This is a genomic window from Ancylobacter sp. WKF20 (assembly GCF_029760895.1).
Taxonomy (GTDB): domain Bacteria; phylum Pseudomonadota; class Alphaproteobacteria; order Rhizobiales; family Xanthobacteraceae; genus Ancylobacter.
The window spans coordinates 949,187-1,064,529 of the sequence record NZ_CP121679.1; the positions used below are offsets into that span (position 1 = coordinate 949,187).

At 67.7% G+C, this 115,343-nt stretch carries 82 protein-coding genes (2 of these 82 running past the window's edge); 41 read left to right on the forward strand and 41 right to left on the reverse strand.

Translation table 11 applies throughout. The annotated features are described in order from the left end of the window. The 4 genes in view from AncyloWKF20_RS04230 to AncyloWKF20_RS04245 are tightly spaced (each overlapping or abutting the next) and all read right to left on the reverse strand, a layout consistent with a single transcriptional unit that may run on beyond the window. Positions 1-527 carry the 5' portion of an ABC transporter permease gene (locus AncyloWKF20_RS04230; RefSeq protein WP_279316669.1) on the reverse strand. The gene continues 469 nt to the left of window position 1, outside the view, so 527 of the gene's 996 nt are visible here — the first part of the coding sequence; its start codon is at positions 525-527; its stop codon lies beyond the left edge, outside the window. Continuing rightward, entirely contained in the window at positions 520-2,058 is a 1,539-nt protein-coding gene (locus AncyloWKF20_RS04235; protein ID WP_279316670.1) for a sugar ABC transporter ATP-binding protein, read from the reverse strand. Before AncyloWKF20_RS04235 ends, AncyloWKF20_RS04230 begins: the two co-directional genes overlap by 8 nt. Then, positions 2,043-3,185, reverse strand: coding sequence for a Gfo/Idh/MocA family oxidoreductase (locus AncyloWKF20_RS04240; protein WP_279316671.1), 1,143 nt, complete (start codon positions 3,183-3,185; stop codon positions 2,043-2,045). Before AncyloWKF20_RS04240 ends, AncyloWKF20_RS04235 begins: the two co-directional genes overlap by 16 nt. Further along, positions 3,182-4,240 (reverse strand): sugar phosphate isomerase/epimerase, encoded by a 1,059-nt coding sequence (locus AncyloWKF20_RS04245; RefSeq protein ID WP_279316672.1) that lies wholly within the window; start codon positions 4,238-4,240, stop codon positions 3,182-3,184. Before AncyloWKF20_RS04245 ends, AncyloWKF20_RS04240 begins: the two co-directional genes overlap by 4 nt. Positions 4,241-4,382: 142 nt before the next feature. Here AncyloWKF20_RS04245 and AncyloWKF20_RS04250 point away from each other — a divergent pair, with 142 nt between their 5' ends. Further along, positions 4,383-5,435 (forward strand): LacI family DNA-binding transcriptional regulator, encoded by a 1,053-nt coding sequence (locus AncyloWKF20_RS04250; protein WP_279316673.1) that lies wholly within the window; start codon positions 4,383-4,385, stop codon positions 5,433-5,435. 2 nt (positions 5,436-5,437) lie between these two features. Here AncyloWKF20_RS04250 and AncyloWKF20_RS04255 read toward each other — a convergent pair whose 3' ends face one another. Continuing rightward, positions 5,438-6,733, reverse strand: a complete 1,296-nt coding sequence (locus AncyloWKF20_RS04255; protein ID WP_279316674.1) for a glycosyltransferase — start codon at positions 6,731-6,733, stop codon at positions 5,438-5,440. Beyond that, positions 6,730-7,692: a GntR family transcriptional regulator gene (locus AncyloWKF20_RS04260; protein ID WP_279316675.1), complete on the reverse strand. Its 963-nt coding sequence runs from the start codon at positions 7,690-7,692 to the stop codon at positions 6,730-6,732. The genes AncyloWKF20_RS04255 and AncyloWKF20_RS04260 overlap by 4 nt, the downstream gene beginning before the upstream one ends. A 165-nt stretch (positions 7,693-7,857) precedes the next feature. On the opposite strand from AncyloWKF20_RS04260, the gene AncyloWKF20_RS04265 reads away from it, so the two are divergent. From AncyloWKF20_RS04265 to AncyloWKF20_RS04330, 14 genes are all read left to right on the forward strand, one after another. Next, positions 7,858-8,904 carry a spermidine/putrescine ABC transporter substrate-binding protein gene (locus tag AncyloWKF20_RS04265; RefSeq protein ID WP_279316676.1) on the forward strand — a complete coding sequence of 349 codons (1,047 nt, stop codon included), beginning with the start codon at positions 7,858-7,860 and terminating at the stop codon, positions 8,902-8,904. Positions 8,905-8,993: 89 nt separating this feature from the next. Beyond that, a complete protein-coding gene (locus AncyloWKF20_RS04270) occupies positions 8,994-9,860 on the forward strand; it encodes an ABC transporter permease (RefSeq protein ID WP_279316677.1) in 867 nt (288 codons plus the stop codon). Beyond that, the gene (locus tag AncyloWKF20_RS04275; RefSeq protein WP_279316678.1) at positions 9,853-10,644 is read left to right on the forward strand and encodes an ABC transporter permease; all 792 of its coding nucleotides are present in this window, start codon (positions 9,853-9,855) and stop codon (positions 10,642-10,644) included. Before AncyloWKF20_RS04270 ends, AncyloWKF20_RS04275 begins: the two co-directional genes overlap by 8 nt. Beyond that, positions 10,641-11,696, forward strand: a complete 1,056-nt coding sequence (locus AncyloWKF20_RS04280; RefSeq protein ID WP_279316679.1) for an ABC transporter ATP-binding protein — start codon at positions 10,641-10,643, stop codon at positions 11,694-11,696. The genes AncyloWKF20_RS04275 and AncyloWKF20_RS04280 overlap by 4 nt, the downstream gene beginning before the upstream one ends. A 62-nt stretch (positions 11,697-11,758) precedes the next feature. Further along, complete coding sequence (locus AncyloWKF20_RS04285) at positions 11,759-13,033, forward strand: glycosyltransferase (RefSeq protein ID WP_279316680.1); 1,275 nt, start codon at positions 11,759-11,761, stop codon at positions 13,031-13,033. 5 nt (positions 13,034-13,038) lie between these two features. Beyond that, a complete protein-coding gene (locus AncyloWKF20_RS04290; protein ID WP_279316681.1) occupies positions 13,039-13,398 on the forward strand; it encodes a cupin domain-containing protein in 360 nt (119 codons plus the stop codon). 9 nt (positions 13,399-13,407) lie between these two features. Then, entirely contained in the window at positions 13,408-13,755 is a 348-nt protein-coding gene (locus tag AncyloWKF20_RS04295; RefSeq protein ID WP_250152193.1) for a cupin domain-containing protein, read from the forward strand. Positions 13,756-13,757: 2 nt separating this feature from the next. After that, the gene (locus AncyloWKF20_RS04300; RefSeq protein ID WP_279316682.1) at positions 13,758-14,819 is read left to right on the forward strand and encodes a phosphotransferase; all 1,062 of its coding nucleotides are present in this window, start codon (positions 13,758-13,760) and stop codon (positions 14,817-14,819) included. Between the two features lie 80 nt (positions 14,820-14,899). Then, entirely contained in the window at positions 14,900-16,360 is a 1,461-nt protein-coding gene (locus AncyloWKF20_RS04305; protein ID WP_279317879.1) for an aldehyde dehydrogenase family protein, read from the forward strand. Positions 16,361-16,389: 29 nt separating this feature from the next. Then, on the forward strand, positions 16,390-17,877 hold the full coding sequence (locus tag AncyloWKF20_RS04310) for an aldehyde dehydrogenase family protein (RefSeq protein WP_279316683.1): 1,488 nt from the start codon (positions 16,390-16,392) through the stop codon (positions 17,875-17,877). Next, entirely contained in the window at positions 17,874-18,626 is a 753-nt protein-coding gene (locus tag AncyloWKF20_RS04315) for an NTP transferase domain-containing protein (protein ID WP_279316684.1), read from the forward strand. Before AncyloWKF20_RS04310 ends, AncyloWKF20_RS04315 begins: the two co-directional genes overlap by 4 nt. After that, entirely contained in the window at positions 18,626-20,014 is a 1,389-nt protein-coding gene (locus AncyloWKF20_RS04320; protein WP_279317880.1) for an FAD-dependent oxidoreductase, read from the forward strand. Before AncyloWKF20_RS04315 ends, AncyloWKF20_RS04320 begins: the two co-directional genes overlap by 1 nt. A gap of 11 nt (positions 20,015-20,025) precedes the next feature. Further along, positions 20,026-20,379 (forward strand): cupin domain-containing protein, encoded by a 354-nt coding sequence (locus AncyloWKF20_RS04325; protein ID WP_279316685.1) that lies wholly within the window; start codon positions 20,026-20,028, stop codon positions 20,377-20,379. A gap of 281 nt (positions 20,380-20,660) precedes the next feature. Then, positions 20,661-26,513 (forward strand): autotransporter domain-containing protein, encoded by a 5,853-nt coding sequence (locus tag AncyloWKF20_RS04330; RefSeq protein ID WP_279316686.1) that lies wholly within the window; start codon positions 20,661-20,663, stop codon positions 26,511-26,513. A 22-nt stretch (positions 26,514-26,535) separates the two neighbouring features. Here the strand turns inward: AncyloWKF20_RS04330 and AncyloWKF20_RS04335 are convergent, their stop codons facing one another. Further along, entirely contained in the window at positions 26,536-27,636 is a 1,101-nt protein-coding gene (locus AncyloWKF20_RS04335) for a TIGR03032 family protein (protein ID WP_279316687.1), read from the reverse strand. A 381-nt stretch (positions 27,637-28,017) separates the two neighbouring features. Here AncyloWKF20_RS04335 and AncyloWKF20_RS04340 point away from each other — a divergent pair, with 381 nt between their 5' ends. The 8 genes from AncyloWKF20_RS04340 (at position 28,018) to AncyloWKF20_RS04375 (ending at position 46,537) form a co-directional block, all read left to right on the forward strand. Then, positions 28,018-35,148 carry a hypothetical protein gene (locus AncyloWKF20_RS04340; RefSeq protein WP_279316688.1) on the forward strand — a complete coding sequence of 2,377 codons (7,131 nt, stop codon included), beginning with the start codon at positions 28,018-28,020 and terminating at the stop codon, positions 35,146-35,148. Positions 35,149-35,204: 56 nt separating this feature from the next. Then, positions 35,205-40,946, forward strand: a complete 5,742-nt coding sequence (locus AncyloWKF20_RS04345; RefSeq protein ID WP_279316689.1) for a hypothetical protein — start codon at positions 35,205-35,207, stop codon at positions 40,944-40,946. A 26-nt stretch (positions 40,947-40,972) separates the two neighbouring features. Then, complete coding sequence (locus AncyloWKF20_RS04350; RefSeq protein WP_279316690.1) at positions 40,973-41,485, forward strand: papain-like cysteine protease family protein; 513 nt, start codon at positions 40,973-40,975, stop codon at positions 41,483-41,485. A gap of 135 nt (positions 41,486-41,620) precedes the next feature. Beyond that, positions 41,621-42,862 carry a CaiB/BaiF CoA-transferase family protein gene (locus AncyloWKF20_RS04355; protein WP_279316691.1) on the forward strand — a complete coding sequence of 414 codons (1,242 nt, stop codon included), beginning with the start codon at positions 41,621-41,623 and terminating at the stop codon, positions 42,860-42,862. Continuing rightward, positions 42,859-43,818: a hydroxymethylglutaryl-CoA lyase gene (locus AncyloWKF20_RS04360; protein WP_279316692.1), complete on the forward strand. Its 960-nt coding sequence runs from the start codon at positions 42,859-42,861 to the stop codon at positions 43,816-43,818. The genes AncyloWKF20_RS04355 and AncyloWKF20_RS04360 overlap by 4 nt, the downstream gene beginning before the upstream one ends. A 23-nt stretch (positions 43,819-43,841) precedes the next feature. Further along, on the forward strand, positions 43,842-44,690 hold the full coding sequence (locus AncyloWKF20_RS04365) for an ABC transporter ATP-binding protein (RefSeq protein WP_279317881.1): 849 nt from the start codon (positions 43,842-43,844) through the stop codon (positions 44,688-44,690). Between the two features lie 2 nt (positions 44,691-44,692). Next, entirely contained in the window at positions 44,693-45,481 is a 789-nt protein-coding gene (locus AncyloWKF20_RS04370) for an ABC transporter permease (RefSeq protein WP_279317882.1), read from the forward strand. Positions 45,482-45,517: 36 nt separating this feature from the next. Beyond that, positions 45,518-46,537 carry an ABC transporter substrate-binding protein gene (locus tag AncyloWKF20_RS04375; protein ID WP_279316693.1) on the forward strand — a complete coding sequence of 340 codons (1,020 nt, stop codon included), beginning with the start codon at positions 45,518-45,520 and terminating at the stop codon, positions 46,535-46,537. Positions 46,538-46,618: 81 nt separating this feature from the next. On the opposite strand, the gene AncyloWKF20_RS04380 is transcribed toward AncyloWKF20_RS04375, so the two are convergent. Beyond that, entirely contained in the window at positions 46,619-48,688 is a 2,070-nt protein-coding gene (locus tag AncyloWKF20_RS04380) for an EAL domain-containing protein (protein ID WP_279316694.1), read from the reverse strand. 293 nt (positions 48,689-48,981) lie between these two features. Here AncyloWKF20_RS04380 and AncyloWKF20_RS04385 point away from each other — a divergent pair, with 293 nt between their 5' ends. From AncyloWKF20_RS04385 to AncyloWKF20_RS04395, 3 genes are all read left to right on the forward strand, one after another. Next, the gene (locus AncyloWKF20_RS04385; protein WP_279317883.1) at positions 48,982-49,419 is read left to right on the forward strand and encodes a DUF3833 family protein; all 438 of its coding nucleotides are present in this window, start codon (positions 48,982-48,984) and stop codon (positions 49,417-49,419) included. Beyond that, complete coding sequence (locus AncyloWKF20_RS04390) at positions 49,419-50,765, forward strand: MFS transporter (protein ID WP_279316695.1); 1,347 nt, start codon at positions 49,419-49,421, stop codon at positions 50,763-50,765. Before AncyloWKF20_RS04385 ends, AncyloWKF20_RS04390 begins: the two co-directional genes overlap by 1 nt. Before the next feature lie 144 nt (positions 50,766-50,909). Then, positions 50,910-52,421, forward strand: coding sequence for an MFS transporter (locus AncyloWKF20_RS04395; protein WP_279317884.1), 1,512 nt, complete (start codon positions 50,910-50,912; stop codon positions 52,419-52,421). Between the two features lie 14 nt (positions 52,422-52,435). On the opposite strand, the gene AncyloWKF20_RS04400 is transcribed toward AncyloWKF20_RS04395, so the two are convergent. Further along, a complete protein-coding gene (locus AncyloWKF20_RS04400; protein ID WP_279316696.1) occupies positions 52,436-53,785 on the reverse strand; it encodes an MFS transporter in 1,350 nt (449 codons plus the stop codon). A 138-nt stretch (positions 53,786-53,923) separates the two neighbouring features. Then, positions 53,924-54,067 (reverse strand): hypothetical protein, encoded by a 144-nt coding sequence (locus AncyloWKF20_RS04405; RefSeq protein ID WP_267582682.1) that lies wholly within the window; start codon positions 54,065-54,067, stop codon positions 53,924-53,926. 620 nt (positions 54,068-54,687) lie between these two features. Between AncyloWKF20_RS04405 and oxlT the strand changes: the two genes are divergently transcribed. After that, positions 54,688-56,007: an oxalate/formate MFS antiporter gene (gene oxlT / locus AncyloWKF20_RS04410; RefSeq protein WP_279316697.1), complete on the forward strand. Its 1,320-nt coding sequence runs from the start codon at positions 54,688-54,690 to the stop codon at positions 56,005-56,007. A gap of 70 nt (positions 56,008-56,077) precedes the next feature. On the opposite strand, the gene AncyloWKF20_RS04415 is transcribed toward oxlT, so the two are convergent. From AncyloWKF20_RS04415 to AncyloWKF20_RS04425, 3 genes are all read right to left on the reverse strand, one after another. After that, positions 56,078-56,884 carry a carbon-nitrogen hydrolase family protein gene (locus tag AncyloWKF20_RS04415; RefSeq protein ID WP_279316698.1) on the reverse strand — a complete coding sequence of 269 codons (807 nt, stop codon included), beginning with the start codon at positions 56,882-56,884 and terminating at the stop codon, positions 56,078-56,080. Continuing rightward, positions 56,884-57,939, reverse strand: coding sequence for an agmatinase (gene speB / locus AncyloWKF20_RS04420; RefSeq protein WP_279316699.1), 1,056 nt, complete (start codon positions 57,937-57,939; stop codon positions 56,884-56,886). Before speB ends, AncyloWKF20_RS04415 begins: the two co-directional genes overlap by 1 nt. 124 nt (positions 57,940-58,063) lie before the next feature. Beyond that, positions 58,064-58,807: an alpha/beta fold hydrolase gene (locus AncyloWKF20_RS04425; RefSeq protein ID WP_279316700.1), complete on the reverse strand. Its 744-nt coding sequence runs from the start codon at positions 58,805-58,807 to the stop codon at positions 58,064-58,066. A gap of 170 nt (positions 58,808-58,977) precedes the next feature. On the opposite strand from AncyloWKF20_RS04425, the gene AncyloWKF20_RS04430 reads away from it, so the two are divergent. After that, positions 58,978-60,366, forward strand: a complete 1,389-nt coding sequence (locus tag AncyloWKF20_RS04430; RefSeq protein ID WP_279316701.1) for an ethanolamine ammonia-lyase subunit EutB — start codon at positions 58,978-58,980, stop codon at positions 60,364-60,366. Next, positions 60,363-61,238, forward strand: coding sequence for an ethanolamine ammonia-lyase subunit EutC (gene eutC, locus AncyloWKF20_RS04435; protein WP_279316702.1), 876 nt, complete (start codon positions 60,363-60,365; stop codon positions 61,236-61,238). Before AncyloWKF20_RS04430 ends, eutC begins: the two co-directional genes overlap by 4 nt. Before the next feature lie 3 nt (positions 61,239-61,241). Here eutC and AncyloWKF20_RS04440 read toward each other — a convergent pair whose 3' ends face one another. After that, positions 61,242-62,168, reverse strand: coding sequence for a LysR substrate-binding domain-containing protein (locus AncyloWKF20_RS04440; RefSeq protein WP_279316703.1), 927 nt, complete (start codon positions 62,166-62,168; stop codon positions 61,242-61,244). Between the two features lie 151 nt (positions 62,169-62,319). Between AncyloWKF20_RS04440 and AncyloWKF20_RS04445 the strand changes: the two genes are divergently transcribed. Next, entirely contained in the window at positions 62,320-62,637 is a 318-nt protein-coding gene (locus AncyloWKF20_RS04445) for a multidrug efflux SMR transporter (protein ID WP_279316704.1), read from the forward strand. 3 nt (positions 62,638-62,640) lie between these two features. Here the strand turns inward: AncyloWKF20_RS04445 and AncyloWKF20_RS04450 are convergent, their stop codons facing one another. Further along, a complete protein-coding gene (locus AncyloWKF20_RS04450) occupies positions 62,641-63,027 on the reverse strand; it encodes a hypothetical protein (protein ID WP_279316705.1) in 387 nt (128 codons plus the stop codon). 107 nt (positions 63,028-63,134) lie between these two features. Between AncyloWKF20_RS04450 and AncyloWKF20_RS04455 the strand changes: the two genes are divergently transcribed. Next, positions 63,135-63,563 carry a VOC family protein gene (locus tag AncyloWKF20_RS04455; protein ID WP_279316706.1) on the forward strand — a complete coding sequence of 143 codons (429 nt, stop codon included), beginning with the start codon at positions 63,135-63,137 and terminating at the stop codon, positions 63,561-63,563. Here AncyloWKF20_RS04455 and AncyloWKF20_RS04460 read toward each other — a convergent pair. Beyond that, on the reverse strand, positions 63,518-64,543 hold the full coding sequence (locus tag AncyloWKF20_RS04460) for a LysR family transcriptional regulator (protein WP_279316707.1): 1,026 nt from the start codon (positions 64,541-64,543) through the stop codon (positions 63,518-63,520). The genes AncyloWKF20_RS04455 and AncyloWKF20_RS04460 overlap by 46 nt on opposite strands. Positions 64,544-64,852: 309 nt before the next feature. Between AncyloWKF20_RS04460 and AncyloWKF20_RS04465 the strand changes: the two genes are divergently transcribed. Together AncyloWKF20_RS04465 and AncyloWKF20_RS04470 are read left to right on the forward strand one after the other, a co-directional pair. After that, on the forward strand, positions 64,853-66,166 hold the full coding sequence (locus AncyloWKF20_RS04465; RefSeq protein WP_279316708.1) for an NtaA/DmoA family FMN-dependent monooxygenase: 1,314 nt from the start codon (positions 64,853-64,855) through the stop codon (positions 66,164-66,166). Positions 66,167-66,197: 31 nt separating this feature from the next. Beyond that, positions 66,198-66,755 carry a flavin reductase gene (locus tag AncyloWKF20_RS04470; RefSeq protein ID WP_279316709.1) on the forward strand — a complete coding sequence of 186 codons (558 nt, stop codon included), beginning with the start codon at positions 66,198-66,200 and terminating at the stop codon, positions 66,753-66,755. 60 nt (positions 66,756-66,815) lie between these two features. Here the strand turns inward: AncyloWKF20_RS04470 and AncyloWKF20_RS04475 are convergent, their stop codons facing one another. From AncyloWKF20_RS04475 to AncyloWKF20_RS04530, 12 genes are all read right to left on the reverse strand, one after another. Beyond that, entirely contained in the window at positions 66,816-67,586 is a 771-nt protein-coding gene (locus tag AncyloWKF20_RS04475; protein WP_279316710.1) for an amino acid ABC transporter ATP-binding protein, read from the reverse strand. Beyond that, positions 67,583-68,353, reverse strand: a complete 771-nt coding sequence (locus AncyloWKF20_RS04480) for an ABC transporter permease subunit (protein WP_279316711.1) — start codon at positions 68,351-68,353, stop codon at positions 67,583-67,585. The genes AncyloWKF20_RS04475 and AncyloWKF20_RS04480 overlap by 4 nt, the downstream gene beginning before the upstream one ends. Further along, complete coding sequence (locus tag AncyloWKF20_RS04485; protein WP_279316712.1) at positions 68,350-69,078, reverse strand: ABC transporter permease subunit; 729 nt, start codon at positions 69,076-69,078, stop codon at positions 68,350-68,352. The genes AncyloWKF20_RS04480 and AncyloWKF20_RS04485 overlap by 4 nt, the downstream gene beginning before the upstream one ends. Positions 69,079-69,101: 23 nt before the next feature. Further along, complete coding sequence (locus AncyloWKF20_RS04490) at positions 69,102-69,947, reverse strand: transporter substrate-binding domain-containing protein (RefSeq protein WP_267582667.1); 846 nt, start codon at positions 69,945-69,947, stop codon at positions 69,102-69,104. Positions 69,948-69,985: 38 nt separating this feature from the next. Next, on the reverse strand, positions 69,986-71,305 hold the full coding sequence (locus AncyloWKF20_RS04495) for an NtaA/DmoA family FMN-dependent monooxygenase (RefSeq protein ID WP_279316713.1): 1,320 nt from the start codon (positions 71,303-71,305) through the stop codon (positions 69,986-69,988). A 187-nt stretch (positions 71,306-71,492) separates the two neighbouring features. After that, positions 71,493-72,923 carry an aldehyde dehydrogenase family protein gene (locus AncyloWKF20_RS04500; RefSeq protein ID WP_279316714.1) on the reverse strand — a complete coding sequence of 477 codons (1,431 nt, stop codon included), beginning with the start codon at positions 72,921-72,923 and terminating at the stop codon, positions 71,493-71,495. Positions 72,924-73,025: 102 nt separating this feature from the next. After that, positions 73,026-74,009 carry a galactofuranose ABC transporter, permease protein YjfF gene (gene yjfF / locus AncyloWKF20_RS04505; protein ID WP_279317885.1) on the reverse strand — a complete coding sequence of 328 codons (984 nt, stop codon included), beginning with the start codon at positions 74,007-74,009 and terminating at the stop codon, positions 73,026-73,028. Positions 74,010-74,017: 8 nt separating this feature from the next. Continuing rightward, entirely contained in the window at positions 74,018-75,025 is a 1,008-nt protein-coding gene (locus AncyloWKF20_RS04510) for an ABC transporter permease (RefSeq protein WP_279316715.1), read from the reverse strand. A 10-nt stretch (positions 75,026-75,035) separates the two neighbouring features. After that, complete coding sequence (locus AncyloWKF20_RS04515; RefSeq protein ID WP_279317886.1) at positions 75,036-76,565, reverse strand: sugar ABC transporter ATP-binding protein; 1,530 nt, start codon at positions 76,563-76,565, stop codon at positions 75,036-75,038. A gap of 144 nt (positions 76,566-76,709) precedes the next feature. Continuing rightward, entirely contained in the window at positions 76,710-77,675 is a 966-nt protein-coding gene (gene ytfQ / locus AncyloWKF20_RS04520; protein WP_279316716.1) for a galactofuranose ABC transporter, galactofuranose-binding protein YtfQ, read from the reverse strand. A 249-nt stretch (positions 77,676-77,924) separates the two neighbouring features. Next, positions 77,925-78,635: a LytTR family DNA-binding domain-containing protein gene (locus tag AncyloWKF20_RS04525; protein ID WP_279316717.1), complete on the reverse strand. Its 711-nt coding sequence runs from the start codon at positions 78,633-78,635 to the stop codon at positions 77,925-77,927. Continuing rightward, positions 78,620-79,732, reverse strand: coding sequence for a histidine kinase (locus tag AncyloWKF20_RS04530; protein WP_279316718.1), 1,113 nt, complete (start codon positions 79,730-79,732; stop codon positions 78,620-78,622). Before AncyloWKF20_RS04530 ends, AncyloWKF20_RS04525 begins: the two co-directional genes overlap by 16 nt. A 218-nt stretch (positions 79,733-79,950) precedes the next feature. Here AncyloWKF20_RS04530 and AncyloWKF20_RS04535 point away from each other — a divergent pair, with 218 nt between their 5' ends. From AncyloWKF20_RS04535 to AncyloWKF20_RS04570, 8 genes are all read left to right on the forward strand, one after another. Then, entirely contained in the window at positions 79,951-81,669 is a 1,719-nt protein-coding gene (locus AncyloWKF20_RS04535; RefSeq protein ID WP_279316719.1) for a type I secretion system permease/ATPase, read from the forward strand. After that, on the forward strand, positions 81,666-82,979 hold the full coding sequence (locus AncyloWKF20_RS04540; protein WP_279316720.1) for an HlyD family type I secretion periplasmic adaptor subunit: 1,314 nt from the start codon (positions 81,666-81,668) through the stop codon (positions 82,977-82,979). The genes AncyloWKF20_RS04535 and AncyloWKF20_RS04540 overlap by 4 nt, the downstream gene beginning before the upstream one ends. Before the next feature lie 140 nt (positions 82,980-83,119). Beyond that, positions 83,120-88,930 carry a Calx-beta domain-containing protein gene (locus tag AncyloWKF20_RS04545; RefSeq protein WP_279316721.1) on the forward strand — a complete coding sequence of 1,937 codons (5,811 nt, stop codon included), beginning with the start codon at positions 83,120-83,122 and terminating at the stop codon, positions 88,928-88,930. A gap of 335 nt (positions 88,931-89,265) precedes the next feature. Continuing rightward, positions 89,266-90,492: a sugar ABC transporter substrate-binding protein gene (locus AncyloWKF20_RS04550; RefSeq protein ID WP_279317887.1), complete on the forward strand. Its 1,227-nt coding sequence runs from the start codon at positions 89,266-89,268 to the stop codon at positions 90,490-90,492. Positions 90,493-90,610: 118 nt separating this feature from the next. Beyond that, positions 90,611-91,372 carry a sugar ABC transporter permease gene (locus AncyloWKF20_RS04555; RefSeq protein ID WP_279316722.1) on the forward strand — a complete coding sequence of 254 codons (762 nt, stop codon included), beginning with the start codon at positions 90,611-90,613 and terminating at the stop codon, positions 91,370-91,372. Continuing rightward, complete coding sequence (locus tag AncyloWKF20_RS04560) at positions 91,365-92,156, forward strand: carbohydrate ABC transporter permease (RefSeq protein ID WP_279316723.1); 792 nt, start codon at positions 91,365-91,367, stop codon at positions 92,154-92,156. The genes AncyloWKF20_RS04555 and AncyloWKF20_RS04560 overlap by 8 nt, the downstream gene beginning before the upstream one ends. An 88-nt stretch (positions 92,157-92,244) precedes the next feature. After that, complete coding sequence (locus AncyloWKF20_RS04565; protein ID WP_279316724.1) at positions 92,245-95,133, forward strand: winged helix-turn-helix domain-containing protein; 2,889 nt, start codon at positions 92,245-92,247, stop codon at positions 95,131-95,133. Positions 95,134-95,259: 126 nt separating this feature from the next. Next, positions 95,260-95,589, forward strand: coding sequence for a hypothetical protein (locus AncyloWKF20_RS04570; RefSeq protein ID WP_279316725.1), 330 nt, complete (start codon positions 95,260-95,262; stop codon positions 95,587-95,589). Between the two features lie 24 nt (positions 95,590-95,613). Here AncyloWKF20_RS04570 and AncyloWKF20_RS04575 read toward each other — a convergent pair whose 3' ends face one another. The 13 genes from AncyloWKF20_RS04575 to AncyloWKF20_RS04635 all read right to left on the reverse strand — a co-directional run. Then, positions 95,614-98,727, reverse strand: a complete 3,114-nt coding sequence (locus tag AncyloWKF20_RS04575) for a multidrug efflux RND transporter permease subunit (RefSeq protein WP_279316726.1) — start codon at positions 98,725-98,727, stop codon at positions 95,614-95,616. 10 nt (positions 98,728-98,737) lie between these two features. Further along, the gene (locus AncyloWKF20_RS04580; RefSeq protein WP_279316727.1) at positions 98,738-99,928 is read right to left on the reverse strand and encodes an efflux RND transporter periplasmic adaptor subunit; all 1,191 of its coding nucleotides are present in this window, start codon (positions 99,926-99,928) and stop codon (positions 98,738-98,740) included. A gap of 616 nt (positions 99,929-100,544) precedes the next feature. Further along, entirely contained in the window at positions 100,545-102,884 is a 2,340-nt protein-coding gene (locus AncyloWKF20_RS04585) for a xanthine dehydrogenase family protein molybdopterin-binding subunit (RefSeq protein ID WP_279317888.1), read from the reverse strand. A 14-nt stretch (positions 102,885-102,898) separates the two neighbouring features. Then, entirely contained in the window at positions 102,899-103,372 is a 474-nt protein-coding gene (locus AncyloWKF20_RS04590; RefSeq protein WP_279316728.1) for a 2Fe-2S iron-sulfur cluster-binding protein, read from the reverse strand. Between the two features lie 18 nt (positions 103,373-103,390). Beyond that, the gene (locus AncyloWKF20_RS04595; protein WP_279316729.1) at positions 103,391-104,272 is read right to left on the reverse strand and encodes an FAD binding domain-containing protein; all 882 of its coding nucleotides are present in this window, start codon (positions 104,270-104,272) and stop codon (positions 103,391-103,393) included. Further along, on the reverse strand, positions 104,272-105,285 hold the full coding sequence (locus tag AncyloWKF20_RS04600; protein ID WP_279316730.1) for an ABC transporter permease: 1,014 nt from the start codon (positions 105,283-105,285) through the stop codon (positions 104,272-104,274). Before AncyloWKF20_RS04600 ends, AncyloWKF20_RS04595 begins: the two co-directional genes overlap by 1 nt. After that, positions 105,278-106,315 (reverse strand): ABC transporter permease, encoded by a 1,038-nt coding sequence (locus AncyloWKF20_RS04605; RefSeq protein WP_279316731.1) that lies wholly within the window; start codon positions 106,313-106,315, stop codon positions 105,278-105,280. Before AncyloWKF20_RS04605 ends, AncyloWKF20_RS04600 begins: the two co-directional genes overlap by 8 nt. Continuing rightward, positions 106,312-107,862, reverse strand: coding sequence for a sugar ABC transporter ATP-binding protein (locus AncyloWKF20_RS04610; RefSeq protein WP_279316732.1), 1,551 nt, complete (start codon positions 107,860-107,862; stop codon positions 106,312-106,314). The genes AncyloWKF20_RS04605 and AncyloWKF20_RS04610 overlap by 4 nt, the downstream gene beginning before the upstream one ends. A gap of 136 nt (positions 107,863-107,998) precedes the next feature. Continuing rightward, positions 107,999-109,102: a TMAO reductase system periplasmic protein TorT gene (torT, locus tag AncyloWKF20_RS04615; protein ID WP_279316733.1), complete on the reverse strand. Its 1,104-nt coding sequence runs from the start codon at positions 109,100-109,102 to the stop codon at positions 107,999-108,001. Between the two features lie 128 nt (positions 109,103-109,230). After that, positions 109,231-111,180 carry a hydantoinase B/oxoprolinase family protein gene (locus AncyloWKF20_RS04620; protein ID WP_279316734.1) on the reverse strand — a complete coding sequence of 650 codons (1,950 nt, stop codon included), beginning with the start codon at positions 111,178-111,180 and terminating at the stop codon, positions 109,231-109,233. Positions 111,181-111,184: 4 nt separating this feature from the next. Then, entirely contained in the window at positions 111,185-113,209 is a 2,025-nt protein-coding gene (locus AncyloWKF20_RS04625) for a hydantoinase/oxoprolinase family protein (RefSeq protein WP_279316735.1), read from the reverse strand. 412 nt (positions 113,210-113,621) lie between these two features. Beyond that, positions 113,622-114,581, reverse strand: a complete 960-nt coding sequence (locus tag AncyloWKF20_RS04630) for a helix-turn-helix domain-containing protein (protein ID WP_279316736.1) — start codon at positions 114,579-114,581, stop codon at positions 113,622-113,624. Between the two features lie 120 nt (positions 114,582-114,701). Further along, on the reverse strand, positions 114,702-115,343 hold the 3' portion of the coding sequence (locus AncyloWKF20_RS04635) for a LamB/YcsF family protein (protein ID WP_279316737.1). It continues 84 nt past the right edge of the window; 642 of the gene's 726 nt are visible here — the last part of the coding sequence; its start codon lies off the right edge, out of view — the gene reads right to left on this strand; the stop codon is at positions 114,702-114,704.

Here is a 115,343-nt window from a genome sequence, read left to right on the forward strand (position 1 = left end):
AGGCCGGAGTAATAGACCGGCCGGTAGAGCTGGCGCACCGCGAAATCGAGGCTGATCGTGCCGCCATCGGCGAGCCAGGTCACCAGTGAGCGGAAGATGCCCATGGTGCCGAGCGTGACGATGAAGGGCTCGATGCCGGCGCGCGTCACCAGCAATCCGTTGCCGAGCCCCGCCAGCAGTCCGACGCCGAGCGCCACGCCCATGCCGACCAGGATGAGCGGCACGCCGACGCCCATGGTCGGCAGCAGCGCGTTCATGGCGAGGATCATCACCCCGGCGATGAAGGCGGCCATGGAGCCGACCGACAGGTCGAGCCCCCCGGAGGTGATGACGAAGGTCATGCCCACCGCGATCATGCCGATGAAGGCTGAGCGAGCGAGCACGTTGGTGATGTTGCCGGCCGACAGGAAATTGTCGTTCAGATAGGCGCCGAGCAGCACCAGCAGGATCAGCGCCAGCAGCGGGCCGAGGGCGGAGAGGCTCGGCAGGCGCAAAGCGGGGGACGGGCGCGCGGCGGCATCAGACATGAAGGGGCTCCTCCCGGAGATCTTCGGACGTGCCCATCACCAGACGGACGATGGCGGTCTCGCTGATGCGCTCGCCGGCGAGTTCGCCGGCAAGGCGGCCCTGCCGCATCACCAGCACGCGGTCCGACAGGCCGAGGATTTCCGGCATGTCGGAGGAGATGACGATGACGCTGCGCCCCTGCCGCGCCAGCGCGTCGATGAAGGCGTAGATCTGGCTCTTGGTGCCCACATCGATGCCGCGCGTGGGCTCGTCGATGATGACGATCTCGGGGTTCGACAGCAGCGTCTTGGCGAGCAGCAACTTCTGCTGGTTGCCGCCCGAGAGATTGCCCACCCGCATATCCCGGCGCGGTGCGCGAATGTCGAAATCGGCGATGGCCTTGGTCAGCGCGGCTTCCTCGCGGGCTTCCGAAAGGAAGGGCGTGCCGAAGCGGGCGAGATCGGCGAGGGTGAGGTTTTCGCGCAGCGTCTTGTCGAGCAGCAGGCCGCGCTCCTTGCGGTCCTCGGTGAGGTAGGCGAGGCCATGGGCGGCGGCGTCTCGCACCGAGCGGATCGCGACGGGCTCACCATGGCGCAGCACGGTGCCGCTGGCGGGGCGCAGGCCGACCAGCCCTTCCGCGAGTTCGGTGCGGCCGGAGCCGACGAGACCGGAAATGCCGAGCACCTCGCCCCGCCGCAGGGTGAAGGAGATGTCGTGGACCAGCGGCGGGACGTTGAGGCCACGCAACTCCAGCGCGATCGCGCCGATCTCGTGGCGCCGCGCCGGGTAGATGTCCTCGAGGTCGCGCCCGACCATGGCGGTCGCCATGCCGTCCTCGCTGAGTTCCCCGCGCATGGCGCGCCGAACCACCGTGCCGTCGCGCAGCACGGTGATGCGGTCGGCGAGGCGCGAGACCTCGTCGAGCCGGTGCGAGGTGTAGAGCAGCGCCACGCCCTGCGCGCGCAGGCGGTCGATCTGGCGGAACAGGATGTCTACCTCCCGGCTGGTCAGCACGGCGGAGGGCTCGTCCATGATGAGCACGCGCGCCTTGCGGGCCAGCGCCTTGGCGATTTCCACCATCTGCCGGTCGGAGACGGGCAGGTCGCGGATGCGGGCATCGGGGCGGATGGTGCTGTCGAGCTGGTCGAGCAGCGCCTGCGTGCCCCGGCGCATCGCCGCGTGGTCGAGGAACAGGCCGCCGATCTCGCGGCCGAGCCAGATGTTCTCGCTCACGGTGAGGTCCGGGGCGAGATTGAATTCCTGATGGATGACGACGACGCCCTGAGCTTCCGCCTGCGCGCCGCTCACATAGGGGGCCGGGCGGCCGTCAAGGCGCACCTCGCCCGCGCTCGGCGGGATAAACCCGCCGAGGATCTTCATGATGGTTGATTTGCCCGCGCCATTCTCGCCAATCAGCGCGTGGACCTCGCCCGCGCGCAGGGCGAAGTCGATGCCGTGCAGGATCTCGATCGGCCCGTAGCTCTTGCGCACGCCGACAAGTTCCAGCACCGGCGCCGTGTCTCCGGCGCCGCCGGTCACAGGCTGACCCACGCGGCATTGCGGCGGGACGAGCGCACGCAGGCATCGACGAACCGCATGCCGGCGAGGCCGTCGGCCAGCGTGGGATAGAGCACCTCATCCGGCACGGGCTCGCCGGCCTGATGCGCGCGGATGGCACGCGCCGCCTCGGCATAGAGGTTGGCGAAGCCTTCGAGATAGCCCTCCGGGTGACCGGGCGGGATGCGGGAGACCCGCGCCGCTTCCGGTCCGCTCCCGGCACCATTGCGCGTGATGCGGCGCTTCGGCTCGCCGAAGGGGGTGAACCAGAGATAGTTCGGGTCTTCCTGCGCCCATTCCAGCCCACCCTTCTCGCCATAGACGCGCAGGCGCAGGCCGTTCTCATTGCCCGGCGCCACCTGGCTCGCCCACAGCATGCCGCGCGCCCCGCCTTCAAAGCGCAGCAGCACATGGGCGTTGTCGTCGAGCGCGCGGCCCGGCACGAAGGTCGAGAGGTCCGCGGCCAGCGCTTCGGGCATGAGGCCGGAGACGAAGCAGGCGAGGTTATAGGCGTGGGTGCCGATGTCGCCGGTCGCCCCGCCGGCGCCGGAGCGCTCCGGATCGGTGCGCCATTCGGCCTGTTTCGAGCCGTGCTTCTCGGCCGCCTCGGTCAGCCATTCCTGCACATATTCCACCTGCACCAGCCGCAGCCGGCCCAGCGTGCCGGCTTCCACCATGGCGCGGGCCTGCCGCACCATCGGGTAGCCGGTGTAATTATGGGTGAGGATGAACAGCGCCTTGGAGCGTTCCGCTGCAGCGGCGAGCTGCTTGGCCTCGGCAAGCGTCGCGGTTAGCGGCTTGTCGCAGATCACATGGATGCCGCGCTTCAGGAACTCAATGGCGGGCGCGGCGTGCCTGTGGTTCGGCGTGACGATGGCGACCGCCTCGATGCCGTCCTTGCGACGCGCCTCGGCGCGCGCCATGGCGCTGAAATCGTCATAGACGCGGGCGAGACCCAAGGCTTCGCCGGAGGCGCGGGACTTTTCCGGCGTCGAGGAGAGGGCGCCAGCGACGAGCTGGAACTCGCCGTCGAGCCGGGCGGCGATGCGGTGGACGGCGCCGATGAAGGCGCCTGTGCCGCCGCCGACCATGCCAAGACGAATAGGGGAGGGCGCGCTCATCGGTCGAGACCCAGCAGGCGGCGATTGGCGGCCCGGTCGGTGCCTGAGCTGGCGAAATCGTCGAACGCCTTCTCTGTCACGCGGATGATGTGGCTTTTCACGAAGGCTGCGCCCTCGCGCGCGCCGTCTTCCGGGTGCTTGAGGCAGCATTCCCACTCGACGACCGCCCAGCCGTCGAAATCCATCGCCGCGAGCTTGGAGAAGATGGCGCCGAAATCCACCTGCCCGTCACCCGGGCTGCGGAAGCGGCCGGCCCTGTTCACCCAGCTCTGATAGCCGCCATAGACGCCCTTGCGGCCGGTCGGGTTGAACTCGGCATCCTTGACGTGGAACATGCCGATGCGCTCGGCATAGATGTCGAGATGGTCGAGATAATCGAGCTGCTGCAGCACGTAATGCGAGGGGTCGTAGAGCATCTTGGCGCGCGGATGCCCGCCGACGCGCTCCAGAAACATCTCGAACGTGTCGCCGTCGTGCAGATCCTCGCCCGGATGGATCTCGAAGCAGATGTCGACGCCGCAGGCATCGGCATGGTCGAGCAGCGGGCGCCAGCGGCGCGCCAACTCGTCGAACGCCTCCTCGACCAGTCCCGCCGGACGTTGCGGCCACGGATAGACATAGGGCCAGGCCAGCGCGCCGGAAAAGCTGACCATGGCGGTGAGGCCGAGGTTCTGCGAGGCGGTGAGCGCCTTCTTCACCTGTTCGACCGCCCATTCCTGCCGCGCCGCCGGATTGCCGCGCACCTCGGGCGCCGCGAAGCCGTCGAACATCGTGTCATAGGCGGGGTGGACCGCGACGAGCTGGCCTTGGAGATGGGTAGAGAGCTCGGTGACGGCGACGCCGTTCTCACGCCCTTTGCCGGCCCAATCCTCGCACCAGCCGCGTGAGGCGGCCGCCTGATCGAGGTCGAGGATGCGGGGATCATTCGTCGGCACCTGCACGCCGACATAGCTGCAATCGGCGGCCCAACGAGTGATGCTGTCCCAGGAATTGAATGGCGCATCCGCGCCAAGGAATTGGGCCAGGAAGAGTCCTGGTCCCTTGATCGTGCGCATGGGTCCTCCCGACCGGCTGCGTGGGCCTAACCGTTGCTTTTTGTAATCGGTTGCACCTAGCGTAACGGAAGTTTGTAATCGATTGCAAGCGCCCCTCGCTCCCGATTGCCGCCGCACCGTCGCGCGGGGTATGGAGGGCTTAATGGAACACCATCTGCGCCGCCCGCCGCTGCCATCGTCCGAACCGGCTGACCGCTCTGCTCCGCGTCAGGCGACGCCACGCCTTGCTGACGTCGCGCGCCTAGCCGGCGTCTCGACGGCGACGGTGAGCCGCGTTTTGTCCAATCCCGAGGTGGTGACAGTCGAGACGCGGCAGCGGGTGGAGGAGGCGATCCGCGCCACGGGCTACCGGCTGAACCACGCCGCGCGCAATCTGCGCCACCGGCGCACCGGCGGGGTGGTGGCGCTGGTGCCGGATCTCTCCAACCCGTTCTTCTCGCAAATCCTCGCCGGCATGTCGGCCGTGCTGGCGCCGGCGAGCTACAACCTGCTGATCGCCGACACGCGGGCGATGAGCGCGGAATCGATCCTGGGCTATGCCGAGCCGAGCCGGGCGGACGGGCTGATCGTGCTCGACGGCGCGGTTCCGCTCGAGCGTTACGAGCCGCGCATCCCGCTGGTGCTGGCCTGCGAATGGATCCCCGGCCTCACCGCGCCGCGGGTGAAGATCGACAACCGCGCCGCCGCCGCGCTGGCGGTCGACCATCTCGTCGCGCTCGGCCATCGCCACATCGGCCATGTCGCCGGCCCGCCCGAGAATGTGCTGACGCAGGCCCGCCTCGCCGGTACGGAGCAGGCCCTCAAGGCGCATGGCCTGCCGGCGCCGCTGGTGCTGCCGGGCGACTTCTCGCTCGATTCCGGCCGTCGCGCCGGGGCGGCCTGGCTCGCTCTGCCGGAGGCGGAACGTCCGCGCGCCATGACCTTCTCCAGCGACGCCATGGCCTGCGGCTTCATCGGCGAGGTGCAGCATCGCGGCCTCGCCGTGCCGCGTGATGTCTCGGTGATGGGTTTCGACGACATCGAGCTGGTCGCCCATATGACGCCGGCGCTCTCCACCATCCGCCAGCCGCGCGAGGCCATCGGCCGCCGCGCCGCCCAGCTTCTGCTCGACCTGATCGCCGGCACCGACACGGCGGAGGATGTCATCCTTCCCGTGGAGCTGGTGCTGCGCGCCAGCACGGCGGCGCCGGGTTAGAGCTAGGCCGTCTCCACCGTGACCGGCAGGCGAGTCAGCACGGCTTCCGCCGCGCGGGTGACGCCGGGATCGGCCTTCATCCGGGCGGAGATCGCCTTCAGCCGCGCCCGCAGCGCGTGATCCTCCAGCAGCTCCGTGATGGTCGCGCGCAGCCCGTCCGGCGACCAGTCGGAGCGGTGCATGGCGCGGCCGACGCCGGTGTCCTGCGTGCGGCGGGCATTGTCATGGCCGTCCCAGCAATAGGGCATGACCAGCGAGGGCACGCCGTGAAACAGCGCCTCGCAGAACGAGTTGTTGCCACCATGGTGGATGAACAGCGCGGATTGCGCGACCACCGAGGGCTGGGGAAACCAGCTTCCCAGGAACACATTGTCCGGCACCCGGCGATAGGCATCCATGAAGCCGCCGACATTCACATAGAAGCGGGCGCGCAAGCTTGCGAACACCTCGATCATCCGGCCGATCTGCTCGGTGTCGATCGCCCCGAGGCTGCCGAAGCTCATATAGACCAGCGGCCCCTCATTCACCGGCAAAGGCGGGGGATCGAACGGCACTTCCTCGCGCACGCAGCCTTCCAGGAAGACGAACAACTCCCCCGGCAGCGCCTGCGCGCGCTCATAGCGTACGGCGGAGGGCGCGAGCAGCAGGTTCAGCCAGTCGGAATTCTCCAGAAATTGTCCGGCCGGCAGCGGGCGCAGGCCGCGGGCGCGGCGAAACGCGTTGTAGCGGTTATGGGCGGGCTTGAGAATCGCGGCCGCCGCCTTCTCCCACGCCGCGCGGCCCGCCGCATCCTCCGGCGACAGGCCGGAGAGATAGGGCGGCACAAGCGGGTCGGGGATCTCCGTCTCGGCGCAGGAGACGACGCGCGCCCAGGGTTTCCCCGACCGCAGGATCGCCGGGAACATGATGACATTGTCGAGCAGGATCGCGTCCGGCTGGATCTGGCCGAGCAGCGCCTCCAGCGAGTCCTCGACCGCGATCACCGTATCGACGATCGCCTCCCAGGTCGGGGCGACATAGGCCTCGAGCTGGTTGAGCGGCGACAGGTCAAAATGGGCGAGGTGGGTGTTGACGAAATTCTGCCAGTAGGTCTCCCCGCGCCCCTGCGCCGCCGCCGGTTCCGGCTGCAGGTGATATTCGCGAAAGCCATATTCGGCGAACACGCCGGTGAAGCCGGGATGGCAGAGAAACACCGGCTCCGCCCCGCGCGCCGCCAGCTCGCGGGCGATGCCGACGCAGTTGAGCGCGGCGCCGAAGCTCGCTTCGGGAAACAGGGCGATGACGGGTGGGCGGGTCACGAGGCCGTTCCTTTGATGCGTGCGCCGGCCTGTTGCGGGCCTCTCAGCAGCGGGGACATGCCGCGCCCGGCGGCTTCCGGTCGGCGAATCCCCGAGCGACGCAAATGCAGCACCATCTGGTCGGCGGCAAGCTCAAGCTGGTTGCGCTCCAGGCTGTCGAGAATGTCGAGATGTTCCTCCATCGCCTGGCGCTGGCGGAAGGGCGGGGCGGCGGCTTCCTTCTGCGCCATGCGCCGCAGCCGGTGATGCGCCAGCAGCGTGCCCTGCACGAAGCGGTTGGCCGAGCCTTCCGCGATCATCACATGGAAGTCGATATCGAGGCGCTGGAAGCCGGCGGCGGTGAGCCGGCTGTCCGGCAGGTCCTGAAAGGCGCGCATCTGCGCCCTGAGCGCGCTGGCGCGGGTGGGGTCGAGCGTGAAGCCCGACGTGAGGATCGCCTGCGGCTCCAGCGTGAGGCGGAAGGCGAAGCTTTCGGCGATGGCGCGGGGCGTGTCGAGCAGGGGCTGGAACGCCCAGGCGCTGCCGGGAAGCTGGGTGACTATACCGTCACGTGCCAGTACTTTTAGCGCATTCAGTACCTCAACGCGCGACACGGAATACCGCCGGGCGAGGGCGCTGACGGATTGCACGTCGGCGATGCGGCGGGCGGAGCGGTCGGCGAGGATGCGGGTGAACAGGCCCTGTTCGAGATCCTCGACCCCGACCTTCGCCTCGCTCAGTCCATCCTGAGCGCCCTGGGAGAGGAAATAGCCCGCCTCTTCCTTCCAGATTAGAATATTATTCTTTTCCAGTATCTTGAAGGCGGATCTTATCGGCGTACGCGAGACGCCGCAGGCGTCGGCAATCGCCTGCTCGGGCATGTGCTCGCCGGCCTTCATGCCGCGATCAAGCGCCAGCGTGATGATCTGCTGGGCGAGCGACACATGGTTGTGGCGGGCGGCGCGGCGGCGTCCGGCCATGGCATCCTCCCGGCGGCACCCCGGAGTCGGGGGACGTTCGCCAAAGAACCAAGAATACAGTTTGACGTATTTTTCCGCTTATTCGTACTCTCCCAATCAGCGGTCATCAAGAACCGCTTTCCTTCCGAGAACCACCGAATTGGTGGGGGACAACAGGAGTTTGCCATGGTGGGGATTTCCTGCCGTGCGGTGGCCATTGCCGGCATGGCTCTGGGCCTCACCGCCTTTGCCGCGAGCGCGGATCCGCTCGTGATCTCGAACTGGGACGGCTATCTCGCCCCCGACGCGATCAAGCAGTTCAACGAGGCCACCGGCAACAGCGCCGAGCTGGTGCTGCACGCCACCAATGAAGAGATCATGGGCAAGCTCATTGCCGCCAAGGGCAAGGGCTATGACGTGGTCTTCGTCTCCTCGCCCTTCGCCGAGGTGCTGCACAATCTCGGCCTCGCCGAGGAGCTGGATCATTCCAAGCTGCCGAACCTGAAGAACCTCTACCCGGAGGCGACGACCCTCGCCCATGACAAGGGCAACACCTTCTCCGTGCCCTATACCTGGGGCACGACGGGGCTGTGCTACCGCTCGGACCTGACCCCCGCGCCGACCTCCTGGAACGACCTCCTGAAGCCGACTGACGCTCTCAAGGGCAAGACCACCATGCTGGCGACCGATCGCTGGCTGCTGGCGGCGGGCTTCCTGTCGGAGGGTTATTCGGTCAACGAGACCGACAAGGCCAAGCTGCAGCAGACCCGCGACCTGCTGATCGCCGCCAAGAAGACCCTGCTCGCCTATGACGATACGACCTTCTACTCGAAGCTGGTGTCGGGCGAGGCGCAGCTCGTGCAGGCCTGGGACGGCTGGTGCAATTACGGCATCACCGAGAACCCGCAGATCAAGTACGTGATCCCCAAGGAGGGCTCCGACCTCTGGGTGGACACGATGGTGATCCTCAAGGCGTCCGAGCATAAGGATGCGGCTTACGCCTTCATCAACTCCATGCTGGACGGTAAGACCCATCGCTGGGCGGCCGAGAACATCCTCTACAAGGTGCCGAACAAGGCGGCGATGGAGGGTCTCGACCCGGCGCTGCTGCAGAAGTACCCGAACATGACGATGACCTCGGCCGAGTTGCTCAAGCATGAGCAGCTGCGCGATGTCGGCGCGGCGCAGCGCGATTATTCGCGCACCGTGTCCGAGATCATGGCCGCGAACTGACCCGACCGACGGATCGCGCCGCTCCCGCCACAAGCGGGGGCGGCCTTCCACCGCGCCGTTACCGGCGTGCCTGACGGTGCCTGAACCCGATGCAAGACCGTAAATCCCTCGTGCTGGTCGCGCCGGCCTTTGCGTGGCTCACCGCCTTCATGGTGGTGCCGTGCCTGCTGATCCTCGCGCTCGCCTTCTTCCGGCGCGGCATCTATGGCGGCATCGACTATACCTTCACGCTCGAGAATGTGGCGATGGTGTTCGATCCGCTCTATGCGCGGATCTTCCTGAAATCGGCCTGGATCGCCGGGCTCGCGGCGTCGATCGCGGCCGTGGTCGGCTACGCCGCCGCCTATGCCATCGCCGCCATGCCCCGCCGCCACCAGCCGGCGCTGCTGTTCTTCGCCATCCTGCCCTTCTGGTCGAACTACCTCGTGCGCACCTATGCCTGGATCGTGCTGCTGAACCGGGAGGGGCTGATCGTCGCCATTGCCCGCTGGCTCGGCGTCGAGGGCGCGCTGCCGCAAATGCTGTACACCGAAGGCGCCGTGGTGCTCGGCCTCGTCTACAATTACCTGCCCTTCGTCATCCTCGCCGCCTATGCCCCGCTCTCCCGCCTCAACCCGGAGATCGCGGAAGCCTCGCGCGACCTCGGCGCCGGCGGCTGGACGACATTCCGCCGGGTGATCCTGCCGATCACCTTGCCGGGCGTGGCGACCGGCTTCGTCTTCGTCTTCGTGCTCTCCATCGGCAATTTCGTCACCCCGGCGCTGCTGGGGGGCGGGCAGTTCCAGATGATCGGCAACCTCGTCTACGCCCAGTTCCTCACCGCCAATGACTGGCCCTTCGGCTCGGCGCTCTCCATGGTGCTGATCGCGGTCATGCTGGTCCTGCTGACGGCGCAGACCTACGCCAATGAGCGGGCCTCCACCGGCCGCCAGGCGAGCGGAGGCGTCGATGGCTGACCGTCACACCCTGCGGCTGATGCTGCTCATCCTCGGCGTCGTCTTCGCCTTCCTCTACATCCCGATCTCGGTGCTGGTCGGCCTGTCCTTCAATGCGGGCGGGATGCCGACTGCCTGGACCGGCTTCTCGCTGAAATGGTACGGCGCGCTGTTCGCCAACAAGGACATATTGCGCGCCGCCGGCAACACGCTGATCGTCGGGCTGGTCTCGGCCTTCGTCGCGACCGTGCTCGGCACGCTGCTCGCCATCGGCATCGAGATCCGCCGCCGCAAGGGGCGCGTTCTGGAGACGCTGATCTTCGCGCCGATGGTGATCCCCGACATCGTGCTCGCCATCGCGCTGCTCAGCTTCTTCTCGCTGCTCGATGTGCGGCTTGGGCTGCACACCGTCATCATGGCGCATGTCGTGTTCAACCTCGCCTTTGTCTGCGCGGTGGTGCGGGCGCGGCTGAAATCCTTCGACTGGTCGATCGTGGAAGCCTCGGCCGATCTCGGCGCCTCGACGGTGACGACGCTGCGCCGCGTGGTGCTGCCGGTGCTGGCGCCGGCCATCATCGCGGGTGGGCTGCTCGCCTTCACCCTCTCGGTCGATGAGTTCATCATCGCCTTCTTCACCGCCGGGGCCCAGCGCGCCTCGATCACCCTGCCGATGCAGATCTACGCCATGATCCGCTTCGGCGTGACCCCGGAAATCAATGTGCTCGCGACGCTGGTGATCGGCTTCTCGCTGGTCACGCTGGCCCTGTCGCAGCGGCTCAATCGCGGAGGCCTGCCCGGCCAATGACGACCCTGCTTTCCCTGCGCAACGTCGAGAAACGCTACGGCTCCGTCCGGGCGGTCAATGGCGTGTCGCTCGATATCCGCCAGAACGAGTTCTTCGCCCTGCTCGGCGCCTCCGGTAGCGGCAAGACCACGCTGCTGCGCATGCTCGCCGGTTTCGAGACGCTGAGCGGCGGGCAGATCCTGCTGAACGGCCAGGACATCTCCAACGTGCCGCCGAACCACCGGCCGGTGAACCTGATGTTCCAGTCCTATGCGCTGTTCCCGCATATGACGGTGGCGCAGAACATCGCCTATGGGCTGGAGATGGAGAAGCTGCCGCGCGCCGAGATCCGTCAGCGCGTGGACGAGATCCTCGCCACGATCCAGCTCTCGGCGCTGGCGAGCCGCAAGCCCGAGCAGCTTTCCGGCGGCCAGCGCCAGCGCGTCGCGCTCGCCCGGGCGCTGGTGAAGCGCCCGCAGCTCCTGCTGCTCGACGAACCGCTCGGGGCGCTCGACAAGAAGCTGCGCGGTGAAATGCAGCTGGAGCTGAAGCGCATCCAGCACCAGTTCGGCATCACCTTCATCATCGTCACCCACGATCAGGAGGAGGCGCTGGTGATGGCCGACCGCATCGCCATCCTCCAGCATGGCGAGCTGCTGCAATGCGCGCCGCCGCGCGAGGTCTATGAACACCCGGCCAACCGCTTCGCTGCCGAGTTCATCGGGGTGATGAACGTCATTCCCGTCACCCGCGACGGGGCCAAGCTCACCGCGGCGGAGGGCAGCCTCATCCGCGCCGACATTCCCGACGGGCTGGGGGGAGATCTCGTCGCCGCCGTGCGGCCCGAGCGGCTGCGGCTCGACGCCCATGCCTGCGAGAACAGGCTCTCCGGCCGCATCCTCGCCACCGCCTATCACGGCCTCGACCTGCAGGTGCATGTCGAGACCCCGGCGAGCCCCCGGCCGCTGATCTGCCGCGTGACGGCGGATGCGGCGGAGGCGCGCAACTTCCGCACCGGCGACGTGCTCAGCCTCGGCTGGAGCCGGGCCGACACCCGCATCTTCGCCGCCTGACGCTGATCCCGCGAACGACACCACCGGCGCCCGCCAAGAGGCGCTTCCAGAGAGGTTAAACGATGGAACAGAAGACCTTCGCCTTCTTCCCCGAAGCGGCCTTCGGTCCGGCCCTCAACTCCGTCGGCATCGCCCAGGCGGTCACCGCGCTCGGCCACAAGGCGGTGTTCCTGTCCGATCCCGGCTTCGTCTCGGTCTATGAGGGCTATGGCTTCGAGGCGCACCCGGTCGCGCTGTCCGAGCCGATGCCGCCCGAGCAGATGGCGAAGTTCTGGGAGGACTTCATCAACGGTCACATCCCGAACTTCTCGAAGAAGCCGATCGACCAGCTCGACAACTATGTCCGGGAATGCTGGGAGGCGATCGTCTCCAGCGCCACATGGGCGCAGAAGGATCTGCCGGGCGTGCTCGCGCGCATCAAGCCGGATGTGATCGCGGTCGATAACGTCATCCTGTTCCCGGCCATCAAGCAGTTCGGCGTGCCGTGGGTGCGCATCATCTCCTGCTCGGAGAACGAGATCGAGGATGAGGCGATTCCGCCGCATCTCTCGGGGCTCGGCGAGAACGACCATGAGGGCCACGCCGCCTTCCGGGCGAAGTTCAACGCCGTCATCAAGCCGATCCATGACGCGTTCAACGCCTTCCTCGCCGAGAATGGCGAAGCGGCCTATCCGCTCGGCCAGTTCTTCGAGGCTTCGCCCTATCTGAACCTGCTGCTCTATCCCGAGCAGGCCAAGTACAAGCGCGCGGTGCCGCTCGACCCGGCGCGCTTCCAGTATCTGGAAGGCTGCGTGCGCAAGGACGAGCCCTACACCGTGCCGACCTTCGCCAAGAACAATGACGGCCCGCTGCTCTACATCTCCTTCGGCTCGCTCGGCTCGGGCGACACCGAGCTGCTGAAGCGCCTCATCGCGCTGGTCGGCAAGACCCGTTACCGCGCGCTGGTCAATGTCGGCGATTATCTCGCGAGCTACACGGACGTGCCGGAGAATGTGGCGCTTGCGAGCTGGTTCCCGCAGCCCTCGGTGATCCCGCAGGTCGATGCCGTCATCCATCACGGCGGCAACAACTCGTTCACCGAGTGCCTCTATTTCGGCAAGCCAGCGATCATCATGCCCTATGTCTGGGACGGCCATGACAACGCCATGCGCGTCGAGGAAACCGGCCATGGCTTCCGTTCCGAGCGCTATGACTGGACCGACGAGGAGCTGATCGCCAAGATCGAGGCCTGCCTCACCGATCCGGCGATCAAGGCCAAGCTCGCCGCCACCTCCGCCCATATGCAGAGCTGCGAGGGCCCGAAGAAGGCCGCGCGCCTGCTCGCCGCTCTGGTGTGACCGCCATGACCAATTTGAAAAGCTCCGCGCCGCACATCCATGGCGCCACGACCTATGACGACCTGGTGGACTGGGGCGCGCAGCCCGATTCCATCGAGGGCGCCTCGCACTCCACCGGCCGCCTGCTCTTCAAGGGGCCGGGCAACTCGCCGGAGACCGGCATCTGGGTCTGCACCCCCGGACGCTGGAAAATCTCCGTGCCGCGCGACGAGTTCTGCCACTTCGTCGCGGGCCGCGCCCGCTACACCGCCGTCACCGGCGAGGTCACCGAGGTGGAGGCCGGCACCTGCGTCGTCTTCCCCGGCGGCTATGAGGGCGAGGCCGAGGTGATCGAGACCATCCGCAACATCTACATGCTGGCTTGAGTGACACAAATGACCGCGACCCCCCTGATGAAGAAGCCGCTTTCCGTCACCGATGTCGTGGATTGGGGCATCATCCCGACCATGATCGAGGGCCAGTCCCACGTCTCCGGCCAGGTGATCCACAAGGGCCCGAACGGCCAGTCCGAATGCGGCCTGTGGATCTGCACACCGGGCAAGTGGGAGTGCCACGTCACCTCCGACGAGTTCTGCCACTTCCTCGAAGGGCGCTGCACCTATGTGCATGAGAGCGGCGAGGTGATCGAGATCACCCCGGACACCGCCGCCTTCTTCCCGAAGGACTGGAAGGGCGTCTGCACGGTCCATGAGACCATCAAGAAGGTCTACATGATCCGATGAGCGTGGCCGTCCCCCTCAGCATGGAGACCGGTCCGGCCGTGCGGCTGGATCCCCCCGGCGTGACCTTTCTGGCGCGCCACGGGCAGGCCGGCGTGCCGCTCATGGCGCTGCCGGGCGATGCCTCGGCGCGCCGCTACTACCGGCTGCCGGCGGCGGGCCTTCTGCTGATGGAGGACCGCACCGACCCGGAGGGTTTTGCCTCCTATATCCGCGTCGCGCGGCATCTGAACGGGCTCGGCCTGTCGGCGCCGCGCGTCGAGGCGGCGGACCCTGTCCATTGCCTCGCGCTGATCGAGGATTGGGGCGACGCCACCTATGCGCGCCGCCTTAAGGCCGGTCGCTCGGAAGAGGAACTCTACGCCCTCGCCATCGACGCACTGGCGCATCTGCATCAATCGCCCGAGGGGGCGGCGGTCTCGCAGCCCTTTTATGATCGCGATGTCTGGCTCACCGAACTCACCGTGTTCTGCGACTGGTTCGCCCCGGCGCTGGCGCCGGAGCTGGACCGCGCCGCCTTCACCGCGCGGTTCCTTGAGCTCTGGGACGCGGCGCTCGCCCCGCTCTATGGCCGGCAGGAGGCGCTGGTGCTGCGCGATTTCCATGTCGACAACCTGATGGAACTCGACGGGCGCGACGGCGTCGCCCGCTGCGGCCTGCTCGACTTTCAGGACGCCGTGCGCGGCCCGCGCGAATATGACCTCGTCTCGCTGCTGCAGGATGCCCGGCGCGACCTCGCCCCCGGTCTCGAAGAGGCGATGCTGGACCGCTACATCGGCGCGCTGGCGGGCGATGAGGCCGAGGCGCGGGCGATCCGCGCGCGCTATCATTTGATGGGCGCGCAGCGCCATGCCCGCATCGCGGGCGTCTTCGTGCGGCTCTGTCAGCGCGACGGCAAGGCGCATTACCTCACCTGGCTGACGCGTGTGCTCGGTCAGCTGGAAGTGGCGCTTGAAGCAGCCAACCTCACATCCATCGCCGACTTCCTTGCCGAGGTGCTGCCCGACTGGCGCGCGCGCGGCGAGGCACTGGCGTCCCGGCTGGCCGCTACCCGCGCGCCGGCATGAAGGAACTTCGCATGCCCGATTTCACTCCCGCCGATCTCGCCGCCCCGCGCTATTATCTGAGCCCCGGCCTGCACCCCTCCATGGGTGTCACCCATGCGGTGATCGACCCGGCGACGCTGGAGGAGGTCGGCCGCCGTGTCGAGGTGACCAGCGAGGAGATCGCGGCGGTTCTGGCGCGCGTCAACGCGGCGCAGAAGCTGTGGAACCGCACCGACGCCAAGAGCCGCGCCAAGGCGCTGCACGCGCTCGCCAATCGCATCGAGGCGGCTGATTTCACCGACTGCGCCATTCTGATGAGCCGGGAGATGGGCAAGCCCTATCCCGAGGCCATCGGCGAACTCGCCAATGTCGCGCCGATCTTCCGCTATTACGCCGAGATGGCGCGCGACGATGCCGGCAAGATCGCCGGCACGACGCAGATCGGCTCGACGCAATATGCGCGCTACGAGGCGCTGGGCGTCTCCGTCCACATCATGCCGTTCAACTTCCCGATCCTGCTGATGTGCTGGACGGTCGCGGCCTCGCTCGCCGCCGGCAATGGCTGCATCGTCAAGCCGGCCGAGGCGACGACGCTGTGCACGCTGGAATTCATGAAGGTGTTTGACGGTCTGCCGGAAGGCCTCGTCGCCTGCCTGCCGGGCGGGGCGGAGGTCGGCAAGGCGCTGGTGGACAGCGACCGCACCCATGCCGTCGCCTTCACCGGCTCGGTGGCGGGCGGGCGCGCGGTCGCCATGGCGGCGGCGGCGCGGATGAAACCGGCGGTGATCGAGGCCGGCGGTTCCGACCCGATGATCATTGCCGCTTCGGCCCCCATCGATGTGGCGGCGGCGGGCGCGGTCACCGGTGCCTTCCACATGTCCGGGCAGGTCTGCACCTCGACCGAGCGGATCTATGCCGTCGATGCCATCCACGATGCCTTTATCGAAGCCTTCGTGCGCGAGACCAAGCGCCTGCGCATCGGCAACGGGCTGGAGAAGAACGAACTCGGCCCGCTGGTCTCCAAGGCCGCGCGGGACAAGGTGATGCGCCTCGTCGCCGACGCGGTCGCCAAGGGCGCGACGGTCGCATGCGGCGGGCGTATCCCGGAGGGGCTGGAGACCGGCTGGTTCTACGAGCCGACCATCCTCACCGGTTGCACGCCCGAGATGGAGATCCTGCACGAGGAGACCTTCGGCCCCGTCGTCGCGGTCTGCCGCGTGGCGGATTTCGACGCGGCGATCACCGCCGCCAATGACAGCCCGTTCGGTTTGGGCGCCTCGATCTTCACCACGTCGCTGGAAGAAGCCATCGAGGCGTCCGAGCGGCTGGAGGCCGGGATGGTCTGGGTGAACAACCCGATGATCGACAATGACGCGCTGCCCTTCGGCGGCTGGAAAGCGTCCGGCATGGGCCGCGAACTGGGCCGGCAGGGGCTCGACGCGTTCCGCCGCTCCAAGATGGTCGTCATGGACCACAAGCCGCAGATTCATGACTGGTGGTACCCGTACCCGGACGAATGGTTCCTCGACCGGTCCGGGGTCGGCGGCCGCAAACACGTCTGAAACGAGCAGGTCTGAAGAGGGCGAGCCCGATGCACACAACGCGCCTTTACATTGACGGTGCCTTCGCCGCTCCTGTGGCCGGCGGCAGCTTCCCGGCCATCGACCCGGCGACCGAACAGCCCTTCGCGCATGTCGCCGCCGGGCAGGCCGAGGATATCGACCGCGCCGTGCGCGCCGCGCGCCGGGCCTTTGACACCGGCGTGTGGTCGGGCCTCTCCGGCGCCGAGCGCGGGGCTTATCTGCGCAAGGTCGCGCAGGGGCTGCGGGATCGCCTCGTCGAGATCGCCGCTATCGAGGTGCACGACAATGGCAAGCCGCTGCCGGAAGCCGAATGGGATGTGGGCGATGCCGCCTTCACCTTCGACTATTACGCCGGCCTTGCCGAGGCCGAGGACAGCCGCGCGGATGAGGAGATCGATGTCGGCGACGCCCGCTTCCGCGCCAGCATCACCCGCGAGCCGCTGGGGGTGGTCGGCGCCATCACGCCGTGGAACTACCCGCTGCTGATGGCGGTGTGGAAGGTGGCGCCGGCGCTCGCGGCCGGTTGCACCCTCATTCTCAAACCGTCCGAACTTTGCTCGCTCTCCTGCGAGAAGCTGGCCGAGATCATCCATGAGGCCGGCATTCCGGCGGGCGTGTTCAACCTCGTCACCGGCACCGGCCCGGAGGCCGGCCAGCCGCTCGCCGACCACGAGCTCTGTGACAAGCTCGCCTTCACCGGCTCGGTCGCCACCGGGCGCAAGGTGATGATGGCGGCGGCGGCCGGCATCCGCACCGTGGCGCTGGAGCTTGGCGGCAAGTCGCCCTTCCTCATCTTTGCCGATTGCGATGTCGAGAAGGCGGTCGAGTGGATCCTGTTCGGCATCTTCTGGAACAAGGGCGAGGTCTGCTCGGCGACATCCCGCGTGCTGGTCGAGCGCAGCGTCTATCCCCGCCTGCTGGCGCGGCTGAAGGAGGCAGCGGAGGCCATCACCATCGGGCCGGGCAGCGAGCCGGGCGTGAAGCTCGGGCCCATCGTCTCCAAGGGCCAGTACGACAAGATCCTCGCCGCCATCGCCAGCGGCAAGGCCTCGGGCGCGCGGCTGGTCTCCGGCGGCGAGCGGCCGGAGGGGCTGGCTCAGGGCTATTTCCTCCGGCCCACCATCTTTGCCGACGTGCCTGTTGATGCCGGCATCTGGCGCGAGGAAATCTTCGGCCCGGTGGTCTGCGTGAACCCGTTCGATACGGAGGAGGAGGCGCTCATTCTTGCCAATGACAGCGCCTATGGCCTCGCCGCCGCCGTCATGTCGGATGATCTCGCGCGCTGCGAGCGCGTCGCCCGCAAGCTGCGCGCCGGCATCGTCTGGGTGAACTGCTCGCAGCCGACCTTCACCCAGCTTCCCTGGGGCGGCTTCAAGACCTCGGGCATCGGCCGCGAGCTCGGCCGCGCCGGCTATGATGCCTATTTCGAAACCAAGCAGATCACCCGCTTCGACCCCGCCGAAAGCTGGGGCTGGTATTTGCCGGGGCCGGCATGAGCGCGACACCGCCCATCGCCGCCCACAGAATCGCGGCCATCGTGCTCGCCGCCGGCAAGGGCAGCCGCATGGGTTCGCCCTTGCACAAGGTGCTGCATCCGCTGAAAGGCCGGCCGATGCTGGCCCATCTGCTCGACAGCCTCGCGCAGATCGCGGCTGAGAAGGTCGTGCTGGTGGTCGGTGCCGGGCGCGAGCAGATCGAGGAAGCCTTTCCCGCTCTGCCCAAGGCCGTGCAGCATGAGCAGCTTGGCACCGCCGATGCGGTGCGCGCGGCGGAGGGCGAGCTGGCCGGCTTCGATGGCACGGTGCTGATCCTCTATGGCGACGTGCCGCTGATCACCCCCGCCACCATGCGCGCGCTCTGCGCGGCGGTGAGCGATGACGTGGCGCTCGCCGTGCTCGGCTTCCTCCCTGCGGATACCCGCGCCTATGGGCGGCTGGTGACGGCGGACGATGGCAGCCTCCTGCGCATCGTCGAGCACAGCGACGCGAGCGCGGCGGAGCGGGCCATCGGCTTCTGCAATTCCGGTGTCATGGCGGTGCTGTGCAACCGTCTCTTTCCCTGGCTCGCCCGCGTCGGCTGCGCCAACGCCAAGGGCGAGTACTACCTCACCGACATCGTCGCGCTCGCCCGCGCCGACGGCTACCGCGTCGCCACCGTCGAGGCGGGCGAGCTGGAAGTCACCGGCGTCAACTCGCGCGAGGAGCTGGCGGCGCTGGAAGAAAAGCTGGCGGAGGCCGCCGCGTGATGGATCTGCTGCCCACTCTCAAGAACGCGGCGCTGCGCCCCTACTGGTTCGACACCGTGCCGGACGTGCCGGCGCGGCCGGCGCTCGCCAGCGACACACGGGCGGACCTCGCCATCATTGGCGGCGGCTTCACCGGACTGTGGACCGCGCTGAAGGCGCGCGAGCGCCACCCGCAGGCGCGCATCGTGCTGGTGGAAGCGGGCCGCACCGGCAACGCCGCCTCCGGCCGAAATGGCGGCTTCTGCGCGCCGTCCATCTCGCATGGCCTCGGTAATGCGCTGCGCCGCTGGCCGCGCGAGGTGGAAACGTTGATCCGCCTCGGCCGGGCGAATCTCGACGCCTATGCCGACGATGTTACCCGCTACGGCCTCGATATCGAGTTCGAGCGGCCGGGCAAGCTGATGCTGGCCGAGACGCCCTGGCAGATCGAGGGGCTGGAGGCACTCGCCGCCAATCACCGCCGCTTCGGCATTGAAAGCCACCCGCTCACCGGGGCGGCGCTGGCGGAAAAGCTCGACAGCCCGGTCTATGGCGCCGGCCTGTTCGAGCCGAACTATGCGCAGGTGAACCCGGCCAAGACCGTGGCGGAGCTGCGCCGCGTGGCCCTTTCGCTCGGTATCGAGCTGTATGAGGACACGCTGGTGACAGCGCTGAGCGAAAGCGCGACCGGCATCGAGCTGGTGACGCCGGGCGGCGTGATACAGGCGGGCAGGGCGGTGCTCGCCACCAATGCCGCCCCGCCGCTGCTGCGCCGACTGCGCCCGAGCGTCATCCCGATCTTCGACTACGCGATCATGACGCGCCCGCTGACCGAGGACGAACTCGCCGCCATCGGCTGGACCGGGCGGCACTCGCTCGCCGACAGCGGCAACCAGTTCCACTACATCCGCAAGAGCGCCGATAACCGTATCCTCTGGGGCGGCTATGACGCGATCTATCATTTCGGTTCGCGGCGCGATGCGGCGCTGCTCGACCGGGCCGAGACCTACAACAAGCTCGCCACCCATTTCGCCCGCGCGCTGCCGCAGCTCGCCCATGTGCCGTTCACCCATGCCTGGGGCGGCATCATCGACACGTCCGCACGCACCACCTTCTTCGCCGGCCTCGCCGCTGGCGGAAAGCTCGCTTACGCCATGGGCTTCACCGGGCAGGGCGTCTCCGCCAGCCGTTTCGCCGCGCTGACCATGCTCGACCTCTTGGACGGTGTGGAGACGGAGCGCACCCGCCTCGCCATGTCGCGCACGCGCCCCTTTCCCTTCCCGCCGGAGCCGCTGCGCTGGCTCGGCGTGCGGCTCGCCCAGATCGGGCTGGCGCAGGAGGACAAGGACGGGCGCCGCTCGCGCTTCAACCGCCTGCTCGACGCCATGGGCGTCGGTTTTGATTCATGAGGGCCTTCAGCATGTCACCCCGCCACGTCATCGCCTTCGACGCCGACGCCATTCCCGCCCGCGACATCGTCACCGACGATCCGGCCGTGGTGGACGTGCCCTTCGTGGCGCAGAGCCGGCGGCACTTCACGCAGGTTGAAAAAGGCGCCTTTTCCGGCATCTGGGAAGCGCCGCCGCACCGCGAGCGGGTCGATTGCGACTATGACGAGATGTGCCATCTGCTGGAGGGCCGCGTCCGCCTCACCGACGCTGACGGACAGGCCCGCGAATTCGGCCCCGGCGAGAGCTTCGTCGTCGCGCGCGGCTTCAAGGGCACCTGGGAGAACCTGACCCATGTGCGCAAGGTGTTCTTCATCCTGAGCTGACGGTGCGGACGCCGGGCGCGTATCTCCAGCAACATTACGCAACGTATTGTCAGTTTTTATGGTCTCATGGTACGGCTTGAACATCAGCCGGACGGACGGCGTAGTGCGCCCAGTCCCGCCCGGCACCAGGTCGGTGGTGCGCGATGCGGATCGCGAAGTGGACTTCATCCCAGACAGGTCCAGGCCTGCCGCTGACCTCTTACGCGTCTCCTCCGCCTTCCCGCATTTTTTATCCAGCTGAGCGACCCGCGCGGCCCGGAGCCGGGCGTCGTGCGCGGCTCATGGCCTCCGCCGCTCTGGCCGTGCTGGCGCTTGCCGGTGCCGCGCCGCAAGCCCACGCGCTCGATCCCACGCCGAACGGCGTCTCGAACCCCGTCGGACCCGGCGGAAACGGCTCGTCGAATCCCCGCGGCGGTGGCGGTGGCGGTGGCGGCGCCGGTGTCACCGGCGGGGCCGGTGCGCCTGGTGACAGCCCCGCGGGAACGAGCGGCGGCGGCGGGGCCGGCGGCCTCGCGCCGGTGGGCGCCAATCCCGCGGGCAATGGCGACGCCGGTGGAGATGGGGAGGGTGGCGGCTCGGGAGGTGGCGGCGGCGGGGCCGCCCATGGCTATTTCAACTCGGTGTCGCCGACCGGCGTGCTAGTCGGCGGTATTGGCGGCGATGGTGGCGACGGATCGGCTTATGACGGCTTCTACGGAACTGTCGCGGGTGGCGCCGGCAATGGCGGCGCGGGAGGATTTGGCGCGTCGCTGACCCCGGGCGCGTCGCCCATCGTCATTTCCCAGCAGGTGCGCGGCGGCAATGGCGGCAATGGCGGCGATGGCGTCGTCGTCATCATCCCGCATCCGGGCGAACTGCCCACCATCATCGCCAGCGGCGGCGCCGATGGCGGTGCCGGCGGTCATGGCGTCTTTCTTTCCGGCGATAACGGCACGCTCATCATCCAGCAGAGCGTCACGGGTGGTGATGGTGGCGATGGCGGAGACGGAAGCTACGGCGGCGCGGGCGGTCTCGGCGGCGCCGGTCTTGTCATTTCCGGCGATGGCTGGGATGTCTCCATCGCCGGCGGCGCCACCGTCACCGGTGGCGATGGCGGGCAGGAGGGCGGCGGGCGCTTTACGCCCGGCGAGGAGGGCATCGGCAATGTCGGCATCCTCATCACCGGCAGTAACAACCAGCTGTCCCTCGCCGGCGGTGCGGCGGGCGGCAATAGCGGCGGCGGGCTTTCGCAGGCCGGTGCCTTCCTGATCTCCGGCGATTCCAACACGGTGATACTGGAGGCCGGCTACAGCGCCAGCGGCATCGTCGCCACCGGCAATACCAACATATTGGCGCTCGGCGGCGCGTCCGACGGCATATTCGACATGACGAATGTCGGTCCCGTTGGCGCCACCATTGCCGGCTTCTACACGATGGAGAAGCTCGGCACGAGCACCTGGACGCTGACCGGCACACCCGCGGTCGATCTGAGCTGGACGATCGAGGACGGCACACTGTCCATCGCCTCGGCCAGCAGTCTCGGCCTCGGCAGCGGCACGCTCACCTTCGCCGGCGGAACGCTGCAGGCGACCCAAAGCCTGTCGATCGGGCAGGCCGTCACCCTCAGCGCGGCGGGTGGCTCCGTCGATGTGCTGCCCGGCCAGACCCTCACCCTCAGCGGCGTGGTGAGCGGGGCAGGGGGGCTGACGCTCACCGATAGCGGCACGCTGGCCCTCAACGGCGCCAACAGCTTTTCCGGCGGTGTGAACCTCACGCAGGGCACCGTCCGCGTTGGCAGCAGCCAGGCGCTGGGCACCGGCACGCTCAACATGAGCGGCGGGACCACGCTCGCCTTCGGCGTCAACGGGCTGGAGATCGGCAACGACATCAACGTCGGCGGGATGGCGACGATTTATGTCAATGCGATCAGCGGCGCGCTGGCGAGTCCGATCACGGGCACCGGCGGTGTGACGCTGGCCGGCGACGGGACACTGTATCTCACCGCCGCCAACAGCTTCACCGGCGGCACCACCATTGAGCAGGGCACGCTTTATCTCGGCAATGGCAATGTCGCGGGCTCGATCCTTGGCGGCGTCACGAATAACGGCGTCCTGGTCTTCAATGCGCCCGTGGATCAGAGCTTTGCCGGCGTCATTTCCGGCACCGGCGCGGTGAGGGTACAGGGAGGCGCGACCGTCACCCTGACCGCCAGCAACAGCTTTTCCGGCGGCATCACCATCGCCAATGGCTCGACGCTGGTGATCGCCGCCGACGCCGCGCTCGGCGGCGGGGCCGGGGGGCTCACGCTTGAGAGCGGCACCCTCGCCACCACGGGCTCCTTCGCGACGGCGCGCCCGGTTGTGCTCGACGGCACGGCGTCCGGCACGCTGACGAGTACGGTTCTCGACGTCGTCGCCGGGACCACGCTGACGCTCACGGCCGGCATGGCCGAGGATTCCGCCTCGGCGCTGACCAAATCCGGCCGCGGCACGCTGGTGCTGGCCGGCACGAACGGCTTCAGCGCCGGCCTCATCCTTGGCGATGGCATCGTCGAGGTGGCGGCGGATAGCGCGCTCGGGGCCGTGACAGGCGGCGTAACCCTTGCCGGTGGAACGCTTGCCATGACCGCGAGTTTCCAGACCGAACGGCTGTTCGCCGTATCGCCGCCCGGCGGCACGCTGGATGTGGCGGCCGGCCAGACGGTGACGCTGGATGGCGCGCTCAGCGGCAGCGGCAGCCTCGTCAAGGCGGGTGCCGGTACGCTGACCATGACCGCCGACAGTTCCTTCTCCGGCCCTACTACCGTCTTGACCGGCACGCTGGGTCTCTATGGCGCCTCGCTCGCGGCATCGCCGGTCACCGTGGCGGGCGGTGCGACGCTGACGGGATTCGGCTCCGTCAACTCCATCGCGGTGCTCGCGGGCGGAACCCTTGCGGGCGGGTGGTCGGGGAAGGACAACCCGCAGGCCATCCCGCTCCTTGCCGCCACGGCGACGCTGGATCCGGCCGCGATATCCCTCCTTACGCTGGGGTCCGGTGCCAATTCCGGCATCGTCACCGTGAGAGGCGATCTTGCCCTTGGCGGCACGCTGGATGTCGCCGGCGCGCCGCCGCACGGGGCAGGCATCTACCGTGCCTTCAGCTATGGCGGCAGCCTGACCGGCAGCGTGACGCTGGGTTCCACGCCGGTCGGCTACACAACGACGCTCGACCTCAGCAATGACGGGCAGGTCAACCTCGCCCTCCGTGATGCGAGTCCCTTCCAGTTCTGGACCGCAACCGGGGGCGCACTGGGCGGCTCGGGCAGCTGGACGGCCACGAGCGACACCTGGGTGGAAGCCGCGTTCGGCATCGAAAATCCCTGGGGTGGCGAGTTCGGCATCTTCATGGGCACCGCCGGCACCGTCACGCTTGAGGGCCGCGCCTCCTTCGAGCAGCTTGAATTCGTCAGCGATGGCTATGTCATCGCCCCGGCAAACGCCGGCTCCGGTCTCTCTGTACATGATGGCAGCCGGATCTGGGTCGAGGGCCATGACGTGACGGCCACGATCGGCGTGGCCATCACCGGCACCGGCGGGCTGGAGAAGATCGGCGCTGGCCGGTTGGTGCTCACCGGCGACAACGAGTTTGTCGGCGGGCTGAGAGTGAGCGGCGGCATGGTCGAGGTCGCGCGCGATGCCGGCCTCGGGGTTGCCGGCGGCACCATCGAACTCGCGCGCGGCGGGCTGCTCGCGGCGGGGTCGTTCAACACCGGACGCACGATCACGCTCGACGGCTTCGGCGTGTTGAGTGCGCTCGACGGGCAGACACTCGGCATTAACGGCACCATCATCGGCACCGGCACGCTCATCAAGAGCGGTGACGGCACGGTCCGGCTAGCCGGTGGCAACAGCTTCGACGGGGGCACCCGCATTATGGCCGGGCGGCTCGTGGCGGCCGGTGGGCGCGCGCTGGCGGACGGCCATGGCGTCGAGATCGACGCGCCCGGCACGTTCGCGCTGGAAGCGTCAGAGACCATCGGCTCGCTGGCGGGCGAGGGCAGTGTCGAACTGGGCGCCCATACGCTCACGACCGGCGGCGACAACCAGTCGACCCGCTTCTCCGGCGTGATCGCCGGCAGCGGCCGTCTGGTGAAGACCGGCTCCGGCGTCATGGTGCTCGACGGCGACAACAGCTTCACCGGCGGAACGACCATTGCCGGCGGACAGGTCACGCTGGGCCATGGCGGCACCACGGGCAGTCTTGTGGGCGATGTGCGCAATGACGGTGTACTGGCCGTGAATCGGTCCGATACGCTCATCCTCGACGGCACGATTTCCGGCACCGGCGCGCTGGTCCAGCAGGGCTGGGGTACGCTGATCCTCACCGGCCAAAATAGCTACACCGGCGGGACGACGATCACGGCGGGCACGCTGCAGATCGGCAATGGCGGCACGCAGGGCTGGATCGTCGGTCCCATCGTCAATGACGGCGCGCTCGTCTACGACCTCTCCAGCTTCTATGTGTTTCCCGCGGCGCTCACCGGCTCCGGCTCGGTGACGCTGACGGGCGGCGGCTCGGTGCTCTATGCCGGCAGTTCCTTCGCCGGGCCGGTCTTCGTGCAGCAGGCCAGCCTTGAGCTGGCCTCCGGCGTCACCAGCGGCTCATCCTTCACCATCGGCGCGGGCGGCCTGCTGAGCGGCACGGGCACCATCGCCGCGCTGACCGTGAATTCGGGCGGTGTAGTCGCGCCGGGTTATTCGCCGGGCACGCTGGTCGTTGCCGGCAATGCCGCCTTCAATGCCGGGGCCATCTATCAAGTCGATGTCGCGCCGGGGCAGGTGAGCGATTTGATCGCGGTCGGCGGCTATGTGACTATTGCGGACGGGGCACAACTGAAAGTTGTCGGTGCGGCGGGTTCCTATGCCAATTCGTGGAGCTTCAACGTCCTCTCCGCCGCGGGCGGCATCATCGGTACCTTCTCCGGCGCCACCTCCAATTTCGCCTTCCTCGATCCGGTGCTGAGCTACAGTGCAACCGACATCGAGGTCACGCTGGTGCGGAACGACATTCCGTTCTGGCAGGAAGCGCGCACGGCCAATGAGCGGGCAACCGCCATTGGCGTGGAATCGCTCGGTGCGGGCAACCCGGTCTATGACGCGGTGGCCGCGCAGCTCTCGGGGCAGGCCTATGCCGCCTTCGACGCGCTCTCGGGCGAGATCTACGCCTCGGCCGAGACGGTAATGATGCAGCAATCGGCCTATGTGCGCGACGCGGTGAACATGCGGCTGCGCCAGGCTTTCGGCGAGGGCGACCTGACCGGCCCGGCAACCGCCGCGCTCGGCACGCTGCCCGTGGTCATGTGGGTCACGGGTGTCGGCGGCCTGGGCGACAGCTTCGGCGACGGCAACGCCGCGACCATCGCGAACTCGGTGGGCGGCGTGCTCGCCGGCTTCGACGCCACCTTCAACGCCAATTGGCGCGGCGGCGTCTTCGGCGGCTACAGCAGCTCCTGGTTCGATGTGGAGGACCGCGCCTCCTCGGGCTCGATGGACAGCTACACGGCGGGTCTCTATGCCGGCGGGCAATATGGACCGCTCGCGCTGCGGCTTGGCGGTGCCTATACGTGGCATGACGTGTCGGTCACGCGCAGCATCGTTTTCCCCGGCTATGACGCTGGCGCGAGCACCAGCTACACGACGGGCGAGACGCAGATTTTCGGCCAGATCGGCTATGCCTTCGCGCTCGAGGGCCACCGGATCGAGCCCTTTGCCGGTCTTGCTTATGTCAATCTCGACGACGCCTCGGCGCTGGAGCGCGGGTCCAGCGCCGCGCTCGATGTGGCGAGCGGCGGGATGGACACCGTCTATGGCACCCTCGGCGTCACCATCAGCAAGAGTTTTGAGTCGCAGGGCCGCCGCTACACGCCGAGCATCACGGTCGGCTGGCAGCACGCCTTCGGCGACATCACGCCCGAAGCCACCATGCAATTCGCCAGCGGCTCGGATGCCTTTATCGTGTCCGGGGTTCCCATCGCTGAGGATGCGCTGGTTCTCGGCGCCTCCCTCGGCATCGGCTTCGGCCCGACGGCGAGCCTCGCGTTGGTCTATGACGGCCAGATCGCCTCGTCGGCCACGCAGAGCGCCTTCAGCGGCCAGTTGCTGATCCGCTTCTGAGGCGCGGGCCTTCCCACGCGCGTCAGCTCCAGCCCGGCGCGTCGAGGTCGCGCGCGGGCGCCTCCATGGTGATGACGCTGGCGAAGTCTGGTCCCTGGCTGGGGGCTCCCATCGGGCACAGGATGCCCGGCAGAGCTACAACGTCGAACAGCTCGCGGATCGCCCCCTCGAAGCGGACCCAGTGGACGATATCGCCGCTCGCGAGGTCGATGATCTGCACCCCGCACCAGGGTTCCCCGCCGCGTTGGGCGATGGCGTCCTGAAGAGGCAGGCCGCCGAAATTGCTGTCGCGCGGCAGGGACAGCGTGACGATGGCGTGGCCGTTGTGGAACGACAGGCCGCGCAGAAAGCCCGGGCAGAAGGCGATCTCAGTGCGCGCGCCGGAGCGGGGATCGAGGCGCACCAGCATGCCACGCCCGGAATCCAGCACATAAAGCTCGCCCCGATACAGCCGGGGCGAATGCGGCATCGATAGGCCTTCCGCCACTACCGTGTTTTCGGCGACGTCGATCACCACGCCGCCGCCGGCGCGATGGGCGCGCCAGCCATCTACCACGTCAGTCCGCGCCACCGCCGTGACATAGCGCGGGTGGCCCGCCTCAAGGCACAGGCCGTTCAGATGGCAGCGATCCTCGGCGGCAAGGCGCGAGATGAAGCGGGGCTTCCAGAGCGGCTGGAAGGCGTGGGTCGCACTTACCGTGGCGAGGCAGGAATAGCGGGTGTTGACGAAGATGAGCCGCCCCTGCGCGTCGCGGCCGATTTCGTGAATGTCGAGATCTCCGGTGATGTCGGCGGCACGCGGGACATAAAGCGTGCCGAAGACGCTATTGGCGACCTCGCCCGGCGCCAGCACGTTCTCCAGCCGCCAGATCTGCTGGCGGGCTGCGACGAAGAGGCGGCCGGGTTCAGCCCATAGACCCATGGCACGCTGGAAATCGCGCCGGTGGAAGGACACCTCGCCCTGCGGGCTGCGCCCGATCAAGATCAGTTGCCCGGTCTGGTAGGACGACAAGGCGAGACTGACCGCATGGGCGGCAAGCCACTCACTGAAGCCGCGCGAGCAGGAGATCTGCGTCGCGCCGCTTCCGACGGCGTCGGCGGCGGGGGAGGCGGTGTCGATCATGGAGACGCCCATTCCAGCGGACCAGATGCGCGGGGATAGCTGAGCATCCGACACCTTGCTCTGGCATGGAGCTAAACGGACGTCCAGAGGCGACGGCGCGGCGCGTGGCGGCGTCAGGCACGCGCGGCCGGCACGCCAAAAGGCCCACCGATCACAGAAATCCTCTTGTGGTCGTTCGGTTGTGATTATACAACTTATAGATGCATAGTTTGAGGGGGCGACAGGCGCTCCATCGCCTCCACGACTCTCCGTCGCGCCGCGCGTCGCACCTCTGCGGACGCGGCCTGAACAGCCTGACCTGTCATCCGCGGCCCCGTCGGCCGCCCGCGGTGCCGTGCCTGCCGCTCCGGCGGTTCGTGCCTGTTATCGCGGGGGGAGATCATGGCAGTCATCGCGGCGCGGCTGGCTCTGCTGGCGCTTACCAAGCCGACCACGAACGGCAAGCCGCTGGTTGTTGCCATCGGCACCAAGGGTGATGCGATCAAGGGCGACTGGCATGTCGCCTTTCTCGACCCCGACGCGCTCCGCGTCTATCTGACAGCCGCGCCAGGCAACGAGACGCTCCAATCCCTGTTCGATCTGGCGCCGGGCGCGGCGCTGGACGACTGGCTAACAAAGGGGGCCGAGAAGGTCGGCCTGTCGGATGGTTCGGGTGGAAAGACGACGCCCCGCGTGGACGGCAAGGAATTCCATCTTGACGGCATCGCCCGCGTGCATTTCTTCCGCTACAGCGATGTCTTCATGGCGGGCGGCGGTTTGCCCACACCGCTCGCCTGGCTCGACACGGCCGCCACGGTGGTCTGTCCCGATGAGCCGTTAGTGCCGATCGACCCCACATGGGCGGTCTCGCGGCTCAAACTGGACGCCAGTTCGGCCTGGCCTGCCAGCCATGAGGGGCTCGGCTCGCCGACGCTGGAAGGCTTCGCCTTTGTCGGCCATGTGCCCATTGCGGTGAGTGCCCATGAGCAGGACCGGTCCGCGGACGCCGGCCGCAAGCGCTACGACATGCGCCTGTTCCTGTTCGCCGAAGCTGATCGCAAAAAACTGAAGCGCAAGCTCTGGTTCGAGGCGGACGATGTCGCCCAGCCCGCGAACCGCAGCTGCCGCTTCACCCGCCTTCAGCTCGCCTACTCCAATACCGATAGCCTGCATTTCGGCGCGTCCTCCGACAAGCCCGTCTTCGGGCTGCATGACCTCACGGCGAATGGCGGGCCCGCCCTGTCGGTCGGCGTCGGCACCGAGGATGAATCGCCGGTCTTCGCGCTGCTGCCGGCCTTCGCGGCGGCGCCGCCGACGGGCCTGGAAAGCCGACGGCGGCAAGCGGGTTTTCGCGAGATCAGGTGTCCCCCGCTTATGCCGGGAGGGAGCCCCTCGACGCATCTCATCCTGCGCTGCGAGATCAATCTGCGGGTCGGCAATGCCACTCATTGGGCGGAACTGCTCAAGGGCTTCGCGTCGGAAACGCTGCGGCTGCCGCCGGAACTCGCCCATTCTCTTCAGAGCGCGCCTTTTAGCAGCGGTCTTTCGATCAGCCAGGAGCAGCCGGCCGTAGATGCGATCCTGCGGCTTACCCCTTCCGACGAGGTGTCGTGGATCGCCGCTGCCCGCTTTGAGCCGAAGCCGCGGGATACCTCGATCGAGGCCGTGCTGGCGGCGATCGTCGACCGGGATCAGGACGCCGCCGCTGCCGTGCTGAGGCGGCTGCGCCCGCTCTCCGGCGCGACCATGCTCGCCGGTTACACGGTCGTCGACCAGGATGACAACGGTCGGAAGGCGACGGATCGGCTTGCCTGGCATGTGGTGGGAACGCTCACCGTGAAGGGGGCGCCGCGCCGTCGGCTGCGACCGTTTGAGGCGACTGCGGCGCCGGACTGGGCGGTGCGGGCACGCGATCCCAATGCCAGTTGGCGGCTGCATTCCTTCGAACCGGTGCCGACGGAGGATCCATGGAAATCCTTCGGCAAGCTGGCGGGCGCCGCCCGGCCCATCGGCATGGACCTGTCGGCCATCACCATGTCCCAGGGCGAGCGTCTCGGCACCGTCCCCGGCGCGCTCGCCCCGATCGACATCGACACCGCGACGTGGCAGCCGCCTCTCGGTCGCGAGGGCGTTTGCTACCAGATCAGCACTAAAGCGACGCCGTGGCTCTCCGCGCCGGCCTCCATCATCGTCGCCGGCGTCGAGTTCGAGCTGCCCACGCAGCGCGTGGCCCAGATCATCACCCATCGGGTGCCACGCCGGCGGCCCGATGGCGGACCGGTCGGCCCGCATCTGCTAGTCTCCATGCGGCTCGATGTGACGCGGGTGCGCCCGGTGGAGCAGTCGCCGCTGCTGCCGGAGGAAACCGCGTTCCAGTCCGATGTCGCGCATGAGGCTGCGCAGGGCCTTATTCTCGACCTGTCGCCCGATACTCCGGCTGCCGGCCCGAGCGACGCGGACGGGCGCCCTCCGTTCACGTTGCACGCTGAGGAAACCATCGACGGCGCCGAGGACCAGGGTGTCGTGTGGACGCTCAGCGCGGTGGAGGGCGCGAGCCAGGAGCCCGGCAGGCTGCTTATCCTCGATCCCACACCCTTCCGCATCGCGGCGGTGGAGGGGCTGCGGCCGGAAACCAGCGACACGTCCGATCACGTCGCCCGTTGCGCGCCCGAAGGCGGCGTGCCGGTCTGGCGCTTTCGCGACAGCGCGCAGGAAGTGCGCCTGCTGCTGCCCGCTCAGACGCTTGGCGAGGCTATGGAGAAGAACGGTCCCGGTCGCAAGCCGGCCGACATCGAGCCCCAAATGCCCGCGGCGATGCGTTTCGGTTCACTGACACGCATCGACCTCGACCCGACGCTTCGCGACAGCGGCTCGCGCGAGCCCGGCTGGAATCTGCGCCGCCTGTTCAACCGTGTGTCCGATGCGGAACCCGGCGCCGTGGTGCGCGATCTGCGGGTCGAACTCGCCTATGGACTTCTGGTCAACCACCGCCCGGTCCAGCGCACCCGGCTTGCGGAACTGGCCGGCATCATCGGGGCGCCGCCCAGCATCGCCCCGCGTCGCGGCGTGCCGGCGCTCCCGCAGCGCGTGAAGACGCTGCTCCTGCTGGAATCGAGCCGCATCGCGGTGGACAAGCTCTGGCGCGACCATCCCTCCGAGGATTTCGAGACCTCCGAGGGGCTGCGTTTCACCCTCCGCCGCAGGGATGAAAAGGGTGGTGGCCCGCAGACTCCCTTCCGCTTTCCCGCGCCATCGGGCTATCCCGGCGCGGGCCGCGCTGACCCCGCCTTCCTGGAGAGCTTCGCTGACCCCAATGATGAGGCCGCCAGTCGCGAGGCCTTTCCCGGCGGCATCCCCTGGGCCTTCGACAGCGCGAACATTCTCGCCGAATGCTATGCCGATCCGGGTTCAACCACAGGCCGCATCGGCGGACTGCATTTCTCCGCGCTCGGCGGCTGGGGACGCCAGCGCGCGGCCTTCGCCGGCGGCAAGTCGGTCATCGAGACCGAGACCGCGATGGGCCGCCTCAGCCATTACAAGCTCGAGCGCTTGGGGCGGATCGGCGGCCTGCACAACCGCGCCAAGCATGTGGTGATCTATCGCCGCACCGTGGTGCCGCCGGCGCAGTTCTATGCGGAGGGCGTGCGCTACAAGCAGGATGAACATGCCGGCCGCGCCATCCTGCGCAAGGTCGAGGAATATATCGACATCCTCCAGCCCGAACGGCGCTACCCGGAGGACGGCAAGGCGAGCGCCGAGGCCGGCTGCCTCGCCGGCGCGCGTTTCGTCACCCGGCGCATCCGCGTCGACTCCAACTGGGGCGGCGATGTGCGCGACGAGGGATGGGCGGTGCCGCTCTGGCAGAAGGAACTGGCCAACGCGCCGCCCTCCGGCGACCCCGACAGCATCGCCAATCTCTACCCCAAGCCGCTGATCCAGCTCGTCATGCCCGGCGAGGACGGCAACGACATGAGCGTCGATGTCGCCACACCGGAGAAGCTGGTCTTCTACACTTCAACCCGGAAATCCGAGACGGGCGACCTCGTCGACAGCTGGCACGCGGTCGAGGGCATCGACTTTTGCGACGCGCCCGCCCCCGTGGTGAAGGAGAGTGGCAAGCCGGGCGACGCCGATTTGCATGAGGGCATGCTGCCGCCGGCGCCGCGCGGCGGGGGCGGGCATGACCGGCTCACGCTCGATCTGGTCGATGGCCGCCTCCCGGCGCGCCTCGGCGCCGGGCGGGTGACGGAGGGACCGGCGGCAGTCCTCAAGAACGTGTCCATTTCGCGCGCGCGCGCCCGGTCCGCCACGTCAAACGGCGCGCAGGCCGGCCAGGCGGCGGCGCAATATGCGGCGGATCTGCGCGGGCAGATCGACCGGCTGTTCGGTACCATCCCCGCGCGTTTCGACCAGCTTGCCCGCGATCTGCTGCGGCCAGGCGCGCTGCAGAATGGGCGCAGGCTCGCCAAGCAGGCGGTGCGGGACTGCGAGGCGCATCTCATCGGCGAGCTCAACAGGCTGCTCGAGGACGCCGCACAAAGGGCAAGCGGCCTCGGCCAGCAGATCGAGGGCAGCGTCGGGCTGGTCGACCTTCCCGCCCAGTTCGCCGCCGAGGTCAGGCAGGCGGCGAAGGCTGAGGCCGCACGGCTCTGCGGGCGGGCCAAGGCCGAGGACGAGGGCGCGGTGGCGGAAGCACACGCCGAACTCGCCGCCAGGGCGCGGGAGATCAGTGGCCGCTGGCGGGCCGAGCTGGACAGCCTCGCCCGCGAACTCGACACGCTGGCCGTCGGCAGTCCCCTCGTGGGGCCGCGCCAGAGGGCGAAAGAGGCGCTCAATGGCGCGATCGAGGCTACCAAGTTACTGCAAAAGGACGCCGTCGCGGAGCTGCGCGCCGACATCGCTGCCGCCTTCGCCACGATCACCGTCAATCTCGGCGCCGTGCGCCGCGCCCTGCCGGGCGTGGCGGAGGAGATCGCCGCCACCGCCGAAAGCGCGCGCCGGGCCCTCGTCGGATTGCAGGATGGTGCGGTACTCATCGCGGCCATTGAGAACTGCACGCCGGGCACATTGCCTGAAGATCTGAAGAACCCACTCGCCACCTATGTCGGCGTGCTGCGCAAGGCGGCGCTTGATGCACAGCAGGCGGTAAGCCGGCTAACCACCGCACGCAACGTGCCGGCGGCGGCGCAAGCGGCCATCGTGGGTGCGGAGGCGCACATCACCGCCACACTCACCGCGCTCGCCACATTGCAGGGCGCGATCGACAAATGGCCGACGGACCATATTGACGAGGCCAAGCAGAAGCTCATCGCCGCCTTGAAGGCAATCGACACGGCCGTCTCAAATCTTCGCGAAAGACTCAATACCTTTATAACCGAGCTTGAAAGCACGGCGACCGGCGCCCTCGCGGCTGTCGCGGAGGCGCTGGATGAAGCCCAAGAGCAGTTCACCAATGGCGCGCCAGCGTCGTGGCAGAGTGTTCTGACCGGGAGCGTCCTGCCGGCTGCCGACAAGATTGTCACCGGGATCGGCGAGGCGCACGCGGCTGCCGGGAATCTGATGGATGAGGCGTTCAGCACCGCCGACGCCGCCATCGTGGCCTCCGCGAAGGATGCAACCGCCCGGCTGCGGGCGATGTCCGCCGAACTTGCCGCCTTCAGCCCCCTTGTCGACGGCAAACTCACGGAGGCGCGCGCTAAGCTACGTGACGCGCTGCCGCAGACCGAAGCGGTCCAGAACAAGCTCGACGCCGCTATGAAGCCCGTCACGACCTATCTGGAAGGGCTCTCCTCTTCGCTCGCGCCGAAGGTGGAAGATCAGGCGGCGCATCTCTCGGCCGAGCTGAAGCGGGCGGTCGCTGGGGCGCAGGGAAATGCCGCCGCGATCGAGCAGCAGATCCACAGCCTCGCCGACGCCCTCAACCGGCAGATCGACGTGGTGTTCGACCAGATCGACAAGGGCCGAGCCACGGTCGACGCGCTGCGCGCCGAGGTGGAAGCCACCGTCGCCCGGCAGGCCCGCGCCATCACCGACCGCGTCGACAGCGTGCTCGATGGCGTCGGGGAGGAGTTGTCCCGGCGTGCCGGCGTGCGGCAGCAGGATATCGACGCCGGCATTAATCGCGCCCGCGATCTCTATCAGGAGGGCGACAACGTCCTGCGCCTCATCCGCGCGGTGGGTGAGCCGCCCAAGGGCGACACGCTGGGCTTCAACCGGCCGGAGGTCGCCTATGTGTTCGACCTGGTGAAGCCGGTGGTGGATGTCACCCCGGTCCTCGCCCTCGCCAACCGTGCGGCCAACACGGCGGCGGCGGCGGGCGAACTTCTGGGTTCCTTTGGCGTGCGCACCCCCATCATGGGCTTCGCGCAGGACTGTCTTCCCGCCGCCATGTCGGGCTGCTCGCTCGGCGGGATCATTCCAGAAATTGCGGGCCTCAAAATCGAGGAGCTACTGCGGCAGGCGGGCTTCCCGGATCTGTCCGGCAAGGAGTGCCAGGGCGTGAAGATCACGCGCGGCTTCGACAAGGAGGCGCGCGAGGCGTGGATGCGAGCGGACATCGATGTGCCGCTCAAGGGCACCACCACGATCTTCGACTTCGGCCCCGTGGCCTTGACGGTCGAGAACGCGCAGTTCCGGGCGGAAACGCAGATGCGCATGAATGCCTCCGGCCGGATGGAGAAGACGGCCAAGGGCATGATCGGCGGTGACTGGCGCGTCATCAATGGCGGCATGGACGTCGTGACCTTCGAGAAGACACCGCTGCTGTTCGACGACAGCGGCAAGATCGACTTCCGGATCGCCACCGAGCGCGTGATCCTTGCGCCGAGCCTCGATTTCCTCACCAATCTCCTGGCCGCCTTCGGTAACTCGCCACCGGCCGGGGTCCAGCCGCTGCTTCGCGGCGGTACGCCGGTCGGATTGGTCGCGCGCCTTTCGATGGCGCTGCCGATGATCGCCACCGGTGCCTTCTCGGTCGCCGATCTCAGTCTCGGCGCCAGCTTCGCCGTTATTGCCGTCCCGGAATTTGAGATCGGCGTGACGCTGGACCTGTCCTCCCGCGATGCACCGTTCACGCTGGCGGTGTGGATCCTCAATGGCGGCGGTTATATTTCCCAGCGCCTGTCTTACCGGCCGAAGGGGTCGGTGCTGACCTATACGCTCGATATCGCCATCTGCGCCGGCACGGGCCTCGCCTTCGGTTTCGGCGTCGTCTCCGGCGGGGTGTGGTTGCAGATCGGTTGCAGCGTCGCGCTTACCTGGAGCACCGCCGGGGGCGGCGACTCCACCGCGATCACCGTCTTCCTGCTCGCGCGCGGCGCGGTCGACGTCGCCGGGCTGATGACGGCCAACATCATGTTGCGGCTGGAGGTTTCCTATGACGGCGCGGTCATGCTGGCGCGCGGCACGCTGCGGCTGAGCTTCCGCATGAGCATGTTCTACACGCTGCGGGTGAACCAGTCCGTCGAATACAAGATCGCCGGCGAGAAGCGCGCCGAGGCCCCTGCCGCCGATTACGCCGCCAGCTTCGGCTGATCCGGCAATCCAACTCCCCTACGTGCCTTCCGACCCTCCATCAAAGGCGCAGGATCATGCCCCAGCTCCAGGTCAGCGTTCAGGTCGACCGGATTCAGTCGAATGGCGAGTGGGCCGGCGCGGCCGACGCCCCGGTCTGGCTGGCCATATCGCTCTCCGCGAGCTGGAAGGATGTCCCGGCGGCGCCGGCTAATCCTCGGGCGCTGGTGGATGCACTGCTGCCGTGGAAGTGGCGCGGCGCGGCGGGCGCCGCAGCCGCTTGGAATCCGCACGACGCGGCAGCTTGGAAGATCGGTTATGTCGACGCGGCGGGCGTCTATACGGCAATCGACGCTCAACACGTCGCGCCGGTCTCGACTGTGATCGATGCCCCCAGCCTCATCACCCGACTCGACGCGGCCATCGACGCCATCGCCTTCGAGAACGGCGTGCTGCGCCACGATGCCCTGCATCTCGGGCCGCGCAATGAAGAGACCAGCACGAAGGGGACGGTGCCCGGCTTCATCGAGCGCCTGCCGACGCTGCCGCATCCCGTGCCCTGCGCCAGCCGGTCCCATGCGCTGCTGGCCATCTCACGCGCCGCGCTGACGGCCGACGCGGATGGGCTCCGCTTCGTCGCGGCGCCGGTGTTCGGCTGGCGTGACGAGAAGGCGTTCGTGCCGGGCGCTTGCGAACACATAGACGTCAATGGAGATGGGCTGAAAGAACTCGTCTTCAGATCCGCCGACCCCGACTGCATCGCCATCGTCGAGCCCAGCCTGACCAAGAAGAACATGGTGGCCAACCTCACAAAAGGCCGCGTCATCGACCTGTTCAGCCAGCGCGTCGCGGTGATCGGCGGCGCGGAGGCCTACCGCTTCACCCTGCCGACCGGCGAAAGCGTCGCCGAACTGCCCCAGCGCCTCGCCGACGCCATGGACCCGCTGGCCCGCATCCGCTCGGTCCTGCCGCGCGCGGTGGCGCAATGGCGCAAGGCCGCGACGGCGGAGGCTCCCGCTCCCGATCTGGACGACGCCGCGCTGGGTTGGCTCAAGGCGGTGCTGGACCTCATCGCGGCCCAGGTGCTGGCCCAGCGGTTCGACACGGTGGGACGCTTCGAGGTGCCGCTGATCGAGGCGTTGATTGACGAGGACACCGCCGCCGCGCGTGACCTGCTGGCAGCGCATCTGGCATCGCTCCCGGTCGTCGGCCCCGCCAGCGTTCCCGCCGCGCTGCGGGTGTCGCAGGACGAGATGGACGCGCTCGGATTTTCCGAGCATTCGCCGTTCACTCTCGATTATCTCCGGGCCGTTCTGCGCGGCGAGGCGTCCGGCGTGCGGTTGCCGGCCGACACCGACATCCTCCGGCGTCTGTGGCTGCACCGGGCGGCCTCGTCCGGCGCGCCGGAGACGACGCGTGGCCTACGCTATCACGAACTCCCGGCCACTCAGTCGAACCGCGCCGCCCTTCATGTCAACCGCGAACGGCGCCCGCCGCCGGCGCTCCCGACCGGTGATCCCGCGCCGGGCACCGGCGAGCCCTTCGCCCGCACCTCCTTCGAGCGTGCCCGCGCCAGCGCCGCGCTCGCCTTTGCCGGGCCCTTCATCGAGGGGCTGGTGGCAGGGCGGGACGACTGGTACGGCGCACCGGCCGTCCCGCCCCCGGACCCGCCCGCCAGGCGCGGACTTGCGGAGCGGCTGAGCGGCGCCATGGCGGTGCTGCTCTGGGGGCCGGACCCCAAGCCCGGCCTCTACCGAACCTTCCTCGCGCGGCTCGAGGGACCGACCCCTGACCCGGTCCGCGCCCTCCTGACGCTCATCCTGCAACTGGCCGCCGAGGAAGCCGCCCGGCTCGCGGGCCGCATCGCCTTCCGCGCCGACCCGTTCGACCGCATCACCCCGCTGCCGCTGCCCATGGCGCTGCAGATCGACCAGATCCAGACCTTTCCGCGCACGGTCGATTCCTGGACGCGTCTCTCCGGCTACGGCCTGCTGGTCCGCCGGTCCGGGCCTAGCACTGCCACCAACTTCGTCTCGCTCAATCCGGCACGGCTCTATCTCGGCGGGACGACGGACGACGCGCTCATCAAGGTGCCTTTGTCGGCTACGACCGAGCGCAACTTCGTCGATCCGCTGCCGGCGGCGCCGGGCGATCAGGTAGGCGTCAGCGATGCCATCGCCGAATTCGCCAATAGCTGGGCGACCGCGCCCATGGCTGGCGATCCGGTGCTCGACCAGCCCGGTACGGGGGGCGGTCCCCCCGCCACGCGGGTCATCGCCGCCGCACCGCCCAAGCCGCGCCCCCTTGTCGCGGGGGAGGCGGCCGGCGCGGTCGTCGCCCCGCTGCCGGCCTTCTCCTTCGGTTATAATTATGAGGTCGCCGGCCATCTGGTGGCGCAGGGCGGCGTGCTCGCGCCGGGACTGCGCGCGGCGGACAACCCCTATCTGTTCGGCGTGACGCTCGACGTGCGGGATCAGATCGCGACCCTCGCCAATTATCCTCGCACGACGGGCATCGGCACGCCGACCCTCAGCCACGACCTGCCGTCCCTGCTCGCGCCGGTGGCGCTGATCGCCAGCGAACTCCCCCGCCGCCTTCCCGCGCAGGCGCTCACCACGGTCGGTCTGCGCCTCAATTACGATCAGGAGACCGGCGGTACGCTGATCGACTGGCCGGGAGAGACGAACGCGGCGCTGTGCTTCGGCTTCGTCACCACCCACGCGGGGACGCTCACGGTGACGATCCGCGACCCCGGTGCGTCGGCGCCGATCCACACCGTCGAGCTGACCGTTCCGCCCGACCCCGGCGCGACGCCAGCGGAGTCAGGTGAACGCTGGTGGCGGGTGGAGGTGGCGCGCTCGGGCGCCGCGACCATCCGTTTCAAGGATCTGCCGCGTCGGGCGGAGGAGGAACTGCGGGCGGATTTCGAGGAGGGCTGGACAACGGCGTCCACCCTTGAGGCGCCGGGCGCGCCTCCGGGCGGCGAGGGCGTCTATCTCCACCTCGCCAGCACCTCTCTCAACATCACTGTCGAACCCGGTCCGGTGCGTCTCCTCATCGCCGGGCAGGAGAGCGCGGAAACCCCCGGCAGCGAGCGCAGCGCGCGCAGCAAGCCGGTCGAACCGTTGCTGCTCGATGGTCTCGATGTAGCGGACACCCTTCCGGCGCCGGATCGCCCACTCTCGAACCGCACGGTTCGCACCAGCGTCACCGTCACGCTCGCCGGCCCCAGCATCGACCGGCACAGCTGGGAGCGGTGGACCAACTGCGCGCTCTTCGCCCTGCCGCACGGCGCGCCGCTGCGCCAGCGCGTCACCGCGCAGCTCAACAAGCTTCAGGCCAAGGCACCTCCCGCCGATGGACGCAGCGAGGAGGAACTGCCGGACCCGGCTGTCTCCGCGCTTTGCATCGAGCTGTGGGAGGTCTTCCCCGCGCGCCGGCAAATCGGCGCGCCTCTGTTGGAGACGGCCGATGTTCTGGAACGGCCGACCGCCTCCGTGACCCTGAACGCCGCAGCCCGGGAGGCGTTCGGGCGGGAGAGCAGACGCATCGTCGCCGGGCTCCGTCCCGGCCATGTCTACGAATTGCGCGCCCGCGCGGCGATAAGGGCCGACGCCAGCCCCTTCGATAATCGGCGACCCAACCATGAACGTCTCGGAAGGGCGGTGCTGGAAAGCTGCACCCGCTCGCGCTTCGACGGCACTGACTGGCTGCTTGGGCAGGCGGTGGTGGTTCCCGTCGAAGTCGCGACGCGCGACTTGCCCATCGCCGAGCAGTCTCTGGCGAGCGCGCTGGTCGCGAGCGCCAGCGGCGACAAGCGGGCGGTGAACCTCGTCCTGCCGCCAGGACTGTTCGGAGAGCAGGGGCCGCGCCTCCTGCGCTATTGCGCGACGGCGGGCCTCGTGCCGCAACGCTGGTCCTGGCGCGGTACCCCACGGGCATTGAGCCCGGACGATGCCTTTTACGACCGCGCGGACAGCGATGTCGGCCGCGTCGCCTACGGTCCTCTGCGCGCGGCGCACGCGTTGGCAGTCATGCCGCGAGTTGCGAGCCGTCCGGCGCCCGCCACCGCCCCGTCGCCGCCTGTCGTCCTCTCCCGCGATCTCGACTGGCGCGGCGGCTGGAACCTCTGGCGGTTCAAGCTGCGCCTGGTCAGCCGCTACGCGCCGCTGTTCCGTCAGGAGGTGGATGCGCGCCGCGATCTCGGCCCGGCCGGCGGCTGGATCGACCACCATGTGAAGGACGCCGATAATGGCCGCGCCGTCGAGCGCCCGCCGCTCGCTCTTGTGCTGCCGCTGACCGAGACGGACGATGCCGCCCCCGGCACGGTGCCGCCGCTGCTCGCGCTGTTCTCCGGCGCCATGCACCGCAACGATCATTTCGGCGACCGGCTCGCCGTCGCCTGCGAGATTGCCCGCCATCCCCGGCCGAGCTTCGGCGACACGCCGCTCTCGAACCTGAAGTTCCTGCCGGAGGTCGGCCCCGACCCGATCCGCACCGGCCGTGCCCATAGCGGCGACGCGATCCCGCTGAGCCTTGACGGCCCTATCGGCTACAGCTTCGACCGGGGCAACCCGGTCGGCCCGTTCAACCATGCCAGCGTCATCGTCACCCCGCGCGGCGGCGATCTCGCGCCCTGGTCGATGATCAAGCTGAAATTCCGCCGCGAGGAAGACCCGGAGGGTTTGGGCGCGATCCCCTTCGAGCCCGGTGCGACGGAACTTCCCATTACCAGCACCGCGCCCGGCGCCCGCCATGAGGGCATTGTGCTGGACTGGTCGGATGCTGGCGCCGTGGGCGAGGTGGGACTGGCCTTGGAGCCCCTACCGAGGGGTCGCTCGCCTGCCCGCGCGGCCAGACGCGGGCAGAGGGTGATCCTCAGAGCCGTGCGGACCGGCAACCAACTCAGGCTCTCCGCCTGGGTGCTCCGCCACGAGGACCCCGGCCCGGCCAAGAGCGCTTGGGCGCCGTCCAGCTCGCCCAATGCCGCATTCTGCACGATAGAGTTAGAGGCGGGCGAGGTGGCGGCGTTGCGCCTCGTGGTGTCCGCACGTTCCAAGCCAGAGAAGGGCGACACCTGGCAGCCCACCGGTGATGTCGCGGTGCAGCTTCGCCGCAGCAAGGGCCCGGCGCCCGAGCTCGGCTGGCTCTCTATCGTTACCCTGCCGCTGGAGACGCGCGCCGCCATCACGCCCATTAGCGAGGACGCCAGACTCCATCTCAAGGGCACCACGCCCCAAACGGTGCGCCCGCTGCGCCTGTCGGACTACACCTCCTCCGTCTGGTGCCAGTTCACCGTGCCGAGTTCGCATTTCCGCGTGGCTGGGGGCGGAAGCCCGCGCACCGTGGCGGTGTCCGACCTGACGCTCGTCCGCAACCGCAATGCGACCGGCTGGGGCGGGATTGAGCTGCGCGACGGCGACGGCCCGGTGCAGCTTCTGCCGGATCACCCTGTCGAGGACACCTCCTCCGTCGACGAGCTGCGGCTCGCGGTGCTGACCATCCCGGCCCATGACAGTCTCGGGCGGATGATCGAGCGCCCTTCCGTCGTCGTGCCGCTCGACAATCTAGTGCGCGGCAGTGCTCCCGTGGTGACCGGATGCGGCGTGCCTATCTGGCCATCGCCCGACACATCCGTGCCGACAGGACAGGTCGGCCGCTGGCGCATCATGCGCGTCCTTGTGCGCAAGGGGGCGTCCATCAGCACGCTGGGCGACCTCTTCGAGGAAACGCTGGACCCCATCGGCGCCACGCCCAACCCGAGCGACGCCAAGGCCATGGTGCTGAGCATCTCACGCCCGGCCACATGGGCATTGTGACCATCTCCAACGAGAGGAGAACTGCCGTGCCCAGTCTCAACTTTACCGTCCGCCCGCCTATCGCAGCGGTGGACCAAGGCAATCTTAATCTTTGCTGGGCGGCCGCGACTGCGGTCCTCTACGGCTGGAAAGACAGCCGACCTTATACGATGGCCGAGGCCGCCGGACGGCTCGGAGGCGCTTTCGTTCTCAAGCAGGTGACGGGTTCGGCCTTGTCATATGCCGACCTCGGCCTGTGGAAGCAGAGCGGTCCCTTCGGCCAGCAACATCAGCAGTGCATAGCCGCGTCGGGGTGGGACGCGCTTCTGCGCCTCCACGGGCCGCTTATAACTCTGATCGATGGATCTGGCGCGCATGAGATCAATCACGCGGTGGTGGTCTACGGCATTGAGGGCGATGGCGCGCCAACAACCACCCGCCTGAAGGTGGCCAATGGTCAGGGTGGCAGGCTGCAGCTCTTCAACCTGCATGATTTTGTGACCATCTTCGAGATCGGCCCGGGACAGGACCCGTTGTTCAGTGTGATGTATCTGAAGTGAGCTTGCGCTTGCCATGCCGCGCTCACCCATTCACGGCCATCCGGTCATCTATGCCCAAAGATGATTGGACCTCGCGGCGCTTTCGACCGATAGAAGCGGAAAAACATCGGGAGAAGCCGCAGGATGCAGGCCAGCATGCCGCCCCTATCCACCGCCCAGAAGGGCCCGCTCGCGGGAATCCGCGTCGTCGAGTTGGGCAATCTGATCGCCGCGCCCTTTGCCGCCCGGCTGATGGCGGAGTTCGGCGCGGAGGTGATCAAGGTCGAGTCGCCGGGCGAGGGCGATCCGCTGCGCAAATGGCGCAAGCTGCACAAGGGCACCTCGCTCTGGTGGTATCTCCAGTCGCGCAACAAGAAGTCCGTCGCCATCAATATGCGTCTCGCTGAAGGGCAGGAGGTGGTGCGCCGCCTTGCCCGCGAGGCTGATGTGCTGATCGAGAATTTCCGGCCGGGCACGCTGGAACGCTGGGGCCTCGGCTGGGAGCAGCTCAAGGCGGTCAACCCGAACCTCGTCATGGTGCGCATCTCCGGCTTCGGCCAGGACGGGCCCTATCGCGAGCGCCCCGGTTTCGGCGCGGTCGGCGAGGCGATGGGCGGCATGCGCTACACCACCGGCGACCCGGACCGCCCGCCGGCCCGCACCGGCATCAGCATCGGCGACTCGCTGGCCGCCTTGCACGCGGTCATGGGCGCGCTGATGGCGCTGCTCTCGATCAAGAACGGCAATGGCGGCGGCCAGGTGGTGGACGTCTCGCTCTATGAGAGCGTGTTCAACATGATGGAGAGTCTGGTCCCGGAATATGACCTGCTCGGCCATGTCCGCGAGCGCTCGGGCGGCTCGCTGCCGGGCATCGCGCCCTCCAACACCTACCCGACCCGCGAGGGGGCCTTCGTCGTCATCGCCGGCAATGGCGACGCCATCTTCAAGCGGCTGATGACCGCCATCGGCCGCGAGGATCTGGGCAACGACCCGCGCCTTGCCTCCAATGACGGGCGCGCGGCGCATGCCTCCGAGCTCGACGGCGCCATTGCCGACTGGACGCGCACGCGCCCGATCGACGAAGTGGTGGCGGCGCTCGACGCGGCGGATGTGCCGAACGGGCGGATCTATTCGGTCGAGGACATCGTCGCCGACCCGCAATATCAGGCGCGCGCGATGATCCTGCCCTCGACCCTGCCGGATGGCACGCAGGTGCGCATGCCCGGCATCGTGCCGAAGCTCTCCGAGACGCCCGGTGGGGTGAGCTGGCTCGGCCCGCGCCTTGGCGAGCACACCGCCGACGTGCTGGCGGAAATCGGCTACGCGCCCGATGAGATCGCCGCCTTGCTCAGCAAGGGCGCCGTCGCCGCGCCAGACGGGCAGGGGGATTCCGCGTGAGTCTGGAGACCCTTCCCGCCCGCGTCCACATTCAGGAAGTGGTGACGCGCGACGGCCTGCAAATCGAGCCGCGCTTCCTGCCGACGCCCGACAAGATCGCGCTGATCGATGCGCTGTCGCAGACTGGCGTGTCGAAGATCGAGGTGACGTCCTTCGTCTCGCCCAAGGCGGTGCCGAATCTTGCCGATGCGCGGGAGGTGGCGCGCGCCATCACGCGCCGCCCTGGCGTCACCTATGTCGCGCTGGTGCCGAACCTGCGCGGGGCGCAGGAGGCGCTGGACGCCGGCATGGACGAGCTGAACCTCGTCCTCTCGGTGAGCGCGACGCACAATCTCGCCAATATGCGCATGAGCCCGGAACAGTCGCTCGACGGCTTCCGCGCCATCGTGGCGGAGGCCAAGGGGCGCACGACGGGGCGGGCCAAGCTCAACGGCTCCATCGCCACCGCCTTTGGCTGTCCCTTCGAGGGCGCGCAGGCGCCGGAAAAGGTGCTGGCGCTGGTCGGTCGCTATCTCGAGATCGGGCTGGATTCCGTCACGCTGGCCGACACCACCGGCATGGCCAATCCCCGGCAGGTGGCCGGGCTGGTGCGGGCGGTGCGCCGCAGTTTCGGCGCGGTGCCGCTGACGCTGCATTTCCACAACACGCGCGGCATGGGCCTCGCCAATGTGGTGGCGGCGCTGGAGGAGGGGGCGGACCGTTTCGACGCCTCGCTCGGCGGCCTGGGCGGCTGCCCCTTCGCGCCGGGCGCGACCGGCAATATCTCGACCGAGGATCTCGTCCATATGCTCGATGAGATGGGCGTGGCGACCGGCGTCGACCTGCCGGCGCTGCTCACCCTCGCGCGCGGCCTGCCGGCGCTCATCGGCCACGACATTCCCGGACAGGTGGCCAAGGCCGGGCGGAGCGGGGATCTGCATCCCGTCCCCGTCGCGCTGCGCCCGGCCGCGTCCTGACCCTCGCAACAGGAGAACAGATGATGGATTCCGCGTTGCGGACAGCTACTGACGGCGCGCCGCTGGCGGTGGCGCTGGACGATGTGAGCATCAGCTTCACCATGAAGGGCAAGCCGACCTTCAAGGCGGTGGCGCCGACCTCGCTGCATGTGCGCGAGGGGGAGTTCGTCGCCATTGTCGGCCCCACCGGCTGCGGCAAGTCCACCTTGCTCAACGCCACGGCGGGCCTGTTGAAGCCGGCGGGTGGTTCGGTCCGCATTTTCGGGGAACCGCTGGCGGGGCTGAACGCCAAGGCCGGCTATCTCTTCCAGCAGGACGCGCTGATGCCGTGGAAGACGGCGCTGGACAATGTCGCCATCGCGCTGGAAATCGGCGGCACGCCGCGCGCGCGGGCGCTGGAGCAGGCGCAGGAATGGCTGACCAAGGTCGGCCTCGGCCGCTTCGGCGAACGCTACCCGCATCAGCTGTCCGGCGGCCAGCGCAAGCGCGTGGCGCTCGCCCAGGTGCTGGTGCGCGATCCCAAGATTCTCCTGATGGACGAGCCCTTCGGCCCGCTCGACGCGCAGACCCGGCAGATCATGGGCACGCTCCTGCTGCGGCTCTGGGCGCAGGACCGCAAGGCGGTGATGTTCGTCACCCATGACCTTGAAGAGGCCATCGCGCTCTCCGACCGCGTGGTCATCATGTCGGCCGGGCCCGAGGCGCGGATCATCGGCGACTTCCCGATCGACCTCGCCCGCCCGCGCGACACCGCCGACATCCGGCTCGACCATCGCTTCCACGAGATCCACCGGCAGATCTGGAACCAGCTGAAGTCGGAAGTGGCCAAGACCTATGGCGACATCACCGGGGCTGAGGAGATCGCGTCGTGAGGATCCATCCCGTCAAGCTGCTCGCCCTTCAGGTGCTGGTCGCGGTTGCTGTGCTCGGCTTCTGGCACATCGGCTCCACCGTGCCGATCGGCGGCAAATACCTGCTGCCGGAGTTCTTCTTCTCCACCCCGCTCGACGTGATGCAGCGCGTGGTCGAGCTGTTCGTCTCCGGCACCATCTGGAAGCACCTCTACATCACGCTGACCGAGACGGTGCTCGCCTTCGTCATCGGCTCGGCGGGCGGCGTCATCATCGGCTTCTGGTTCGCCCGCAAGCCCATCCTGGCGGCGGTGTTCGATCCCTATGTGAAGATGGTCAACGCCCTGCCGCGCGTGGTGCTGGCGCCGATCTTCATGCTCTGGCTCGGCCTTGGCATCTGGTCGAAGGTGGCGCTGGGCGTGACGCTGGTGTTCTTCATCGTGTTCTTCAACGTCTATCAGGGCGTGAAGGAGGTGAGCCCCGTCGTGCTCGCCAATGCCCGCATGATGGGGATGAACGAGCGCCAGCTGTTCCGCAACGTGTACTGGCCCTCGGCGCTGTCCTGGATGTTCTCCTCGCTGCACACCTCGGTCGGCTTCGCGCTGGTCGGCGCCGTGGTCGGCGAGTACCTCGGCTCGTCGGCGGGGCTCGGCTATCTCATTCATCAGGCGGAAGGCGTGTTCGATGTCACCGGCGTGTTCGCCGGCATGTTCATCCTCGCCGCCTTCGTGCTGGTCATCGACTGGGTGGTGACGCGGGTGGAAAACCGCCTTCTGGTCTGGCGGCCGCAGGCGGCCAGCGAGCAGGGCTGATCCGCAGATAATCGTTCAAGAAACGGGAGGAACCTTATGAAATTACGTACGATCCTGCTGGCGGCCTCGCTGCTGCTGCCGGCCCTCGGCGCCGCCCAGGCGGCGGATGTGGAGAAGCCGAACCTGACCATCGGCGTCGGCGGCAAGCCGCTGCTCTATTATCTCCCGCTGACGCTGGCCGAGCGGCTCGGCTACTTCAAGGATGCCGGCCTCACCGTCGAGATCAACGATTTCGGCGGCGGCGCCAAGTCGCTGCAGGCGTTGGTCGGCGGCTCGGTGGATGCGGTCACGGGTGCCTATGAGCACACGATCCGCATGCAGCAGAAGAAGCAGGACATCCGCGCCGTCATCGACCTCGGCCGCTATCCCGGCATCGTGCTCGCCGTGCGCAAGTCCGAGGCCGACAAGATCAAGACGGTGGCGGATCTCAAGGGCCGGAACATCGGCGTCACCGCGCCGGGCTCCTCGACCCATATCCTCGTGCAGTACGCCTTCGCCAAGGCCGGGCTGAAGCAGGACGACGCGGCGTTCATCGGCGTCGGCGGCGGCGCCTCGGCGGTGGCGGCGATGCAGAAGGGCGAGATCGACGCGATCTCCCATCTCGACCCGGTCATCTCCAAGCTTCAGGAACTCGACCTGATCAATGTGCTGATCGACACCCGTACCACGCAGGGGACCGAGCAGCTGTTCGGCGGCATGAACCCGGCGGCGGTGCTGTACCTCAAGGAGGACTTCATCAAGGAGAACCCCAAGACGGTGCAGGCCCTCACCAATGTGTTCTACCGCACGCTGAAATGGCTGGAGAAGGCGACGCCCGAGCAGGTCGCCGCCGCCGTGCCGGAGGAGTATTGGCTGGGTGACAAGGCGCTTTACATCAAGGCGTTCAACGCCTCGCGCGAATCCTACTCGACCGATGGCAACATCGACGAGGCCAGCATGAAGAGCGCGCTGAACCTGCTCACCACCACCGACCCGAAGCTCGACGGCGCGGCGATCGACCTGTCGAAGACCTTCGACGGCACCTTCCTCGCCAAGGCGAAGGCGCAGGTCCAGTAAGCCGCAAAAGCGGCCCGGCAGCGCCCGCGCCGCCATCCTTCCCCACGCTTCGCGCCGCCCGGTTCCCGCCGGGCGGCGTTTTCACAGGGCGAGGCTCAGGCCCGCGCTCGACAGGTTGAACGTCTGCGCCAGCGGCACCGGCCGCCCCAGCAGATAGCCCTGAACCTCGTGGCAGCCCTCCGCTTCCAGCAAGGCGAGCTGTTCGACCGTCTCCACCCCCTCGGCCAGCACCTGGATCTTCAGGCTATGGCCGAGCGCCAGCACCGCGCGCAGGATGGCCAGCGCCTCGGCGCTGCCCGTCACATCGCGCATGAAGGAGCGATCGAGCTTGATGCGCTGGAACGGGAAAACCCGGAGCACGTCGAGCGAGGAATAGCCGGTGCCGAAATCGTCGATGGCGATCATCACGCCGAGCTTGCGGATCTCGTTGAGCACGGCGAGGCAGTGCGCACGCTCCTCCATCAGCGAGGTTTCCGTCACCTCCAGCTCCAGCCGCGCCGGGTCCAGCCCGCTATCCTTCAGCGCGCTGGCCACCAGCCGGGGCAGGTCGCCATACATGATCTGCACGGCGGAGATATTGACGGCCACGCGATGCGGCGCCGGCCATTGGGCCGCGTCGCGGCAGGCGGTGCGCAGCACCCATTCGCCGACCGGCAGGATCAGCCCGCTTTCCTCGGCCAGTGGGATGAAGTCGCCGGGCGAGATGAAGCCGCGCACCGGGTGGTGCCAGCGCAGCAGCGCCTCATAGCCGATCACCTCGGTCGGCCCAACCTCATGGTCGAGCCGCGGCTGGCCCTCCGCTCCCTCGGGCGCGAGGCGGGCCTGCAGCTGGTAATGCAGCTCGAAAGCGCCTTGCTCCAGCGCGTTGCGGATTTCCAGCACCAGCTCGCGCCGCCCGCGCGCGACCTCATCCATGGCCGCTTCGTAATAGGAGACGCCGCGCGCCGGGTCCGCCTTGGCGCGGTACATGGCGAGATCGGCATTGCCGACGATCTGCGCCGCCGTCGCCCCGTCCTGCGGGTAGAGCGAGACGCCGAAGCTGGCATGGGCCAGCACGTCGAATTCCTTGATGCGTACCGGCGCCTGCAGCGCGCGCTCCAGCCGGCGCAGGAAATCCTCGGGCTTGCGTCCGCCGCTGAGCGGGCAGATGGCGGCAAATTCGTCACCGCCCATGCGGGCGAGGAACTCGCCGTCGCGCAGTTCGGCGCTCATGCGCGCGGCGACCGCGCGCAGCAGCGCATCGCCCCCCTCATGGCCATGCACGTCATTGACCGCCTTGAACTTGTCGAAGTCGATGATGACCACGGCGAAGCTGCGCCCTTCCGAACGGGCGCGGGCGAGCTTGAGTTCCAGATAGCTGGTGAAGCTGTTGCGGTTGGGCAGGCCGGTCAGCCCGTCCACCAGCGCCATCTGGCGCAGCGCGTCCACCGTCTGGTCGTTCACGTCGGTGTCGATCATATGCGCGACCCCGCCCGTCGCCGCGACCAGCAGCGCGGCGCAGGTCACCGCCACGGCAAGCCCGTCAAAGCTCGACGGATCCACCGCCGGCGCGCCGAACGGCACCAGCGTCAGCGCCGCCATGCCGGTGAAGTGCAGGGTGAGGATGCACAGCGTGAACAGGCCGAGGCCGAGCACCCGCCGCCCGCGCAGCTCGAACCCCAGCGCGCCGAGCGCGCAGACCACCGCGAGCGCGACGGAGGCGGCGACATAGGTCGCGTCCCAGAGCATCAGCCCCTGCGCGCGATAGGCGAGCATGCCGACATAGTGCATGCCGGAGACCGAGAGGCCGAGCAGCAGGCCGGCCATTAGCCACGCCATCCGCCGCCCCGGCTGGCGCGTGGCCGGCGCCAGATGGAAGGCCAGCGCAATGCCGGTGATGACCACGAACAGGGAAACCAGCGTCAGCACCGGATCGTAGCTGGCGACCACGTCGGTCCGGTAGGCCAGCATGGCGACGAAATGGGTGCACCAGACCGAGCAGCCCGCCGCCACGGAGGAGAGGAACAGCCATCCCGCCCGCTGGCGCCCGTCACGCTGGCGGGCACGTCGGTAGAGCTCCAACGCCACCCAGCTGCCCCCGCCACACACCAGCACAGCGAGTGCCAGAAGCCACAGGTCATGTTCGGTCGTGAGGCACGAGAGAATGCGCATGGAAGACGTACCGACGTTACCTGTGGCGGCGCCCCGCGCTTGCCACTCCCTGAGAGGCCGCCATTCCCGGCTCGGGCCATTTGCCGTTTACGTAGCGGATCGGCCTGACGATCACCATCGCGCGAGGAAAAACGCGCGGCAGGCCGATCATCCACGGGCGCCACCGGTACGTAAATCCGAAACAATTCACGGAGTGTGCCATGCGCCACAGTCTCAAACGCATTCTGCCCATGAGCTTCCTCGCGGCGGCGTCGCTGGTTGCCGGCGCACCGGCCCAGTCCAGCCCGGCAGGGATGGCGCCCTTCACCCTGGAGGGCTATTTCACCGGCAAGACCGAGGCGACGGGCTCGTTCAGCGCCATCAACGGCACGTCGCGGCAGTTCGCCGTCGCGCTGGACGGCAAATGGAATGGACACCTGCTGACGCTGGTGGAGAAGTTCACCTTCACCGATGGCGAGCGCCAGACCAAGACCTGGCGGTTCGAGAAGCAGCCGGACGGCACCTATCTCGGCACGCGCGAGGATGTGCGCGGCGATACCCGCGTCACCATCAACGGCAATACCGCGACCTTCAATTACCTCGTCGATCTCGACGAGGGGCCGGGCGAAAATCTGGTGCGCTTCTACGACACCATGACCCTGCGCGCCGACGGCACCGTGCTGAACACGGCCTGGGTCACGAAGTTCGGGCTGCCGGTCGCCCGCACGCGGGTCGAGTTCCGGCGGCCCTGATGGCCGCAGCATCCGCGCCGGGGATCGGCCGCTGGCGGTTGCTGGCCTATGCGCTGCCGGCCTTGCCGCTCGCGGCCCTCGCCCTGCCGCTCTATCTGCTGGTGCCGACCTTCTACACCGAGACGCTCGGCCTCTCGCTCGGTGCTGTGGGCGGCGTGCTGCTGGCGGTCCGCCTCATCGACGCCGCTGGCGACGTGGCGCTGGGTCTGCTGTCCGACCGCATCAAGACCCGCCTCGGGCGCCGGCGCACCCTGTTCCTCGCCGCGCTGCCGGTGGCGGCGGTCAGCGCCTACATGCTCTTTGCCCCGCCGGCCGGGGCAGGCCTCGCCTATCTCGCCTTCTGGGCGACGGGCGTCTCGCTCGGCTACACGGCGGCGACCCTTGCCTATGGCGCTTGGGGGGCGGAGCTGTCGGGCGATTACCGCGAGCGCGCCGCCATCACCGCCGCGCGCGAGGGGGCGACGCTGATCGGCACGCTGGTCGCCATCAGCCTGCCCTTCCTGACCGGCTTTGACCGGTCGGACGGACGGCACGGCGATTCCCTGCACGGACTTGCACTGATTGGCCTGACTGTCCTCCTCACTGCACCGACTTTTGGACTCACTGCACTGCGCTTCGTGCCCGAGCCGGTGGACCATTCGCGCACCCGGCTGGACCTGCGCGAGGGGCTGAAACACCTCGCGGCTAACCGCCCGTTCCTGCGCCTGCTCGCCGCCTTCGTGCTGAACGGGCTCGCCAACGCCATTCCAGCGACGCTTTTCCTCTATTTCGTCGCCGACCGGCTGGGGGCGCCGGAATTGCGCGGCCCACTGCTTTTCGCCTATTTTCTCAGTGCGATAGCCGGTGTGCCGCTGGCGCTGAAGGTCGCCGCAAGGGTAGGAAAACACCGCGCCTGGTGCGGCTCCATGCTGATCGCCTGTGCCATCTTCGCGGCGGCGGGATTTCTCGGCCCCGGCGACAGCGCCGCCTTCGCGGCGATCTGCGTGGCGACCGGCCTCCTGCTCGCCTTCGACCTGGTGATCCCCCCGGCCATCCAGGCCGACGTCATCGACGCCGACACCGCCGCCTCCGGCGAGCAACGCTCCGGCCTCTATTTCGCGGCCTGGACGCTGGCCACGAAAATCTCGCTAGCCCTTAGTGTGGGCTTGGTTTTTCCGCTTCTGGACGTCGCCGGTTTCACCCCGGGCGCGCCCGGTGGCGCAGGCACGGGCGCGCTCGCCGCGCTCTATGCCTGGCTGCCGCTGGCGCCAAAGCTGGCCGCCATCGCGCTGATGTGGCGCTTCCCGCTGGACGAGGCGGCGCAGCGTGCCTTGCGCGCCCGCATCGAGAGCGCGGCGGCGCCCTAACGGGGGGAGGGGTGGCGGTATTAAAACACCGAATCTGTTGCCGCCTGGCGTCAGTGAGCGACCCGCGCCGTGCCGGAACGTCAACCGCCTCTGGCTGGGGAGGGGCCAATCGGCTATGCCCACCGCCCACAGGTGAGGTGCGTGATGCAGGCGTCAGAGATTTCTCAACGGGCTACCCTGCGTGACTGGGTGGCTCTCGGGGTGATCGCGTTGCCCTGCCTCGTCTACGCGATGGACCTCACCGTGCTCAATCTCGCGGTGCCGCACCTCGCCCTCGATCTCGCCCCGTCGGCCGCGCAACTGCTTTGGATCATTGATATTTACGGCTTCATGGTCGCCGGCACGCTGATGCTGATGGGCACGCTGGGCGACCGTATCGGCCGGCGCCGTCTGCTGCTGATCGGCGCCGCGGCCTTCGCCGCCGCCTCGTTCCTCGCCGCCTTCGCACGCACCGCCGAGGAGCTGATCGCCGCCCGCGCCATCCTCGGCATTGCCGGGGCGACCCTGGCGCCGTCCACCCTGTCGCTGCTGCGCAACATCTTCCTCGACCAGCGCGAGCGCACCTTCGCCATCGGCGTGTGGATCGCCTGTTTCTCCTCCGGCGCCGCGCTGGGGCCGCTCGTCGGCGGTATCATATTGACGTATTTCTGGTGGGGGGCGGTGTTTCTCGCGGCCGTTCCGGTGATGATCGGTCTGCTCATCGCCGGCCCGCTGCTGCTGCCGGAGTTTCGCGACGAGAAGGCCGGCCGGCTCGATGTGTTGAGCGCCGCACAGTCGATTATAGCGTCGCTATCAATTATTTACGGCATGAAGCACATGGCCGAGTCCGGCGTCGGGCTGGCAGCCGTGGCGGCGATTGCGTTCGGTCTGGCGGTCGGCACGCTCTTCATCCGCCGGCAGAAGCGGCTCACGGACCCGATGATCGACCTCGCCTTGTTCCGTCACCCCGGCCTTGGCGCCGCGCTCGGTATCAATGTAACGGCGATGCTCGGCGCGATGGGCATCTTCGTCTTCATCTCGCAATATCTGCAGCTCGTGCTCGACATGAGCCCGCTGGAGGCGGGATTGTGGACGGCGCCTTCGGGCCTGTGCTTCGCTGTCGGCTCGATGGCAACGCCCTGGCTGGTCCGCCGCTGGCGTCCAGTCGACGTGCTCTCGGTCGGCGCCCTCATCGCCGCGCTCGGTTTCGGCGTGCTGACGCAGCTGCGCCCGGACTCGTCGCTCGCGGTGCTGATGACGGCAATTGTGCTGATATGTCTTGGACTTGCGCCCGTCGGCACGCTGACGACCGATCTTGTCATGCGCCTCGCGCCGGCCGAGCGGGCAGGGGCGGCCTCGGCTATTTCGGAGACCAGTTTCGAGTTTGGCGGCGCGTTGGGTATTGCCGTGCTCGGCAGTCTGGCAGCGGCGAGCTACCGGTTAAGCATGGAGGCGGCGAGCCTGCCCGGCCTGCCCGAGAGCGTGCTGGCCCCGGCGCGGGCGACGCTGGACGGCGCCGTCATCGCCGCCCGCGCACTGCCCGCGTCAGAGGCCGCGCCGCTGCTGGCGGCGGCGCATACGGCCTTCATGGGCGCGCTGGACAAGGCGGCGCTCGCCTGCCTGCTGGCAACGCTAGCCGCCTTCGTCATCGCCCGGCTGCGGCTCGCCCGGATTTGATACCGGGCGACGCCTCAGGCCTCGATATCGACGTCGCGCGTCTCCGCGCCCATCAGCAGCGCAACGAGCGTCAATCCGGCCATGGCGGAGAGGTAGACACCTACCCAGAACGGACTACCGCCGCCCCAGTTCCACAGCGCCACGGCGATGAACGGCGCCACCGCCGCGCCGAGGATGGACGACACGTTGTAGGAAATGCCCGAGCCGGTATAGCGCACATTGGCCGGAAACAGCTCCGGCAGCAGCGCGCCCATGGGCCCGAAGGTCAGCCCCATCAGGCTGAAACCAAGGATCAGCCACGCCATGACGCCGAAGGTTCCGGCGGCCAGCAGCGGCACCCAGAGCAGGCCGAAAGCTATGATCGCCAGCGTCACCAGGATCAGCGTGCGCCGGCGGCCGAAGCGGTCCGCCCACGGGCCGGAGACCATGGTGAAGATGCCGAAGAACACCACGCCGATGATCATCATCAGCACGAAGGTGGTGTAATCATACCCAAGCCCCGGCAGTACGGCGTTGACGCCCGCTCGGCCATAGCTCAGCGAGAAGGTCGTCATCAGGTAGAACAGCACATAGGTCGCGAGCATGTAGAAGGTGCCGAGCACCAGTTCGCGCGTATGGGTGCGGAACACCGACACCAGCGGCAGGCTACGCACCTTGCCAGCCTTCACCGTCTTCTCGAAAGCAGCACTCTCAACAAGATTGAGGCGAACCCACAGGCCGACGATCACCATCACGATCGAGAATAGGAAGGGGATGCGCCAGCCCCATTCGAGGAAGGCCTGCGACGGGCGCGAGGGATCCTCGGAGGGGAGAACCGCGGCGATGATGAGGAACAGCCCGTTGGCCAGAATGAAGCCCAGCGGCGCGCCGAGCTGCGGAAAGGTGCCATAGACCGCGCGCTTGCCGGCTGGCGCGTTCTCCGTGGCGACCAGCGCCGCCCCGCTCCATTCGCCGCCCAGCGCAAAGCCTTGGGCGAGGCGCATCAGCATCAGCAGGGCCGGGGCGAGCCAGCCGACCTGGTGATAGGTGGGCAGGGCGCCGATGAGGAAGGTCGCGATGCCCATGGTCAGCAGCGCGCCGACCAGTGTCACCTTGCGGCCGCGCTTGTCGCCGAGATGGCCAAAGAAGATCGCGCCCAGCGGGCGGGCGACCATCGCCGCGCCGAACACGGCGAAGGAGGCGAGGAGGGCGGTCGTGTCATTGCCGGCGGGAAAGAAAAGGTGCGGAAATACCAGCACCGCCGCCGTCGCATAGACATAGAAGTCGTAGAATTCGATGGTTGTGCCGATCAGGCTGGCGAGGATGACGCGCGAGCGAGGATTGGCAACGGCGCCGCCTGCAACGGCGGCTGACGTGGAGGACATGGGCGGTAGGGCTCCGGGAGCGGGCGGCCGGGCAGTAAAGACGCGACCGGATAGGGATCAGGTCGCCCTTTTAGACCAGCCGCCCTGGCGATACAGCCCATGCCCGTGCGACTTTCGTCGCGTGGCGAGCCCCTAGCCTCAGCCCGGCGGATCGACCTTCACGCCATTCGGGCCTACCTCGATCTGCAGCGAGTTCTGCTCGCGTTCATAGGCCTGGTAGGCAAAGACGGCGGCGACGACGGCCAGTACGACGACCACGGCCCCGAGCACAGTGCGGCTCATAGAAATCCCCTTATCGCTTTGACGACCGGACCACAGCACCGGTCGCGGTACTGGAACGCAGTCGACCGCCTTGGGGTTCCCTGTCGATTCCGCAGCCCTGGCCCGTTCCACCGCGCTGACATCGCCGGCCTTCCCAAACGGATGACGCAGAGGCTGTAGAGGATCCGGCAGAGGTCCGACCTGCCTGCGCTAGGGCAGTTGGCCGGCATGACGCAACGCATCCGCACGCATCACCAGCGTCATGGCGGGTAATAGTCCGCAAGATGTCATTTGCCGAACAGTCGTAAGAGATTTCAACGTCATTATAATTTTTCAACACGTATCATAATTCTCAAATTAAATGGCCGCTATATATGAGCGAACATACAATGACGCTAAGTAAACAACCATTGGTATGAAAGATATTGAATCCATTTAGGAAAGTGCTAATTGTTGAACTTGTCTGAAATCGCATGATTGAAGTTTTGAATACTTTACCATCCGTCAGCATATGACGTTGGGAAAGTCCCGGTGCGAAAGCCGCCGGGCATGGCAGGCGGACATATTGAGGATGCGGGGAGCATCCGCGCTCGAAGCGGTCACCAAGAGCCGTGCGGCAGCAACAGGTCGAGGAAACCTCTATGGAAGCGAACACGACGAATCCGGTCGGCACCGCGCGGAGCTGGGAACCCTGGTTCCAGCTGGCCTGCGGCATCCTCTGCATGGCGATGATCGCCAATCTTCAGTACGGGTGGACGCTCTTCGTTGACCCGATCAATCAAGCCCATGGCTGGAGCCGTGCGGCAATCCAGACCGCCTTCACCATCTTTGTGCTGACCGAAACCTGGCTCGTGCCGATCGAGGCGTGGTTCGTCGATCGCTACGGCCCGCGGGTCGTGGTGACTTTTGGCGGCGTGATGATCGGCCTTGCCTGGGTCATCAATTCCTACGCCGACTCGCTCACCCTGCTCTATGCCGGTGCGGTGTTCGCCGGCATCGGCGCTGGCGCGGTGTACGGCACCTGCGTGGGTAACGCCCTCAAGTGGTTCCCCTACCGTCGCGGCCTCGCCGCCGGCGCGACCGCTGCCGGCTTCGGCGCCGGTGCCGCGCTCACCGTGGTGCCGATCGCCAACACCATCGCCTCGCATGGCTATCAGACCGCGTTCTTCTGGTTCGGCATTGGCCAGGGCCTGGTCGTGTTTCTGCTCGCGCAGTTCCTGCGCCCGCCGGTTTACAAGATCGCCGCGCCCAAGAAGGCGCTGTCGCTGCCGCAGAGCAAAATAGACTACCAGCCCTCGCAGACCATCACCAAGCCGGTGTTCTGGGTGCTGTACCTCATGTTCGTCATGGTCGCCTCGGGCGGCCTGATGGCGGCGGCCCAGATCGGCCCGATCGCCCATGATCTCGGCGTCGCCGACATCCCGGTGAACCTGCTGGGCCTGCAGGCGGCGGCGCTGACGCTCGCCATCTCGCTCGACCGCATCTTCGACGGCTTCGGCCGGCCGATCTTCGGCTATGTCTCGGACCGGATCGGGCGCGAGAACACCATGTTCATCGCCTTCGGCACGGCCGCCGCGATGCTGCTGCTGCTGGTCTATCACGGCTCGAACCCGCTGGTGTTCGTGCTGGCGACGGCCTGCTTCTTCGGCGTGTTCGGTGAGATCTACTCGCTGTTCCCCGCCACCTGCGGCGACACGTTCGGCTCGAAGTTCGCGGCGACGAATGCGGGCATGCTCTACACCGCCAAGGGCACGGCGGCGCTGCTCGTGCCGTTCGCCAGCATCATTGCCGCCAGCTATGGCTGGTATGCGGTGTTCGCCATCGCGGTCGGCCTCAACGCCACGGCCGCCTTCCTCGCCATGTTCGTGCTGAAGCCGCTGCGTTCGCGCTTCATCGCCCGCACGGTGGTCGAGGCTGACGGCCTGGCGCCCATCGCCGGCCGTCAGTCGCCCGCGCACTGACGCGAGAGGCCACAATAACAAGGGCGCGTCGGTCACCCGGCGCGCCCTTTTCGTTTGATGGATCGTCCGCTCAGCGGCCGGCTAGCTGAGATGTGTAAAGCCCGGGCCGGCGGTCACGCATATGGGTGTTCAACGCCCGCCCGCGCGCCAGTGCTTCCGGCGTCAGATCGGCGAAGATCAGCTCCTCGCCATCGCCCGCCAGCACCAGATTGCCGCCCGAGGGGTCACCGACGCAGCTCAGGCCCATATACTCCAGCTCCCCTTCCACGCCGCAGCGATTGGCATAGGCGACGAAGAGTTCGTTCTCGAAGGCCCGCGCGGGCACGACATAGAGCGAGACGGGATCATAGGGCTTCATGTTCGCCGTCGGCACCAGAACGAGATCGGCGCCGTTGAGCGCCAGCGCCCGCACCGCTTCCGGGAATTCGACGTCGTAGCAGATGAGCAGCCCCGCCTTCAGGCCGGCGACTTCCACCACCTCGGCTGTGCCGGGACCGGGCGCGAACATCGCCCGGTCAAGGTCGCCGAACAGGTGAGTCTTGCGGAAGTTCAGCAGTTGCCGACCGTCGGCGTCGATCAGCAGGGCGGCATTGTAGATCGCCCCATCGGGCCCACGCTCGGGGTAGCCGAAGCAGAGCGCGATGTTATGGGTGCGGGCGATCTCCGCCGCATGCCTGGCGCTTGGGCCATCAACGGGCTCCGCCACCACGTCCGCAGCGGCGCGCCCGATGTTGTAGCCGGTGAGGAACATCTCCGGCGCGAGCAGCAAGTCGGCGCCGCCGGCCGCCGCGCGCCCGGCGGCATCGGCGAGCCGGTCGAGATTAGCGGCGACACGATTCTCTGGGTCGCCGGCCGTCTGCAGCATGGCGAGGCGCATCAATCCCCCCGCCGCGCCTTGAGCGCCGTCACCGACATGCAGAAGATCTCGAACAGCACCTGCGCCGCGGCATGGGCGGTGTTGGAGGTGTTATCATACTGCGGCGCGACTTCGACGACATCGCCGCCGATCACGTCGAGCCCGTTGAGGCCGCGCAGGATCTCCAGTACCTCGCGCGAGGTGAGCCCGCCGATCTCCGGCGTGCCCGTGCCGGGCGCGAAGGCGGGGTCGAGGCTGTCCACATCGAAGGACACATAGACCGGCCCGGTCCCAAGCACCTGCTTGGCCTTCTCGATGATCGCCGGAACGCCCATGCCGGTGACCTCCTCGGCATGGATCACGGTCATGCCGCTCTCATAGGAGAACTCCCAGAGGAACTCCGCGCCGCCGCGAATGCCGATCTGGATGGTGCGGCTCGGATCGAGCACCCCATCCAGCACCGCGTTGCGGAAGGGGCCGCCATGATGGAACTTGGCGCCCTCATAGGTGCCCGAGGTGTCGCAATGGGCATCGATATGCAGCATGCCGACGGGGCGCGTCTCTCCCACCGCCTTGAGGATCGAGCCGGTGATCGAGTGGTCGCCGCCCACCGAAAGCGGGATGACGCCCGCCGCGACAATCTTCTTGTAGAAAGCTTCGATGTCCTCATGGCAGGAATCGAGACTAAAGCGCGAGCGGAACGGGACGTCGCCGATATCCGCTGTCTTGGCCTCGGCGGCCGGTACCATGTTCAGAACGTGCTCATAGGGCCCGATGCGCTCAATGGCACGCACTGCGCGTGGGCCAAGGCGCGCGCCGGCGCGGTTCGTCACGCCGAGGTCCATCGGAACGCCAATGAGTGCCACGTCCAGGCCGCCGAAATCGGCGAGTTCCTGCGCGTCGGGGCGATAGGGGGCATCGAGCAGGGTGGCGGCGCCCGCCCACGGCCAGACGCGCTTTTCGCCATCCTTGAACTGCATGTCGGCGACGCGCTTGAAGGTCTCGTCATAGACCACGCCGCCACCGACGCCTGCATATTTCGCCCGCAGCGCGGCGAGCTTTTCCTGATCGGACATTCGTGCCTCTTGGTGAGCCCTAGGGCTTCTGGAAGTCCGGTCAGGCTAGCGGGTGTCGGTGCCAGCGGGAAAGGGGGCACGCGCCTTGATCATGCCGGATGCCGCGACGTGTGGCGCTGCGGGCTCAGCAGATGTTCAATAGGATCTCCGCCACCGCGTCGGGCGCCGAGAGGAAGGGCGAGTGGCCGGTATCGAGCTGGTGGACATGCGCGCCCGGCACCGCCGCCTGCATCTCGCGCTGCACGGCGAGGGGCAAACCGCGGTCCTGAAGGCACTCGATATAGTGCCGGGGAAGGCGTCCGAAGCGGTGCAGTGTGGTGGACGATGTGTACACGAAAGGCGCGTGTGGCGTGACCCGCACCAGGCTCGGCAGGGCGCGGGCGATGTCATGCGCCGAGCAGTCCGAATAGAGCGAGCGGGCGATCAGGTCGGTCTTCGTCAGGTCGAGGCCGAGCCCCTCCTTGCCGAGGCGGAGCATGCCCTGCGTCTCGACGATGGCGGGATCCTTGAGATAGGTCGGCGTCATCACGAAGTCCCGGGCGGTCTTGCCGGCCGGTGCCATGAAACCGGTAAGGTAGACCAGCGCCGCGATGCGCTCGGGCATTTCCTCGCCGAGCCAGGTGCAGGTCGCCCCGCCCACCGAATGGCCGACCAGGATCGCCTTACCCTCGATCGCCTCCAGCGCGGCGCGCACCGGGGCGGCATAGATGGTGATGTCGGTGACCGCGGCGGTCGGGGTTGGGTCGAAGCCGTGGCTGGCGAGATCGGGCGCGATCACCGCGTGGCCGGCGGCGCCGAGGATGTTGGCGACCTTCTGGAAGCAGCCGCCCCAGTGCCAGGAGCCGTGGATGAGGATGAAGGTGGCCATGGCGCGTCTCCCCGTTCGCTTTCCCGCCTCCTAGCCCGTGGGCGCGCGCCCGTCCAGCGTGGCATGTCGTCGACCAACGCAAGTCGTGCTTCCCGTCACCGCGCCGGCAGGGTAAGTTTTTGCCATGGCGCGCATTTGGGCAGGGCTCGCGCGCCGGTGAAGGAGCAGCCATGGCCTATCGTCACATCGTCGGATCGCAGAGCTATGTCTTCGCTGATCTCCGGGAGCTGATGGCGAAGGCGACCCCGATCCGCTCCGGTGACATGCTCGCCGGCGTGGCAGCGGGCTCGGCGGAGGAGAATGTCGCGGCGCGCATGTGCCTCGCGGAGGTGCCGCTCGCGACCTTCCTGACCCATGCGCTGGTGCCCTATGAGAGCGACGAGGTCACCCGCCTCATCATCGACACGCATGACACGGTCGCCTTCCGGCCGATTTCGCACATGACGGTCGGCGATTTCCGCGATTTCCTGCTGTCGCCGGTGGCGACCTCCGAGGTGCTGGCGGCGCTCGCGCCGGGCGTGACGCCGGAGATGGCGGCGGCGGTCTCCAAGCTGATGCGCAATCAGGATCTCATCATCGTCGCCAAGAAGTGCCGGGTGGTGACGCGGTTCCGAAATACCATCGGCCTGCCCGGCACCATGGCGGTGCGGCTCCAGCCGAACCACCCCACCGACGATCCCGCCGGCATCACCGCCTCGATCCTCGACGGGCTGCTCTATGGCTGCGGCGACGCCACCATCGGCATCAACCCGGCCTCCGACAGCCTGCCCGTGCTCAGCGATCTGCTGAAGCTGACGGATGAGATCATCCAGCGCTTCGAGATTCCCACCCAGTCCTGCGTGCTCACCCATGTGACCACCTCGACCGAGGTCATCAATCGCGGCGTGCCGGTGGATCTGGTCTTCCAGTCCGTCGCCGGCACGGAAGCGGCCAACGCCTCCTTCGGCATCAGCCTCGCCACGCTCAAGGAAGGCCACGAGGCGGCGCTGTCGCTGAAGCGCGGCACGCTCGGCGACAATGTGATGTATTTCGAGACTGGGCAGGGCTCCGCGCTCTCCGCCAACGCCCATCATGGCGTCGACCAGCAGACGCTGGAAGCCCGCGCCTATGCGGTGTGCCGGCCGTTCCGCCCGCTTCTGGTCAACACCGTCGTCGGCTTCATCGGGCCGGAATATCTCTATGACGGCAAGCAGATCATCCGCGCCGGGCTGGAGGACCATTTCTGCGGCAAGCTGATGGGTGTGCCGCTCGGTTGCGACGTCTGCTACACCAACCATGCCGAGGCGGACCAGGACGACATGGACACGCTGATGACGCTGCTCGGCGCGGCGGGCGTGACCTACATCATGGGCATTCCCGGTTCCGACGACATCATGCTGAACTACCAGTCCACCTCGTTCCACGATCAGCTCTATCTGCGTGAGGTTCTGGGCCTCAAGCGCGCGCCGGAGTTCGAGGCGTGGCTCCAGCGCATGGGCATCACAGGGCCGGACGGCCGGCTGAAGCCGCAGCGCGATAACCATCCGCTGCTCGCCGTCGCGCCGGAGCTGGCGGCATGACGACCCCGCTCCCGCAGGATTCCGCCGAACCCGACATCATCGCCCCGGACGCTGTGAGCCCGGAGCCGGCCGTCCCCGACGCCTCGACCGGCTATGTGGTCGAAGATGTCTGGCGCAAGCTCGCCGGCACCACGCCGGCGCGCATCGCGCTCGGGCGGGCCGGCACGGGGCTGCCGACGCGCGAGGTGCTGCGCTTCGCCCTTGCCCATGCGCAGGCCCGCGATGCCGTGCATACCCCCTTCGATTCCGCCGCGACGGCGCAGGCTATTAGCGCTCTCGGCTTCGAGACGATCGAGATCGCCTCGGCCGCCCCGGCGCGCGATGCGTATCTGCGCCGCCCCGATCTCGGCCGGCGGCTCTCCGACGCCAGCCGCGCGGCGTTGCGTGAGCGGGCGGGTGAGCCGGTGGATCTGGCGGTCGTCGTGGCGGATGGCCTGTCCTCCACCGCCATCCACGCGCAGGCGGTGCCCTTCCTCACCGCCTTCAAGACGCGGGTGGCGGAAGCCGGCTGGCGCCTTGCTCCCATCGCCGTCGCCTCGCAGGCCCGCGTGGCGCTGGGCGACGAGGTGGGCGAGCTGATGAAGGCCCGCGCCGTGGTGGTGCTGATCGGCGAACGCCCGGGGCTTTCCTCGCCGGACAGTCTCGGCCTCTACCTCACCTTCGCGCCACGTGTCGGCCGCTCCGATGCCGAGCGCAACTGCATCTCGAATGTGCGCGGCGAGGGGCTTGCCTATGACCACGCCGCCTTCAAGCTCGCCTGGCTCATCGACCAAGCCATGGCGCGCCAGCTCACCGGCGTGAACCTCAAGGACGAGAGCGACCTGCTGCTGGTCGGCGGCAAGCCACCGCAGCCACGCCTTTCGGCCGGCTGAGGTTCATCGGGGCGCGACACGCTCGCTGCCCCCGAGTTTCTCGCCCACCCCAAACTCCTCACTTACCCACTGCCGCAAGACGGCGGTCGCCGGCCGCTCCGCGCGGCTGGCGGGGGCAAGGAAGCGGTAGCGCAGCCCTTCCATCACCGGCCCGAAGGGCTGGACGAGCAAGGCCGCCGCCAGCTCATTGGCGACCAGCGTCAGGCTCACCAGCGCGATACCCTGGCCGGCAATAGCGGCCTGGATCGCGCTTGATTCATCGTTGAGCGAGATCCCGCTCGCCGCCGCGAGGGGGCCGAGGCCGGCCACTTCGGCAAAGTGCCGCCAGCTCGGCACGCTGGCCTGCGGGGCGAAGGGCAGCACCTCCGTATGGATCAGCGTCGCATGGGTGAGGTCATCGCGCGTGCGAATGCCCAGATGCGGCGCGCAAACCGGGGCGAAGCGTTCCGCCATCAGCTCCACCGCCGCGAGGCCGGGGTAAGGCCCGGCGCCATAGCGAATGGCGGCATCGGCCTCGCCGGCCATGAGGTTCACCGGCTCATCCGCCGCATGAAGGCGCAGATCCCAGCCGGGGAAGCGAGCACGGAAGCGCGCCGCGCGCGGCACCAGCAGCCGGGCAGTGAAGGCGACGGTGGCCGACAGCGTCGCCACCTGCCGCTGCGGGCGGTGACAGACGCGCTCGATGGCCTGCGCCATCGCCTCAAACCCCTGCTGGATCGGCCCGTGCAGGGCGCGGCCTTCCTCCGTCAGCACGACGCGGCGGGTCTGCCGGTGAAACAGGGCAAGGCCGAGCTCGGCTTCCAGCTGACGGATCTGGTGGCTGATGGCGGTGGGCGTCACGCCCAGCTCGGCGGCCGCGCCCTTGAAGCTTTCCAGCCGGCCGGCGGCTTCAAAGGCGCGCAGCGCGGCGAGGGGAGGCAGGCGTCGCATGAGCGTTCCGATGGATGAGTTTGACTCAGGCGTAAGATGAGAAAGGCGCGTTTGTCCGCTGCTTTCCGGCGTGAGTATAAGGACTTCGTGCGGTGCCTGTCACCGATGCACGAATCCGCCTCATGTCGCGGCGGAAGCAGGAGAGGGCGAAATGGCCTGGGTTTATCTCGTCGTCGCGTCGTTGTTCGAGATGCTGTTCGCGGTGACGATGAAATATGCGGACGGCTTCTCCCGCGTCGGCTGGAGCGTGTTCACCGTCGCGGCCGGCATTGCCAGCCTGCTGTTCCTCACCGCCGCGATGAAGACGCTGCCGGTGAGCGTGGCCTATCCCGCCTGGACGGCGGTCGGCTCGGTGGGCACGGTGTTCCTGGGCGCGCTGCTGTTCGGCGAGGCGCTGACGCCGATGAAGCTGCTCTGCGTCGCCGCGATTCTCGCCGGCATCATCGGCCTGCGGCTTCAGGCCGGCTGAGCCTCACCGCTTGCGGCCATATTCCTTGTCCAGCCACTGGTCGGCGGCCTGCAGGCGCTGGAACACATAGGCGACGGCGCGGGGCGTGGTGACTTCCGGGCCCTGCTCCCACACCTCGCCATCCTCGAAGCCGAGGAAAATGGTGAAGCGCGGCTTGAGCGAGCCGAAGATGGTCTTCTTGCGCACCGACTTCACCACGACGAACTCCATATGGAGCTGGCGGGAGGCGAGGTAGACATAGCCGGCCTCGGGCTCGAATTTCGGCGACAGCTTGGGCCCGACAATGGGTGTCGCGGTGCGGATGGTCGCCAGTTCGCGCGCGTCGAACGGCAGGCGCGGCAGATGGCTCGCGGTGGCGATCATCTCGTGCATCGTCAGCTTCTCGGCCATGGTGTCCCCGTCACCTGCTACGAAAGGCTTATCTGCCGGGAGAGGCCGGCTTGTGCAAGGTGCAGGCGCCGGCTGCGTCAGAGGGGCGCGGGGATTGGGCAGAGCGGATGAAGGGCATTCACCACATCGCGATCATCGGCGCCGACTATGCGCGCTCGCGCCGCTTCTATGCTGAGATCCTCGGTTTCCCGGTGCTGCACGAGGTCTACCGGGCCGAGCGGCGCTCGTGGAAATGCGATCTCGACGCGGGCAATGCGCGGATCGAGCTGTTCTCCTTCCCCGACGCCCCGCCGCGCCCGAGCCGCCCGGAAGCGCAGGGGTTGCGGCATCTGGCGTTCGCCGTCGATGATCTCGACGCCGAGATCGCCCGGCTGGCGGGGCTCAATGTGGCGTCCGAGCCGGTGCGGGTCGATCCCTATACCGGGCGGCGCTTCACCTTCTTCGCCGACCCGGACGGCCTGCCGCTTGAGCTTTATGAGGCGGGTGAGCCTCAGGCCGCGCTGGAGGAGGCCCGCGCGCCGGGCGGCGGGGTGTAGCCGCGGTCATTCGCCGGCCGCGTTCCATCGAGCACGCTGGCCGGGCGCGGCAGCAGGCGGGCGCTGCCGAGTTCCATATGGACGTCCACCAGGCAGTCGACGAAGTGCCGCGCCAGCTTGAAGTCACTCGCGGCGGGGCCCATCAGCGCGGTCACCGGATTGACGACGCGCACGAGGTCCGGCCGCAGCGCGCGCAGCATGCCGCTGGCGATCATCGGCTCGGCCATGTGGTCGAGCACATAGCCGATGTTCCGCCCGGACAGGATGAGCGCGAGCTGCGACTGGATGCCGTGCCCGATATCGCCCGCGCCATCGCTGCGCCGCGTGCGCTCGGGGTGATAGCGCTCCAGATGGCCCCGGCTGCAATAGGCGGCGGCGTCGATGTCGGCGAGGGTGAGCGCTTCGTCGGGGATCGCGAAGAGCGGGTGCTGGGCGCTGCAGCACATGAAGCCCTGCTCGTCGAACAGGTGCTCGTAGCTCAGCTGCGGGTAATGCTCGTTCATCAGCCCGATGCCGACATGCACCATGCCGTCGGCCACCCGCCCGGCGAGCTGGAAGCCGAGCATCACCTCCACGCGGAAGCGGACATTGGGGTAATATTCCGAGAAGCGGCGGATGGCGTCATGCACGCGCGCGTGCGGGTTCTCGACGATGCCGTCCTGAATGCCGATGGACAGCTCATAGGCCGTGGTCTGGTTGATGTTCGACGCTTTCTGCTTGAAGGCCTCGATCGAGGCGAACAGCTCCTTGGCGGCCTTGTAGACGACTTCGCCCTCGCGAAAGAGCTTGAAGCCCTTGGGCCCGCGCCGGCACAGCCGCGCGCCGAGGCGAATCTCCAGCGATTTCAGGTTTTCGCTCAGCGTCGATTGCGACAGGTTCAGCGCCGCCTGCGCCGCGGTGAAGCTCTGCTCCTCCACAATGGTGCAGAAGCACCGCAGCAGCTTCAGGTCGATGTCGTAGATCTGGCTGATATGCGACATGGCTAGGCCTCTCCGCGTCGACGTCCCCAGGGTGGACAGCAAATAGCAAGATGCGCGCCGTGACGGCCCGGCGCCCATGTCGCTGATAATCAAGCAAAATCGATGCTGCTCATCCTGTCATCGGAAAGAGCGATTGCACAGCGATTGCCCCGTCCGCACGCCTGCTGCCCAAAGATGCGACGCCGGCTGCGAAACATCGCTTGGGCTTTTCGCGATGGTCGCGGCCGCGCGGGCGGCACTAGCGTTGCACGTCATCCGGCGGATCGATCACCCGGCGGTATCCCGCGCGTTACACAGGCGAGGCAGCACATGAGTCCCAAGCCCCTCCATCTCGGCTGGTTCACCAATTTCGCGGTCGATGAGTGGACCAAGCCCTTCACCGGTGGAGGCGGCGACCCGTGGGACGGGCAGTTCTACATCGACATGGCGAAGGCGATGGAGCGCGCCTGCTTCGACTACATCATGCTCGAGGACACGCTGATGATCTCGGAGGCCTATGGCGGCACCAACGAGATCTACCTGAAGCACAACATCATGGGGCCGAAGGCCGATCCCTCGCCGATGGCGGCGCTGATCGGCGCCAATACGCGTCACATGGGCGTGGTCGCGACCTTCTCCACCATGGCCTACCCGCCCTTCATGCTCGCCCGGCTGTGCGCGACGCTGGACAGCATCTGCAAGGGCCGCTTCGGCTGGAACATCGTCACCACCGGCGAGGATCTCGCGGCCGAGAATTTCGGCATGGACAAGCTGCCGCCCCGCCAGGAGCGCTATGACATGGCCGACGAATATGTCGAGCTGTGCAAGCAGCTCTGGGGAAGCTGGGATGCCGACGCGGTGGTGCGCGACCCCGTCACCCGGACCTATGCCGATGCCTCCAAGGTCCGGCCGATCCATTTCGAGGGCAAGTATTTCAAGAGCCGGGGGCCGCTGAACTGCGTGCCCTCGCCGCAGGGGCGTCCCGCCTTCGTGCAGGCCGGCGGCTCGCCGCGCGGCCGGCAATTCGCGGCGATGACGGCGGACAGCATCATCGCCCCCTCCATGGGCGTCGCCGGCCTCAAGGCCTATCGCGACGACGTGCGCGCCCGCGCCGCCGCCGGCGGGCGCGACCCGGACGAGATCAAGGTGCTGTTCGTCGTCGCGCCGATCCTCGGCGAGACCGAGGACGAGGCGAAGGCCAAGGCCGCGCGGATCGTCGAGGCGCCGGATTATTGCGAGAAGGCGCTGGCGCTCATCGCCGCCATCACCGACATCGATTTCTCGAAATTCGATCTCGACCAGCCGCTGCCGCACCTCACCACCAATGGCGAGCAGGGCTCGCTCGATGCCTTCCAGCAATGGGGCTCGGGCAAGACGCTGCGCCAGCTCTGCGCCGACCAGCTCTCGCGCGGGCTCGACGGGCTCGTCGGCACGCCGGATCAGGTGGCGGAACGCATGGGCGAGGTGATGGCGGAGGTCGGCGGCGATGGCTTCCTCATCACCCGGCCCTTCACCGCAAACATCTCGCGCCAGTACATCAATGAAATCTGCGAGGGACTGGTGCCGGCCTTGCAGCGCCGGGGCCTTGCCCGCACCAGCTACACGGAAGGCGCGACGCTGCGCCAGACGCTGCGGGAGTTCTGATCCTGTTGCGACCCCGCCGACGGAGGACATCATGAGCGCGACCGACCCCCGCAGCATTGCCGCCGACCGGCTCGCCAGCCTCGCGGGTGAGGCGCTTCCAGCGGCAGTCAGCCGGGAGCTCTATCGCGAGGGCATGAGCCGGTTGCCGGCGGCGGTGAACATCGTCACCAGCCTCGATGAGGATGGTCCCTGCGGCTTCACGGCCTCGGCGGTGTGTTCGGTGACGGACAGCCCGCCGACGCTGCTGGTCTGCATCAACCGCTCCAACCAGTCGCACCGGGCGATCGCCAACAGCCGCAGCCTGTGCGTCAACACGCTGGCGGGTCCGCATCACGAAGCACTGGGCATGGCCTTCGCCGGCGGCGTCAAGACAATGAGCGAGCGCTTCGCCGGCGGGGAGTGGGGCACGCTCGTGACCGGAGCGCCGGTGCTGATGGAGGCGAGCGTGGCCTTCGACTGCCGGGTGACCGAGCTTGCCACGGTGGGCACGCATGATGTCGCGTTCTGCGAGGTGCTCGGCCTGCATCAGGCCGGCGCGGCCGGCGGTCTGGTCTATTTCGGCCGCCGCTTTCACCACCTGACCGTGTGACGGTTCGCTTCACGCGTCCCCGTCAGCGCAGAATTTGCCCGTCAGCGCAGAATTTGCCGGTCAGCGCAGGATCTGCGCGAGGAAGTGCCGCAGACGCTCGCTGTTCGGCGTCTCGAAGAAATCACGCGCCGTCGCCTCCTCGAGGATGCGCCCTCCATCCATGAAGACGCAGCGGTCGGCGACCTGGCGCGCGAAGCCCATCTCATGGGTGACGCAGATCATGGTGACGCCGCTCGCCGCCAGCTCCTCCAGCACGCCCAGCACCTCCTTCACCATTTCCGGGTCAAGCGCGGAGGTCGGCTCGTCGAACAGCAGGATGCGCGGCTCCATGCAGAGCGCGCGGGCGATGGCGACGCGCTGCTGCTGCCCGCCGGAGAGGCGGCCGGGGTACCGGCCGGCGAGATCGGCCAAGCCCACACGCTCCAGATGGCGCATCGCCAGCCGCGCCGCCTGATCCTTCGCCAGGCCCCGATTGAGGCGGGGCGCCAGCATGCAGTTTTCCAGCGCTGTGAGGTGCGGGAACAGGTTGAAGTGCTGGAACACCATGCCGACTTCCTGCCGGATGTCCTGCACGGTGCCGTCATCCGCCGTCAGTTCGATGCCGTTGACGACGATGCGCCCGCCATCGTGCCGCTCCAGCGCGTTGATGCAGCGGATGAGGGTGGATTTGCCCGAGCCGGACGGGCCGCAGATGACCACCTTCTCGCCGCGCCGCACTTCGAGATCGACGCCATCCAGCGCGCGATGCGTGCCATAGCGCTTCACCAGTCCGGTGATGGCGATGGCGGGCGAGCCGGGCGCCACTGAGAGCTCCTGGGCGGGCGGGTTCATGACGCCTCCTTGCTGAGCGCCACCGGACCGGGGATGGCGCGGTCCGGCAGGGCGGTGGTGGCGGCCGCGTCGACATCCTTGTGACGGTCGAGCCAGCGCCCCCAGCCGGCGAAGGCGAGGCGGATGAGGTTCACATAGGCCCAGTACAGCGCCGCCGCGCAGAGGATGGGGGTGAAGGGGTCATAGGTCTGTTCGAAGATGCCATTGGCCACAGCGGTGAGATCGGTGAGCGTGACCACCGAGACGATGGCCGTGCCCTTGATGAAGCTCACCACCTCGTTCTGGTAGGCTTTCAGCCCGTAGCGGATGGCGAGCGGCATCTTCACCCAGATGAAGACGTTGCGCCGGGTGATGCCGAGCGCCTCGCTGGCCTCGATGAGCCCATGCGGCACGGCGAGCAGGCTGCCGCGCAGGATCTCCGCCATATAGGCGGCGTGGTTCAGCCCGAAGGCGACGAGGGCGCAGCCGAGTGGCGAGCCGAACAGCAGCCAGAGCGGCCCGTTGCGTAGCGCCTCGATCTGGCCCAGCCCGTAATAGACCAGGTAGAGCAGGATCAGCACCGGCGCCCCGCGGAAGAACACCACGAAGATTTCCGCCGGCAGGGAGAGCCAGCGGCGCTCCGACATGCGCGCGAAGCAGACGGGGAAAGCCAGGGCGAGACCTAGGGCCATCGGCAGCAGCGTCACCAGCACCGTGACCTTCAGCCCCTGCAGCAGGGCCGGCAGGCTTTCCCAGGCGAGGGCGAGATCGACGGGCAAGCCGCTCATGCCTCCATCCCGGCCTGCAGGCGGGGTGTGTCGCGGCGCTGGCCGCGATCAAGCCTGAGTTCAAGGTGCGTGGCGAGCTTCAATGTGGCGGCGCTGAAGGCGATGAAGACCAGCGCCGTGGCGATGAAGAAGAGGAAGGGCTCCTTGGTCGCGCCCGCCGCAATCTTGGCGCTGGCCACCAGATCCTGCAGCCCGGCGAGCGAGACCAGCGGCGTCTCCTTGAGCATGAAGCTCCACACATTGACGAGGCCGGGCAAGGCGAGGCGCATGGCCTGGGGCAGGATCACCCGGCCCCACAGGATCACCGGCGGGATGGCGAGCGCGCGGGCCGCCTCGAACTGGCCCTTTGGCAGGTTGGCGATGGCGCCGCGCACCAGTTCGGCGATGTAGGCGGCATAGACGATGGCGAGCGCGGCGACGCCGGCGCCGAAGGGCGAGATGTCGATGCTCGCCCCGAACTCGCCGAACAGGGCCGCCAGCATGGCGCTGCCGCCGTAATAGACGAGGAAGATCACCAGCAGCGAGGGCACGCCGGTGAAGATGGAGGCGTAGAACCGCCAGACGGCGGTGACGACACGGCTCTTCGACAGCGTGGCGACGCCGATGAGCACGCCGAGGGTGAAGGCGAGGGCGAAGCTCGCGAGGAACAGCTCCAGCGTGATCAGCGCCCCCTCGCCGAGCTGGCGCAGATAGCCTGCGATATCGGCGAGGGAGAGGTTGGTCATGAGCTGATCCCCGCGCGCCGCCGTCAGTTGGTGGTGGTGCAGGCGGCTTCCGCCGCCAGCGTGGCGACCGGGACGTATTTCTTGCGGATGGTGGTGTAGGTGCAGTCCTTGATCATCGCGGCGAGCGCGGCATTGACCCGCTTCACCAGATCGCCGCTCTTCTTCGGGAAGATCCAGCTATAGCCGCGCTCGGCCTCGGGGATGGCGGGGTCGCCCAGCCAGTGGTCGCCGCCGGCGAGCATGTAGTCCTTGCCCTCGGGCTTGGCGATCAGCTCCAGCGTCCAGTTGATCTTGGAATCGAAGATGAGGTCGAGGCGGCCGGCCAGCAGGTCGAGCTTCATCTGGTCGGGATTGTCGTAATAGACCTCGACGAAGGTGTCCTTGCCGAAGTGCTTGTGGATGTAGGGCACCATCGAGGCACCGCGCTGGAGGGCGATGCGCAGCCCCTTGCCGGTCACGCCCTCCTTGGTGAGCGTGTAGTTGCTGTCCTTGCGCACCACGAAGGTCGCCGGGTTGTAGACGATGGGCATGGCGAACAGCGCCTTGTCCATGCGCTCGGGGGTGGGCGAGATCTGGGTGACGATGCCGTCGAACTTTCCCTGCAGCATGGACGGGATCAGCGCCTTGAAGTCCATGACGACGATCTCGCAATCGGCGCCGATGCGCTTGCACATCTCGCGCGCCAGCTCCGGCTCCATGCCGGTCAGGTTGCCGGACGCGTCCACCATGGAGAAGGGCGGGTAGACGCCCTCATTGCCGAGCTTGAGCTTCTCGGCGGAGGCCGCGGACAGGCCGGCGCCGAGCAGGAGAGCCGTGAGGGCAAGCGATCCGGCCCGGCGGAGACGATGGTGCGGGAGGCGTGAGATCATCGACGTCGTTCCATGGTTGGGGGAGGGGGCGGCGTGGATCAGAACTCGAGCAAATTGTCGCGCAGGAACTGGTGGGAGTAGGCGCGGCGGGTGAGGCCCCGGCGCTGGAGCACCGGCACCAGCCCGTCGGTGATGGTCGACACCGAGCGGCGCGAGACGTCGGAGAGCGCGATCAGGAAGCCGTCGCCGCCGATCTCCTGCATGATCTCGTCCATCTGGCTGGCGACGCTGTCGGGCGTGCCGACCACGTCCACGCAATAGCCGCAGCTCACATGGTCGATCATCGCCTGGCGCAGCGGCTTGTCGCCGGCGCGGGTGAGGAACTGCGAGAGGCTGGACTGGTGGCCATTGGTGGTGAGCGTGAGCTGGCTCACCGGCGTATCGAGGTCGAGGCTGGAGAGGTCCAGATTGGTGCTCCAGCCGAAGCGGGCCATGCGGGCGTCGAGATTCTCCGCCGCCGAGACGCGCCGCTGCTCGGCCGCCCATTTCGCCTGATCCTCGGTCTCCGCCACGATCGGCGAGAGCAGGAACAGGATCTTGCAGTCGTCCGGGTTGCGGCCGAGCTCGGCCATCTGCGCGCGCACATCGTCGCGGTACTGCTTCATGGCGGCGACGCCGTTGGGCGCGGCGACGATGGTGTTGGCATGGGTGGCGGCGATCTTGCGCCCGCTCTTGGAGCCGCCGGCCTGCGCGATCACCGGCTGGCCCTGCGGGCAGGGGCCGGAATTCAGCGGCCCGCGCGAGGCATAGTGCTGGCCCACATAGTCGATGGTGTGGACCTTGGCCGGGTCGATGAGCACGCCATTCTCATGGTCGTCGATGATCGCGCCCGGCTCCCACGAGCCCCACAGGCGCTTCACGATCTCGATGTACTCCTCCGCCATCACATAGCGCTGGTCGTGCTCGGGCAGCTTCTCCATGCCGAAATTCTGGGCGGAGAGGTCCGACGAGCCGGTCACCATGTTCCAGCCGGCGCGCCCGCCGGATATCTGGTCGAGCGAGGAGACGATGCGGGCGGTGAGGTAGGGGTGGTAAGCGAAGGTGGAGAGGGTCGGCACGATGCCGAGCTTGCGGGTGGAGGCCGCCAGCAGCGTCGCCACCACGCTGGGTTCCTGACGGGGAATGCAGATGCCGCCCTTCAGGAAGATGTCGCGCGAGTTCTGCCAGTTCTGCCCGACATAGATGGAATCCTCGATCAGCAGGTAATCGAAGCAGGCCCGCTCCATCGACCGCACGAGATCGACGAAGATGTCGGCGCTCATCCAGTCCTGACCGATATTGCCGGTCCATGGCTCGCCCCAGGCCTGGATGCTGGAGCCTTGAAGAAACCAGGCGAGATGGAAGGGATTGGCGGGCATGAAAGGCGACCTCGTGCTGACGGCTGGAACCCGATCCAGCGACCTCACTCGAGGTTAAGTCTCGCCTTCCCTGTGGAAGTATCGCGAAGAGGCGAAGCTTGGTTGGCGCCCACCTTTCCGGCAGTGCCTAATTGGGATGCACGGCCAGGGCGTTCCCTGGCCGTTGCTGGTCGCTGTGCCGGCCCGTTCAGGCGCCGTAGCCGACGATGCCCTTGATCTCGAGGAAATCGCGCAGCCCGAAATCGGCATATTCGCGCCCGTTGCCGGACTGCTTGTAGCCGCCGAACGGCGCGAACAGATCCCAGTCCGGGTAGTTCAGATAGACCGAGCCCGCCCGGAGCTGCCGCGCCACGCGGCGTGCCTCAACGATATCCGTTCCCTGCACATAGGCCGCAAGGCCATAGGGCGTGTCATTGGCGATGGCGACCGCTTGATCGACGCTGTCATAGGGAATGATCGACAGCACCGGGCCGAAAATTTCCTCGCGCTCGATCCGCATGCCCGGCTTCACATGGCCGAACACGGTCGGCTTCACATAATAACCGGTCTCCAGACCCTCGGGCTTGCCCGTGCCGCCGACCACGAGAGTCGCGCCCTCGTCGATGCCGGCCTGGATGAGACCTTGCACCTTGGCGAACTGCACGTCGCTGACCAGCGGGCCGATCTGCGTCTCGGTGTCGGTGGGCGAGCCGACGCGCACCGACGCCGCCGTCCGCCGGGCGATCTCCAGCGCCTCGTCATGCCGGGCGGCGGGAACGAGCATGCGGGTCGGTGCGTCGCAGGACTGCCCGGTATTGCCGAAGCAGGCGCGCACGCCTTCGGCCACGGCGGTCTCAAGATCGGCATCCGGCAGGATGATGTTGGCGGACTTGCCGCCAAGTTCCTGCGCCACGCGCTTCACCGTCGCCGCGGCATTGCGCGCGACATCGGTGCCGGCGCGCGTCGAGCCGGTGAAGGACACCATGTCGATGTCGGGATGCGAGGACAGGGCGGCGCCGACTTCCGGGCCGGTGCCGTTCACCAGATTGAACACGCCCTTGGGGAAGCCGGCCTCGTGCATGATCTCGGCGAAGACGATGCCGGAGATCGGCGCGATCTCGGAGGGCTTCAGCACCATGGTGCAGCCGGCGGCAATGGCCGGCGCGACCTTGCACATGATCTGGTTGAGCGGCCAGTTCCACGGCGTGATCAGGCCGACGACGCCGACCGGCTCATGGGTGACGCGAGTGGTGCCGCGGGTCTCGTCGAACTCGAAATTACGGAACGCCTCGATGGTCGCCTTCAGATGGCCGAGGCCGGCATAGGCCTGCGAGTCGCGGGCGCGGGCGATGGGCGAGCCCATCTCATGGCTGATCGCCTGTGCGACATCCTCATAGCGCCGCTCATAGACCGCGAGCAGGCGCTCCAGCAAAGCGAGGCGCTCTTCCTTGGTGCTGAACTGGAAGCTCGCAAAGGCGGCGCGCGCCGCCGCGACGGCGCGGTCGACATCCGCCTGCGTGCCGAGCGAAATGGTGGCAAAGACCTGCTCGGTGGCCGGATCGACCACACCGAGCGGGCGGTTTTCCAGCGGCTCGACGAAGGCGCCGTCGATGTAGAATTTCTGCGTATTGGGGGACATGCGGGTTCATCTCTCGTCAGGAACGCAACGGGCGACAGCCCGGCGCAGGGGCGCGGCTCGCGTCGCCCTCGCGCACGATACTGGCAAACTCCGTGCCGCGCGTCACACCCGCGCCACGCCCGGTGCCCGGCGCGCGGGCCGGCGGGCGAGGTGAAGCGTCAATTGCTGGAAGGCGATGAAGATGAACAGGAGAAGCCCCGTGGCGATCTTCGCCCACCAGCTCGAGAGCATGCCGTCGAAGCTGATATAGGTCTGGATCAGCCCCTGGATCAGCACGCCGAGGAAGGAGCCGATGACGAAGCCATAGCCGCCTGAGAGCAGCGTGCCGCCGATCACCACGGCGGCAATGGCGTCGAGCTCCACGCCCACGGCGGAGAGCGAATAGCCCGAGGAGGTGTAGAGCGAGAAGACGATGCCGGAGAGCCCCGCCAGCACGCTCGACAGGGTGTAGATCAGCACGGTGGTGCGCGGCACGTTGATGCCCATCAGCGCCGTCGCGCTGCGCGAGCCACCGAGCGCATAGACATTCGCCCCGAAGCGGGTGAGGTGCAGCAGCACCATGCCGCCCGCCACCACCGCCAGCATGATGATCGCCGGCACCGTCAGCCGCGCCCCGCCGGCGAGCCGGATCGCGTGGTCGGACAGCGTGGCATAAAGCTCGGCATTGATCGGGATCGACTCGGTGGAGAGCAGGAAGCTGACCCCGCGCGCGAGGAACATGCCGGCCAGCGTGACGATGAAGGGCGGTAGCTCGAAATACTGGATCATCGCCCCCATCGCCGCCCCGAAGGCGGCGCAGAGCACGAGGATCAGCACAAAGGCGGCGAGCGGCGGCACGCCCCAGCGCTCGATGGCCAGCGCCAGGAACACGGTGGTGAAGCCGATGACCGAGCCGACCGACAAATCAATGCCGCCGGAGATGATGACAAAGGTCATGCCGACCGCGACGATGCCGAGAAAGGCGTTGTCGGTCAGCAGATTCATCACCACCCGCAGCGAGGCAAAGTTCGGGTAGATCGTCGCGCAGATGAGGAAGCCGGCGAGGAAGACGGCCGTGGTGGCGAGTACCGGCGTCAGGCGGGAGATCGCGCCCATCAGGATTTTCCTTCCCGCTTGCCCCGGCCGAACAGCACACGCAGCCCCGCCAGATGCCCGCCGAGCCGGGGCGACTGGGCGAGCAGCACCGCCAGCACCACCACCGCCTTCACCACGAGATTTGTCTCCGGCGGAAAGCCCGAGAGCAGGATGCCGGTATTCATCGCCTGGATGATGAGCGCGCCGATGACCGCCAGCACGATGGAGAAGCGCCCGCCGAACAGCGAGGTGCCGCCGATCACCACGGCGAGAATGGCGTCGAGCTCCAGCCACAGCCCGGCATTGTTGGCGTCGGCGCCGAGAATGTCGGCGGCCGCGACGATGCCGGCGAGTGCCGCGCAGAGCCCGCTCCAGACATAGACCGCGAGGGTGATGGCCCGCGTGCCGATGCCGGCCAGCGCGCTGGCGCGCGGATTGCCGCCGGTCGCCTCGATCATTAACCCGAGCGCGGTGCCGCGTACGACGATGAGGGTGAGCACAGTCATGCCCAGCGTCAGCGCCACCGGCGTCGGCAGGCCGAACACCGAGCCGCCGCCGAGAAAGGCCAGCTCCGGCGAGGTGAAGGTGACGATGCGTCCCTCGGTGATGAGCTGGGCGATGCCGCGCCCGGCCACCATGAGGATGAGCGTCGCCACAATAGGCTGGATGCCGAGCACCGCCACCAGCAGGCCGTTCCACAGCCCGCACAGCAGCCCCGCGCCCAGCGCGGCGGCGAGCACGACCGGCAGGGGATGGCTGTCGGCGAGGCTCGCGGCGATGGCGCCGCAGATCGCCATCACCGCGCCGACCGAGAGGTCGATGCCGCGCATGGCGATCACCAGCACCATGCCGAGCGCCAGCAGCGCCACCGGCGCGCCGCGGTTCAGCACGTCGATGACGCTGCCGAACAGCCGGCCGTCCTGCAGGCGGATGTCGAAGAATTGCGGCGAGACATACCAGTTGGCCGCGAGGATGAGGGCGAGGGCGACGATCTGCGAGGTGCCGATGCGCGGCAGCTTCATGAGCATCCGGCCCTCCCTACGCCGCCGCCGGCGCGGGGGCGTCGGCAATGGTCGCCAGAATGGCCGGCACGTCGATAGCGTCGCCCGACAGGCGCGCCACATGGGTGCGGTCGCGCAGCACGATCACCTCGTCGGCATAGGTGACGATCTCGTCCAGTTCAGAGGAGACCACCAGCAGCGCCAGCCCGTCGGCGCAGAGCTGGCGGATCAGCCGGATGATCTCGGCATGGGCGCCGACATCAATGCCGCGCGTGGGCTCATCGAGGATCAGCAGGCGCGGCGAGGTGGCGAGCCAGCGCGCGAGCAGCGCCTTCTGCTGGTTGCCGCCCGAGAGCAGGCCGATCGGCCGCTCGGGATCGGGCGGGCGGATGTCGAGCAGGCGGATGAACCGGGCGGCGATCTCGTCCTGCTCGCGGCGCGAAAGCGGACGCAGGATGCCGCGCTGGGCCTGCAAGGCGAGGACGATGTTCTCGCGCACGGAGAGTTCGGCGACGATGCCCTCGGTCTTGCGCTCCTCCGGGCAATAGCCGAAGCCGAGGCGCATGGCCTCGCGGGGCGTGCCGATAGCCACCGCGCGGCCATCGACCTGCGCCGCCCCGCAATCGGCCTTCACCGCGCCGAAGACCAGCCGGGCCGTCTCGGTCCGCCCCGAGCCGAGCAGTCCGGCAAGGCCGACCACTTGACCGGCGCGCAGCGTGAGGTCGAAGGGCGCGACATAGCCGCCCCGGCCATAGGCGGCGAACTCCGCAACCGCCGCGCCCTCCTCGCCGGCGATACGCGCCGGGCGGGCGGCGGTCGCCTCGCTCAGTTCGCGGCCGAGCATCAGGCGGATCAGGTCGAGGCGCGGCAACTGGCCGATGGGCGCGCTGCCGGCGAGGCGACCATTGCGCAGCACGGTGATGCGGTCGCAGATCGCGTAGACCTGATCGAGAAAGTGGGTGACGAAGACAATGCCGATGCCGCGCTCTTTCAGCTGGCGCATCACCGCGAACAGCACCTCCACCTCCTGCGCGTCGAGGCTCGCGGTCGGCTCGTCGAGGATGAGCACGCGGGCGGACTGGTCGACCGCGCGGGCAATGGCGACGATGTGCTGGATGGCGACCGAGTAGCTTTCCAGCGGCGCCGCCACATCAATGGCGAGGCCGAACTCCGCGAGCAGCACCTCGGCACGCCGGCGCATCTCGCCCTCGCGCACCAGCCCGAAGCGGGTCGGCTGCCGGCCGAGGAACAAGTTCTGCGCCACCGACAGGTTCGGGGCGAGGTTCACTTCCTGATAGACGGTGGCGATGCCGGCCTTGACGGCTTCCTGCGCCGAGCGGGGAGCGATCTCCTCACCCCCGAGCCGCATCGTTCCGGCGTCGCGGGTCACGACGCCGGTCATCGCCTTGATGAGCGTCGATTTGCCGGCCCCATTCTCGCCCAGCAGTGCATGGATCTCGCCATGGTGCAGGGTGAAGTCCACGCGATCGAGCGCGACGAAGCCGGCGAAGGATTTGGAGAAGCCGTGCAGCGCGAGAAGCGGGTGCGCTGCTTCACGGCCGGACATGCCGGTGCCTTGGCCGGCGGGGTCGAAATCAGTCATGGCGACCTCGGAACACGGCGGGAGAACGGCGCGGGCCGACCGGAGGAGGGCCGGCCCGCGCGGAGCTGGCACCGGGGGCGCGCGAGGAGCGCCCGCGGCGGAGCCGGCTCAGTAACCGAGGTCTTTCTTCGACTCGTAGATCGCCTTCGGGTTGTCCGCCTGCGTGTAGAGCTTGGATTCCGTCTGGATCCACTTGGGCGGCACGGTGCCCTTGGTCTTGTAGGCGATGATGGCGTCGAAGGCCGGGCCGGCCATGTTCGGCGTCAGCTCGACGGTCGCGTTCGCCTCGCCGGCGGCCATGGCCTTGAAGATGTCCGGCACGGCGTCGATGGAGACGGTCAGAACTTCCGTGCCGGGCTTCAGGCCGGCTTCCTTCATGGCCTGGATCGCGCCGACCATCATGTCGTCATTGTGGGCGTAGACCGCGCAGATGTTCTTGCCGCCGCCTTCCGCCTTGATGAAGCTCTCCATCACCTCCTTGCCCTTGGCACGGGTGAAGTCGCCGGTCTGGCTGCGCACGATCTTGACGTTCGACGCACCGGCAATGCCGTCCTCGAAGCCCTTCTTGCGGTTGGTGGCGACGGAGGCGCCGACCGTTCCCTGAAGCTCGACCACATTGCAGGGCTTGCCTGCCACGGTCTTCACCAGCCACTCGCCGGCGACCTTGCCTTCATGCACGGAGTCGGAGGTCACGGCCGTGAGGTAGAGGTTCTTGCCGGCCGGATCGATGTCGCGGTCGAGCAGGACCACCGGGATCTTGGCTTCCTGCGCTTCCTTCAGCACCGAGTCCCAACCGGTGGAGACGACGGGCGCGAGGAAGATCGCGTCCACGCCCTGCGCGATGAAGGAGCGGATCGCCTTGATCTGGTTCTCCTGCTTCTGCTGGGCGTCGGCGATCTTGAAATTGATGTTCCGCTTCTTGGCCTCGGCCTTGGAAACGGTGGTCTCGGCCGCGCGCCAGCCCGATTCCGAGCCGATCTGCGAGAAACCGATGGTGAGGTCCGCGGCCTGTGCGTCGGCGGACAGAAGCGCGCCGCCCATGGCGGTCGCGAGCAGCAAAGCCCTGAAATTCATTGGCGTCCTCCCGTTGGTGGTGCCGCTGCGCCACTGTCGGGTCGCTTGCCGGCAGGGAATCTATGCCACAGTCTTGGGAGGCTGAATAGTCATACTGTTTTACTTTTCAGCGTTGGTCGTTTCGTCGAGAAACCGCAGGCCGATGGGCCGGCGAAACGCCGCGCGGCCTCCCGTTGCCCCCGCCGGCAGGCGAGGGCAGGGGAACGTCTTCAACGTCGCGAGGCGGGTTCGGGTGGGCGGCGATGGCCGCTATTCGCGCGAGCCGGAAAGGGCCTGCTTCAGGCGCGAGGCGGCGGCCCGGCCGAGGCGGATGGGTTCGGCCATTCCCTGCAAGGCAAGCCGCACCTCGTCCCGGGAGCGCGTGTCGACGCTGCGGATGCGGTCGCAATTGACGATGATCGAACGTCCGAGCCGCAGGAAAGGCGGGGAGGGAAGGCTGGCGGCGAACTGGCCGACATTGCGCAGGATCATCAGCGGTGGCTGGTCGGCGATATGCACGCGGCTGAAATCGCCCTCCGCCTCAATAGCGAGAATGTCGGTAGGGACGCAGCGCACCACGCGGCCGGGCACGCGCAGCTCGATCACGTCGCTGGCGGGCGGATGAGCGGCGAGGAGCCGGCGGACGCGGTCGAGCGCCGTGTCGAGCCGTTCCGGCGCCACGGGCTTGAGCAGATAGTCCACCGCCTCCACGGCGAAGGCCTCCACGGCATATTCGGCATAGGCGGTGACGAAGATCACGCGCGGCGGCGTCGGCGTGGCGGCGAGCAGGTCGAAGCCATCGGGGCCGTTGAACTCGATGTCGAGCAGGACGAGATCGGGCTGGAGCCGGCCGAGCAGGTCGGCCGCCTCGCCCACGCTCTCGGCCTCGCCGACGATCTCGACATCGGCATGAGCCGCGAGCAGCCGGCGCAGGGCGCGCCGCGCCAGAGGCTCGTCATCGGCAATCAGGACGCGGAGCACGCTTCGCCCTCCAGAACCAGCGTCGCAACGACCTGCCCACCCCCGGTCTCATCGAGGGTGAAGGCATGGCGGCCGGGATAGTGCACATCAAGCCGCCGGCGCAAATTGGCGAGGCCGAGCCCATGACCGGCGCGCAGCCGGTGTGCGGGGTCCAGCCGGCCGGTATTGCTGATGTCGATCCGCAGCGCCGGGCCTTCCATCCGTACGCTGACGGCGAGTTCCAGCACCTGCGAACGGTCGCCATGCTCGACGGCGTTCTCGGCCAGCGGCTGGAGCAGGCTGTTGGCGATCTGCCGGCCGGCGGCGGTGGGGTCCATCTCCACCCGCACCCGCAGTCGGGCGCCGAAACGGGCCTGCTGGATGCGCAGATAGGCGGCGAGGGCGGCCACCTCTTCCTCCACCGGCACCACGGGAACGCGGATGCCGGCGAGCACATGGCGCAGATAGTCGGTGAGGTCGCGCAGCATGGCCAGTGCGGCCGTGGGATGCTCCGGCACTTCCTCGGCGATGCCGTTTAGCGCGTTGAACAGGAAATGCGGGTTGATCTGCAGGCGGAGCTGCTGGATTTCCGCGGTGAGCGCTTCCGCCTTGGCCGCGAGCATCTGCGTCTCGGCGCTGAGTGCCGCCGCATGCGCCGCCTGGCGCTGGCGATCGGCCCGGATCCAGAAGAACAGCAAGCTCCAGCCGGTCAGCGCCACCGCGTAATGGGTGAAGGGCAGCGCGATCTCCTCCATCGCGCCCCAGTCCGGGATGCTCCAGCCAAAGCCCTGGCGAACCAGAACCGTCGCCAGCACGATGAGAGTGGAAGCGACCGCCGCCAGCGCGGCCATGGCTACGACCACCCGCGCGCCGAGGACCGTTCCCGAGAAAATGCGGTCGTAGACAAGGCCAAGACCGGCCGACAGTCCGACCAGAAGCAGGTAGGTCACCGCGCTCATTGCCAGCGCGACCGTGAGATCCTGATAGGTGAGCTGCCGGTTCACCAGATCGACCAGCGTGAACAGGCCCCAGCCGACGATCTGCGCCCGCGCGAACGGGGTCAGGCGATGCCACGCGCCGCTGAATGGGCCGGACGGTCGGGTGAGCGAAGCGGGCACCGACGGTTCTCCTGAGGGCCTGCGCCCGCGCCGCGGCCCGCTGGGTCGGGCCGGTGTCGGGCTCGTCGATTTCTGCGCCCCGTTCATCGAGTCGCGACCGCCGCGCCGGTGCCGGGATGCCTAGCCCATGGCATCTTTCCGCGACGGTGCCTAGCGCCCGAAAGCCGCGCCGATCCGCAATTCGCGGGCGCGCGGGGCCCGCTTCCCTGAGGTTCCTGATGGCTGCTGCCTCGCCCGTCTCCCGTGCTCTTGCTTCCTGCCGGCCGGCCTTTGTCGCCGTGGCGGGGTTTTCCGCCGTCATCAACCTGCTGATGCTCGCCGGCTCGCTCTACATGCTGCAGGTCTATGACCGTGTGCTGAGCTCGCGCAGCGTGCCGACCCTGATCGGCCTGTCGCTGCTGCTGCTGGTCGCCTACGCCCTGCAGGGTTTTCTCGACTCGGTGCGGGTGAAGATGCTGGCGCGCATCGGGGCGCGCTTCGACGAGCAGGTCTCGCCGCTGGCCTTCAGCGCCGCGCGGCGCCTCTCGCTGGCGGGCCGGCGCGCCGAGGAGGCGCTCCAGCCCGTGCGCGACCTCGACCAGATCCGCGCCTTCCTGGCCTCGCTCGGGCCGACGGCGCTGTTCGACATGCCGTGGATGCCGCTGTTCTTCGCCGGCTGCTTCCTGCTGCACCCCTGGCTCGGCCTGCTGGCGCTCGGCGGCGGCATCATCATCGTCGCGCTGACCTGGGCGACCGAGCAGGCCAGCCGCGCCGCCATGAAGGCGCAGATGACCAGCCGCGGCACGCGCGAGGCGATTGTCGAGGCGAACCGCCGTAACGCCGAGGCGCTGACCGCCATGGGCATGGGCGGCGCCTTCGCCAACCGATGGGAGGAGGCGAACCGCCGGCATGTCAGCGACTGGCTGGCCGCCGCCGATGTGACCGGCTCCAGCGGCGCCTTTGCCAAGGTGTTCCGCATGGTGCTGCAATCGGCCGTGTTGGGGCTCGGCGCCTATCTCGCCATTCACGACCAGATTTCCGGTGGCGCGATGATCGCCGCCTCCATCATGACCTCGCGCGCGCTGGCCCCCATCGAGATCGCCGTCGGCAACTGGAAGGGCTTCGTGGCCGCGCGCCTCGGGCTGCGCCGTCTGGAGCAGGTGCTGGCCTCGCCCGCTCTGGCCGAGCGGCATCACACCCCGCTCCCCCCGCCTGCGGCGCTGCTCACGGTCGACAATCTCGTCGTTGCGGCGCCGGGACGCTCGGCGCCGATCCTGTCGGGCGTGTCGCTGCAGGTGGAGGCGGGGCAGGGGCTCGGCATCATCGGGCCGAGTGCGTCCGGCAAGTCGACGCTGGTGCGGGCGCTGGTCGGCGTGTGGCGCCCGGTCAAGGGCGAGGTCCGGCTCGATGGTGCCAGCCTCGATCAATGGGCGCCCGACGCGCTGGGCCGGCATGTCGGCTACCTGCCGCAGGATGTCGAGCTGTTCGAGGGCACGGTGGCGGAGAACATCGCCCGCTTCGCGCCGAACGCGCCGGGCGAGGCCATCGTCGCGGCGGCGCGGGCGGCGGGTGCGCATGAGCTGATCCTGCGGCTGGAAGAGGGGTACGACACCCGCATTGGCGAGGGCGGCATGGCGCTGTCCGGCGGCCAGCGCCAGCGCATCGGGCTGGCCCGCGCGCTTTACGGCGCGCCGTTTCTGGTCGTGCTCGACGAGCCGAACTCCAATCTCGACCCGGATGGCGACGCCGCGCTCACGCAGGCGGTGCAGGGCGTGCGGGCGCGCGGCGGAATCGTGATCGTCGTCACCCATCGCCAGAGCGCGATTTCCTCGCTCGACCGGCTCGCGCTGATGGGCGATGGGCGGATTCAGGCCTTTGGCCCGAAGGAGGAGGTTCTGGGCAAGCTCGCCCGGCAGAACGGTGTGCCCGGCATCAAGCGCACGGCAGTGGCCTCATGACGATCCTGGCACCAACATCGGAATACGGCCCCGCCCTGCGGCGGCTGACCCTGATCGGCGGAGCGGCGGTGCTGCTGTTCGCCGGCACTGTGGGCGTCTGGGCGCTGGCCTCGACCCTCAACGGCGCGGTCGTCGCCACCGGCCAGTTCGTCGTCGATGGCAATGTGAAGAAGGTGCAGCACGCCACCGGCGGTGTCGTCGGCGAACTTAAGGTTCGCGAGGGCGACCAGGTCGAGGCGGGCGCGGTGCTGATCCGGCTCGACGACACCATCACCCGCGCTAATCTTCAGGTGGTGACCCAGCAACTCGACGACTTCGCCGCGCGTCAGGGGCGGCTGATCGCCGAGCGCGACCGCCTTGAGGTTATCGAGGTGGCGCCGGAGCTGGTGCCGCGAGCGGGCGAGCCGGCAATCGCCAAGCTGATCGCCACTGAGCAGAACCAGTTCGAGGCCCGCCGGGCGGCGCGTGAAGGGCGCAAGGCGCAGCTTGCCCGGCGGATTGGCCAGCTTGAGGACGAGGTGACGGGTCTTCGCGCCCAGCAGGCGGCGCGCGACCGGCAGGCGGCGCTGATCGCCGAGGAGTTGAAGGGCGTGCGCGACCTTTACGCCAAGAACCTCGTGGCGCTCTCCCGCAAGGCGGCGCTGGAGCGCGAAGCGGCGGAGCTCGACGGCGAGAAGGGTCGCCTCATTGCGGCGGTCGCGCAGACCGAGGGCAAGATCGCCGAAACCCGGCTGCAGATCATCGAGATCGACGATGTGCTGCGCGAGGAGGTGATGAAGGAGCTGAGCGAGATTCAGGCCAAGGCGGCCGAACTCGCCGAGCGGCGCATCGCCGCCGAGGACCAGCTGAAGCGCGTCGATATCAGGGCGCCGAGCGCCGGCTTCGTGCATCAGCTCACCGTCCATACGGTGGGCGGCGTCATCACCCCGGCGGAGCCCGCCATGCTGATCGTACCGGCGCGCGAAGCGCTTCAGGTGGAAGCGCGCGTCAACCCGCCGGACATCGACCAGATCGTGCCCGGCCAGCGGGCGGATGTGCGCATCCACGCCTTCAACCAGCGCACAACGCCGCTGCTGGCCGGCAGGGTGGCGCGTGTCTCGCCCGACACCAGCCGCGACCCGCAGACCGGCGCGGTTTTCTACACGATCCGGGTGGCGATCCCACCCGAGGAGCTGGCGCGGCTGGCGCCGCAGACGGTCAGCGCCGGTATGCAGGCCGAAGTGTTCGTGCGCACGCAGGACCGCACGCCGCTGCAATACATCGCCAAGCCGTTGCAGGATCAGATCGCCCGCGCCTTTCGCGAGCGGTGATCCGGCGCGGCGCTGGCGGGCTCGTCGATTTCTGCGCCGTCTTCATCGAGTGCCCGCCGGCACCCCCGTGATGATGACAGCGGCTCATGCATTGATTTTACCGCTCCGGTGAGAGCGGGACATGACCCAGGAGGCATGACATGGCCGGCACCATCTATTCCGCGGAACTGCCTGCGTCCGGTCAGCGGCGCATCGAGGGCTTCAACCCGGCGAGCGACAAGCTCGATCTCGGCTCCAACTCGGTGCATGGCTACATTGTCGTCGATACCGGCGAGGGCGTCGCTTTCATGGACCCGTGGAGCGGCAGGCAGACGCTGATCGTCGGCATCTCGCTCGGCCAGCTCACCGTGAACAGCTTCGTGCCGGTGGAGAATGATCATCTGCGGCAGGATCTCAGCGGCGCGCTGGCCTGGGAACATGGCATCACGCAGAAGCCCAACACTGTCTATGCGCGCTCGCACGAGGTCGGCCAGATCGACCGCGTGGCGTTCAACGCCGACACGGATGTGGTCGACTTCCGCTATTACGGCACGCGCGAGCAGCTCTATATGGTGGACGGCGCCGAGGGCGTGGTCATCGGCAATTACACGACCGGCCAGACGTTGATCCTGCTCGGCACGACGGTGGCCGACCTCTCGGCCGATAACTTCCTGTTCCATTCGGCGCAGGTGCGCGAAGACCGCATCTTTCTGCAGCTCGGCTTGGCTTCCGTTCCTGATTCGCAGGTGATCAGCCGTGCCGACATCCCGACTGTCGGCACCAATGTGTGGCCGACGACCGCCGGCCCCGGTGCCCCGCCGAGCGGCGTCACCGGCACGACCTATCTGATCGACTGGGATTACGGCTCCAAGACCGTGCTCGACTTCGACCCGGCGACGGACAAGCTGGACTTCAAGTATTTCCGCCCGGCCGAATTCACCGTGGCGGAGGTGAACGGCTCCACGGTCATTACCATTGTCGGGCAGAACCAGACCTACACGCTGACCGGCGTCTCGCTGGCGGAACTGGACTACAACAACATCGTCGCGGTGGAAGACGCCACCTACCAGAAATGGCGCGGCCTCATCGAGGCGGCGGATGCCGGCGGCACGCTGCCGACGCTCCGCGTCGCCGATGCCCAGCTCTCCGAAGGCCAGAGCGGCACGAGCTTGATGAGCTTCACCGTCACCCTGTCAAAGGCGGCGGCGGGTGTGGTCAGCGTCGACTACTCGACGCTGAACGGCACGGCGCTGGCTGGTTCCGACTATCAGGCCGCTATCGGCCGGCTCACCTTCCAGCCGGGCGAGACAAGCAAGACGGTGCAGGTCACCATTAACGGCGATGCCATTTTCGAGCTCAACGAGGCGTTCGATCTCGTCCTGTCCTCGCCGTCCGGCGCGACGCTGGCGGATGAGCGGGCGACCGGCACCATTGTCAATGACGACGCGCAGGCGCCCAACGTGCTGCCGGCCGTCTCCATCGCCGATCTGTCGGTGACGGAAGGCGACGGCGCCCATGTGCATTTCATGTTCCTGGTCACGCTCGACAAGGCGTCCACCAGCCCGGTGACGGTGCAGTACCGCACGGCGAACGGCACCGCGCTCGCCGGGTCGGACTATGAGGCGACCAGCGGCACGGTGACCTTCGCGGCGGGCGAGACCGCCAAGCAGATCCATGTCGACGTGATCGGCGACAAGGTCGCGGAGGCTGATGAGCGGTTCACGGTCGAGCTGTCCGCCCCCACGGGCGCGACCATCGCCGACGGCTCGGCCACCGGCACGCTGCTGAACGATGACGGGCTGACGCCGACCCCCGTTCCGGCCCTGTCCGTCGCCGATCTGTCGGTGTCCGAAGGCAATGGCGACCACGTCCACTTTATGTTCATGGTCACGCTCGACAAGCCCTCGACCACGCCCGTGACGGTACAGTATCGGACGGTCAACGGTACGGCGGTCGCCGGCACTGATTATGAGGCAACCAACGGCACCCTCACTTTCGCGCCGGGCGAAACCAGCAAGCAGGTCCATGTCGACATTATCGGGGACAAGATAGTCGAGGCGGATGAGCGGTTCACCGTCGAGCTCTCGGGCCCCACGGATGCGACCATCGCCGACGGCACGGCCACCGGCACTCTGCTGAACGACGATGCCGCGGCCCCGCCCGCCGGCGGCAACAGCCTCGCCTTCGCGGTGACGGACAATTGGGGGGCGGGCTTTACCGGCGCGATGACGCTGAAGCCCGTCGCCGCGCTGAATGGCTGGACCGTGGAGTTCGACGCTTCGTTCGACATCAGCAACATCTGGAACGCCGAGATCGTCAGCCATGTCGGCGACCACTACGTCATCCGCAACGCCGCCTGGAACGGCAAGGTGGCGGCCAATGGCGAGGTGAGCTTCGGCTTCCAGGCGTCGCCCGGCGGCACGGCGATCGTCGCCGATGATTTCGTCATCAATGGAACCCCGGCGGGGGGAGGGACGGACCCGGTGCCGGTTCTGCCGACGCTCGCCATCAGCGACGCCAGCGTCGCCGAGGGTAATGACGGCACCTCTTACCTCTCCTTCACCGTCACCCTTTCCAAGGCGGCAGCGAGTGCGGTGAGCGTCGCCTATGCCAGCGCCAACGGCACGGCGACCGCCGGGCAGGACTATCAGGCGGTATCGGGCACGCTGACCTTCGCGGCGGGCGAGACCTCGAAGGTCATTCGCGTGCCGGTGATCGGCGACAAGGTGGTGGAGGCCAATGAGGCGCTGAGCATCGCGCTCTCCAAGCCCTCCGGCGCGACGCTGGCCGATGCCAGCGGCACCGGCACCATCACCAATGACGACGTTGCGCCCACCCTGCCGACGCTCGCCATTGGCGACGCCAGCGTCGCCGAGGGTAATGACGGTACGGCCTATCTCTCCTTCACCGTCACCCTGTCCAAGGCGGCGGCGGGTGCGGTGAGTGTCGCCTATGCCAGTGCCAACGGCACGGCGACCGCCGGGCAGGATTATCAGGCGGTATCGGGCACGCTGACCTTCGCGGCGGGCGAGACCTCGAAGGTCATCCGCGTGCCGGTGATCGGCGACAAGGTGGTGGAAGCGAACGAGGCGTTGAGCATCACGCTCTCCAAGCCCTCCGGCGCGACGCTGGCCGACGCCAGCGGCACCGGCACCATCACCAATGACGACGTTGCGCCAACCCTGCCGACGCTCGCCATCAGCGATGCGAGCGTGGCGGAGGGGAATGACGGCACGGCCTATCTCTCTTTCACCGTCACCCTCTCCAAGGCGGCAGCGAGCGCGGTGAGCGTCGCCTATGCCAGCGCCAACGGCACGGCGACCGCCGGGCAGGATTATCAGGCGGTATCGGGCACGCTGACCTTCGCGGCGGGCGAGACCTCCAAGGTCATCCGCGTGCCGGTGATCGGCGACAAGGTGGTGGAAGCGAACGAGGCGCTGACCATCACGCTCTCCAAGCCCTCCGGCGCGACGCTGGCCGACGCCAGCGGCACCGGCACCATCACCAATGACGACGTGACGCCGCCGCCCACCGTCTCGGTGGCCGGCACGACCGTGGTCGAGGGCGATGCGGGCGCGGGCGGCGGCGCGGCGGATGGCTGGTTCTCGACCTTCGGCAACCAGATCGTCGATTCCGACGGCAACCCGGTGAAGCTCGCCGGCGTGAACTGGTTCGGCTTCGAATCCTCCAACGCTTCCCCGCATGGCGTCTGGACGCGGTCCTACACGGACATGATGGACCAGATGAAGGAACTGGACTTCAACACCATCCGGCTGCCCTTCGCCAGCGCCACGCTGCACGCCACCAGCGCCAGCGGCATCGACTACAGCCAGAACCCGGACCTGCGCGGCCTGACGCCGCTGCAGATCATGGACAAGATCGTCGCCTATGCCGAGGAGATCGGGCTGAAGGTCATTCTCGATCATCACCGCTCTTCCTTCGGCGCCGGGACCTCGGAGAATGGGCTCTGGTACGACAGCACCTACACGGAAGCCGCCTGGATCGACGACTGGCAGATGCTGGCGGAGCGCTATGCCGACAACACCGCCGTCATCGGCGCCGATCTGCATAACGAGCCCTATAACGGGACATGGGGCGGCGGCGGTGCCCGTGACTGGGCGGCGGCGGCCGAGCGGGCCGGTAACGCCATTGGCGAAGTCAACCCGAACTGGCTGATCATCGTCGAGGGCGTCGGCTCCTATGAGGGCGCCAATTACTGGTGGGGCGGTAACCTCAAGGGCGTGGCCGACCGGCCAATCGAGCTCGATGTGCCGAACAAGCTGGTCTATTCGGCGCATGACTATGGCAACTCGGTCTATGAGCAGCCCTGGTTCAAGGATCCCAACTTCGCCGCGCAGCTCCCTGCGAAGTTCGACGAGATGTGGGGCTATATCTACCGCGAGAACATCGCGCCGGTGCTGATCGGCGAGTTCGGCACCAAGCTGACCGACCCGAAGGACGCCCCCTGGCTGGAGGCGCTGACCTCCTACATGGCCGGCGACTTCGACAATGACGGCACGATCGACATTCCCGCCGGCCAGGAGGGCATCAGCTGGACCTATTGGTCGTGGAACCCCAATTCCGGCGATACGGGCGGCATCCTCGCCGATGACTGGCGCACGGTGAACACCAACAAGATGGCCTATCTCGAGCCGATCCAGTTCGATCTGGAGGAGGGGGGCAGTAGCGGCGCCGGCACCTATGCCGTGTTCACCATCACCCTCTCGGCTGCCGCCACGCAGGCCGTGACGGTGAACTATCAGACGGTCGCCGGCACAGCCGGGGCTGACGACTTCACGGCGGCCAGCGGCACGTTGAACTTTGCCGCCGGCGAGACCACCAAGACCGTGCGCATCGCCATCACCGGCGACAATCTCGCCGAAGCCACGGAGAGCTTCACCCTGCTGCTCAGCAATGCACAGGGCGCGGTGATCGGCGTCGCGCAGGCAAGCGCGGTGATCCAGGATGATGACGCGGCCGCCCCGACCCTCCCCACGCTCAGCGTCAGCGACGCCACGGCGCTGGAGGGCAGCGCCAGCGCGGCGGGCATGCTCACCTTCACTGTCACCCTGTCGGAAGCCGCGACCGGGCCGGTGAGCGTGAAATACGCGACCGCGAACGGCTCGGCGGTGGCCGGACAGGATTATCAGGCGGCGTCCGGCACGCTGACCTTCGCGGCGGGTGAAACCAGCAAGACCATCAAGGTCGCCGCGATCGGCGATGGCGTGCTGGAGGGCAACGAGACCTTCAACCTCGTTCTCTCCAGTCCCACCGGGGCCACGCTCGCGGATGGCACGGGACGGGGCACCATCGAGAATGACGATGCCGCCCCGCCCGCTGGCGGTGACGCCGTGTCCTTCACGGTCGCCAGCAATTGGGGCACCGGCTTTACCGCCGCGATGACGCTGAAGCCCGAGGCCACGCTGAACGGCTGGACCGTGGAGTTCGACGCCCCCTTCGACATCTCCAACATCTGGAACGCCCAGATCGTCAGCCATGTCGGCGACCATTATGTGGTGCGCAACGCCTCCTGGAACGGGAAGGTGGCGGCCGGCGGGGAGGTGAGCTTCGGCTTCCAGGCCTCGGGCGGCAGCGCCACGGCGGATGATTTCATCGTCAACGGCCGCGCGGTTGGCGGGGAGGAGGCGAGTGCCCTGCGCACGGCGTCCGTGTCGCTCAGCAATGACGTGATCGACGCGTCCATCGCGTTGGTCGAGAGCCGGGCCGCTGACTTCACCGCCGAGGTGACATTGCACAATGAGGGCGCCGCGCTGAGTGGCTGGACGCTGGAGATCGACACGCCCTACGAGATCGCCCAGCTCCAGGGGGCGGAGATCGTCTCCCGTGACGAGGACGGCTATGTCGTCCGCAACCTCGCCGCCACCGCCGCCCTCGACCACGGCGCGGATGTGCGTTTCCAGCTGGTGGGACACGGCACCTTCGATAGCTCGCAGTTCGACTTCCTGATCTAGGATCGAAGGTCCGAACGCTAAGGGTGTCGTGCGGCGCCATCCACGCTCCGAAGGGAGTTGTGGATGGCGCCGCACACCCTTGTGACGTGGCCGCCCATCGACGTTATGTCCCCGTCAGTCGAGCGGTCGGAAGGCGAGCCGTGCGCGATCGGCACCCTTTGCCGGGGAAGGTGGCCCGCAACGACAGGCGGCCCCAAGCTCCATGCTCGGAGGCTGAAACCGCTGAGGCAATTGACGCGCGTCCGACAAAGCCGCCGCATCGCTATGTTTCTGATTGTTGCCAGTCGGCTGCCCCCTGGGCTAGGTTCGGTTGCTATTGTGGGGGGACAATAACAATGGCGCGTTTTTCAGGATTTTTTCTTGCGCTTGCTTTAGCGGTTCTTCCACTGGCGGGTGGAAGCGCTTGCGCAACGGATCTGCGATTTACCGCCGGGGAGTATTCCGGCTTTACGCGCCCCTTTCTTGAGCGCGTCGCGCGCGATTATGAGGCGCAGCATCCCGGCACCCGGATCCAGATCGAGGTGATTCCGTGGGATAGCTACCTGCAGAAGCTGACGACCGAAATCAGCAGCGGCGATCAGCCGGACATCGCCATCGTGCCGACCATGTGGGTGTCGGACCTCGCCGCCGATGGACTGCTCCAGCCGCTCGATGCGCTTGCGACGCCGGACTTCAAGGCGAAGTTCATTCCGGCCTTCTTCGTGCCGGCGACCGTGAAGGGGGCCCTGCTCGGCCTGCCGGCGGCGGCCTCCGCGCGTGCCATGGTGGTCAATACCGATCTGCTGCAAAAGGCCGGCGTGCAGCCGCCGAAGACATGGGACGAACTACGCACCGCGGCGAAGGCCGTGTCGGCGCTGCCCAACAGCTACGGGTTCGGGCTGCCGGGCAAGGAAGTCGAGGTCGACACCTATTTTTATTATGCGCTCTGGGGCTTTGGCGGTGAAATCCTCACCAAGGATGGCAAGAGCGGGCTCGGATCGCCCGAGGCTATTCGCGCCGCGAGCTTCTACCAGTCGCTGATCAACGACAAGGCGACCGAGCCCTCGCCGACGGCGCAAAGCCGCGAGGATGTGTTCAAGCTGTTCAAGGAAGGGCGCATCGGCATCGTCTTCACCTACCCGATGCTGATTCCGCAGCTGAAGGCGGAAGCGCCCAATCTGCGCTACGCCGTGCTGCCGCTGCCGGTCCAGGCGGCGCCCGTCACGCTCGGCGTCACCGATGTTCTCACCCTGTCCAGCTCGTCGAAGAACCAGACGGTGGCCTGGGACTTCATGCAGTTCCTCTACGGCCCGAAATACCGCGCCGAGTTCGATCGCGCGGAAGGGCTGCTTCCGGTGACGGTCGAGGGGGCGAGCGACAGCTATTACAAGGACAACCCGGATATCTCCGCTTTCGCCGCCGGGCTGCCTTACGCCCGCTTCGCGCCGACGATAAAAGGCTGGGCGGAAGTTGAGGAAATTACCGTCCGCTCGCTGCAAAGCATGTATCTCGGCCAGAAGACGCCGACAGAGGCCATGACCGATGCCGCGCTGCAGATCGACGACGTCCTGGCACGCCGGTGACGGGGGAGAACGGCACCACCGACTGACGCTGCTTCTGCTTATCGCCCCGGGCGTCGCGACGACCTTGCTGATCACCCTGGTGCCGGTCTTTCTGCTGCTCAGGATGGCACTTCATGACGTGTCCCGCTTCGGTCGGATCGGGGCCTTTGCCGGGCTGGACAACTTCGCCCGCCTCGCGGCGGACCCGCTCCTGCCGGACATTGCGGCGCGGACCGTGATCTGGACGACAGCCGTGGTGGCGGGCACCGTACTCCTCGCCTTGCCGGCCGCACTGATCCTCAACCGGCGCTTTGCCGGGCGAGGATTGGCCCAGTTCCTCGTGCTCGCGCCCTGGGCCATATCCGTCACCTCGATGGCCGTGGTCTGGCGGCGGGTGCTCAGCGATGAGGACGGCCTGTTGAACCGGCTCGCCCTGGCAACGGGGCTGATCGAACAGCCAGTCGTCTGGCTCGGCTCCATCCCCGCCAGCTTCGCCTTCGAGATCCTGATCGCCGTGCTGGTGTCGGTGCCTTTCAGTACGGTCATTCTTCTGGCAGGCCTGTCGTCGATCCCCGACGAACTCAACGACGCGGCGCGGCTCGATGGCGCCGGGGCGTGGCAGAGGTTTGCCCATCTGACGCTCCCGCTACTGCGTCCCTTCCTTGGCGTGGTGCTGATCTTCAACATCGCCTATGTGACAAATTCATTCCCCATCATCTGGATCCTCACGCAGGGCGGCCCGGCCAACAGCACGGATATCGTCGTGACCTATCTCTACAAGCTGGCCTTCTCCATGGGCCGGCTGGACGAGGCGGCGGCGCTGTCGCTGGTGATGCTGGCCATCCTCGGAACCTTGACCGTGCTGATGCTGCGCCTGCTGGAGCGCCCCGCCCATGCTTAAGCGCAGCGTGCTCTCCTGGTGTGCCCTGCTGCCGCTGATCGCGGTGAACCTGTTTCCCTTCGCCGTCGCCCTCGACACGCTCCACCGCGCCGAGGGCGAGGGAAGCCTCGGTGCCTTCTGGGCGGGGCTGTGGGCGCGCACGGAACTGCGAACCGCGCTGGTGAACAGCCTTGTTATCGCTGTATCGACAGCTGTGATCTCGACGCTGATCGCCCTGCCGGCCGCCTATGCGATCTCCCGCTGGCGCTTCCGGGGGCGGCGCGCGGCCTCGCAGATCCTGCTGGCGTCGCAGATGCTGGTGCCGGTCATGCTGGTGCTGGGGCTGTCACAACTCGTGGCGGGCGCGGGGCTCACCGACACAAGGCTGGCGCTGATCGGGCTGTATTCGGCTTTCCAGGTGCCGTTCGCGGTCTGGATGCTGCGGGGCTACATTGATGCGATCCCTGTGGAACTGGAGGACGCTGCCCGCATCGACGGCGCGTCGCGGTTCCAGATCCTGCGGCTCATCGTGCTGCCGCTGTCGATGCCGGCAGTGGCGGTGACCGCGACTTTCGCCTTCATCACCGCCTTCAACGAATTCGTGCTGGCCCTGACGATCCTGCGCAGTTCGTCGAACTTCACGCTGCCCATCCGCGTCAATGCTCTGACGGCGGGGCGCTACGCGGTGGACTGGCCGGATGTGATGGGCGCCGTGCTGGTGGCGAGCCTGCCGGTGATGCTGACCTTCCTGTGGCTCCAGCGCTCCATGCTGCGGGGGCTGCGGCTGAGCCTCGGGGCGAGCTGACGCGTCGTGTTCACAGTCTGCCGTCTCCCCCTCGAACAATCGCGTTCTGGGACTGTTCCCGGAGCCACGACCCGGCTAATGGAACACCGTGATTGAGCAGAACACAGCTTTAGCCGGGCCGGTACGATTCGGGCCCTTCACCTTCTACCCGGGCCAGCAATTGCTGGCGCAGGACGGGGTGGCGGTGACGCTGGGCAGCCGCGCGCGGGCCCTTCTGGCGACGCTTCTCGACCATCACGGTGCCGTTGTCAGTAAGGCGCAGCTCATCCAGAGCGCCTGGCCGGAGACCTTCGTCGAGGAAGCCAATCTGCGCGTGCACATCGCAGCCCTGCGCCGCGCGCTTGGCGATGGGCAGGAGGGGCGGCGCTACATCGTCAATATCTCCGGGCGCGGGTATTCCTTCGTGTTTCCGATCACGCGCGAGGACATCCCGCCGACGCGCGAGAGGCTGATCGAGCCCAGCGGTGTTAGCGCGAACCTGCCTCCGGTGCCCGCGCGCATCGTCGGCCGCACCGCGACTGTGCAGTTCATCACCTCGCTTCTGCGCGAGCAGCGCTTCGTCTCGCTCGTCGGTCCCGGTGGCATCGGCAAGTCGACCGTGGCGCTCGCGGTCGCTCATGACCTCGCCGCCGGTTTCGGCGACGGAGTCTGCTTCGTCGACCTGTCGGCCCTGAATGACCCGCAGCTCGTCCCGACGGCCGTGGCGGCAGCTATGGGGATCGGCGTGCGCACGGACCAGTTGCTGCCCAGCCTGATCGCCGCGACCCGCTCCAAGCGCCGGCTCCTGCTGCTGGACAGCTGCGAGCATGTCATCGACACCGTCTCCGACCTCGCGGAAGCGCTGTTCCTCGGGGGCGGCGAGGGCCTTCACATCCTCACCACCACGCGCGAGCCGCTGCGGGTGCGTGGCGAGCACATCCATCGTCTGTCCGCGCTCGATTCCCCGCCGCCGCGCCCCGGCCTCACCAGCGCCGAGGCTCTGCAATACCCGGCCGTGCAGCTCTTCGTGGAACGCGCCGCGGCGAGCCTCAACGGCTTCCGCCTGATCGATGCGGAAGCGTCCGTCGTCGCCGATCTCTGCCGGCGGCTGGACGGGATTGCGCTGGCCATCGAGATCGCGGCGGGCCGGGTCGAAAGCCTCGGCGTGGTCGGCCTCGCCAATCTGCTCGACGATCGATTCCGGCTGAACCTGCAGGGCCGCCGGACGGCACGGCAGCGCCATCAGACCCTGAGCACGCTGCTCGACTGGAGCTACGCGCTGCTTCCGCCGTTCGAGCAACTCGTCCTCCGGCAATTGGCGATACTGGCCGGCACCTTCACCGTCGATGACGCCATCGCCATCGTCGCCGATGACGAGGCCACGGACCAGAAAGTCATCAGCGCCCTCGCCAATCTCGTCGAGAAGTCACTGGTCGTCGCCGATGTGCATGGCTCGCAGGCGCGCTATCGCTTGCTCGACACAACGCGCGCCTATGCCAGCCTGAAGCTCGCTGAGAGCGGCAAGCTCGACCTGCTCCGGCGCCGGCATGCGGAGATTTTCCGTGATGCGCTCGACAGCGCCAATCGTGATTGGCCGCGACGCCCTGCGCCGGAATGGACCCGGAACCATCACCACCTGATCGACAATGCCCGCGCCGCCCTCGACTGGGCGCTGTCGCCCGACGGCGACACCGAGATCGCCGTGGCCCTGACGCTCGGGGCCGTGCCGCTGTGGTTCCAGCTTCAACTCATCGCCGAAGCCTATGTCCATGTCAGCGCCGTGCTGGCGCGGGTCGATGGCACCTGCCCGGCGCAGGTTCAGATGCGCCTCCAGGCGGTGCTGGCCTGGTCGCTCATGCAGATCAAGGGGCAGGTGGACGAGACGCGGGCCGCCTGGCAGCGGACCTTCGATCTGGCGGAAAGCCTCGACGACACCGACTATCAGCTGCGCGGCCTGTGGGGGCTGTGGTCCGGCCTGCTCAACCGGAGCCGCTTTCAGGAAGCGCTGGCCCTGGCGCAACGCTTCGCCGACGTCGCCGCCCGCCGCAGCGACCTGAACGACAGCTATGTCGGCCACCGCATGATCGGCTACATCCTGCATCTGCTCGGCCGGCAGACGGAGGCGCGCCGGCACCTCGAGCACATGGTCAAGGGCTATGTCGTGCCGACCACCGGCGACCAGATCATCCGCTTCGTGTTCGAGCAGAAGCTCACCGGCCGCTGTTTCCTCGCGCGAATTTTCTGGCTGCAGGGCGCGTTCGACGCCGCGCTGGCCGAGGTCGACGACATCGTGGCGGTCGCCGAAGCGAGCGACGACCGGCTGACGCTGTGCCAGGTGCTGGTGCAGGCGGCATGCCCGGTCGCGCTGTTCGCCGACGACCTGCCGCGCGCCCGGCGCTACATCACCCGGCTGGTCGACGTCTCCGCGCAGGACGGGATCGAGTTCTGGCAGGTGTGGGGCCAGTGCTTTGCGGGGGTGCTCGCCGTCCGCGAGGGCGACCTGTCGATCGGCGTCAAGAACCTCGGCGACGCGCTGATCAAGCTCCGGGGCATTGCCTATGGCGTGTACTACATCGTCTTCCTGGCGGAATACGCCCAGGCCCTTGCGCGGGCTGGCGAACTCGGCCGGGCGCGGGCCTGTCTGGCCGAGGCGCTGGCCCGCTCGCAGGAGAATGAGGAGGGCTGGTTCGCCGCGGAGCTCTGGCGGCTCACCGGCGAGTTCACCCGCCTCGGCAATGAGCCCCGCACTGACGAAGAGGCTGAAGCGGCGCTGATGACGGCCCTGCGGATCGCCCGTGAGCAGGAGGCGACCTTCTGGGAGATCAAGGCCGCCCTGAGCCTTGCCCGGCTTTGGCAGGCGCAAGGCCGTGCGGGCGAGGCTGAAGCCATGCTTTCCCCGCTGGTCCGGCACCGCGACGGCGCGCATGCCTTGCTGACCGAGGCGCGCGCCCTGCTGAGCGAATTGCGCGCGCCGGGAAGCCTCGACGGAACGCCCTGAGCCGATCCCATCCCGGGGCGGCCTGGGACCGCGCCCGCCGTGACAATTTGCAAAGTTTTACACGCGCCTTCTCACGTGGCCGCTACAGTTCCATCAGTCGGTTCAGTGTTCGAGGAGACCACTGGCGTGAAGCTTTCTCATTGGCTCGACATGACAAAGATGGAACCGCTGAGCCTGTTCGTCATGACGGACGTGATCGTGCCGAGCTGTCGCGGTGAGGCGGGGTTGCGCGCGGTCGAGGCCGATATCTCCCGTGCGATGGCGGGCCTTTCACTGCCTGAGATTGCCAACGCGCTGACCGCGATAATGCTGCAGGCTGAAGCAACCCGCCGCCACGCCCTGCTGCGCGGGGCCAGTGATGCCGACGTCACGCCGTCCTGCGACCGCATCGTCGCGAACGCCAAGCGGGTCTGGCAACTCATCGCCGACGCGGCCGGCCCCGAGGGTGCGTGCTAGCCGCCGCATTCTAACCCCGACGAATCACGAATTGTTGGCGAGGGCAGGCGTGACCGGCGGTGTGGTGGTCGACCCGCCCAGCCGGCGTTGCAGGGCGGCTAGGTAGAGATAGACGACCGGCGTCGTGTACAGGGTGAGCACCTGGCTGAGCGCCAGACCGCCGACCATGGCATAGCCGAGCGGCTGGCGCAGCTCCGTGCCGGTGCCCGTGCCCAGCATCAGCGGCACGCCGGCCAGCAGCGCCGCCATCGTCGTCATCAGAATGGGCCGGAAGCGCAGACGGCAGGCCTCGGTGATGGCTTCTTCCGCGCTCATGCCGCGCTCGCGCTCCCCGGCAATGGCGAAGTCCACCAGCATGATGCCGTTCTTCTTCACGATGCCGATGAGCAGGATGATGCCGATGATCCCGATCACCGACAGGTCGAAGCCGCCCGCCCACAGCGCCAGCAGCGCGCCTACGCCCGCCGATGGCAGCGTCGACAGAATGGTCAGCGGGTGGATGAAGCTCTCATAGAGCACGCCGAGAATGACATAGACCGCGAACAGCGCCGCGGCGATCAGGGCCGGCTCGCTGGCCAGCGCGCTCTGGAAGACCTGCGCGCTGCCCTGGAAGCTGCCGCTGAGGGTGGAGGGCGCGCCGAGCTCGGCCGAGGCCCGGTTGATCGCCGCCACCGCCCCGCCGAGCGACACGCCGGGCTTTAGGTTGAAGGAGATCGTCACCGCCGGGAATTGGGCCTGGTGCGACACGGAGAGCGGCCCGACCGCCTGCGGGTCGATGGTCACCAGCGTCGAGAGCGGAATGGCCTGCCCGGTGCTCGGCGACTTCACATAAATCTGGTCGAGCGTGCCGATGTGCCGCTGCAATTCCGGGGTCGCCTCCAGGATCACCGCATAGGAATCGAGCTGGGTGAAATACTGCGCCGCCTGCCGCTGGCCGAAGGCATCGTTCAGCGTCGCGTCGATCAGCGAGGGCTGGATGCCGAAGCGGGAGGCCCGGTCGCGGTCGATGGTCACCTTGAGCTGGGGCGCGTTGCCTTGCTGGTCGCTGGAGACATCGGTGAACTCAGGGAGCTGGCGGATCCGTGCCAGAAGCTTGGGCGCCCAGTCTTCAAGTTCGTGCAGGTCCACATCGGTCAACGTGTACTGATAGAGCGCCCGCGACACCCGGCCGCCCACCGATATGTCCTGCGCCGGCTGCAGGAAGACCGCGGCGCCGGTCACCTGCGCCAGCTTGGGGCGCAGGCGGTTGATGACCTCCGAGGCGCTGACGTCCCGCTCCTCACGCGGCTTCAGCGCGACGAAGAAGCGGCCGGTATTGGTGGTGTTCGCCCCGCCGGAACCGAGCATCGAGCCGAAGGCCGCGACAGCGGGGTCCTTGGCGAGCACCGCGCCGATCTGCACCTGCAGGCGTTTCATCTCGTCGGGCGAGACGTCCTGCGCCGCCTCGGACAGGCCGCTGAGGATGCCGATATCCTGCGTCGGGAAGAAACCCTTGGGCACCGCCACGAACAGCCAGCCGGTGAGGGCGAGGGTGCCGAAGAACACCATGAGCGTGAGGAAGCGGTAACGCATCGCGACCGCCAGCGTGCGCACGTAGAAGGCGAGGAGCGCCTCGAAGCCGGCCTCGATCATCCGGTAAAGCCGGCCATGGGTGTGGGATGGCGGCTTGAGGAAGCGCGCGCAGAGCATCGGAGTCAGTGTCAGCGATACCAGTGCCGACACGGCGATGGAGGCGGTGACGGTGAGCGCGAATTCGCGGAACAGCCGTCCGACGATCCCGCCCATCAGCAAGAGCGGGATGAACACCGCCACCAGCGAAATGCTGATTGAGAGAACGGTGAAGCCGATCTCGCGCGCGCCCTTCATCGCCGCCGCATAGGCGGGCTCGCCCTCTTCCATGTGGCGCACGATGTTCTCGACCACAACGATGGCATCGTCGACGACGAAGCCGACCGCGATGGTCAGCGCCATCAGCGACAGATTGTCGAGGCTGAAGCCCAGCGCGTACATCACCGCCGCCGAGCCGGCGAGCGAGAGCGGCACGGCCACGGCCGGGATCAGCGTCGCGCGCAGATTGCGCAGGAAGAGCAGGATCACCATCACCACCAGCGCGATGGTGAGCAGCAGGGTGAACTCCACATCCGCGACCGAGGCACGGATGGTGGTGGTACGGTCGACGATGGTATCGATGCTGATGCCAGCGGGAATGATGCCATCGAGCCGTGGCAGGGTGGCCTTGATGGCGTCCACCGTCTCGATGACATTCGCGCCTGGCTGCTTGAACACTAACAACACCACGGCGGGCCGCCCGGTACTCCACGCCGCGACATGGGTGTTCTCCGCTCCCTCCACCGCATGGCCGACATCGCGCACGCGCAGCGGGGCGCCGTTGCGATAGGCGAGGATCACGTCGTCATAGTCGGCCGGGGTGACGATCTGGTCGTTGGCGGCAATGGTGAAGCTGCGCACGGCGCCGTTGATCGACCCCTTCGCGGCCTCTGCCGTGGAATCGGCAAGCGTGGTTCGGACATCCTCGAAGGTGAGCCCGCTGGCCGCCAGCCGGGCCGGGTCGATCTGCACCCGGATCGCCGGCTTCTGCTCGCCGCCGATCACCACCTGCGCGACGCCCTTCACCTGGGAGAGGCGCTGGGCCAGCACATTGTCGGCGAAATCATCGACCTGGGTGATCGGCATGGTGTCCGAGCGCGCGGCGAGGATCAGGATCGGGCTGTCGGCCGGGTTGACCTTGCGATAGCTTGGTGGCGTGGTCAGGTCGTCAGGCAACTGGCGCTGCGCGGCGGTGATCGCCGCCTGCACGTCCTGCGCCGCGCCGTCGATATCCCGGTCGAGCGCGAACTGAAGCGTGATCGAGGTCGACCCCAGGGTGGAGGTCGAGGTCATCTGGTCGAGCCCGGCGATCTGGCCGAAGCGCCGTTCCAGAGGCGCGGCGACCGCGGCGGCCATGGTGTCGGGGCTGGCGCCGGGCAGGGAGGCCGAGACCTGAATGGTCGGGAAATCCACCTGCGGCAGAGGCGCGACCGGCAGCAGCGGATAGGCGACGACGCCAAGCAGCGCGAGCGCCGCCATCAGCAGCGTTGTGGCGATCGGACGTTCGATGAAGGGAGCCGAGAGGTTCACCGCGCGCGCCTCATTTGCCCGCCGCCGGGGTATCCTGGGCCAGGCTTTCCCGGTCGCCCCCGGCGACCGCGACCTTCGTGTTGGCACGCAGCCGGTATTGCCCGTTGACCACCACCCGGTCGCCGTCTGTCAGCCCCTCCTTCACAACCGCGAATCCGTCCGCGACATGGCCCGTGACGATCGGCCGGGCCACGGCGGTGTTCTCCGCCGTCACCACCCAGGCGAAGACGCCGTCCGGCCCGCGCTGGATCGCGGCGACCGGCACGGTCACTGCGTCCTTCATCGTGCCGACGGTCAGCGCGACATGGACGAAGGCGCCGGGCCACAGCCGCTCATCGTCATTGGGGAAGCTCGCCTTCAGCTTCAGCGTCGCCGTGGTCGCGTCGATCTGGTTGTCGATGACGGTCAGCGTGCCCGTGCCGAGCACCGTGCCATCATCACGCGTCGCGACCGCCAGCACCGGCCCGCGCGCTTGCGCCTCCTGCACGGCGGCGATGTCCTTTTCCGGGAGCGAGAACACCACGTCGATCGGCGTGAGCGTGGCGAGCACGGCGATGGGCGTCGAATCGCTGGTATGAACGAGATTGCCGGCATCCACCTGGCGAATGCCCATCCGGCCATCCACCGGCGCGGTGACCGTCGTGTAGTCGAGATTGGTCTGCGCGGTCTCCACCGCTGCGGCATCGGCGGCGACGGCGGCCTTGAGCTCGTCGACGGTGGCCTGCTGCTGGTCGAAGGTCTGACGGCTGGCATAGTCCTTCTGCACCAGCGCGGCATAGCGGGCGAGATCCGCCTCCGCCCCGCGCAGTTGCGCCTCGTCCTTGACCTTGCCGGCGCGGACCTGATCGAGATTGGCCTGCGCCAGCTTCGGGTCGAGTTGCGCCAGCACGTCGCCGGCCTTCACATTCTGACCCTCGCGGAAATTCACCGACTGGAGCGTGCCGTCGATGCGGGCATGAATGTTCACGGTCCGTGAGGCCTGCACCATGCCGATGCCGTTGAGAACAACCGCGAGCGAGCGGCGCTCCACGGTCGCCACGTTCACCGGCACCGCCGCGCGCGGGGCGGGCTCCTCGGCCGCGCGGGGCGTGCTCGCCCGGCCTGACCAGACATAGAGACCGCCGCCCACCGCCAGCAGGAGGCCCGCCATGAAGATGGCGCGCCCCCGCCACGCCGAGGTCCGCTCCGCCGTCTCGCTCATCCCGGACTCCCATCGCCCATGGGGGCGCGAAGGGAGTGTGCCGTGGATGGTGACAAGATGTGAGTTAAATATTGTTTAGAAACAGTACCTTAGGGAAGGTGCGTGGCCCCAAGGTGTGAAGTCATGATTGGTTGATGGTCGAGCGGGATCGTCCGCCACGGTGATGACCCAGCGTCCCCGAGACGCAATCCACCGCCCAAGGTTGCACGTGTGCTCTCGGATCGCCGGCCGTGAAACACAAGAGCGGCGGGTCAGGCGCGCTCTGGGATGTGGTTACGATGCCAAACGGGCGCGTGCGGCTAAACAGGCGTCACCCATGCCCGGTGTTCACGCTTCTGAAAAGAACTGGCGCGCCGACCAAGGTGAAATTGCGAACACGTATGTCGTTGAGTTTACATTGGTTTAGGCGACGACAATTAGGTGACGAACATTCGCAGTCAATTGCCCGGACTCGGCATCTGCTGCAGCCTACTGAGACGGGGGCGCCTGACGCCGGCGTTAAAGTGAGAAGACGCCCGATAGGCCTTTGCTAGCGATGCCGCCGCCGAAACGTGGCCATGACGGTCGCGCGTGCGCGCAGAAGCAGACTGGAACACGATCGTGGATCGTGCCGCGATCATGTCCCTGCGCTGTGCGGCAGCACAAGATTGTCCGCCCACTCTGGGAGGATATGGGGGAAGGCGAGTTCTGGTTGGCGGCCGAGCAGAAGGGCGAGGACGCGCGGCGGCGTCAAGGGTAGCTCCTGCACCCGCAGACCCGTGGCGTTTGCCACCGCGCAGGCCACTGTCGCCCCCACATTGAGAATCGGAACCTCGCCCGCGCCCTTGACGCCCAGCGGTCCGAGGGACGGCGCGCCTTCGAACAGATCGATCTCGACCGGCACCACGTCGCCAGCGAGCGGCACGCGGTAGGTCTCGAACCCCGCCTGGCGGACACGGCCGCAGGCGTCGATCGACACCTCCTCGTGCAGCGCATAGCCGAGGCCCTGCACGACGCCGCCCTGAATCTGGCCGCCAATGGCGCTGCGGTTGAGAGCCCGTCCAACATCCTGCACCACGCGATAGCTCAACACCTCGACATGGCCGGTATCGGGATCAACCGCGACCTCGCAGTCATGGACGGCGAAGACCGGAATATCGAGCGCGTCGATGAAGTGGCCGGCGACGCAGCCCGGCAGGGCGGGCACGCCCTTGCGGGTGGAACTGCCGGTGCCGCCGACCGGGCCCGACAGGGCCTGCGCCCGTGCGGTCACCTCGGCAATGCTGAAGCCGGCGCCATTGGGACCGGCGATCTCGATCCTTCCCTTGCGCATCACAAGGTCGTCCGGGGTGGCATCCAGCATCTGTGCCGCGACGGCCAAGAGCTTATCCCGGACCTCTTCCGCTGCCGCGAGGCTGGCGGCGCCGAGCGAGACGGTCTGCCGTCCGCCGCCGACGCCGACATCGTAGCCCGAGGCATCGGTGTCGGCCTGTCGGACCACTACATCCTGCGGGCGGATGCCGAGCGCTCCGGCGACGATCTGCGGCAGACTTTGCATCATCGAGCCGGAGCCGATCTCGACGCCGGAAGTGACGAGCGTGGCGCTGCCGTCGGCATTCATGTTCACCGTTGCGGCCGACGGGCCCGTGAACACGAACCAAGTGCCGACGGTCGTCGCCCGCCCGTAGAGGCGCCCATCCTCAGCGCGGGTCGGCTCGCGGCGCGCGCGCAGGGCACCCATGCGCGCCAGCATCGGGCGCAGCACCTCGCCTTCGAAGACCTGGCCCGTAGCGCCGAGATCGCCGTCGCCGAGCACGTTGCGCCGGCGGAACTCGAGCGGGTCCATGCCGAGGGCCGCGGCGATCTCGTCGGTGTGCCGTTCCAGCGCGAAGGTGTTGTAGACCCCATTACAGGCCCGGAAGGCGCCGTTGGGAGGAGTGTTGGTGTAGACGGCACGGGAGGCGAGGCGGACCGCGCCGAGCCGGTAATTGCCGCCCAGCGTGTGGGCGGTCATGGTGGTCAGGAAGATCTGCTCGCCGCCATGCGCGCCGCAATCCATCAGCACCACCGCCTCGCGACCGGCAATCTCGCCCTGCCGCGTCACCGCCGAGCGGATGCGGATTTCGGCATTCTCGCGGAACAGGCAGGTGAGCATTTCCTCTTCGCGCGTGTTCGCCAGCCGTACCGACCGGCCGCTCATCTTGGCCAGCAGCGCGGCGAAGGGTTCGATGGCAATGTCAAATTTGAGGCCGAAGGCTCCGCCCACGGGCGGTACGGTTACCCGCACCTGCGAAGCGGGCACACCGAGAAATCGCGCGGTCGCATTGCGCACCGTCCACGGCACCTGTGTGGAGGTCTCGATATGGAAGCGGCCGTCTTCATAGCGCGCGACCGCGGCTCGCGGCTCGAAGGCCATGTGGTTCTGCCGGCCGACGCGGAATGCGCTCTCGATGATCGTCACATCCGCGCGAGCGAAAGCGGCGTCGACATCCCCGCGCACGACCGTCGCCTCCCAGGCGACATTCCCCGCGCGGGCGCCGCCTTCGAACAGAACTTCATAGTCCTGCCAATGCGGGTGAACGAGCGGTGCATCCGATTGCAGCGCTTCCTCCATGGTGAGGACAGCGGGCAGCGGCTCGATCTCGACCTCGATCGCCGCCAGCGCCACCAGCGCCTGCTCCGGCGTGTCCGCGGCCACGGCGGCAAGCGGTTCGCCGACATACCGCACCAAATCCTCGGCGAAGAGCGAATGATCGGCTATGCCGATACCCACGCGCCCCGGCGCATCGGCGGCGGTGGCCAGAGCGCGCACGCCCGGCAGCGAGGCGGCCTTCGAGGTGTCGAGCCTCACAAGCCGCCCCGACGCGATCGGTGCGCGCAGCACGGCCGCGTGCAGCATGCCCGGAGCCGCGCGATCAATGGTGTAGCGCGTGCGCCCGGTCAGCTTGTCGCGGGCATCGCGGCGACGAAACTCCATCACGGCATCGACGGTCACCGGGGTACCTCCATGCGACCTGCGGCAACGGCCAGCGCTGCCTCGACGATGCGCTCATAGCCGGTACAGCGGCAGATGTTTCCGGTGAGCGCGGCGCGAACGTCGTCCCGACTTGGCCGGGGGCTGTGATCGAGAAAATGGGACAGGGTTACGACCATGCCGGGAAAACACATGCCGCACTGCACGGCGTCGTGCAGGTCCAGCTGCGCCTGGACCGGGTTGAGTCGGTCGCCAGCCGACATGCCTTCGATGGTGACGACCTCGCACCCCTCGACCAGAGCGGCCGGGGTCAGACAGGACGTTGTCGGCGCGCCATTCACCAGCACCGTGCAGGCGCCGCAGAAACCTTCGCGGCACACTGGCTTCGCGCCGGTGAGGTGGAACTCATCCCGCAGCAGGTCGATGAGCGGAGTCAGCGGATCGCAGACGGTACGCCTCGCCTCGCCATTGACTGTCATGTCGATCGGCATCAGGAGCTCCCGTAGTGATCAATAAAGCGCCGCGACGGCCCGTCGGACGAGAGTGGGCAGTACGCTGACGCGGTACCAGCCGGGCGCATCGATGCCGTCGCGCCCATGGAATTCATCGGCGAGTTCCGCCGCCGCGCGGTGGGCCAAGGCGGCGTCGAGCGGGCTGCCGATCAGCGCGGCCTCGAGGCGTGGCCAGCGCCGGGCGACGGCCTCGACAGCGCCGACGGCGACACGCACCTGCGTGACGTGTCCAACCTCGTTGCGCTCCACCGACAGGCTCACAATGGCGGTGGGGTAGTCGCCCGCCTTGCGCAGCGGCAGGCGCACATGCGCACTGCGTGCGAGCGAGCGTGGGACGCGCACACTCGTCAGCAAGCGGCCGGATTCAAGCGACGGGCGAAGGGCGAGGAACCGCTCAAGCGGCAGGCGCTCCACACCGCCTGGCGAGGCAATATCGACCTCGGCGTCAAGGCACAGCAGCGCGGGGACGAGGTCGGCGGCCGGGAAGCTGGCCGTGCACAGATTGCCGCCCAGCGTCGCCGCTCGGCGTACCGCCGGGTTGGCGGAACGGCCGGCCGCCTCCGCGAGCACCCGCAGATCCGGCAGGTCACGCAGGCTCTCCGCGAGGTGGGCATGGGTGATGCTTGCGCCGAGGCGGACATGGTCGTTCTCCGTCTCGATCCGGCTCAGTTCCGCGAGGCGGCCGAGGCTGACATAGGCCTGCCCTGGCCGCTCATGGCGCAGCGGCGCCCGCATGATCCATGTGCCGCCCGCGAAAGGCGAGCCCTCCACACCACGCTCGGCAAGGGCGGCGAGAGCGTCGTCCAGCGAGGAAGCCACATAGAGCGAGGGAAAGAGCGCCGCCCTGTTCGGCACCATGTCGTGACCGTTCTCGCGCATCAGCGTCGCTCCAGCCGCAACCGGTCGAGAACGACGCCGATGATGACGATGGCGCCAAGCACCACCATCTGCACATAGCCGTCGATCCGCGTGAGATTCATGCCGTTGGACAGGATGGTGACGAACAGCGCGCCGACCACCGCCGTGCCGACGCCGCCACGCCCGCCTGCAAGGCTGGTTCCTCCCACCACGGCGGCGGCGATGGCCTGCAGCGATAGCGAGCCGCCAAGATTGGGTTCGCCCGAACCGGTGCGTGCGGTCATCATCAGCGCGCCCAGCGCCGCCAGGGTCGAGCACAGCACATAGGTAGCGACCAGCAGTCGCTTGACCGGCAGGCCAGCGACCGTTGCCGCGCGTGGATTGGTGCCGATGATGTAGAGCTCGCGGCCATAGACGGTGCGGGTCAGCACGAAATGGAGGGTGGCGCCGACAATGAGTGTGATGAGTACAGCAGCTGGCACGCCGAATAGGCTGGCGCCATAAAGCAGATGCGAGAACAGGTCGGGCACGCCCTGCACCGGTCGCCCGGCCGATAGCGTGGTGGCGATGCCGATGGCGATGTTGTAGCTGCCAAGCGTCGCCACAAAGGGGCTGACACGGAGACAGGCAACGACCAGGCCATTGAACAGGCCGCAGGCGGCGCCGAGCGCGAAGCCTGCGGCGAGGCCGATGAGCAGCACCGCCGCCGGCTCATGGCCGCCGGCCACCGAGCCAGCCATGGCCAGCGCGGCGCCCACGCTGACCATGGAGACGGTCGGCCCGAGCGCGAGGTCGAAGCCGCGGGTGAGGATCACCACCGTCTGCGCCATGGCGAACAAAGCGAGATAGCTCGCCTGCTGGACAATGTTCACCAGATTGCCCGGGGTCAGCACCGTAGGTTCCACGGCTGCGAAGCCGAGCAGCAGTAGTACGAGGGCGAAAGGCAGCGCCGCCTGCCACAACAGGGCTTGGATGGCGAGGCGCCGGGCTCCGGAGGTGGTCGCCGGTGCGGTGGACAAATCGAGATCAGACACGGGCTTTCCTCCGCTGGCCGATCTCGTCCAGCGCCACCGCCGCAACCATGATGACGCCGAGGAACACCGGTTGCAGACGTGAATCGATGTGGAGCAGGTTCAGCGCATTGCCGAGGATGGTGAGGAACAGCGCGCTGGCCGCGACGATCTCGACCCGTCCCATGCCGCCCCGCAGGCTGACGCCGCCGATGACGGCGGCCGCGATGGATTGCAGCATCATGCGATCGCCGCCGAAGCTCGCTTGACCCGAGCCGACCTGCGCGGTGAGCAGGAGGCCGGTAAGCGCCGCGAGTACGCCCGACAGGACATAGGCCCCGACGATATGACGCTTGATGCGGACGCCGGACACCACCGCCGCATCGGCATTGCCACCAATCGCATAGACATAGCGGCCGAACAGCGTGCGGCGCTGCACCAGCACCATGATCAGCAGCACCGTCAGTGCGATGTAGATCGTTGTCGGCAGGCCAAGGAACTGGGCCCGACCGAACTCCTTCACGAAGCTCGGCGGCATGCCGTAAACCGGGATGCCGGAGGTGATCATCAAGGCGACACCGGCGGTGGCTGACATGGTGCCGAGCGTGACGACGAAGCCGGACACTTTCAGCCGCGCGACGCACAGGCCATTGATCAGGCCCACCACCGCGCCGCTGCCGAGCCCGGCGATGACGCCGCAGGCGATGATCAGTGCGTCGTTGCCGGGGAAGGCGAGGGCCGCCATGGCCATGGCCTTGGCGGTAACGACGCTTGCCAGCGCCACCACCGCGCCAACCGACAGGTCAAAGCCGCCGACGATGATCACCATGGCCTGTCCGCAGGCGATGATGGTGAGCAGCGCAGCATTGCGGAGAATGTTGAGAATGTTGATCGGCCCATAAAACTGCGCGTCGATGGCCGACATGCCGGCGACGACCAGCACGAGCAGTGCCGGCAGGAAGCCGACACGGCCGAGAACGCGGCGGCCAAAGACGGCGGCGATGCCGAACGGTGCGGCTCCGCCGGGCGAGTGGGAGGAGGCCTGCGCGCTCATGCCGCCTCCGTCGCCAGATGGTCCTTGAAGAAGGATGCGAGCACGTTCTGCTCGGTCTTGTCCGCCCCAGCGAGCTCGGCGGCGATGCGGCCCTGATGCATGACATAGAGGCGGTTGGAGAGCGCCAGCACCTCTGGTAGCTCCGACGAGACCACGATGACCGCCGCCCCCGCCTCCACCAGCTGCTTCATGAACTCATAGACCTCGAGCTTGGCTCCGACATCGATGCCGACGCTCGGTTCGTCGAACAGGAAGACCTGAAGGTCGCGGGTTAGTGCACGACCCAACATCACCTTCTGGCGGTTGCCGCCGGACAGCGCGCCTGCGGGTCGCTCGATATTGGGCGGGCGCAGCTTCAGCCGCTCCATGGCGGCCGCTATGAGACTGCGCTCCTGACCCCGACGCATGATGCCGAACCGGGCGAGCCGGGGCAGGTCGAGCGCCGTCATCGAGGTGTTCTCACGGATAGGGCGCGACAAAGCGAGACCTTCCGTGACCCGGTTGGCCGGGAAATAGGCCACGCCGCGCTGGAGGCTCGCGCGCGGCGAAGCCCCGTCATAGGGCGTGCCATTGATGCGCACGATGCCGCCCACCACCGGTTCAAGGCCGTAGATCGCCCGCACCAACTCCGACTTGCCACAGCCGACAAGACCGGCGACGCCGGTAATCTCTCCGGCACGCGCATAGAAATTCACGTCGCGCACCGACCCGTCGGCGAGTGTAAGGCCCTCAACATCGACCTTCACCTGTGCAGGCGCGTGCGGAATGGAGGGGAACAGCACGTCGATCCGCCGGCCGGTCATCAGTTCGACGAGTTCCCCATCGGTCACCCGCGCGGCATCGACAGTGCGGATGTGCCGCCCGTCGCGCAGCACCGTCACCCGGTCCGCCAGCGCCCGGATTTCCCGCATGCGGTGGGAGACGTAGATGATGCCGACATTCTGCACCTTCAGCCGAGCAATTAGTTCGAACAGGCGGCCGGTCTCGCGATCGGTCAGCGAGGCGGTCGGCTCGTCGAGGATCAGCAGGCGCACCTTGCCGAGCAGGGCCTTGGCGATCTCCGTCATCTGCTGATGCGCCCGCGACAGCTCGTCAACGCGCCGGCCCGGATCGAGGTCGAAGCCCAGTTCGTCGATCAGCGCGCGGGCTTTCTTGCGCATCGCCCCGGCCCGCAACATGCCGCCGGTCGAAACCTCGCGGCCGAGAAACAGGTTCTCCTCGACGGTCAGGCTTGGCACCAGCGAGAACTCCTGGAACACCGGGCTGATGCCGATGGCACGCGCCCGCTGTGGCGTCAGGTGGCGGATCTCCTCGCCGTCGAAGTGGATGCTGCCCTCGTCCGGCGGGAAAGTCCCTGCGATGACGTTGATCAGTGTCGACTTGCCGGCGCCGTTCTCGCCGAACAACACGTGCAACTCGCCCGCGCGAACGTCGAGATCGACATGATCGAGTGCCCGCACGCCGGTGAAGCGCTTGGATATGCCCTTCAGCTCCAGCAGTGACGCGCCCGACGCGGTCGTCTGTGGGAGTTCTGCGCTGGTGTCCATCGGCTCTCCTTCGGCCTCCCGCGTCGCAGAGGCGGTGCCATTGCCGTGATCCGGCGCATGTCAGACCATGCCGAGCACAACTTCCTCCCTCTCTCCCGCCGGGGAGAGAGGGAGGGGCGCCACGCTTCGGCGCCGTTCACTTCGCCTTGACGGAATAGACAGGGCTCCAGCTTGCCGGCGCGAGCACGAGATCCATCTGCAGGTTCGGAACGGTCGTCTTGTCGATCACCGCGGCGACCGGCTGCACCAGCGACATCACCGGCTTCTTCTCGATCAGCCGGATCGCCTGGTCGATCGCGATCGCCCCTTCACCCACGGGGTACTGGGTGGCGAAAGCCAGAATGTCGCCACGGTTCAGCGCGTCGAGCATGGCCTGGTTCTCGTAAGACGAGACAATCTTGATGTCGGAGCGTCCGGCCTCGGCGACGGCGCCAATGGCGGCTTCGGCGGTCGGGGCCGTGCCCCAGATCACGTTGATGCTGGGATAGGCCTGAAGCGCATCCTGGATCAGCTGGAGCTGCACGGCGACACCGGAATCGCCGAACTTTTCACCGAGGATCTTGGCGTCGGGGTTCTTCGCCACGGCTTTCTTGAAGCCTTCGTTGAAGGATTCCGCCCAGCCTGAGCCCGCAGGGCCGGGGAAGGTGACGATGTTCAGCTTTTCGCCCGGCTTGGTCTGGGCGAGCAGACCCTCGCCGGTGACCTCGCCCATGGCGACGAAGTCGACATAGTTGGCCGCCGGCAGCGCGTTGGGTGGCAGCGGGTTGGTGACGCCGACCACCGGTATGCCCTTGGCCTTGGCCTCCTCGAACTTCTTCATCAGCCCGGCGCCGGAGATGGCGCCGACGATGATGGCATCGGCCTTGGCGGCCATGCAGTCGTCGAATTGCGAGAGCTGCTTGGGCAGGTTCTCGTAGCCGCCGGCTTCGTAGAGATTCATGTTCACGTTCGAGGTCTCGGCCTGCTTGACGATGCCATAGGCAACCGCGACCCAGAAGCTGTCCTTCATGTGCGGGAACAGCACGCAGATGTTGTAGGGCTTCCCAGCCTTTGCGAGCGGCGTGTACTCCGCCGCCTTCGGCGCCCCCGACGAGGCGTCATAGATCTTCATCGGGAACCACTTGGTCTCCGCCGCTGCGGGGGAGAGCGAGGTGGCGGCGAAGGCGAGGAGGGCGGCACTAGCGAGGGTCCGGCGCCTCAGGCGCGAAAGGACCGGACTGCGGGTGGCGGTGGTGGACATGGTTCTTTTTCCTCTGGTTGGTTTTGGCCGAGGATGGTGGACGCTCTCGCCCACCCCTCCGAAAGCACTGTCAGGCGCCGCATGAGCGGCGCAAGCGACGCTCCACCGCCCGAGGGCGGTGACGAGGATCAATGTCTCCAATTGGCGAGCGAACGGCGTTCGAAGACCTCGCGAAACTGGCGCGTGGACTCCGGCAGCGGCGCACCGGTGCCCCAGTCGAGGATCACCGCGTGGCGGCGGATGGCGTCCATCGCGTCGATCTCACCAGCCCGGTAGCGTGCGGCCACCACTTCCGGATCGATACGAGCCTCGTCGACGCGCACATCCCGCTGCGTGGCCCGCAAGGCCTCGGTCGCCGGTGCGTCCACCTCGTACTCGCACAGCTCGGCATCAATGGTTCGGATGACGACGCCGTAATCCTTGGCGGCCCGTTCGACCGAAACGTAGTCGTCCTTCACGTCCTCCAGCACCCGCGCCGGGTCGCGATCGAGCGGATCGCCGAAACCCCCGCCGCCGGCCGTGGGACGTGAGAACACGTCGCCCTCGCCAATCGGCACATCGGAGAAAATCGAGCCGAGCCGCTCCTCCTTGTCCGCTCCCGCGCGCTTCAGTGTGAGCCCGTGCGGCATGGAGGGCAGGCCGCCTTCGATGCCCCAGACCACCGCCCGTTCGCGGTCGCAGATGTAGGAGATGACCGTCTTCTCGGCCGCCAGCATCAGCGAGGTCTTCACCACGCCGGCACCGCCGCGCCATTTGCCGGGGCCGGGAGAATCCCTGAGGATCTCGCACTCGGTGGTGAGGATGGGGTTCGCCCGCTCCTGGCCCTCGACGGGCTGGGCCATCATACCCGTGCCGAAGCAGGCGGTCGTGACGTTGGCGCCGTCCTTGCCGTTGCGCCCGCCCCAGCCGCCGGGCAGCCAGTCGTAAAACATGAAGATCGGCTTGTCCGGCGTGCGCGCATCCCGCCCGCCGGTAAGCAGATATTCAAGGTTGAACGCACAGGCGAGCGCCCGCTCGGGCATGAGCTTCGACCACATTTCGTAGATCGAGTTCATGATCTTCTCGAACGGCATCAGGAAGCCGGTAACCGCGACCGGCCATTGGGCGTCGACGATCGAGCCTTCGGGAACGATGATCTCGAAACAGCGGTAGAAGCCGGAGTTGAGCGGCAGATCGGGAAAGAAAGTCTTCATTCCGGCCGCCACCGCCGAGAAGGTGGTGCCGAAGGCGGAATTGTAGATGGAGCCGATCACTGGGTGGCTGCCGGTGAAATCATAGATCGCCTTGTCGCCCTTGATGGTGAGCTTGATGTGGATCGGGATCATCCCCTCACCGCCGGCCGGATCTCGGTCGATGAAGTCGACCGTCTCCCACTCGCCGTCCGGCAGCGCGGCAATGCGCGCGCGCGCCGAGCGCTCGACATAGTCCTGCACAGCGGACAGGCCGGTCTCGACCGTCTCGCGACCGTACTTGCCGACGAGGCGCAGGATCTCGCGCTGGCACACCGCGGTCGCTTCGGCCTGTGCCTGGATGTCACCGATGATCGAGGCGGGATCGCGGGTGTTGGAGGCGATGAGGTGCGCGACGTCCTTCACGAAGCGGCCTTTGTCGAACAGCCGCACCGGGGTGATGCGCAGTCCTTCCTTGAACATCTCCTTGGCGGAGACGTCGAACGACCCAGGTACCGAGCCGCCAACGTCCGACCAGTGGCCGTTGGACTGCGAGAAGGCGATGATCTTGCCGTCAGCGAATATCGGCCGAATGAGGCGCACATCGGAGAAATGCGTGCCGCCGGCATAAGGGTCGTTGATGGCGTAGACATCGCCCTCATGCATGTCACCGGCGAAGTGGCGCATCACTTCCTTGCAGGTGAAGTGCAGCGTGCCGACATGCACGGCGATATCCGCATTGCCCTGAGCGGCGCATTCGCCGTTCGCGTCGTGCAGGGCGCTGGAGAAATCGTGATTGTAGATCACGAAGGAATAACAGGTCCGCAGGATCTGCTCGCCCATCTGGTCGACGCTGGTGATGAAGGAGTTCTTGAGAACCTCGAAAGTCACGGGGTCGAGCTCGGCCATCGTCTCAGCCCTTCACGCGGATGATGATATTGAGGAACTTGTCGACTTCGGCGCGGGCGCCCGGCGGGACGACAGTGGTGGAATCGAGTTGCTCGACGATGGCCGGCCCCTCGAAGACGAAACCGCAGGGCAGTTCGTCGCGGTCGTAGACCGGCGTGTCGAGGCCCTCGCCGTCGAACCAGACGCGGCGGTGGGACGAGGGCGGGGGCGTGGCGCCGGTCGGGGCATGCACGGCCAGCTCGGCCTTGGGCACGACGCCGATCGCCTTGAGATTGAGGCGGAAGAAGCTCACCGGCGCATCGTCACGACGAAAATTGTATTCGCGCTTATGTTCGGCGTGGAAGTGGTCAACCAGATCGGCAATGGCGCCAATCGGGCGCGGCGCACTCACCGCTAGAGATCGCCACTGGCCGCGATACATCATGTCGATGGAGCGCTGCAGCACGATGTCGGCTTCGGCGACGCCCTCATGCGTCAGCCGCTCCATCGCTTCGCGCTCCAGCACGGCGAACTGCGCCTCGATGACGGCCGGGTCGGCCTCGTCGGCGGCGACCATGCAGCTTTGCGAGAAGTCGTGCTGCATGTCGACCAGCAGACACCCCAGGGCCGAGGTGACACCGGGATTGGGCGGCACGATCACCACGGGGATGGCGAGCTCGCGGGCGACATCGACCCCGTGCAGCGCACCGGCGCCGCCAAAGGCGACGAGGGCAAAGTCGCGCGGGTCGTAGCCGCGCGAGATCGAGATCAGCCGCACCGCATCCGACATGTTGGCATTGGCGACCCGTACAATGGCGTCCGCCGCCTCGTGCAAGCCGAGTCCGAACGGCTTGGCGACGCCTTCCTCCACTGAACGGCGGGCCAGCTCCGGGTCGAGTTGCACCTTGCCGCCGGCCAGCGAGGTGCCAAGGCGACCGAGCGTTACATTGGCGTCGGTATTGGTGGGCTGCGTATTACCGTTGCCATAGCAGGCGGGACCGGGAAACGCGCCCGCCGATTGGGGGCCGTTGCGCAGGCCGCCGGCGGGATCGGTCCAGGCCAGTGAGCCGCCGCCGGCGCCGATGGTGAGCACCTCGATGGAGGAAAAGCGGATCGGGTAACCGAACTCGATATGCCAGTCCTTGGTGACACGCGACTGGCCATCATAGGCGAGTGACACGTCGGTAGAGGTGCCCCCCATATCGAGGCCAATGGAGTGGGGGAAACCGCACAGGCCGGCAATGTAGCGGCTGGCGATGGCACCTGCCGCGATGCCCGATCCGGCGAGGCGGGCGGCAAAATCCTTCACGCTGGCTGGCGTCATCACGCCACCGCCGGTGTGCAGCAGCAGGAGGTCGCGGGTGTAGCCACCATCGGCCAGCCGCTCGCCGAGCCTCGTGGTGTAGTCAACCACCACCGGGCTGACGACGGCGTTCGCCACGGTGGTGGAAAAACGCTCGTGCTCGAAGATCTCGGGCAGCACCTGCGAGGAGATGGAGACCGGAATATCCGGCATCGCCTCCTTCAGGATATCGCGCATGCGCTGCTCGTTGGCGCCGTTGAGATAGGCGTTCATGAAGCAGACTGCGACGGTGGCGACGCCGCGCTTCTTCAGAATGCGGGCGACTTCGCGGGCGGCGTCCTCATCCAGCGGCTCGACGATGCGGCCAGCCGCGTCGATACGCTCGGGCACGGTGAGCCGGTCGCGGCGCGGCACATAGGGCGGCACCACGTCCTTATAGACGTCCCAGAGGTCTTCCTTGTTGGCGCGGCGTATCTCGATGACGTCGCGGAAGCCCTTGGTAGACACCACGGCGGCGCGGGGCAGTCGGCGCGTGATCAGCGCATTGGTGGCAACCGTGGTGCCATGCGAAAACAGCGCGACCTGCGAAAGGTCGATGCCGGCTTTCTCGACGCCGCTCATGATCCCGTCGATGGGATCGCGGGTGGAGGACGTCTTCTCGATACGGATGAGGCCGGTCGCCTCGTCCATGATGCAGATGTCGGTGAAGGTGCCGCCGACGTCGACGGCCACGCGGAGATTCTGCACGGTAGCGCTTCCTTTCGCACGCGCTCCCCTGTACGCGCGCCACATCCCGGCGAGCGAGCGGTTGGATCGGCGATCCGAACCCTCGTCCCCAGTCGGCCAGCGGCGGAATGTCGGAGCAGTCGACGGAATTAGACGTGCTTTGCGGCTGGCGTTCTTGACGCTGAGTGCAGAAAGATTTGCGCCACAGAGCGCAGAACGACCATCTTCCAGGCGACCGACGGATCTGCCTATCGATTGGGCGCTGGCATGTGGTTCAAGGCGCATGGCGGCATATCCAGGGCGAGGGAATCCAGGACGAGCGCACGGCCCCGCCGTCCCGTTGGATGGCGGGCGGAAGCGTCTCCGGGGACGCTCAATCCGTGGCAGGGGGCGGCAAACCTTGGGCCAGGGCGGAGATGAGGAACTCCCGCAATCAGTTTGCGGGAGAGCGGGAAACGGCCCGCGCCTCGCTCGGCGTGCAGCCGAAACGGGCGCGGTAGTTGCGACTGAACTGAGCCTGATCGCCAAAGCCCCATTCATAGGCAATTTCGGAGATCGACTTGCGGCAATGCGGGTCGCGCAGCATCGCATCGCTGGCGAGCAGCCGCTGGTTGCGGATGTACGCGCCGACGGTGATGCCCTCGGCCTCAAAGATCTGGTGCAGGTAGCGCACGGAGATGCCGCAGCCTTCGGCCACCAGCTGCGGCGACAGCCGCATGTCGCCGAGCCGGGCGCGGATGAAATGCTCGCAACGGTGCAGATGAGCGTTGCGCACCGTCGAGGAGTTCCCCGCAAGCACACGTTCGTCCGCCTCGATCGCCATGGCGAGCAGATCGACGAGTTGCTTACCGAGCAGCGCGCGGGCCGGTTCGTCCATCTCGTCAATGCGCGCCCCGGTCAGGCGCAGCATGTCGACGAACATGGCGCCCACGGCGCGGCTGGCGTCGAACTGAAGCGTGGCAAGGCGCTCGGGCCGGGCGATGCGAGCCCGCAGCACAGCGCTCGGCACCTTCATCACCCAGAGCGCGGCTGGATCGCTGTGGCTGAACTCGTAGGGCAGATGGCTACGCTCGATCAGGAAGGCGCCCGGCCGACACTGCACCTGCCGCCCATCCTGCTCGAAACGAATCTCGGCCAGTTCGGGGACGGTGATGAGATAGCTTTCCTCGCGCTCGGCAACGAGGTGGCGCTCGTGACGGCGATAGAGCAGTCCGTCCGACACGTTGCGGGAGACGGAGATCGGGCCCAGCGACCACGCGCCGAGGCTGCCGGTGAAGGTGTCTCCTGAGGCGAAGCGCAGATCGAGCGGGAAGTATGTGCTGGAGACGGCCGTCTGCCAGAACTGGCGCCTCTGCATCGGCGCCGCCTGATTGGTCGAGTAGCTGGCACGCATGTCATGCTCCTCCGATCCAAAATGCGGGACGTCCTCGGGACGCGCCGCCGTGGGTTCAACAGGCACGGCTCCCACACGCCGCGACCACACGTTGGGCGTGACGCGCAGGCGACGATGGTGTCAGGCAAGCCAAGGCCGCACCGCCTCTTTCAAGACGCGCGCCAACTCCACGGCGTTCGGCGTATCGGAGTGGATGCAAATCGTGTCGGCCTTCATGTCGAAGTCCCGGCCGTCAATGGTCGTTGCCTTGCCATCCGTCAGCATCCGCACGGCCCGCCGCGCCGCCTCCACGGGATCGCGCGCCGCATGCTCCCGGGTGATCAGCAGCGCGCCCGCGGAGTCGTAGTCAAGATCGGCATAGTATTCAGAGACGAAGGCGAGGCCACGGCTGCGGTAGACCTCTTCGTGCAGCGTGCCGGCCATGCCGATCACCGGGACGTCGTAAACTAGAGCGGCGTCGGCCACGGCCTGCGCCACCTCTTCGCGGCGCATCGCAGCACCATAAAGTGCGCCGTGCGGCTTCACATGATTGAGCTTCAGACCTGCGTCGTCCAGGAACGCTTTCAGCGCGCCGATCTGGTAGAGGACGCAGGCAGCGATTTCCTCCCGGGTCATCGCCATGTCGCGACGGCCAAAGCCCTGCAAGTCCGGGAAGGACGGGTGCGCGCCCACCGCCACGCCGTTCGAGACGGCCAGACGCACCGTCTCGCGGATCACCATCGGGTCGGAGGCATGGAAACCGCAGGCGACGTTACCAATATT

Excerpts from the sequence above, each read along its gene's own strand:
- AncyloWKF20_RS04240 (WP_279316671.1), bottom strand. The coding sequence starts at position 3,185 with ATGAGCGCGCCCTCCCCTATTCGTCTTGGCATGGTCGGCGGCGGCACA.
- AncyloWKF20_RS04245 (WP_279316672.1), bottom strand. The coding sequence starts at position 4,240 with ATGCGCACGATCAAGGGACCAGGACTCTTCCTGGCCCAATTCCTTGGC.
- AncyloWKF20_RS04250 (WP_279316673.1), top strand. The coding sequence starts at position 4,383 with ATGGAACACCATCTGCGCCGCCCGCCGCTGCCATCGTCCGAACCGGCT.
- AncyloWKF20_RS04260 (WP_279316675.1), bottom strand. The coding sequence starts at position 7,692 with ATGGCCGGACGCCGCCGCGCCGCCCGCCACAACCATGTGTCGCTCGCC.
- AncyloWKF20_RS04265 (WP_279316676.1), top strand. The coding sequence starts at position 7,858 with ATGGTGGGGATTTCCTGCCGTGCGGTGGCCATTGCCGGCATGGCTCTG.
- AncyloWKF20_RS04270 (WP_279316677.1), top strand. The coding sequence starts at position 8,994 with ATGCAAGACCGTAAATCCCTCGTGCTGGTCGCGCCGGCCTTTGCGTGG.
- AncyloWKF20_RS04275 (WP_279316678.1), top strand. The coding sequence starts at position 9,853 with ATGGCTGACCGTCACACCCTGCGGCTGATGCTGCTCATCCTCGGCGTC.
- AncyloWKF20_RS04280 (WP_279316679.1), top strand. The coding sequence starts at position 10,641 with ATGACGACCCTGCTTTCCCTGCGCAACGTCGAGAAACGCTACGGCTCC.
- AncyloWKF20_RS04285 (WP_279316680.1), top strand. The coding sequence starts at position 11,759 with ATGGAACAGAAGACCTTCGCCTTCTTCCCCGAAGCGGCCTTCGGTCCG.
- AncyloWKF20_RS04290 (WP_279316681.1), top strand. The coding sequence starts at position 13,039 with ATGACCAATTTGAAAAGCTCCGCGCCGCACATCCATGGCGCCACGACC.
- AncyloWKF20_RS04295 (WP_250152193.1), top strand. The coding sequence starts at position 13,408 with ATGACCGCGACCCCCCTGATGAAGAAGCCGCTTTCCGTCACCGATGTC.
- AncyloWKF20_RS04305 (WP_279317879.1), top strand. The coding sequence starts at position 14,900 with ATGGGTGTCACCCATGCGGTGATCGACCCGGCGACGCTGGAGGAGGTC.
- AncyloWKF20_RS04310 (WP_279316683.1), top strand. The coding sequence starts at position 16,390 with ATGCACACAACGCGCCTTTACATTGACGGTGCCTTCGCCGCTCCTGTG.
- AncyloWKF20_RS04315 (WP_279316684.1), top strand. The coding sequence starts at position 17,874 with ATGAGCGCGACACCGCCCATCGCCGCCCACAGAATCGCGGCCATCGTG.
- AncyloWKF20_RS04320 (WP_279317880.1), top strand. The coding sequence starts at position 18,626 with ATGGATCTGCTGCCCACTCTCAAGAACGCGGCGCTGCGCCCCTACTGG.
- AncyloWKF20_RS04325 (WP_279316685.1), top strand. The coding sequence starts at position 20,026 with ATGTCACCCCGCCACGTCATCGCCTTCGACGCCGACGCCATTCCCGCC.
- AncyloWKF20_RS04330 (WP_279316686.1), top strand. The coding sequence starts at position 20,661 with ATGGCCTCCGCCGCTCTGGCCGTGCTGGCGCTTGCCGGTGCCGCGCCG.
- AncyloWKF20_RS04335 (WP_279316687.1), bottom strand. The coding sequence starts at position 27,636 with ATGATCGACACCGCCTCCCCCGCCGCCGACGCCGTCGGAAGCGGCGCG.
- AncyloWKF20_RS04340 (WP_279316688.1), top strand. The coding sequence starts at position 28,018 with ATGGCAGTCATCGCGGCGCGGCTGGCTCTGCTGGCGCTTACCAAGCCG.
- AncyloWKF20_RS04345 (WP_279316689.1), top strand. The coding sequence starts at position 35,205 with ATGCCCCAGCTCCAGGTCAGCGTTCAGGTCGACCGGATTCAGTCGAAT.
- AncyloWKF20_RS04355 (WP_279316691.1), top strand. The coding sequence starts at position 41,621 with ATGCCGCCCCTATCCACCGCCCAGAAGGGCCCGCTCGCGGGAATCCGC.
- AncyloWKF20_RS04365 (WP_279317881.1), top strand. The coding sequence starts at position 43,842 with ATGGATTCCGCGTTGCGGACAGCTACTGACGGCGCGCCGCTGGCGGTG.
- AncyloWKF20_RS04375 (WP_279316693.1), top strand. The coding sequence starts at position 45,518 with ATGAAATTACGTACGATCCTGCTGGCGGCCTCGCTGCTGCTGCCGGCC.
- AncyloWKF20_RS04380 (WP_279316694.1), bottom strand. The coding sequence starts at position 48,688 with ATGCGCATTCTCTCGTGCCTCACGACCGAACATGACCTGTGGCTTCTG.
- AncyloWKF20_RS04385 (WP_279317883.1), top strand. The coding sequence starts at position 48,982 with ATGGCGCCCTTCACCCTGGAGGGCTATTTCACCGGCAAGACCGAGGCG.
- AncyloWKF20_RS04390 (WP_279316695.1), top strand. The coding sequence starts at position 49,419 with ATGGCCGCAGCATCCGCGCCGGGGATCGGCCGCTGGCGGTTGCTGGCC.
- AncyloWKF20_RS04395 (WP_279317884.1), top strand. The coding sequence starts at position 50,910 with ATGCAGGCGTCAGAGATTTCTCAACGGGCTACCCTGCGTGACTGGGTG.
- AncyloWKF20_RS04400 (WP_279316696.1), bottom strand. The coding sequence starts at position 53,785 with ATGTCCTCCACGTCAGCCGCCGTTGCAGGCGGCGCCGTTGCCAATCCT.
- AncyloWKF20_RS04405 (WP_267582682.1), bottom strand. The coding sequence starts at position 54,067 with ATGAGCCGCACTGTGCTCGGGGCCGTGGTCGTCGTACTGGCCGTCGTC.
- oxlT (WP_279316697.1), top strand. The coding sequence starts at position 54,688 with ATGGAAGCGAACACGACGAATCCGGTCGGCACCGCGCGGAGCTGGGAA.
- AncyloWKF20_RS04415 (WP_279316698.1), bottom strand. The coding sequence starts at position 56,884 with ATGCGCCTCGCCATGCTGCAGACGGCCGGCGACCCAGAGAATCGTGTC.
- speB (WP_279316699.1), bottom strand. The coding sequence starts at position 57,939 with ATGTCCGATCAGGAAAAGCTCGCCGCGCTGCGGGCGAAATATGCAGGC.
- AncyloWKF20_RS04425 (WP_279316700.1), bottom strand. The coding sequence starts at position 58,807 with ATGGCCACCTTCATCCTCATCCACGGCTCCTGGCACTGGGGCGGCTGC.
- AncyloWKF20_RS04430 (WP_279316701.1), top strand. The coding sequence starts at position 58,978 with ATGGCCTATCGTCACATCGTCGGATCGCAGAGCTATGTCTTCGCTGAT.
- eutC (WP_279316702.1), top strand. The coding sequence starts at position 60,363 with ATGACGACCCCGCTCCCGCAGGATTCCGCCGAACCCGACATCATCGCC.
- AncyloWKF20_RS04440 (WP_279316703.1), bottom strand. The coding sequence starts at position 62,168 with ATGCGACGCCTGCCTCCCCTCGCCGCGCTGCGCGCCTTTGAAGCCGCC.
- AncyloWKF20_RS04445 (WP_279316704.1), top strand. The coding sequence starts at position 62,320 with ATGGCCTGGGTTTATCTCGTCGTCGCGTCGTTGTTCGAGATGCTGTTC.
- AncyloWKF20_RS04450 (WP_279316705.1), bottom strand. The coding sequence starts at position 63,027 with ATGGCCGAGAAGCTGACGATGCACGAGATGATCGCCACCGCGAGCCAT.
- AncyloWKF20_RS04455 (WP_279316706.1), top strand. The coding sequence starts at position 63,135 with ATGAAGGGCATTCACCACATCGCGATCATCGGCGCCGACTATGCGCGC.
- AncyloWKF20_RS04460 (WP_279316707.1), bottom strand. The coding sequence starts at position 64,543 with ATGTCGCATATCAGCCAGATCTACGACATCGACCTGAAGCTGCTGCGG.
- AncyloWKF20_RS04465 (WP_279316708.1), top strand. The coding sequence starts at position 64,853 with ATGAGTCCCAAGCCCCTCCATCTCGGCTGGTTCACCAATTTCGCGGTC.
- AncyloWKF20_RS04470 (WP_279316709.1), top strand. The coding sequence starts at position 66,198 with ATGAGCGCGACCGACCCCCGCAGCATTGCCGCCGACCGGCTCGCCAGC.
- AncyloWKF20_RS04475 (WP_279316710.1), bottom strand. The coding sequence starts at position 67,586 with ATGAACCCGCCCGCCCAGGAGCTCTCAGTGGCGCCCGGCTCGCCCGCC.
- AncyloWKF20_RS04480 (WP_279316711.1), bottom strand. The coding sequence starts at position 68,353 with ATGAGCGGCTTGCCCGTCGATCTCGCCCTCGCCTGGGAAAGCCTGCCG.
- AncyloWKF20_RS04485 (WP_279316712.1), bottom strand. The coding sequence starts at position 69,078 with ATGACCAACCTCTCCCTCGCCGATATCGCAGGCTATCTGCGCCAGCTC.
- AncyloWKF20_RS04490 (WP_267582667.1), bottom strand. The coding sequence starts at position 69,947 with ATGATCTCACGCCTCCCGCACCATCGTCTCCGCCGGGCCGGATCGCTT.
- AncyloWKF20_RS04495 (WP_279316713.1), bottom strand. The coding sequence starts at position 71,305 with ATGCCCGCCAATCCCTTCCATCTCGCCTGGTTTCTTCAAGGCTCCAGC.
- AncyloWKF20_RS04500 (WP_279316714.1), bottom strand. The coding sequence starts at position 72,923 with ATGTCCCCCAATACGCAGAAATTCTACATCGACGGCGCCTTCGTCGAG.
- AncyloWKF20_RS04510 (WP_279316715.1), bottom strand. The coding sequence starts at position 75,025 with ATGCTCATGAAGCTGCCGCGCATCGGCACCTCGCAGATCGTCGCCCTC.
- AncyloWKF20_RS04515 (WP_279317886.1), bottom strand. The coding sequence starts at position 76,565 with ATGTCCGGCCGTGAAGCAGCGCACCCGCTTCTCGCGCTGCACGGCTTC.
- ytfQ (WP_279316716.1), bottom strand. The coding sequence starts at position 77,675 with ATGAATTTCAGGGCTTTGCTGCTCGCGACCGCCATGGGCGGCGCGCTT.
- AncyloWKF20_RS04535 (WP_279316719.1), top strand. The coding sequence starts at position 79,951 with ATGGCTGCTGCCTCGCCCGTCTCCCGTGCTCTTGCTTCCTGCCGGCCG.
- AncyloWKF20_RS04540 (WP_279316720.1), top strand. The coding sequence starts at position 81,666 with ATGACGATCCTGGCACCAACATCGGAATACGGCCCCGCCCTGCGGCGG.
- AncyloWKF20_RS04545 (WP_279316721.1), top strand. The coding sequence starts at position 83,120 with ATGGCCGGCACCATCTATTCCGCGGAACTGCCTGCGTCCGGTCAGCGG.
- AncyloWKF20_RS04550 (WP_279317887.1), top strand. The coding sequence starts at position 89,266 with ATGGCGCGTTTTTCAGGATTTTTTCTTGCGCTTGCTTTAGCGGTTCTT.
- AncyloWKF20_RS04560 (WP_279316723.1), top strand. The coding sequence starts at position 91,365 with ATGCTTAAGCGCAGCGTGCTCTCCTGGTGTGCCCTGCTGCCGCTGATC.
- AncyloWKF20_RS04580 (WP_279316727.1), bottom strand. The coding sequence starts at position 99,928 with ATGAGCGAGACGGCGGAGCGGACCTCGGCGTGGCGGGGGCGCGCCATC.
- AncyloWKF20_RS04585 (WP_279317888.1), bottom strand. The coding sequence starts at position 102,884 with ATGGAGTTTCGTCGCCGCGATGCCCGCGACAAGCTGACCGGGCGCACG.
- AncyloWKF20_RS04590 (WP_279316728.1), bottom strand. The coding sequence starts at position 103,372 with ATGCCGATCGACATGACAGTCAATGGCGAGGCGAGGCGTACCGTCTGC.
- AncyloWKF20_RS04595 (WP_279316729.1), bottom strand. The coding sequence starts at position 104,272 with ATGCGCGAGAACGGTCACGACATGGTGCCGAACAGGGCGGCGCTCTTT.
- AncyloWKF20_RS04605 (WP_279316731.1), bottom strand. The coding sequence starts at position 106,315 with ATGAGCGCGCAGGCCTCCTCCCACTCGCCCGGCGGAGCCGCACCGTTC.
- AncyloWKF20_RS04610 (WP_279316732.1), bottom strand. The coding sequence starts at position 107,862 with ATGGACACCAGCGCAGAACTCCCACAGACGACCGCGTCGGGCGCGTCA.
- torT (WP_279316733.1), bottom strand. The coding sequence starts at position 109,102 with ATGTCCACCACCGCCACCCGCAGTCCGGTCCTTTCGCGCCTGAGGCGC.
- AncyloWKF20_RS04620 (WP_279316734.1), bottom strand. The coding sequence starts at position 111,180 with ATGGCCGAGCTCGACCCCGTGACTTTCGAGGTTCTCAAGAACTCCTTC.
- AncyloWKF20_RS04630 (WP_279316736.1), bottom strand. The coding sequence starts at position 114,581 with ATGCGTGCCAGCTACTCGACCAATCAGGCGGCGCCGATGCAGAGGCGC.